78 protein-coding genes and 1 other RNA gene (2 of these 79 only partly in view) are annotated in these 115,343 nt (G+C 48.3%); 29 read left to right on the forward strand and 50 right to left on the reverse strand.

The window, feature by feature from the left end:
* Window positions 1-41, forward strand: partial view of a GntR family transcriptional regulator gene (locus tag ASG33_RS07365; RefSeq protein WP_056281947.1) — the final stretch only. It extends 730 nt beyond the left edge of the window; the window shows 41 of its 771 coding nt (coding positions 731-771); the start codon falls outside the window, past its left edge; the stop codon is at window positions 39-41.
* Here the strand turns inward: ASG33_RS07365 and ASG33_RS07370 are convergent.
* The 18 genes from ASG33_RS07370 to ASG33_RS07455 form a co-directional block, all read right to left on the reverse strand.
* Complete coding sequence (locus ASG33_RS07370) at window positions 32-733, reverse strand: GDSL-type esterase/lipase family protein (RefSeq protein ID WP_056281950.1); 702 nt, start codon at window positions 731-733, stop codon at window positions 32-34. The two genes, ASG33_RS07365 and ASG33_RS07370, sit on opposite strands and share 10 nt — an antisense overlap.
* On the reverse strand, window positions 730-3,555 hold the full coding sequence (locus ASG33_RS07375; RefSeq protein ID WP_056281953.1) for a glycosyl hydrolase: 2,826 nt from the start codon (window positions 3,553-3,555) through the stop codon (window positions 730-732). Before ASG33_RS07375 ends, ASG33_RS07370 begins: the two co-directional genes overlap by 4 nt.
* 7 nt (window positions 3,556-3,562) lie before the next feature.
* On the reverse strand, window positions 3,563-6,409 hold the full coding sequence (locus ASG33_RS07380; protein ID WP_056281955.1) for a glycosyl hydrolase: 2,847 nt from the start codon (window positions 6,407-6,409) through the stop codon (window positions 3,563-3,565).
* 24 nt (window positions 6,410-6,433) lie between these two features.
* Entirely contained in the window at window positions 6,434-8,956 is a 2,523-nt protein-coding gene (locus tag ASG33_RS07385) for a hypothetical protein (RefSeq protein WP_229238587.1), read from the reverse strand.
* Complete coding sequence (locus tag ASG33_RS07390) at window positions 8,943-10,379, reverse strand: RagB/SusD family nutrient uptake outer membrane protein (RefSeq protein ID WP_056281957.1); 1,437 nt, start codon at window positions 10,377-10,379, stop codon at window positions 8,943-8,945. The genes ASG33_RS07385 and ASG33_RS07390 overlap by 14 nt, the downstream gene beginning before the upstream one ends.
* 23 nt (window positions 10,380-10,402) lie before the next feature.
* Window positions 10,403-13,609, reverse strand: a complete 3,207-nt coding sequence (locus tag ASG33_RS07395; protein WP_056281960.1) for a TonB-dependent receptor — start codon at window positions 13,607-13,609, stop codon at window positions 10,403-10,405.
* 75 nt (window positions 13,610-13,684) lie between these two features.
* A complete protein-coding gene (locus tag ASG33_RS07400; protein ID WP_056281963.1) occupies window positions 13,685-15,181 on the reverse strand; it encodes an L-fucose/L-arabinose isomerase family protein in 1,497 nt (498 codons plus the stop codon).
* Window positions 15,182-15,256: 75 nt separating this feature from the next.
* Entirely contained in the window at window positions 15,257-16,522 is a 1,266-nt protein-coding gene (locus ASG33_RS07405) for an MFS transporter (RefSeq protein WP_056281964.1), read from the reverse strand.
* Between the two features lie 202 nt (window positions 16,523-16,724).
* On the reverse strand, window positions 16,725-17,885 hold the full coding sequence (locus ASG33_RS07410; protein ID WP_056281967.1) for a VCBS repeat-containing protein: 1,161 nt from the start codon (window positions 17,883-17,885) through the stop codon (window positions 16,725-16,727).
* 87 nt (window positions 17,886-17,972) lie between these two features.
* On the reverse strand, window positions 17,973-19,466 hold the full coding sequence (locus ASG33_RS07415; protein WP_056281970.1) for a RagB/SusD family nutrient uptake outer membrane protein: 1,494 nt from the start codon (window positions 19,464-19,466) through the stop codon (window positions 17,973-17,975).
* A 34-nt stretch (window positions 19,467-19,500) separates the two neighbouring features.
* A complete protein-coding gene (locus ASG33_RS07420; RefSeq protein WP_056281973.1) occupies window positions 19,501-22,869 on the reverse strand; it encodes a TonB-dependent receptor in 3,369 nt (1,122 codons plus the stop codon).
* A gap of 157 nt (window positions 22,870-23,026) precedes the next feature.
* Entirely contained in the window at window positions 23,027-24,067 is a 1,041-nt protein-coding gene (locus tag ASG33_RS07425; protein ID WP_056281977.1) for a FecR family protein, read from the reverse strand.
* Between the two features lie 111 nt (window positions 24,068-24,178).
* A complete protein-coding gene (locus tag ASG33_RS07430; protein WP_229238588.1) occupies window positions 24,179-24,739 on the reverse strand; it encodes an RNA polymerase sigma-70 factor in 561 nt (186 codons plus the stop codon).
* 140 nt (window positions 24,740-24,879) lie between these two features.
* Window positions 24,880-26,172 carry a hypothetical protein gene (locus ASG33_RS07435; RefSeq protein ID WP_056281983.1) on the reverse strand — a complete coding sequence of 431 codons (1,293 nt, stop codon included), beginning with the start codon at window positions 26,170-26,172 and terminating at the stop codon, window positions 24,880-24,882.
* Window positions 26,159-27,247, reverse strand: coding sequence for a hypothetical protein (locus ASG33_RS07440; protein ID WP_056281986.1), 1,089 nt, complete (start codon window positions 27,245-27,247; stop codon window positions 26,159-26,161). The genes ASG33_RS07435 and ASG33_RS07440 overlap by 14 nt, the downstream gene beginning before the upstream one ends.
* A 22-nt stretch (window positions 27,248-27,269) precedes the next feature.
* Window positions 27,270-27,482 (reverse strand): hypothetical protein, encoded by a 213-nt coding sequence (locus ASG33_RS07445; RefSeq protein ID WP_056281989.1) that lies wholly within the window; start codon window positions 27,480-27,482, stop codon window positions 27,270-27,272.
* Between the two features lie 12 nt (window positions 27,483-27,494).
* Window positions 27,495-28,916 (reverse strand): hypothetical protein, encoded by a 1,422-nt coding sequence (locus ASG33_RS07450; RefSeq protein WP_056281992.1) that lies wholly within the window; start codon window positions 28,914-28,916, stop codon window positions 27,495-27,497.
* Between the two features lie 218 nt (window positions 28,917-29,134).
* The gene (locus ASG33_RS07455) at window positions 29,135-29,776 is read right to left on the reverse strand and encodes a response regulator transcription factor (protein ID WP_056281994.1); all 642 of its coding nucleotides are present in this window, start codon (window positions 29,774-29,776) and stop codon (window positions 29,135-29,137) included.
* A 249-nt stretch (window positions 29,777-30,025) separates the two neighbouring features.
* Between ASG33_RS07455 and ASG33_RS07460 the strand changes: the two genes are divergently transcribed.
* A complete protein-coding gene (locus tag ASG33_RS07460) occupies window positions 30,026-30,409 on the forward strand; it encodes a hypothetical protein (protein WP_056281997.1) in 384 nt (127 codons plus the stop codon).
* Between the two features lie 9 nt (window positions 30,410-30,418).
* Here the strand turns inward: ASG33_RS07460 and ASG33_RS07465 are convergent, their stop codons facing one another.
* Entirely contained in the window at window positions 30,419-32,371 is a 1,953-nt protein-coding gene (locus ASG33_RS07465; RefSeq protein ID WP_056281999.1) for a tetratricopeptide repeat protein, read from the reverse strand.
* Window positions 32,372-32,541: 170 nt separating this feature from the next.
* Here ASG33_RS07465 and ASG33_RS07470 point away from each other — a divergent pair, with 170 nt between their 5' ends.
* The gene (locus ASG33_RS07470; protein WP_056282003.1) at window positions 32,542-34,056 is read left to right on the forward strand and encodes a heme peroxidase family protein; all 1,515 of its coding nucleotides are present in this window, start codon (window positions 32,542-32,544) and stop codon (window positions 34,054-34,056) included.
* A 53-nt stretch (window positions 34,057-34,109) separates the two neighbouring features.
* Window positions 34,110-38,075: a hypothetical protein gene (locus tag ASG33_RS07475; RefSeq protein ID WP_056282004.1), complete on the forward strand. Its 3,966-nt coding sequence runs from the start codon at window positions 34,110-34,112 to the stop codon at window positions 38,073-38,075.
* A 168-nt stretch (window positions 38,076-38,243) separates the two neighbouring features.
* Here the strand turns inward: ASG33_RS07475 and ASG33_RS07480 are convergent, their stop codons facing one another.
* Genes ASG33_RS07480 through ASG33_RS07490 form a run of 3 tightly spaced genes read right to left on the reverse strand, consistent with a single transcriptional unit; the run spans window position 38,244 to window position 45,231 of the window.
* Entirely contained in the window at window positions 38,244-40,571 is a 2,328-nt protein-coding gene (locus tag ASG33_RS07480) for a serine aminopeptidase domain-containing protein (RefSeq protein WP_056282008.1), read from the reverse strand.
* 25 nt (window positions 40,572-40,596) lie between these two features.
* Window positions 40,597-42,117, reverse strand: a complete 1,521-nt coding sequence (locus ASG33_RS07485) for a RagB/SusD family nutrient uptake outer membrane protein (RefSeq protein WP_056282012.1) — start codon at window positions 42,115-42,117, stop codon at window positions 40,597-40,599.
* An 18-nt stretch (window positions 42,118-42,135) separates the two neighbouring features.
* Entirely contained in the window at window positions 42,136-45,231 is a 3,096-nt protein-coding gene (locus tag ASG33_RS07490) for a TonB-dependent receptor (protein WP_056282015.1), read from the reverse strand.
* Window positions 45,232-45,647: 416 nt separating this feature from the next.
* Between ASG33_RS07490 and ASG33_RS07495 the strand changes: the two genes are divergently transcribed.
* Complete coding sequence (locus ASG33_RS07495; RefSeq protein ID WP_056282019.1) at window positions 45,648-48,068, forward strand: TonB-dependent receptor; 2,421 nt, start codon at window positions 45,648-45,650, stop codon at window positions 48,066-48,068.
* 82 nt (window positions 48,069-48,150) lie between these two features.
* On the opposite strand, the gene ASG33_RS07500 is transcribed toward ASG33_RS07495, so the two are convergent.
* Window positions 48,151-50,244 carry a hypothetical protein gene (locus ASG33_RS07500; protein WP_056283438.1) on the reverse strand — a complete coding sequence of 698 codons (2,094 nt, stop codon included), beginning with the start codon at window positions 50,242-50,244 and terminating at the stop codon, window positions 48,151-48,153.
* Between the two features lie 203 nt (window positions 50,245-50,447).
* On the opposite strand from ASG33_RS07500, the gene ASG33_RS07505 reads away from it, so the two are divergent.
* From ASG33_RS07505 to ASG33_RS07520, 4 genes are all read left to right on the forward strand, one after another.
* Window positions 50,448-50,786, forward strand: coding sequence for a PadR family transcriptional regulator (locus ASG33_RS07505; protein WP_056282022.1), 339 nt, complete (start codon window positions 50,448-50,450; stop codon window positions 50,784-50,786).
* Entirely contained in the window at window positions 50,787-53,420 is a 2,634-nt protein-coding gene (locus tag ASG33_RS07510) for an ABC transporter permease (protein WP_200942726.1), read from the forward strand.
* A 94-nt stretch (window positions 53,421-53,514) separates the two neighbouring features.
* Complete coding sequence (locus ASG33_RS07515) at window positions 53,515-54,978, forward strand: PQQ-dependent sugar dehydrogenase (protein WP_162242730.1); 1,464 nt, start codon at window positions 53,515-53,517, stop codon at window positions 54,976-54,978.
* 100 nt (window positions 54,979-55,078) lie between these two features.
* Entirely contained in the window at window positions 55,079-55,471 is a 393-nt protein-coding gene (locus tag ASG33_RS07520; RefSeq protein WP_056282029.1) for an energy transducer TonB, read from the forward strand.
* A 17-nt stretch (window positions 55,472-55,488) separates the two neighbouring features.
* On the opposite strand, the gene ASG33_RS07525 is transcribed toward ASG33_RS07520, so the two are convergent.
* The 10 genes from ASG33_RS07525 to ASG33_RS07570 form a co-directional block, all read right to left on the reverse strand.
* Window positions 55,489-56,778 (reverse strand): YihY/virulence factor BrkB family protein, encoded by a 1,290-nt coding sequence (locus ASG33_RS07525; RefSeq protein WP_056282033.1) that lies wholly within the window; start codon window positions 56,776-56,778, stop codon window positions 55,489-55,491.
* Window positions 56,779-56,981: 203 nt separating this feature from the next.
* A complete protein-coding gene (locus tag ASG33_RS07530) occupies window positions 56,982-58,223 on the reverse strand; it encodes a hypothetical protein (RefSeq protein WP_056282036.1) in 1,242 nt (413 codons plus the stop codon).
* Window positions 58,224-58,433: 210 nt separating this feature from the next.
* Entirely contained in the window at window positions 58,434-58,748 is a 315-nt protein-coding gene (locus tag ASG33_RS07535) for a hypothetical protein (protein WP_056282039.1), read from the reverse strand.
* Between the two features lie 111 nt (window positions 58,749-58,859).
* Window positions 58,860-59,537, reverse strand: coding sequence for a DUF4369 domain-containing protein (locus tag ASG33_RS07540; RefSeq protein ID WP_056282042.1), 678 nt, complete (start codon window positions 59,535-59,537; stop codon window positions 58,860-58,862).
* Window positions 59,538-59,627: 90 nt separating this feature from the next.
* On the reverse strand, window positions 59,628-60,467 hold the full coding sequence (locus ASG33_RS07545; protein WP_056282045.1) for an endonuclease/exonuclease/phosphatase family protein: 840 nt from the start codon (window positions 60,465-60,467) through the stop codon (window positions 59,628-59,630).
* 315 nt (window positions 60,468-60,782) lie between these two features.
* Window positions 60,783-62,012, reverse strand: coding sequence for a metallophosphoesterase family protein (locus ASG33_RS07550; protein ID WP_082489103.1), 1,230 nt, complete (start codon window positions 62,010-62,012; stop codon window positions 60,783-60,785).
* 36 nt (window positions 62,013-62,048) lie between these two features.
* Entirely contained in the window at window positions 62,049-63,785 is a 1,737-nt protein-coding gene (locus ASG33_RS07555; RefSeq protein WP_056282051.1) for a RagB/SusD family nutrient uptake outer membrane protein, read from the reverse strand.
* 28 nt (window positions 63,786-63,813) lie between these two features.
* On the reverse strand, window positions 63,814-67,413 hold the full coding sequence (locus tag ASG33_RS07560) for a TonB-dependent receptor (RefSeq protein ID WP_056282053.1): 3,600 nt from the start codon (window positions 67,411-67,413) through the stop codon (window positions 63,814-63,816).
* Window positions 67,414-67,562: 149 nt separating this feature from the next.
* Complete coding sequence (locus ASG33_RS07565) at window positions 67,563-68,582, reverse strand: FecR family protein (protein WP_056282056.1); 1,020 nt, start codon at window positions 68,580-68,582, stop codon at window positions 67,563-67,565.
* Window positions 68,583-68,654: 72 nt separating this feature from the next.
* Window positions 68,655-69,239: an RNA polymerase sigma factor gene (locus ASG33_RS07570; protein WP_229238589.1), complete on the reverse strand. Its 585-nt coding sequence runs from the start codon at window positions 69,237-69,239 to the stop codon at window positions 68,655-68,657.
* 216 nt (window positions 69,240-69,455) lie between these two features.
* Here ASG33_RS07570 and ASG33_RS07575 point away from each other — a divergent pair, with 216 nt between their 5' ends.
* The 4 genes from ASG33_RS07575 (at window position 69,456) to ASG33_RS07590 (ending at window position 74,242) form a co-directional block, all read left to right on the forward strand.
* Window positions 69,456-70,166, forward strand: a complete 711-nt coding sequence (locus tag ASG33_RS07575) for an NrtR DNA-binding winged helix domain-containing protein (RefSeq protein WP_056282063.1) — start codon at window positions 69,456-69,458, stop codon at window positions 70,164-70,166.
* 174 nt (window positions 70,167-70,340) lie between these two features.
* Complete coding sequence (locus ASG33_RS07580; RefSeq protein WP_056282067.1) at window positions 70,341-72,008, forward strand: ribulokinase; 1,668 nt, start codon at window positions 70,341-70,343, stop codon at window positions 72,006-72,008.
* Window positions 72,009-72,043: 35 nt separating this feature from the next.
* A complete protein-coding gene (gene araA / locus ASG33_RS07585; protein WP_056282070.1) occupies window positions 72,044-73,534 on the forward strand; it encodes an L-arabinose isomerase in 1,491 nt (496 codons plus the stop codon).
* A gap of 6 nt (window positions 73,535-73,540) precedes the next feature.
* The gene (locus ASG33_RS07590; RefSeq protein WP_056282075.1) at window positions 73,541-74,242 is read left to right on the forward strand and encodes an L-ribulose-5-phosphate 4-epimerase; all 702 of its coding nucleotides are present in this window, start codon (window positions 73,541-73,543) and stop codon (window positions 74,240-74,242) included.
* On the opposite strand, the gene ASG33_RS25930 is transcribed toward ASG33_RS07590, so the two are convergent.
* The 7 genes from ASG33_RS25930 to ASG33_RS25515 all read right to left on the reverse strand — a co-directional run bounded on the left by ASG33_RS25930 (window position 74,243) and on the right by ASG33_RS25515 (window position 81,686).
* On the reverse strand, window positions 74,243-74,392 hold the full coding sequence (locus ASG33_RS25930; protein WP_200942727.1) for a hypothetical protein: 150 nt from the start codon (window positions 74,390-74,392) through the stop codon (window positions 74,243-74,245).
* Window positions 74,393-74,538: 146 nt separating this feature from the next.
* On the reverse strand, window positions 74,539-74,727 hold the full coding sequence (locus ASG33_RS07595; RefSeq protein ID WP_031529254.1) for a hypothetical protein: 189 nt from the start codon (window positions 74,725-74,727) through the stop codon (window positions 74,539-74,541).
* Window positions 74,728-75,061: 334 nt separating this feature from the next.
* Window positions 75,062-75,451, reverse strand: coding sequence for a response regulator (locus ASG33_RS07600; RefSeq protein ID WP_056282078.1), 390 nt, complete (start codon window positions 75,449-75,451; stop codon window positions 75,062-75,064).
* 9 nt (window positions 75,452-75,460) lie between these two features.
* On the reverse strand, window positions 75,461-76,552 hold the full coding sequence (locus tag ASG33_RS07605; protein ID WP_056282081.1) for an ATP-binding protein: 1,092 nt from the start codon (window positions 76,550-76,552) through the stop codon (window positions 75,461-75,463).
* Window positions 76,549-78,717 carry a 7TM diverse intracellular signaling domain-containing protein gene (locus ASG33_RS07610; protein ID WP_056282084.1) on the reverse strand — a complete coding sequence of 723 codons (2,169 nt, stop codon included), beginning with the start codon at window positions 78,715-78,717 and terminating at the stop codon, window positions 76,549-76,551. Before ASG33_RS07610 ends, ASG33_RS07605 begins: the two co-directional genes overlap by 4 nt.
* Before the next feature lie 3 nt (window positions 78,718-78,720).
* Window positions 78,721-79,413: a hypothetical protein gene (locus ASG33_RS07615; RefSeq protein WP_056282086.1), complete on the reverse strand. Its 693-nt coding sequence runs from the start codon at window positions 79,411-79,413 to the stop codon at window positions 78,721-78,723.
* Entirely contained in the window at window positions 79,413-81,686 is a 2,274-nt protein-coding gene (locus tag ASG33_RS25515; RefSeq protein WP_082489104.1) for an Rv1355c family protein, read from the reverse strand. The genes ASG33_RS07615 and ASG33_RS25515 overlap by 1 nt, the downstream gene beginning before the upstream one ends.
* A gap of 278 nt (window positions 81,687-81,964) precedes the next feature.
* On the opposite strand from ASG33_RS25515, the gene ASG33_RS07625 reads away from it, so the two are divergent.
* Together ASG33_RS07625 and ASG33_RS07635 are read left to right on the forward strand one after the other, a co-directional pair.
* The gene (locus ASG33_RS07625; RefSeq protein WP_056282089.1) at window positions 81,965-82,432 is read left to right on the forward strand and encodes a response regulator; all 468 of its coding nucleotides are present in this window, start codon (window positions 81,965-81,967) and stop codon (window positions 82,430-82,432) included.
* A gap of 498 nt (window positions 82,433-82,930) precedes the next feature.
* The gene (locus ASG33_RS07635) at window positions 82,931-84,061 is read left to right on the forward strand and encodes an alpha/beta hydrolase (RefSeq protein WP_056282095.1); all 1,131 of its coding nucleotides are present in this window, start codon (window positions 82,931-82,933) and stop codon (window positions 84,059-84,061) included.
* Here ASG33_RS07635 and ASG33_RS07640 read toward each other — a convergent pair whose 3' ends face one another.
* On the reverse strand, window positions 84,062-85,219 hold the full coding sequence (locus ASG33_RS07640; protein WP_082489106.1) for an acyltransferase: 1,158 nt from the start codon (window positions 85,217-85,219) through the stop codon (window positions 84,062-84,064).
* Window positions 85,220-85,391: 172 nt separating this feature from the next.
* Here ASG33_RS07640 and ASG33_RS07645 point away from each other — a divergent pair, with 172 nt between their 5' ends.
* Genes ASG33_RS07645 through ASG33_RS07655 form a run of 3 tightly spaced genes read left to right on the forward strand, consistent with a single transcriptional unit; the run spans window position 85,392 to window position 87,422 of the window.
* A complete protein-coding gene (locus ASG33_RS07645) occupies window positions 85,392-85,820 on the forward strand; it encodes an SRPBCC domain-containing protein (protein ID WP_056283443.1) in 429 nt (142 codons plus the stop codon).
* Between the two features lie 42 nt (window positions 85,821-85,862).
* A complete protein-coding gene (locus ASG33_RS07650) occupies window positions 85,863-86,174 on the forward strand; it encodes a MerR family transcriptional regulator (protein ID WP_056282098.1) in 312 nt (103 codons plus the stop codon).
* A 27-nt stretch (window positions 86,175-86,201) separates the two neighbouring features.
* A complete protein-coding gene (locus tag ASG33_RS07655; protein WP_056282102.1) occupies window positions 86,202-87,422 on the forward strand; it encodes a M20/M25/M40 family metallo-hydrolase in 1,221 nt (406 codons plus the stop codon).
* A 3-nt stretch (window positions 87,423-87,425) separates the two neighbouring features.
* Here ASG33_RS07655 and ASG33_RS07660 read toward each other — a convergent pair whose 3' ends face one another.
* A complete protein-coding gene (locus ASG33_RS07660; protein WP_056282105.1) occupies window positions 87,426-87,935 on the reverse strand; it encodes a metallophosphoesterase in 510 nt (169 codons plus the stop codon).
* Between the two features lie 273 nt (window positions 87,936-88,208).
* Between ASG33_RS07660 and ASG33_RS07665 the strand changes: the two genes are divergently transcribed.
* The 5 genes from ASG33_RS07665 to ASG33_RS07685 all read left to right on the forward strand — a co-directional run bounded on the left by ASG33_RS07665 (window position 88,209) and on the right by ASG33_RS07685 (window position 94,542).
* Window positions 88,209-91,049, forward strand: a complete 2,841-nt coding sequence (locus ASG33_RS07665; protein ID WP_056282108.1) for an outer membrane beta-barrel family protein — start codon at window positions 88,209-88,211, stop codon at window positions 91,047-91,049.
* Window positions 91,050-91,070: 21 nt separating this feature from the next.
* A complete protein-coding gene (locus ASG33_RS07670; RefSeq protein WP_056282111.1) occupies window positions 91,071-91,811 on the forward strand; it encodes a GLPGLI family protein in 741 nt (246 codons plus the stop codon).
* 197 nt (window positions 91,812-92,008) lie between these two features.
* Window positions 92,009-92,896 (forward strand): OmpA family protein, encoded by an 888-nt coding sequence (locus tag ASG33_RS07675; RefSeq protein WP_056283446.1) that lies wholly within the window; start codon window positions 92,009-92,011, stop codon window positions 92,894-92,896.
* Window positions 92,897-92,976: 80 nt separating this feature from the next.
* Window positions 92,977-93,930 carry a threonine/serine dehydratase gene (locus tag ASG33_RS07680; RefSeq protein ID WP_056282116.1) on the forward strand — a complete coding sequence of 318 codons (954 nt, stop codon included), beginning with the start codon at window positions 92,977-92,979 and terminating at the stop codon, window positions 93,928-93,930.
* Window positions 93,931-94,065: 135 nt separating this feature from the next.
* Window positions 94,066-94,542 (forward strand): hypothetical protein, encoded by a 477-nt coding sequence (locus ASG33_RS07685; RefSeq protein ID WP_056282120.1) that lies wholly within the window; start codon window positions 94,066-94,068, stop codon window positions 94,540-94,542.
* A 288-nt stretch (window positions 94,543-94,830) separates the two neighbouring features.
* Here the strand turns inward: ASG33_RS07685 and ASG33_RS07690 are convergent, their stop codons facing one another.
* The 3 genes from ASG33_RS07690 to lpxK are packed head-to-tail and all read right to left on the reverse strand — an operon-like array spanning window position 94,831 to window position 100,848.
* Window positions 94,831-97,737, reverse strand: coding sequence for a PD-(D/E)XK nuclease family protein (locus tag ASG33_RS07690; protein WP_056282123.1), 2,907 nt, complete (start codon window positions 97,735-97,737; stop codon window positions 94,831-94,833).
* Between the two features lie 58 nt (window positions 97,738-97,795).
* Window positions 97,796-99,781 carry a putative porin gene (locus ASG33_RS07695; protein ID WP_082489107.1) on the reverse strand — a complete coding sequence of 662 codons (1,986 nt, stop codon included), beginning with the start codon at window positions 99,779-99,781 and terminating at the stop codon, window positions 97,796-97,798.
* 8 nt (window positions 99,782-99,789) lie between these two features.
* Window positions 99,790-100,848 carry a tetraacyldisaccharide 4'-kinase gene (gene lpxK / locus ASG33_RS07700; RefSeq protein WP_056282124.1) on the reverse strand — a complete coding sequence of 353 codons (1,059 nt, stop codon included), beginning with the start codon at window positions 100,846-100,848 and terminating at the stop codon, window positions 99,790-99,792.
* Window positions 100,849-100,916: 68 nt separating this feature from the next.
* On the opposite strand from lpxK, the gene ASG33_RS07705 reads away from it, so the two are divergent.
* Window positions 100,917-102,011: an o-succinylbenzoate synthase gene (locus tag ASG33_RS07705; RefSeq protein WP_056282127.1), complete on the forward strand. Its 1,095-nt coding sequence runs from the start codon at window positions 100,917-100,919 to the stop codon at window positions 102,009-102,011.
* Here the strand turns inward: ASG33_RS07705 and hemF are convergent.
* Window positions 102,008-102,925 carry an oxygen-dependent coproporphyrinogen oxidase gene (hemF, locus tag ASG33_RS07710; protein WP_056282130.1) on the reverse strand — a complete coding sequence of 306 codons (918 nt, stop codon included), beginning with the start codon at window positions 102,923-102,925 and terminating at the stop codon, window positions 102,008-102,010. The two genes, ASG33_RS07705 and hemF, sit on opposite strands and share 4 nt — an antisense overlap.
* Before the next feature lie 107 nt (window positions 102,926-103,032).
* Between hemF and ASG33_RS07715 the strand changes: the two genes are divergently transcribed.
* Together ASG33_RS07715 and ASG33_RS07720 are read left to right on the forward strand one after the other, a co-directional pair.
* Window positions 103,033-103,311 carry a type II toxin-antitoxin system RelE/ParE family toxin gene (locus tag ASG33_RS07715; protein ID WP_056282133.1) on the forward strand — a complete coding sequence of 93 codons (279 nt, stop codon included), beginning with the start codon at window positions 103,033-103,035 and terminating at the stop codon, window positions 103,309-103,311.
* 11 nt (window positions 103,312-103,322) lie between these two features.
* Window positions 103,323-103,658 (forward strand): HigA family addiction module antitoxin, encoded by a 336-nt coding sequence (locus ASG33_RS07720; RefSeq protein ID WP_082489108.1) that lies wholly within the window; start codon window positions 103,323-103,325, stop codon window positions 103,656-103,658.
* An 85-nt stretch (window positions 103,659-103,743) separates the two neighbouring features.
* Here ASG33_RS07720 and ASG33_RS07725 read toward each other — a convergent pair whose 3' ends face one another.
* The 3 genes from ASG33_RS07725 to ASG33_RS07735 all read right to left on the reverse strand — a co-directional run bounded on the left by ASG33_RS07725 (window position 103,744) and on the right by ASG33_RS07735 (window position 106,161).
* A complete protein-coding gene (locus ASG33_RS07725; protein ID WP_229238590.1) occupies window positions 103,744-104,181 on the reverse strand; it encodes a PepSY-like domain-containing protein in 438 nt (145 codons plus the stop codon).
* Between the two features lie 77 nt (window positions 104,182-104,258).
* On the reverse strand, window positions 104,259-105,794 hold the full coding sequence (locus ASG33_RS07730) for a M56 family metallopeptidase (RefSeq protein WP_056282137.1): 1,536 nt from the start codon (window positions 105,792-105,794) through the stop codon (window positions 104,259-104,261).
* Window positions 105,787-106,161: a BlaI/MecI/CopY family transcriptional regulator gene (locus tag ASG33_RS07735; RefSeq protein ID WP_056282138.1), complete on the reverse strand. Its 375-nt coding sequence runs from the start codon at window positions 106,159-106,161 to the stop codon at window positions 105,787-105,789. The genes ASG33_RS07730 and ASG33_RS07735 overlap by 8 nt, the downstream gene beginning before the upstream one ends.
* Before the next feature lie 161 nt (window positions 106,162-106,322).
* On the opposite strand from ASG33_RS07735, the gene ASG33_RS07740 reads away from it, so the two are divergent.
* On the forward strand, window positions 106,323-108,623 hold the full coding sequence (locus ASG33_RS07740) for a TonB-dependent receptor (protein ID WP_056282141.1): 2,301 nt from the start codon (window positions 106,323-106,325) through the stop codon (window positions 108,621-108,623).
* Between the two features lie 384 nt (window positions 108,624-109,007).
* Window positions 109,008-109,379, forward strand: a transfer-messenger RNA (tmRNA) gene (ssrA, locus tag ASG33_RS25525).
* Window positions 109,380-109,642: 263 nt separating this feature from the next.
* Here ssrA and ASG33_RS07745 read toward each other — a convergent pair.
* Entirely contained in the window at window positions 109,643-113,761 is a 4,119-nt protein-coding gene (locus ASG33_RS07745) for a hybrid sensor histidine kinase/response regulator transcription factor (RefSeq protein ID WP_082489109.1), read from the reverse strand.
* Window positions 113,762-114,100: 339 nt separating this feature from the next.
* Here ASG33_RS07745 and ASG33_RS07750 point away from each other — a divergent pair, with 339 nt between their 5' ends.
* A protein-coding gene (locus ASG33_RS07750; RefSeq protein WP_056282146.1) for a TonB-dependent receptor crosses the window boundary here: on the forward strand, window positions 114,101-115,343 show its 5' portion. Its footprint extends 1,910 nt past the window's final position; the window shows 1,243 of its 3,153 coding nt (coding positions 1-1,243); it begins with the start codon at window positions 114,101-114,103; the stop codon falls past the right edge of the window.

The raw sequence follows: 115,343 nt of genomic DNA on the forward strand, positions 1-115,343 counted from the left end.
TCAGCGCCAACCCGGACTACGAAAATCCTGATCAGAAATAGGGGAGCAGCTCTTTTACAATGAGCATGTGCCCGGCCTCATTCGGGTGATTTACCGAAGCCATTACTTCCTTCAACTTTCCTTGCCGGGCCACTTCTTTAAACTTCGCATTGGGATCCGCCAAACCTACCTGATGTTCGTTTGCGAGCGATTTGATCATTGCAATGTAAGGTTCCAGTGGGTTGGCTGCATCATTGATCTCAATGCGCTGGTCGGGTGAAGGAGTAAGTAAAATCACCTTGATATGCTTGTCCAACGCAGCCCTAATCATCTTTTCCCAGGCTTCCTTCACTTTTGTAAGATCCGAGAAACGGTCGTTTAATGCATAATCGATAAAAAGCACATCGGGCTTGTGAACCAGCACGTCGCTCTCGAAACGGGTTTGCCCTTTAATCGAATTTTCACCGCCGATCGCTGTTACAATCACATTGATCACCGCATACGGATACTTTTCTTTCAGGCTTTTCAGCACCAGGTTAGGGTACGATTGTAGCGTATTCACCTCGTGCCGGTCGCCATATCCCGCGGGCACCGAATGCCCGTGAAACACCAGATTGATCATCCTGTTTTTAGGCCATTGAATAGTCAATTCATGCTTGATGCTGTCCAGGTACTTACCAGCCTCGGCAACCTGGGAATATGCTGAAACGGGTATCGCTAAGCTCAAAAGGAACAGTGCAAATAACTTTTTCATGGTTGAACGGTCTGAATGGATACAATGGTAACTGGGCCGAGCAGACCCGATTTTTTCAATGGAACTTCTGCCCAGGGTGTGAGGTTTTTATTCGCTTTTACAATGTTGGTTTTGGTAAATTTCTCGCCGGTAATCGCATCGCCGGTCAATCTGTTCGACCAGGTATTTGCGACTTCTACCCGCAATTTATTTTCACCATTGATGACAAAGTTCGTTATATCAAATCGATGCGGTAATGTCCAGCTGATTCCCAAGGGTTTGTCGTTCAGCCACACTTCCGCCACTTCACTCACTTGGCCCAGATCCAGATAAATGCGCTTTCCTTTCTCCGGCATCTTGAATGTGAATTCCTTAGCATAAGTCGCAATTCCTGAAAAATACTTGATGCCTTTCTGCTCCGCGTCCGGCCAGGAGATCAGTTCAGGAAACACTGCCTGAGCCGGAGCTCCCCACCTTTCCGGAAACGATAAATTCCATTCCCCTTTTATTTCCAGTTTTTCAGGTGTATGGGTGATGTTAATCTGATTTTTACCCGTTTTTAACTGATGGTTTCCGGCTTCCAGGAAAGTCAGCTGATTACCCGCATAAGCTATCAGAGGAGGATTTGCGTTGCCGGATGTAATTTCGGTAAAATGTGGCCTGGCGGTTCCTTCCGTGAAAACGACAAAATAAGTCCCGAATGGAGGCAAAGTAAGTGGCATATGCATTTGTTTTCCGCGCTGTTCAAACACGCTCACCGCATGCACTTTCCCGGTAACCGGGTCCCAGATCTCAGGTACTTTGTTTTCCTGACGAAACGCGCATTGCCGCGAAACCCACGCATCGGTCGCATTTCTGATCAGATAAAAATCCTGTTTATCGCGACGGTAATGAATGTAGTCCAGCGTCCCTTTGTCCTGGTCGTTGTAAGCAAAATCGGGTGGAATATTCAATGCAGCCGACACATTCTCATTCACGATCACGCCGCCTTGTTTTTTCAGCTTATCCAGTTTAGCCTGCGCTTCCGCACCAACCGTCTTACTCTTACCTATGGACAGAACCTTGTATCTACCCACGCCAGGCAGCACCCATTCCCCATTTTCGACAGTCAGGTCCCGGAGCAAAATTTCTGTATTCATGACCTCATAATCAAACCCATTTCCGGCTTTGAAGACGATGTTTTTAGGCGGAACGAGATTGGGAATGTCGTCACCATAATAGTAAAGAACATCCGCCGCAAATTTCGCATTCTGAAAAATGTAGGAGATTCGGCTCAGGTAATCGTTGAATGGTTTGATTTTCGGCCACCAGGTATTTCTGTCATTGAAATGCGTCCCGGCAAAATAAGCGATGCCCGGGTGACCCGTTTCCTTCGGATTGTGCGGAAATCCGTGAATAACCAGCCGGTTCATCCCTTCGGAAAATGCGCGATCCGCATGGGTTTTCAGGTCAGCCGGACCTTCCTGCCAGTCCAGATAACTCGTAAATGCCTCTTCTTCGGCAATGCCCAGCTTGTAAATGTTGGCCGCCGCAGCAATTTCTTTTACCAGCCAAACCATGTCAACAATGCCTTCCTTGTCAAAATAAGGACGCTTGTACCAAAATTCCCCCCGAGGCACATCCAGCGAGCCCAATGCTTTCAGGGTTTCCACCGGAATATGGTGCATATGCCCCGGCCCGCCTGCTTCCGATATGATCTTCAAACCATATTTATTTGAAATCTCTTTGGCTTTTTTGTAATGATTGTGGATCATCAACTCCGAAAACGTCTCTAAAAAATCGGTATTAAATGTGTCCGCCGTTTTCTTTGCAAACAGTTTCTGGTCATAAATCGCAGGCAGGAATTTATAAATATCATAACCATTAATACGCTTGAAAGCTGCTGGCAATGAGGTCGTCCACGCAAACTCTTTGGCCTCATAACTTGCCAGGTAAAGGTTTTTCAGGGCTGTTTTTGAAAAATCTCCGAGCAATGGTTTGAGCTTATTAATGAAATACATCAAATGCATTTCCGTCGCCGTGGAGTCGAAATGATCGAGAATGGGCCCGGCCGACTTTTCCGAGGGACGGATCAGTTGTTCACCCGAATTGGAGCAGATGTAGCGGTAAATATCCCAGTTTCCAGCCGGTGCTTTCCAACTGAGTATTTCCGTTTCTGCATTGTAAAATGCCGTCACATTCACAATTCCCGACGTATCCGCCAGGTTTTGCGCACCCGCTGGAACTGCAATCACAGCCACTTCCTGCCTGAAAACCGGTTTTCCGTCTTTTCCATATTCGATCAGCCGGGGCTTGCCCGTGCGGTCGGGTGTAATGGTGGGGAAAGGCAGACGAAGCTGCGCCGCTTCCTTGCTGCTGGCCGTTGTTTTTGAATAGTATAAAGTCTTGGAAGCAAACCTGGGTTCTACCCAGCTGCCACCCGCATTCCAGCTGCTGGCCAGGTTCAATCCCACTTCGAGCCCGAGCTTACCCGCCTCATTGATTGCAAATTGTATCATTTTCAACGAAGAGTCGCTCATAAATGCGGGACCGGCAGGAATAATGTGATTGGGATCGCTGGCAGGCGGCACACCAATTTCAAAGAGGTCGACGCCGCCCAATCCCGCATTTTTCACCGCCACCAATTCCTCTTTCAACCTGGCCTGATCGGTATACCCATTCAGCCACCACCAGTAAACCTTAGGACGCGCAGTGCCGGTCGGATTCGCAAACCCTTTTTTTAATTCGTGTTGAATTCGCGTATTCGTGGCATTATTAACCTGAGCATAAGAAGGAATAGCACTAAGTATTCCCAGAAACCATAATGCGACAAAGAAATGACAGAGAAGGGTTTTGAATCTCATAACAGGATTAGTTAATGATCGTAACCGTTTTAATAACCACAGGTCCAAGTATTCCCGAAGGAACCAGCGGGGTTTCCGTCCACAGCAATTCGCGCGAGCCACGCACATTCAGGTTGGTTTTCGTGTACTTTTTGTCGCTGGTAATGTCGCCGATAATGCGGTTGGCCCAGGTGTTGATCACCTCGATCCGCAGTTCGTTTCTGCCAGTTTTCAATGAGCCGCTTACATCAAAATGATACGGTTTCGTCCAGCCAATGCCCAGCGATTTGCCGTTCAGCCACACTTCACATACTTTGGAAACATCGCCCAGATCCAGATAAATGCGGGTGTTTTTGCCAGCCGTCAGGTTGTTTTCGAATGTTTTGGAATAAATGGCCGAGCCGGAATAATGGCGGATACCTTCATTGTCCGACTTGGTCCAGGAGATCAGCTCCGGGAAGGTAGTTTTGTCTGGAGCGCCCCAGTTTTTAGTAAAAGCAATATCCCAGGAGCCGGTAATGGTTTGTGATTTGGCCAGATTATCAATGGTAATATCCCTGCCATTTTTAGTCAATGTTACATTCCCCTTTTCCGGGAGCAAAATGCCGTTTTGAACATATTCAAATGCGGGCAATTCTGCACCTGAGCCAATGGAGGTATAATTCGCAGGTCTCTGATCATTTGTAAAAACAACAAACACAGCGCCAAAAGCCGGCAGCGAAACAGGCACTTCAATGTGCTTTTCAGCTTGATTGAAAATCGTTATGGGAACAATCTTGCCCGTCATCGGGTCCCAGAGTTGCGGCGACTTACCCGTTTGCCGGAATAAACAAATGCGTGTCACCGTTTCCTTGCCCGTATTCCGGATAAAATAAAAATCCTGATCTCCCTTTTTATGATGGATAAAATCCAGGACCGGCTGGTCGCGGTGCATATAGTCAAGCCGCGCGGACTGTTTATCGGGATAGTCAAAATCGGGGCCGATACCCTTGGATTTCAGCATTTCACCAATGCGCCCGGCGGGCATGGCGTCGGTGATCACTGCGCCATCTTTTCGCAGCTGTTCGATTTTCTTTAAGATCTCAGGTTTTTTTTCAGAAATTTCATCCAGCGCCAAAACCCTGAACTGCGCACCGTATGGTAATGTGAGCAGCCCATTCTTCACCGTGAGATCACGCAGCAGAATTTCGGTATTAATAATCTCATAATCATACCCCGACCCCACTGCAAACCGGGTGTTCTTAGGCGTTACAAAATTGGGAACCTTGTCGCCATAGTAGTAAAGCACATCTGCCACAAAATCAGTCTCTTGCAGTATATAGGAAACGCGGGAGAGGTAATCATTAAATGGCTTCACTTTTGGCCACCAGGTGGTTCTGTCGTTGAAATGTGTTCCCGCGGCGTAGTAAATACCCGGACTGCCCATTCCGCGTGGATTATGTGTAAATCCGTGGATCACAGGCCGGTTCATTCCTTCGGCAAAAGCGCGGTCGCCATTCGGTTTCATGTCGCCGGGGCCTTCCTGCCAGTTCTGAAAGCTCGTAAATGCTTCCAGTTCCGTGATTTTCCGTTGGTAAATGTGTGATGCAGCGGCAATTTCCTTCACGAGCATGAGCAGATCAATGCTGTCGGGTGTGGCGTCATATTGGGAATGGTTGATCCAGAATTCGCCGCGGGGAACATCGAGCGCACCCAAAGCCTTGATGGATTCCACCGGTACATTGTGCAACGGAGGTCCCGGCCCGCCGGATTCAGAGATCAGGTTCAGACCATAACTATTTGCAATTTCCCTGCCTTTCCGGTAATGATTGTTGATCATCAATTCGGAAATCGTCAGGTCAAAATCCTTTTTGAACCGGGCCGACTGGGCAGGGTTGAAAGCATTTTTATCAAATAAGGCTGGTAAAAATTTGCTGACGTCGTACCCATTCAACTTCCGGAACTCGCCTGCCAGCGAAGGTGTCCAGATTGTTCCCGTTGCTTCGAAACTAGCCAGATAGAAATTTTTCAGCCCTGTTTTCCTGAAATCTCCGAGTAAGGGTTTGAGTTTATTTATAAAATACTCGAAATGCACGCGGGTTGCCGTCGAGTCAAAGTGGTCGATGATCAAACCTTTGGAATTCGGGCTGGGCAGTTTCAGCTGTTCCCCGGAACTCGCGCACACATAGCGAAATACGTCCCAATCGCCCGCGGGTGCCTGCCATTTCAAAGTTTCGGTTTTCGGATCAAAAAAGCGTGTCACATTTACAATCGCGGCCGTGTCCAGAAAGCTGCCGCTTTTTTGAGCAGGAATGGCTAATACGGCAATTTCCTGCCGGTATACGGGCTTTCCATCCGCCGCAAAAGCGATGACGCGTTCTTTTCCCTTTTCATCCTTTTTGGAAATAGTTGGAAAGGGAAGTTTCAATGCATTACCGGCCGTTTTATCCAGTTTGGTTTTGGAAAAATAAAGCGATTTCGCCCCATGCTCGGGCTTGATCCACGCTCCTCCTGCATTCCAGCTGCTTGATAAATTCAGTCCTACTTCCAAACCCAGCCTGGTCGCTTCTTTAATCGCAAAAGCAATGGTTTTCAACGAAGAGTCGCTCATGAAAGCAGGTCCCGCAGGTACAACCCCATCCGGCCGGAACCCAATCTCAAAAATATCAACCCCACCCAGCCCCGCATTCTTAATCGCCACCAGTTCTTCTTTGAGCCTGACCTGATCCGTGTACCCATTCAACCACCACCAGTAAACCTTAGGCCGCGCCGTGCCCGTCGGATTCGCAAACCCTTTACTTAATTCGTGTTCTTTTCGTGTCTTCGTGGCATTATCTAGTTGAGCAAACGATTCAAAAGGCAACAACAAAAGAATTGCCGCTAATAACTTCTTCATAAGTAAGGATTTAGGAATAGCAACTTACCAGGATACCACCAAACTCCCGGTTATATTTTCAACCACAAAATGTTTCCCCAACTTCGGATCACCTTCCTTAAAAGTGATCTTACCTTCTTTCCACGGATAGTTCGCATTGAGATAAGCGTGAAAATCCTTTGCAGTCACCTTATCATCCGCATAAATCCGTACGGTGGCATTCTTCAACCCGCTGACCCTGTATCGTTTAGCAATACCAAGCTCCCCTGAATGCAGCTCTTTGTAAGAAACAATCCCGTCATTTTGCTCGATAAAAATGCGTGACTCGCGGTTCCATGAAGTCGGCAGCGTGTATGCGGAATGTCCCTTGTCCAGCTTGGTTTCAAGCCCGAGCAGCAACGGCGCACCCTGCGGCAATTTGAATGTATTTCTAATCGTGCTATTTGGATTATAACCCGAGAAAATGAATGCATTGTTGCTTCTGGAAACCGTCAAAACCGGGTTTTTAATACTTGGATCTTCTTTTTCAATGGCGAAGTTCATTCCGAATTCCTGCAAAATGTAGCGCATTAACAGCGGCCCGGTGAACAGTTTCGAGGGATCGTCCGGAGTCAGCAATTTGCCGCCGGTAAACTTGCTCGAATTTGTGCCCCGCACGTAAGCCACTTTCCCGCCCTTCCAATCCGGTTTTTGACGCACCCAGGCCGCATCACGCGACTGACCAGCCTGCGTCATCTGCGCGAGTATCCTGGTTCCGGCATCTTTCTGGTCTTTTACATTCGTAGCAATGCCGCCCCCGGAAAACAATGCGCTATGGACGATTTTGGCAGGATATGCGACACTCATTTTGTCACCAGGGTAAGTTGATTTCATGTTAAACTCACCTTCCAATGCAGCCGTATTCTGCAAATTGAGCATATCTAAAAACGCTTTCCCGGCATGACCAGCCGGCCCGTAAACCAGCAGCTTCCCGCCGTTTTGAACAAATGAGATCAGCGCCTTTTCGAGCTCAGAATCCGCATCAGGAACAATGGTAACTAGCACCGATTCCTTGAAAGACGCGGGGTTATTTTTGATCACATTCTGAAATGAACCCGTAGAAACAACCGTATTGAGCGGCATTCCGTTGTTGATCGCCTGGCGGATCAGCCAGTCGCCGTAATAGATTTCCGGCAGCCGGTCTTTGTATTTATAAGCCCATTCGTGGTATTCGTCAAACGGGTACACCCACACGAGCGGGCCGGGCGCAGTGGGGGAATCATATCGGCCTTTGAGAATGTGCGGGGTAACTTCGTCGGGAACCTGCGTGGGCATGTTGCCGTACGAATCGTCGATACTCAGGAAGTTCAGGTGCGTCGGCAGCCTCACTTCTCCTTTTTTATTGATCCGGGAAACGGCCATCGGCAGGTAAATATCGTGCGGCTCGCGGCCGTAACGGTCGAGCCACGGACTATTAAGCCACCACGGATCGTGGGTGTAATACCGGAAAAGATAGCGCTCGTCGGGCAGCTCGGCCATTCTCGACATATATCCCACCATTTCCAAACCAAAATCACCATCCAATGCAGCCCACGGAGAATTCGGCGGCGGCAAAAGGTTTTTGTCTTTATAAATCGATTTCAAATCCACGCCATCCCGCGCCAGATCCGCGCCTGTTGAAAGGTTAGTACCACGTGTCTGGATCTGAATATCAGGACATTCCGCGCGGAAATATTTCCAGAAACCAGCGATCTTATCTTTGGTCGCATTCAGTTTCGCCTGATCAAACCCTTTACCATTAAAGATTGCTCCCGTGGACGACCAGCCTTCAACCCCATAACCAAAACCATTGCTCAGCCAGAGAAAATTAAAGCCCATATCTGCCAGGAAATGCTTGCTTTGCCTGCCCAGGAATGTGCCGAATGGCGTGTTGGCCGGGATACCTTTTGGAAATCCGGCATACGCTTCACTATCCGCATTCAGCACCGAATAGCAGCTTACCATCGTATTATGGCCCATCGCGCTGCCGCCCAGGATCTCGGGGTGTTTCTTGTATTTAAAGTCTGATTTGGCAAATTCCGGCCCCGGATCGAAAGTTTCGCCGATCAGGATCGGCTTGCCGGTTACCTTTTTCCCTTCTTCTTTTAATGTCTGCACAATGAATTTTAAATCATCGTAAGTGAACTTGGGAGGCTCGGGAAGGTACAGATATGCCCGTTCGTGGATCGATAATTCCTTCGGGCCGGAGTTCACCGCATGCTTCGTGTTGGGGTTTCCCATATACTGCGCCCATTCCAGCGGCTGGTTTGGAACGCCTTTGTAGTCAAGTATTTCGGAGCCGTCGCCCGTCCATAACATCACCGAAACCGTGTCCGTGTGACGCAGCAGCGAATGCCATTGAACAAACATTTCTTTGGCCACTTCGCGGATGTAGGCCTTATCGTTTTTCTTGAAAGGTTTCAGGGAAACTTCCAGGGTGATGTTATTGAAATTCCTGCCTTTCAATGTTGCGAGTTCATATTGCGCATGAACCCGGTTAAGGCTCATGCACAATACGAAAAGGATCATTACCTGCTTAATACCCCTCATTTTGTTTCAGTTTACTGTTCAATTCGATTTCTGCCAACGGGATCGGGAAGAGCAGCTCGTGCCCGGCCACCGAGAAATTCTGGTTTTTGCTCGTATAGTAAGCATTTAAAACGTCCCTCGCGCGGCCTGTTCGCACGAGGTCAAACCAGCGCAGGCCTTCAAACATGAATTCAACCCGGCGCTCTTTTTCCAGTGCGGTACGGAACTGCGCCTGGTCGAGCGCGGTCAGGTTTGGTAACGCCACCCGCGTGCGGATCATATTGAGAAAGGGCAGCGCCTGAACGGTTTTACTTTGCTCGTTCAATGCCTCCGCGTACATCAGCAGCACATCTGCATAGCGCATGACCGTAAATGTGACCGCGCCATCGGAGGTTTCCACCACCTTGAAGTCCACGAATTTCAATGCATAACGGGCCGGGGATTTGCTGCCATTGATCAGCCGGACCGAGTCATTAACAGAAGTAGCCTTTCTTTTGTCACCAACCTCATAAGCGTTGAACAAGCTTGCCGTGGGCGTAATGCGACCGGAACCTTGCAGGTTATTCGGGAAAATCGCCATACTGGTGATCGCCGGCGTGAAAATGGCCGAGTAATTGTTGCCCAGGCTGCGTCCACGGATAAACTGGATTTCAAAAAGCGATTCTTTCAGATTGTTATTTCCCTCCGAAAACAAGGCAGCGTAGTTCTCGTGCAGACCATATTGATTAAGATCCATCACTTCTTTCAGCTTGGCTTCGGCCGCCGCATAATTTTTTCGGGTCAAATGTACCTTCCCGAGCAGGGCCTTCACAGTACCGATCGATGCGTGCGTTTTGTCGTTGTTTAAAGTTGCCGGCATCAGGCCTTCCGCAGTGGTGAGGTCGCTCAATATCAGCTCGTAAACCTGATCGACCGGTTTCCGGCTGAGGTCTGCCGCCTGGATTTCACCCGGATTTCCATATTCCTGTTCAGTAATGGGGACGTCGCCGAAAAGCTGCACCAGATAGAAATAGCTGAATGCCCGCAGGAAGCGCGTTTCACCGATGATCTTGTTCTTCGCAGCGGCGTCAAAATCAACAGCTTCAATGCGGTTAAGGATCGTGTTGCATCTTGAAATCGTGACAAAGCAGGTGTTCCAGATACCTCTCACCATGTTGTTTGTGGAAGTCAGCGCGTTTTGCTCAAACTGCATTTCATCCACGGTAGGCGAGGACCAGTTGATCTCCGCATTATCGGTACGGAGCTCCGCCGCATACAGAATGGCACTGCCGCTGTAAAGCCCGCGAAAGCTGCTGTATGCGCCAATTAAGGCTCTTTCAAAGTCGTTTTGGGTTTTGTAAAAAACATTATTGCTGATCTGATGCTCGGGAACAAGTTCCAGAAAATCGTTACAGGATGAAAGGCTGGTCAGCATCAATACCAGCGCCAGAATATTCCTTTTCATAGTATTCTATGTTAATGGTTGTTTCAAAAACTTACTCTCAGACCCACTGTAAAAGCTCTCGGATTGGGGTAGGAGAAGAAATCCACGCCCGTTTGGCCGATGTTGTCGCCGCCTGTGCTGCCTTCGGGATCATAGCCCGGGTAGTCGGTGAAAGTGAAAAGGTTGGTAACATCCGCGTAAAGCGATAATCCCTGTAACCTGAGTTTCTCTGTGACAGTACCGGGAAATGTGTAAGCCAGGTTTACATTCCGGATGCGTATAAATGAACCATCGAACATATACTTGGTCGTTCCCGCGCTGAAACCGAATGCATAATCGTTGCGGATCGCACGTGCATATTTTCCGGCACCTGGGTTCTCCGGTGATTTCCAGCGATCGGCCATCACGGCAAGCTGGTTTTGCACACCTGCGCCATTCAGTGAAACCTCACCGCCCTGGAAGTACATTTCGTTACCCTGCGATCCGTAAATATTCACACTTAACGCCAGGTTTTTGTATGAAAAACGGTGACCCATTCCCCAGGTGAATTTTGGCCAGGGATTTCCTACGATCATCCGGTCTGCCTGGGTAATAGTACCGCTGCCGTCTGCATCCTGAAAACGGTAGTCCCCCGGCTGCACCCGTGGGTGCTGAATGGGATTTGCTTTTACCTCTTCCTGCGTCTGGAAAATGCCCTGTATGTTCAGTAACCTGAAACTCGCAATCGGCTGGCCGACTTCCGCGACCTGATAAGCCGAGGTATTAATGCGGGCAGATTCTGTATTCAGTTTTAAAACCTTGTTTCGGTTGATACTCAAATTCACATCTGATGTCCACCGGAAGTTGCCTTTGGCGATGTTCTCCGTGTTTAATGAAAATTCAATCCCTTTGTTTTCCAGCTCACCCACGTTTTGCACCGACGAAGAAAAGCCCGAAGCTGCGGGTAAGGCAACTGATAACAGCAGGTCTTTTTTATGCGTACGGTACGCGTCCACGGTCAGGGCAATCCTGTTTTTGAACAAAGCAAGGTCAACGCCCACATTGGTCTGGAAAGACTTTTCCCAGCTCAGTACATCATTGGCGAGGGTAGATGGCGAGATACCCGAAATGTTGGAGCCATTGGAAACCATAGGAGATATGCCCAGCAAGCCCAGACTGGCGTAATTGCCGATCAGGTTATTACCCGACACCCCATAGCTGGCCCGGAGTTTCAGGTCGCTGACTGTGCTGCTGTTTTGCAGAAATGCTTCCTGCGACAGGCGGTAGGCAGCCGAAACGGAAGGAAATGCGCCCCATTTGTTTTTTGAACCAAACCGTGAGCTTCCATCCTGGCGCATGGTGGCAGTGAGCAGGTACTTGTCGTCAAAGGAGTAATTGAGGCGGGCAAACCACGACAACATCGACCATTGTGACATGTAATCCGTTCCGGTTGTGACGATACCCGCTGCAAGGTAAGGCACATCGTCAGTAGGGAAATCGGTTGCGCCGGCTTGCAGCACATCGTCCGTATTTTTTTGGGCTGAAAAACCTACAAGTGCATCGAAATCATGCTTTTCGCCTACTTTCTTGCGGTAGTTCAATGTGTTTTCATTCAGCCAGTTGATGCTGTTGAATTTGGTAACACCGGCTACCGCCGCACCTGTCCGGCTGGTAGCGACGCCAATTTTGGAGGATTTCCAAAGACGTGTCTGGTTGCTGGAATAGTTGATACCGATGGTTGTTTTGAAAACCAAACCGTTCGCGATCTCATATTCCAGGTAATTATTGGTAAAAATATTGGCATTCTTCCGTTTGTCGGAAAACTCGTCGTTGATCAGCAATACGTGCTCCACCGGAATACCCGTCGTTGATGAGAATTCGGAATAGTAGCCGCCATTATCGTCGTAAACAGGAATGGTAGGGTCGGAGGCAACTGCCGCTGAGATGAGACCGCGGTGCTGCAAATGACCTTCTGCCCGGGCAAAATCACCAAATGAATATGTTCCCGAAAAGCTGGTTCCCAGTTTCAGTCGCGGCGTCAGGTTTACATCCAGGTTGGTCCGCATATTGAATTTCTTGAACTTAGAACCGATGATAATCCCATCCTGATCCAGGTATCCACCCGAAACAAAATAGCGCATATCCCCTTTGTTACCGGTGGCCGAAAGCTGGTAGTTCTGTACCAGCGAGTTTCTGAAAATCAGGTCCTGCCAGTCGGTTCCATATCCATTGTCTGCAAACTGGTCCAGATTCCGGAAAGCGGGTTTTACATATTGACCAGTCCCGCGTTTTTCATTGGGATCACTCGCATTACCTCCCGTAAACACCCACGCATTATCACGGCCTTCCGCCACAAACTCGGCATATTGCCGTGGCGACATCAGATCCATTTTTTTGGCGAGCTGCTGCAAGCCCGTTGAGTGCTCAAAACTGATGTTGGAACGTCCCCGCGTTCCTCTTTTTGTATTAATGATCACCACACCATTGGCACCGCGCGAACCGTAGATCGCCGTCGCAGAAGCATCTTTCAAAACCTGAATGGACTCGATATCAGACGGATTAATCGTACTTAACGGGTTGACCCTGTTTACCGCACTCGCCCCGACAATGCCGTTTGCTGAATAAGAATCCGAAGCATAGTTGGCAACGCTGGAACCACCTCCGCCCGAGCCGATCGCAAAGCCGTCCACGACATAAAGCGGCTGGTTTCCACCGGTAATGGAGTTCACACCACGGATCAAAACGTTGACATTTCCGCCCGGTGCACCCGAAGTTTGCGTGATCTGCACGCCGGCTATTTTCCCTTGCAGCATCTGGTCAAAACTGTTGGCAGCAGGTACAGGAACAAGGTCTTTTGCTGATATATTCACAATGGAGCCAGTCACATCTTTCTTGCGCTGCGTACCGTAACCGACTACCACCACATCCTGTAATTGCTGCTCATCAGCTTTCAGGGCCACATTGATCACCGATTGACTGCCAACCACCACTTCCTGTGGAAGGTAACCGATGAAACTGACCACGACCGTTGCACCTGAGCCGACGGTAAGCTGATAGCTTCCATTTGCATCGGAAGTAGTCCCGTTTGATCCGCCTTTTTCTGCAATCGTTGCACCGACCAGAGGTTGCTTGTCTTCGGCAGTGGTGATCACACCGCGTATTTCCTGTTTGCCCGCAACCTGCGCGAAAACCGTGCAGGCGGACGTCAGGATGAGCAGCAGCAAAAGACTGGAAAGCTGCCGGAAGCGTTGATTAATACACTTTTTCTTCATAGTGAAAAGGGATTTAGATATTAGCAAGAGGTTAATGCGCAATCCTGTAAACAATGAATCAGTGGGTCATTCTGGTTAATCTGCGCCGATAACGACGGCTTCCAGGTTGAGATAATTGGCCACTTTCACGATCGCACCCGCGTGATGCCCGACACCCAGTGCGAAATGGTGTGTTGGTCCTTCTTTCATCCATCTTTGCAGGAATGTCCGTACGTTGGGTTTGAAATAGCCCCGCGTGTTGGTGTTGCCGGTAGGAGGGATCGGTCCTTCAACAGACTGCCCCTCGGCAATTACAAACTTGAACTTTCCATCGTAAGTGGAGTTGATACTCAGCATGGTAATGGGCCCTTCCTTGATCTTGAACTCGACTCCCGCGCCGAATCCTGGTTTGCCATGGTATTTGGTTAAGCTGCGTAAAATCGGCTTACCGTCGGCAATGGCCACGTTATGCGGACCATCGTGACCTACAAGTACAAACCCTTCCTTGAAATCGACGGGGTGGAACTCGGCGAAGCTACCGCCTATGCCTAAACGTTCCATGATCAGCATCGCAAAACACGTTTTAAGGTCCGACTCCCCGCACATCGGAAAACCGGCGCCCGTCAGCAGTGAGTTACCCACGATCAGGTTTGACATCACTGTGCGCGTCTCGCTGTTTTCTGCACCTTCATAATAGTAGGCCAGCCCGTCGAGCTTTCTCTCCTGAATAAATTTTTCCAAAGCCACTGTTACCCGCGCAGCTGTTTCAAGATCCGAATCCCTCAGTTTCTCTGAAATGGGGTCAGAAACTGGATCGGGTGTTTCAAAGAAGTCGAGAATGCGTTCTTTAACCGGATCAATTTCCTCAGGAGTGGATTTCTGATACTGGGAGACAATCTCATGCGCTTCGCATTGTACAATGTGCGCGCCGAAATGGGCGGTGAGCATTGTTGCATCGGAATGCATATCCAGCATCGCCTCGATGGGGTGTCCGATGTGACCAATGCGTGAAGTTTTCAGATCATGTAAAACGGCGGCGATCCGGCAATACTCTTCAATCTGTGCGTCAGCCTCAGGATCATCGTACAGCGTGCCTATGATCATATCCGGCACCTTTTTGCCCATTCTCGCGGCCACTCCGGCAAATTCCGGAAGGGAGCAGATATCGTCATTGTAGAGCTGCATGTAGGTGGAAGCGCGGGTGTAATCCATTGCCTGGTCGGGCTGCAATGCCACGAGTACAATGGGCACATTGATGCTCTTGATCACCACCCCGAAAGTGTTGGAAGTGGCGTAGGTGACCATATCGCAAAAGATCAGGTCGAGATTTGCCGCATTCAGCTTTGGTACCAGTTCATAGGCTTTCTCGACATTATCCACCAGACCAAAATCAATGACTTCCGCGTAAGATCCGGTCTGGATCTTTTCGATAAAAACTGCCTGCTTCTGCATCATCGCGTCGAGCAGACCATCGAACTGGCTCCAATATTTGTAGTAGCCAACGCCGAAAACGCCGATACGCGGGCGGGTAGGTTTGCGTTTTTCAACAATAGCGGCAGTTGCTTCCTGCCCGTTGGAGATGGGATTCACCATTTAATTTGATGTTATGTGTTTTTCTTTAATTCTTAACGCACTAAGTTTTTTCGGGTAAAATTTTTTCTGCTGCCGTCATGGATCAGCTTTCAGTACAGCGGCATCGGCCGGACTGTCCATTGCTTCCCGGAACAGTGGCTGGATCCTGGGGATGAGGAACATAAATCCGATGAATGCGAGCGGGTAAAGTACCCCGCAGGCGATCCACATAGGTTTGTACGAATACTCCTGCACGATTTTTCCGATCAGCGGATTTACCAGCAAGCCTGAAATTGCCCCTGCTGTTCCCGAAAGTCCTACCACCGTGGAAGTTGCTCTTTGGCCAAAAACATCCGAAATGGAAGTGATGTAGTTGGTAATCCAGAAGCCGTGGGCGAACATATAGAGCGCCATCAAACCCACTGCTACATACACAGAGGAAACATATTCGGTAAATGGAACAGCCAGGGTTAAGGCGGCTGCTATGCCCATGACCATTTTCCTCGCCTTATTGATGGTGAAGCCATTTTTAACCAATCTATCAGAAATGAATCCACCCAGAACATTGGAAACGCCCAGCGCCAGAAATGGTACCCAGAACAGATTTCCGATTTCCTGATAAGCCACTCCCCGCACTTCGCTGAGGTATTTTGGTATCCAGAACATCATAAAATACATCACCGGATCGAGCAGGAAACGCATCAGTATAAACACCCAGGTTTCCTTTATTTTCAGTACGGAAAGCAGGGAGATAGCGGCTGTTTTCTGTTGGGTAAACTGCGTATTTACCTGCGAAACAACATTTTTCCACGGTATCAGCAGCCAGCCGGCCACCCAAACTATACCAACCAGACCGGGTATCACAAAGCCTGCCCGCCAGCCATAGTGCTCAGAAATCAGGATCGTGAGCGGCGGGGCAATCACAGCGCCGATCGCCGAGCCGCCGATGGCGATACCATTGGCAAAGGCCCTTTCTTTTTTGTCAAACCAATCATAAACCGTTTTTGCTGCACCTGGAAAACAGGCTCCTTCACCTAACCCAAGCAAAAAGCGGAATGCAATAAGCTGCGGTAAAGAGTTCATCAGTCCGTGCATTGCATTGGCTAGCGACCATACGCCCACGGCTACTGCAAGACCCTTTTTGGCACCAACCCTGTCAATGATCCAGCCGCCCATGGTGAACATCAATGCGTAGCTGAGCAGGAAACTGGTGTTTACCCAGCCATATTCCACGTCTGTAAAATGGAATTCCTTCTGGATTTTGAGGATAGCAATGGAAAGCACCTGCCGGTCCAAAAAGCTCAGTCCTGTTGCTATGAACAGCATCAGGACAACAAACCAACGCATAGAGTGTAGTTTCATATAACTTAACGCACTAACTAGAATCGAGTCAAAAATAAATTCAAAAAATGCAATAAGCAAACGTTTGGAAAATTATTTTGATTTTAGTTTCTGCCGGTCGACAGCACGTCGCAGCCGAGATATGTCACGATCGCACCCGGACTTTACCGGATGCGATCGTGCAAGAGTATATCAGAAGAAAATTCGCTTCGCCGCGGTAAGCTTATTCGTTGCCTTTATTGAAAAATACAGCCAGTCCGTCCTTCCCGGCGACGATAATGTCTTTCCGGCCGCTGCCGGTCAGGTCGGCTACGTCAAAGTACACACCGATTCCCTTGCCCTCACCGTAAGGGCCGTAGGAAATGACCTGCTTCACAAAAGCTTCGCCGTTCCATTTATAATAATATAACCCGATCAGATCCTTTTCGCCCGGGTCGCCGCCGTTGTGGGCGCGGTAGCGTTTGCCGGTGAGCAGCTCCATTTTACCGTCGCCGTCAAGGTCAATCCACGCCAGGGAATGGAATTGTGAGTTATCGGGATCAATGCTGTGTTTGGTCCAGCTGATTTTTCCGCCGCTGTTTTTCTGCTCGTACCAATGGAGGCCGTAGCTGTGCGCCTGGCCCACGATCACGTCATTTTTACCGTCGCCATTCACATCCGCCACGATAATGGGAACGCTGGCATCGCCAAAATTGAAATCGTTGTGCGCGGTCCATTTGTCTTTCAGTACATTTGTAGGCGCTTCCAGCCAGCCTGTACTGATGATGATATCACCTCTTCCGTCGCCGTTAATATCTCCATAACCCAATCCGTGATCCTGGCGGTCTGCTATCTGGACTTTGGTGAATTTGCCGGTACCTTTTCCATTCTGGTCTTTTTCCAGTTTGTAAAATTTGAGAGGCTGATTGGGGTTGTTAGGTACGATTTCCAATGTTCCGTCTCCGTCAATATCCCACGCTCGGCCCGTTTCCACATTGCCCGTTTCATCTATGATATGGTCGGTCCAGGGTTTGTTATTGCCCGGGTTCTCGCGCCATAACAGTGATTTGTTGAACCAACCGCCGGTGATAATATCCATTTTCCCATCCCCATTCACGTCCATCGGCACAGTCAGGAATTCGTCCCAGTATTCGCCTACGCGCTTCACTTCGCCAAGGTAAGTCCGCTCCCAGAACTCGGGCCCCTTGTACCAGTACGAGCCGGAAACAATATCCGGTTTTCCATCATTATTGACGTCAAGAACGGCCACCGATTCAAAACTTTCGGAGGCGATCATTTTCTTCTCGAAACGGACAGGCGGCTGTGGCTTTGCCTGCTGCGCATTAGCCCCGGCTGCAACGAGCGTCGCGGTTAGCGCCAGGAAAGTGTTTTTACAGAAATACATGGAATATCAGGTAAGAAGTTTAAAAAATGTGCGGCGGCAACCTGCGTTGCCGGCCGCACGGGTCCAGGGTTTAGGGAATAGTAAAGGTCAGTAGCCCGGGTTTTGTTCCAGGTCAGGATTTACCTGAATTTCCAGGAACGGGATCGGGTATAGCAATTTGTTTTGGTCAAGATTGTAAGTGGCTGCGGTGAGGTAATAGTAGCCCGGACTGGCTTTCAGTTTTGCGCCGTGTGCATTCATTACCGTAATCGCATTGCCGGTACGTACCAGGTCCAGCCAGCGTTTATTTTCGAAAGCAAGCTCCACGCGGCGCTCTTTCAGGATAGCCGCGCGCAATGCCGCCTGGTCTTTCGCAGGCGAATCTGCGAGCCCCGCACGTTTGCGTACCTGGTTCAGGAAACCGGCTGCATCAGCTGTTTTGCCTTGTTCGTTGGCAGCTTCGGCGTGCATAAGAAGTACTTCCGCGTACCGGTACACCGGGAAATTCTGGTTCGTTTGCCCGTAAATGGAGTGCGGGTACTGGTACTTTTTGATATAAGGCAAATTGACATAACTCGTATCCGAAACCAGCGAAGGACCGTTGATAAAGCCGATCGACGCATTAAAACGCTGGTCTTTGGTACGGTCTTCATAAGCGGCCAGCAGATCCTCCGTCGGCGTGTTCCAGCCTGAGCCAGGCGCGGTTTGCGAGCCGGTGGGTCCTTTGGTATACTGCGCGTGGTTGACGGTCAGCGGCACAAAGTAGTAGGGGAAATAGCTGTGCAAATTCAGCGTGGTACCTTCCAGAAACTGCGCTTCAAATACCGACTCTGCATTGTTTTTATTATTCGGGTCAAAAACGGAAGCATAGCTGCTCAGCAGTGAATAGCCAGTTACTTTGGCCAGTGAAGTTTCCGCGGCCGACCAGTTTTTCCTATTGAGATACACATCAGCGAGCAACGTGTTGGCTGCACCCGAAGTAGCCCTGCCAGGTTCCGCAGTGGCTTTGTCTGGTAATAATCCCGCCGCTTCGCTGGCGTCTTTGATGATCTGCTCGTAAATCTGTTCCGCTGAGGCGCGTGGCAGTGAGGCGGTGGCAAGATCCGAAGCGGGAACCAGGTGCAGCGGCACGCCGCCAAAGTTCCGCACAAGATCGAAATAGGCAAATGCACGGAGGAACAAGACCTGGCCTTTGAAATTAGCCACTACTTTGGGGTCAAATGTAGCATCGTCGATCACTGCCAGAACCTGGTTGGCGCGGTTGATCATGTCGAAATTGGAATAGTACTTGGCGGCCGTGATCGTATTTTCTGATCCGTTCGTAAACAAATCGATCTCTTCCGGGATCGGCGAGCGATAGTCGATATTGTAAAAGAAGTGGGTGTTGTCAGAGCGCATTTCGCCCATTGCCCAGCCCGATTCAGTGTTATAAAGTGCCTGCAAAGGCGCATAAGTGCCGTCCACAGCCTGCTTGAAATCCGATTCTGACTGGAAGAAATTGGAAGGGACTACCGCGTTTTGCGGCTCTATGCTCAGAAAGTCGCTGCAAGAGCCCAGTGCCGCAGCGGCGAATAATATTGCTGATAGGGTCTTTGATTTCATGACCTTATTGAATTTTAGAATGATGTCGGGAAAATTAAAAACCTACATTTAAGCCCAGTGAATAGGTGCGCGGAACAGGGTAGGAGCCCCCGTCAATACCCAAACCGGTAGTTGCCGTGCTCAAACTTACCTGCGGATTGGCTCCCGGGTATTTGGTGAAAATATGCACCTGCTGAATGCTGGCGTAAGCGCGCAGCCTTTTCAATGCGCTGGTACTTTTCAGCGGAACCGTGTAGCCGAGCGTGATATTGTTGAGCGAAATGTGGCTCGCATCGTACATCATCTGGCTTCCCCACCAGTCGCGTTCCAGGTAAGTGGTACCTGCCGCCAGACTTCCATACCGGCCTTTTCCGGGATTCTCCGGTGATCTCCATCTGTCTTTCACATCGGCGAGTACATTAAATACCCCGTCCAGGTTGGTCAATGTTTGCTCGGCGCCGCGCACTACGTCATTTCCATAAGTACCCGACAGGGTTACCGAGAAGTCGAAGTTTTTGTAAGACAAATTGTTGGTCATCCCGAAAATGAAATCCGGGTGCGGGTTACCGATAATCGTCGCGTCGTCAACTGTAATGACGCCGTCGCCATTTACATCTCGGAATTTGGCGGTACCTACCTGCGAGGTGCTATGCTTGGGCGAATTGTCGAACTCCTCCTGGTTTTTGTAAACACCTTCATGCTGCATTCCGTACAGCATTCCGATCGGGTAGCCTACGCGGGTAATGTGGTCGCCGCCAATGAGCCCACTGCCGCCGCCGGTAATGAGCTCGTTGGTTTTCGTGCCCATGGAAGTTACCCGGTTTCTGTCAAAGGAAATATTGAAATCCGTCGTCCAGCGCAGCGATTTACCCTGCACATTCACGGTATTAATCGCAAACTCATGTCCCCAGAATTTTAGCTCCCCGATATTGGTCTGGATATTCCCGAAGCCCGAAGCGCGCGGTACGCGTACATTGAAGAGCAGGTCACTGGTGATTTTGTGGTAATAATTGTAGACGAAGCTGATACGGTCGTTCAGGAAATTCACGTCCAGACCAATGTTCAGCTGTTTATTATTTTCCCAGCCGATACCCTGGTCAGCCAGGTTGTCTACCCGCCTGCCGCCTGCTACTGTTTTTCCAAAAACATAATTGGCAGTTGAAATGGTGGGAATATGGGTGTAGTTACCAATGTTAAAGTTTCCTGCGATACCGTAGCTCGCGCGCAGTTTCAGGAATGAGATGGTTTTGATGTCAGCAAGAAATGCTTCCTCGCTCAATATCCAGCCCAGCGAAACCGATGGAAAGTTACCCCAGCGGTTGCGTGCGCCGAATCGCGACGAACCGTCGCGGCGAATGGAGGCGGAAACGAGGTATTTGCCTTTGTAGTTATAATTGACACGCGCCAGGTAGGAAAGCAGGCTCCATTCCTGAATGCTGCTGGAAGCCGTGACCGTACCCGCAGCAGAAATTGTTTTTACTTTATCATCGGGATAGTTATTTCCATTAATATCACTCACATCCTGCCGGAAACGCTGCGCCGTGAACCCCGCGATCGCATCGAAATTGTGTTCGCCGAAATTCTTCTGGAAAGTCAGGATATTTTCATTGACCCACGACAGGTATTTTCCCTGGTTCAGGTTGGAGAATGGTACCCTGTAAAGTCCGGTGCCGCGCGCGCCGGTAGTAGTTCCGTTGAATGCAAAATTGCGCGAGTCGCCTTTGTCGATGTTCGCTGAGGTTTTGAATGAAAGCCAGTTTGTAAGCTGATATTCCCCAAAAATATTGGCCAGAATGCGCGTATCTGCATTATCTACTACGCGGTCCTGCAAAGTGCGGGCATAGTTAGGTGTGGGAAACATGCCCGGGGAGGTCGCGGTAAGTGTATATGTCCCGTCTGCATTGTACAGGGGAGCGAGCGGAGTTGTTTGCAAAGCTTCGTTCACAATGCTGCCCACGCCGTCCACGCCGGTATTGGAATTGGTTGAATAGGTAGGGGCCACATTGATACCGATGTTCAGCTTTTCAACGGGACGAAAACTGGTATTTACCCGCAAAGAATACCTCTTATAACCAGAACCCAGTATCACACCATCCTGCTGCAAAAAGCCCGCTGTGGCCGTGGTACTGAACGTTTCCGTACCCGTGCTGAGACTGAGGCTATGGTCTTGCATCAAAGCCGTTTTGGTAATGGCATCGTACCAGTCGGTACCTTTTCCGTATTGTTCGGGGTTTTGAAAAACGGGATCAACGGGCAGGCCGCGCTCTTCGGCCATTTCCTTGCGCCAGGTTGCAAACTCGCTTGCATCCATCATATCCGGGCGGCCGCGCTGCGGTACCTGCTGGGCGCCGATGTAAGTATTGTAATCAATGCGCGTTTTGCCGGGTACTGCCTTTTTCGTTTCGATCAAAACCACACCGTTTGCCGCTCTCGAACCGTACAATGCAGTCGCGGAAGCATCTTTCAATACACTTACCGATTCAATTTCATTCGGATTGATGTTGGCAATGCCGCCCACGATCGGGTTACCGTCCACAACATAGAGCGGGTCGGTGCCGGCTGTGATGGAAGCTGCGCCGCGCACGCGAATCGCCATTCCCGCGCCGGGTGTTCCGGTCGTTTGGGAGATTTGCACACCGGCGAGTTTGCCTTGCAGCTTTTGTGAGAACTGCGTGACAGGCAGATCCGCAAAATCCTTCCCGCTAACCGTAGAAACCGAGCTGGAAAGCTGGCGGGTAGACTGTTTTCCGTAACCTACCACCACCAGCTCATCCAGCGATTTCTCATCGTCTTTCAAAACAATATTGAACGTACTCTGCGCACCTACCGCGATTTCCTGACTGACATACCCCACAAATGAGAAGATCAGACTTGCATTATCATCGGGAACAACGATCGAGAAAAGCCCCTCACCGTCGCTGATGGTACCTTGCTGCGTGCCTTTGACCACAATGCTCACGCCCGGCAGCGGCCCGCCTTTGACGTCGGAGACTTTGCCTGACACTTTCTTGTCAGCCGGAGCGGGTTGCTCAGGTATTTCGGCCGGTGGAGCCGCTTCAATGGACTGGTTTTGAAGCATAATCTGTCCGCCGACGATCGCGTAGCTGATATTCAGTGGTTTTAATGTCAGGTTCAGTACTTCGGACAGTTTCAGGTTAACTGCATTCACAGTCACTTTCCGGTTGGCGCCGATGGTATTGGAGCTGTACACGAAACGCACGCGGGTTTGCTGCTCAATGGTGGTTAACACCTTGCTAACCTGCGCGTTTTCCATTTTGATTGTTACAGAACGGTCAAGCAAATCCTGCGAGCGACCATCGTGTGAATGGGCAAGGGAAATGGTCAGCAATGCCAGGACAGATTGTAAAAAGCTGATCCTCATAAGGTCAAGGAATAGAGGATGGAGACGTATCCGGTTTTTCATTACTTTTACATGTTTTGTTTAGGACTGTGAAAAGGTTGAACAAAGCCCCGCCCGCTCCATTGCCGTGATCAAAAGCCGGGAGCGAAAGGGAATTAACGGGAGTCGAAAGTGCTGGTAACACCTTCGGCTCTTTTTTATTGAAGGTATTGGTATTCAGTTATTGAGGCGACGAACAGCCTTTGCCGCTGATCAAAATGCGCGTTCCACGCACTTCGTAGCTGGCGTTCACGGAAGCGCAAAGCAGGTCCAGTTTGGTAAATAAAGGTTCCTGCGTCATATCAGCCGTAAACAGGCAGCTTTTCATCGCATCGTTTTCCAGGATAATCTCCACGCCAAATGATTTTTCCAGCTTGGCAATCACGTCCGTAAACGGGGTATCCCTGAAAATGAAGGCTTCCACAGCAGGGACGTTTGCTGTAACAGCTGCATTCACAGGCTGAGGATTGGCGATCAAACCGGTTTCGAATGCGTGCGTTTGTACCGAATATTTCACGCGCTGGTTGGCTGTCAGTATCACACCATCTTTGATCTTGCTGTTTTCAGCACCGACCGTGAGCTCGTTTTTTGACACCGACACTTTTCCGGACACGACGGAGACTTCAATGGCTGTGTTGTTCTCGCGGCCTTCCACCCAAAAGCTGGTACCCAATACCTTCGTGACTACTTCGCCGCTATGCACCAGAAAAGGGCGCTCGGTATCGCGCGAAATGCGGAAAAAGGCTTTCCCCGTCAAATGGAGCACGCGATTTTTGCCTGCTAACCCAGCAGGGTAGGAGATCTTACTTCCGGGCGACAAGATCAAAGTGGAGCCGTCGGGCAGGGTGATATTCTCTTCGTTCTGAGATTGGTTTGAATGCGAGATCCGCGATTCACCTTGCCGGGCCGAGGTAACCTGGCGCGAGTTGCTGTTCTTATAAAAAGCTTTATAGGAGCCGAATGCGATACCAATCAGCATAACTGCCGCAGCCGCCCATCTCCACATCGGGAATGAAACCGCCGGCTGCACGGGTTCGGCCGTGTCGTTTTGCATGATTGCATTCCAGATCCTTTCTTCAATTTCACTGTTTTCCTGCTCGCTCCGGACTGGTACCGGCTCGTCGAGCATGGCAAACCATTGTTCGACAAGTCGTTTTTCCTTGTCGGTGCAATCGCCTGATCGGTAGCGGTCAAGTAAGTGGTAGAAGTTTTGTTTGCTCATAAAGTGCTTTCGTGTCTTTTTAGTAAGACTGAAAAGCAGGAGCGCACCGCAAATTGTTTAAACTTTTCTTTGAAAGTTTATGTACAATCGCAGTGGAAGGCACTTATTTCTTTAAAATATAATATTGCAGATAACCAGGAAGAGCGTGATCGTGTTGCGCACGGCGGATTTCAGCTTGCGCAGAGCCTGGGTAATGTGGTATTCCACGGTGCGGGCGGGGAGTTTGAGCAGGTTGGCGATCTCGGGTGCAGATTTCCCCTCGAAACGGTTCAGCAAAAATATATCCCGCGTTTTCTCCGGAAGCTGGCCCATTGCTTCCTGAAAAAGCATTTCAAGTTCTTCGAGGAACAATGGGAAATCCGGTGCAGCTTCTTCGCAGGCGGAATCGAGGTCGTAAAAAACCTTCTCCTTGAAATGATCGATAATGCGGTTGCGGACTGCGGTAAAAAGGTATGCGCGCGGGTTGGCGATCGTGAGCTGCTGCCGTTTTTCCCAAAGGTTAACAAAAAGCGCCTGGACGATTTCCTCGGCAACATCCTTGTCCCGCGTTTTGGAAATGGCAAAATCATACAAATCCCGCCAATTATCCCGGTAGATAATTTCAAACTCCCTTCTGCTCATTGCAGATCCGGAAGCAGCAGGTTCAAAATGATTCAGTGGGTCAGGATTCAATGGTATTCGCCAAAGAAGTTACTGAGCGTAAATATCCAATATTTTTCTGATTTAGTATTATTTTAAAAAACTTGAAAGCTGCAGTTCGGCTGGAAAAAAGGCGTCGCATTCATCTTCCTGATTTCAGCTGCCGGCCTGGTTCAGGTGTTTGCTACCGGATAGTACTTGCTCTGCAAAAACGTTTCTGCATTTGTCGAAGCCATTATTTCCCATGCATTTGTCTTGTCGAAGGTCTCTTTCAGAGCAGCTTTTTTGAAGGTTGCGTAATCGTCCTTTTCGGGTAACAAACGTTCCGTCATGAAGAAATCGGTACCAAACAGCATGCGGTTCCTTAGTTGCGGATTTTGGAGATATTTGAAGAATTCTTTGTGCGTTTTTGAATTTCCTACGGTAAAGGAGATATCTGTAAAAACACTCTCAGGATATTTCATAATGAGCGATTTAATCTGTGAACACCAGTTTTCCTGCTTCATACCGTAAAGCTCTTTGGTTATTGCTCCTGAGGCTTCGTCCAGAACGTGGTCATCTCCCCCGAAGTGCGCGAGACAAATCTTCAACGGCGTACCTTTTTCAGTAAAATACTTTAAAATAGATTCGAAGCTGGCTGGTTCCAGGAAGTAGGAGCAGGAATGCAGGTTGCGAAGGTTATTGTTCTGCCCCAATGCCCATTTGAATACATTAAAAGAATCGTCCGGAGTGGGAGGTGGGGTATTTTCGTCAAAGTTTTCGGAGTAGCGCCGTCCTGAGTAAACGTCGAATGGGTTCAGGCTTGCGTTGACAAATTCGGTATCGTTATTGTAAATTCCGCCCAGGTAACTGCAGTGGCTTAAAACCGGAACGCTATTTTGCGCAGCCCATTCGAAAGTTTCTTTCAGTTTTTCATCAAAAGCATAGAATCCAAGACTTGGATAGATCTTCAAACCCGCGAACGGGTACACGGACCGGTCAGCGCTGACCTGGATCTTTGTTTCAAAATACCTTTCCACCGTTTCCTTTAACTCCTTACCACCGCCTTTCCAGCGAGGATCAATTCCCATAAAAACCAGCAGGTTATCAGGATTTTCTTTTTTAACTTCAATGATCCCTTCTAGCTGCCCTTCGTAACCTGTTTGCGACGGCCCGGCGCCGCAATGCTCCATGTACATGGTGAGCGCAACGATCTTGATAGACGGGTCATCGGCGTACTGCTTTCTGAGCCCTTCGAAAATTTCGCGTTGATTCCGGCTTTTTCCTACCTGCAAAAAGCTAGCGTACCTTTTGCCCAGGTTTCCGCCCAGCTTTGAGAGTAGAAACTGAAACACGGCTGCGCCCGGAGCCGTGTTGGTAAACCAGTCCACCAGCCGGGCCGCACTATCCGGCAAAAACATGTTGAGGAAGTTTCTGGGTGCATTCCGGATATTGAAAATGTGGCTATGTATATTATAGAACTGCATTGTCGGGCTTTGGTTTAGTTACTTTTTTCAAAAGGTCGAACCAGAATGGGGCGCCGAAGCTGGCGGCAAACCCGGAGATAAGCACACCCAGTATTTTGAGCAAGGTTGTGCCCCAGTTTACAATGTGCTGTTGATAAGGTGGTTTGAAAACAATGCTGTGTTTCAGTCCGACAGGCAGCATGGTTTTGCTGATCAAGGTATCAAGCTCTTTGGTAAGCTGCTGCTGCGCTTCGCTTGATTTAAGTTGAAGAAGCGCCATTGCCTGCTCTTTAAGCGTGTCAATTTGTTGCGTTTCCGCGGGAACGGCGGCCAGAGTTGCCTGTACCTGAGCGAGTGCAGCCGCATCTGTATGCAGGGAAGGATGTTCTTCATAGAAACGCACAACTTTCGCCGCTGCCTGAGGGTTACTTTCGAAGAATTCAAAGAGCTCAATACTATCTACATTAATGGCGAACGCGATGATCACACCCAGGTAGAACAGCCTTTGCCTTGTGAGTTTCTTGTACCATAACGTGAGCCTTTGCGTGAATTCGCCAAACCACTTTTCGAGGTATTCCGTCAGATAGTTGTGTAAAGCCACTTCGTTGATCGCCCCTCCGGGACCGGTTGCAGCATGGAGCTCAGCATACTGCATGGCTTGTCTGAAAAGCGCCGAGAGGTCACTTTGATTGAGGACCAGGGTAGCATATTTGAAATTCCGCAACAGCGCAGATTGATATGCGACAACAATGCCTTGTGCATTCAGCGTGCGGATGTTGCTTTGAACAATCAATGAATTTCCCACTACTTCTAAAAGCGTTTCGACAAACAGTTTAGGGGAAATTTCATTGGAAGGTTTTTTCGGGTCACGGCTTAACAGATCAATGGACCCGTGAGAATAAATCCGGTCGGCCCAGTTGATGCCATTGATATTATCCATGAGCTGTTTATAAAGATAATCCTTCATAAACTTTCCACGTTCGCCGATGATCTGGATGAAGGCTTCGAGAATGTAGCTGCAAAACAATGCGAACAAAGCCCAGCTAACAACAATCGCCAGCGCTGTATTGAGAATGGGGATGTCGGGGAGGATCATGATTGTTAGTTTCTAATTGCTGTCACTGATCAAACTGATCTAAGCTGAACATCATGGTTTGCGTTTGTTTCATTTCCAGGCTAACCGCATGCGACTTTTCGCCGCTCTGGTGATTACGAGCATCGGCCAATGCTTCTAATTCATTCTTCCACCCGCCAACAAAGTCGCCTTCATCACACACGGCCCGGTACTTCAATGTGAATGTCGCAGAACCATTACTAAGAGTCTTTCCCATGTTTGTATGTTGTTATAGTTTGAATTCAATCGGAAATGCTAGCCTTACGCCCAGGCTACTGGAATGCTTGATCGCATTGGCGTCAAATACATTCAGGAGATTATAGTACAATTCTGCATTGACTGTCGGCTTGTCTTTTTCTTTATTCCGGAAAGGGAATATCAATCCGCTTTCAAGATTAGATACAGGATCATCGCTTCCCCTGACCTGAATATTAGGGTTAAGATGAACACCCAATAACCATTTTTTAAAAGGATAGAAGTATAGTTCCGGATTTAGGACCACTTCTATGATATTCTTCTTCAGGGTACCCGTGTATGCTGTCAGCGTGCTCTCCGAGTATCTTCTCACACCGTTCTGACCATACTCTTTTACATCAGTGACCTCAATCTTATCAAGATCTGCCAGGTTGCTCGTATTGCGGACAATAGCACGAACGGAGAAATAGATGTTTTTGGGACCTGTTTTTGACCAGTCGTAGTAAGAGAATTGAATAAATGCTTGCTGAGAAATGAAATTGCCTTTTACGATCTGACTGGCAGGATCTTGTTTGTCGTCAAACGTTCTGAATGCGTCATTTCTAATCCCAAGCCCAAAGGAGATCCAACTGAATGAAAAACCTCTGACTTCAAGATTGGAGAAATTATTGGCTTTCAGTATTCCGGCCCGATTATTTCCAATATCCTGAATTTTTCGGCTTCTCCAGAGTGGGTCTTTATTGTTAGCCAAATCTTTCTGAACGGAAAGCAATTCTTTGTTTGCTTTGATGTTTTCAAGCGAAAGGCTGTCGAGACTAAGTTGAAGTTTTACTTTGTCCTCTTCCCGTGCCTTGCTCAACATACTTGTAATAACTGCTCCTTGTTTTCCGATGCTTGCAACCTTCTCTTCCAGCCGGATCTTTTTTAATTCAAGTTCACAAGCCTCATATTCTGTGAGGTAAATAATATCCTCATTGTATTTTTCATCTGCATCAACTTGATTCTTCTGGAGAGCTCTTTTTCTAGCTGGGTCAATGATTACACTCTTATTTCTTTGACCAAATATATGAAACTGGAAGTCAAGGGATAAGTTGGTATTAAGCTTGGATTTATTGAACAGTTCCAATGCTCCCTCGGACACTCCGCCAGCAGCTCTAGCCGTGAGGATATTGCCATTTTCGTAAAAGTGATTAGGAGCAAAGGATACGGTGCCTTCTTTTACGTCAAACGAAGCATAGGAGCCAATTACACTTGTTGAAGTCCCGGTAATCAGGGCAGCAAATTGCTTGTTAAGAATGTTGTCGAATTGTTGTTGTGTCAGAGCCGTGGTATCAAGAGGCTCGCTGGCTTTCTTTGAAGAATTGGCCTTACTCGATTGTTCTACAGCCTCCTGTCCGAAAACAAACACATTGGAGAACATAATAAGCAAGAATACCTGGCAGATCCTGATTGACATAGGAGTAAGGATTAATATAATTGACTAAAATCTTCCATTCGCCTCTTCCTTCCGACACATCAAAATTCAGGGTTATCCCGGTCGTAGTAAATACTTGATTATGGTGATTTTATATCCTAAAATCAGGGGATATTAGGGGTGCGGGGGAGTAGCGCCAACAGGAAGGCTGTGGCGGAGAAATGCAGGAAAGGGCGCAACACGGGCGCGGGTAGGGGATACTAGATAAGCTGGAACTTCAATGCGTATTTGACGAGCCCGATGGTAGACTGCACGCCGAGCTTTTGCATCAGGTGTTTGCGGTGCGTTTCCACAGTGCTTGCACCGATGAAAAGCTTTTCAGCGATTTCTGTTCCTGAATATTCCTGCGCGATCAATCGCAGTACTTCCAGCTCACGCTTGGTGATTGCTATGCTTTGCGGTTTTTCTCCCGGAACAATGAGATCGGGCGCGGTATCTCTGGCAAGTGCTGTGAGAACTTCTGCACAATAATATTTGCTTCCGTCGCAGATCAGGTTTAGGGCCGTCTCCAGCTCCCGTCGGTCAGCACTTTTTAGTATATAACCGTCGGCGCCTGCGCGGATTGCTTCTTTAATGGTCTCAGGTTTGTCTGCCACGGTCAGTAAACAGATCTTAATGCCGGGAAAGCGTTCACGTAATTTCAAAGTTAATTCAATCCCGCCCATCACAGGCATCTGAACATCAGAAACTACCAGATGGATGTCGGGATCCTTTTCCAGTGCTGCCAGAACCTGGTGTCCGTTTGTATGCTTCGAAACTACCTCCACATTTTTCATACTCGATAAAAGCATGGCAAGACTTTCCAGTAATATCCTGTGGTCCTCAGCAATCAGAATTCGCATACAGTTCGGGTTTAGCAATCCTTGTTTAAAGTAAGAAGCGGGCGGGATCTCTCTATCGAAATACCAAAACCCGCCGCCAAAAATCCCATAATTATAGGATGCAAAATCATGATAACCAAGGATTTTAGCTGGTGTAAAAACCGGCCAACTTTGCGCTATTCAATCGCAGATTTTCTTCGATAGAACGCATTGAACTAACTATACAAGCTTGCTATATAAACCTTCAATTTTTAACTACAATTCAGAAATATGTCTTACCCATTGAAGTATGTTCGTTTGCAAGGCTATGCGCACATTGGCGTAGCCGTTGATGGCCGGCTTGCGCTCCGGATGTGTGATAACCTTGGCACACCCTACCCGGGGATTGAGTCCATCGTTTTCTCATTTATTCCAGGCACGAAAAAGGATGAAGCACCGCCATTTCCGGACAACCCGCCACGGGTTTCGTTGCCTGTAAACCCACCTATCAAGTTTTTGAATATTGATATGTACGCGCAATTCAGCGAGGCAGACTTCAAGCGATACCAGCCCCTATGGGATATTATCACGCCTCAGCTCACCTGGGCGCAAGCAGAGCTGCCCGCGCCTGATACCATGGACCATATGAACCCAACCGGTCCGCCAACGCCCTGAGAACAGGCGTCAGGCGACTGTAAGATTCCCTTCGAAACAATCCGATTCGATGGGAATCTTTATAGATACCCGCGTCCCGGACCCCGCCGGGAGTGTCATGTGCAGTGTCCCGCCGAGGGATTCCAGCCGGGTATGTATATTCTGCAGGCCGATTCCCCGCTTCGCCTGATTTTCTCCAAAACCTACCCCATCGTCTGTCACTGCTATTTCGACGCCATATTTAGTTCGTTGCAGGCTGATCCCGGCAAATGATGCTTTTGAATGTTTGATCACGTTGTTGATCAGCTCCAGCACAATGCTGTACGTATTAAACTCGATCTCAACTGGCAGCCGCTGGTCCATACCGGCAATGTTCATTGAAAACCGCAATGGAGAGTTCTGGTTGAGTTTGTCCAACAAAACGGCCAGTGTTCTTACCAACCCTTCTTTTTCAAGTGCAGCCGGAAGGATGTTGTGAGAAATGTTACGTACCTCCACATACGCATTCTGGACAAGATACTTTACATTCTGGTAAACGGACTGTTCAGATTCAGATAAATGCAGCGGGTTGAGGTGCTGAATGCTCATGTTAACAGCACTTAACAGACTACTCAGGTTGTCGTGTAATTCAATGGCCACGCGTTTACGTTCAATCGCCTGCCCTTTAAAGAGCGCCTGCCGGATTTCCTCATTTTTAGCGACAAGCTCCCGGTTTACATTGACCAGTTCTTCTGTACGGGCTTTCACCCGCATTTCGAGGGTACTGTTGCTGAATGCAAGCTCAGCCTTTGTCACTTCCAATACAGCCTTCTGCTTGTCAATCAGTCTGTTTTTGGCTTGCAGGCGCTTGTTACTCCAGAATAACAGACCGGCAATCAGCAAAATAGATGCGATACCAATGAACAACCCGTTGCGTGTCCGCCGCTGCGTTATCAGCTCAACCTGCTTTTTTTGAAGCTCATTTGTTTTGTTGATATTGTCATACTGCGCCTGTAAAGTCTCGATCCGGTGTTCGGTCTTTTCCTTTGATAGGCTGTCCCGCAGCAGAACAAAGTTTTCGTACGCGGCAAGTGCTTTTTCCGGTTTGTTGATTTTTTTGTAAATCTTTGAAAGCGCTTCAAAAGCTTCTGCCTCAATACTGCTGTTCCTCACGCGCTGGGCATTTGTCCTGGCTTTGTTGCAGTAAAAAAGCGCCTCGTCCCAGTGGGCCTGTTTGAAATACAGATTGCTGATATTTAGCAGAATACTTCCTTCCAAATCGACACTGCCCGTTTTTTGCGCCAGATCCAGTGCGCGTGAAAAATAGTCAAGCGCTTGCGGAAATGCATTCATTTCCTTGTAAACCCAGCCAATCGCGTGCAAGCCCTGCGCCTCGTACCAGGTATGCTGATTGCTTTTTGCCAGTTTGTACAATTCCTGGTTGACTTTCAATGCGGCTTGCAAATTGCCCTGCTGCCTGTAAATCGCGCCCTGCACATTCAGGATTGATGCCTGTACGTATGAATCCGGATGGGCGCGCAACACTGCCAGACCCTGCAGGCAAAGCTTTGAAGCTTTACTGAATTCCCTGAGACTTGCATACGAATGCGCCAGCCAACCCAGCGATGCAGCCATTCTGGAGTACTGCTTCATCTTTTCAGCCAGTGGCAGGGCTTTGTAATGGAACCGGATACTTTGATGATAATCCCCTCTGACCTGATATAAATAACCTGCGTACTGGTAACCGTAAATAAGGTATGCTTCCAGACCGGGCTTTTCACTCAGCCTGATGAGCAGCTCGTTGTACCGTGATGACGAATCGATGTTGATGTCAACATAAGCGCGCATCAGCGCCTTGAGTGTTCTGCAGGTAAGGGTATCGCGAACCAACCCGGCCGATGCATTCCGAACTGATAACAAATCTTTTTTAAGGCTGTCAACCGCTTGAGTGGAGGCATTGCCCGCAGGTGACCATAGAAGCAGCACAAGCAGCATTTTTTTCATAGAGGAGGCGTTTAGGTAAACTTAGCTAGTATAGCGCTATTTACAAAAAGAATATCCCCAAATTTTAGGATACAATATAGTAGTAATCAGGTATTTATATTGATGTGGCAGCGGCTGAACTTTGGGGTATCGGTTATTCATCATTCTCACCTTCAAAATCCCAGGTTGCTATGTCCAGCGTAACAGTAGTTCCTCCTCAGAAAGTCGAAAGACTTGCCCACGGTTTCAGAAGAACCATGTTCGGCTTTTCGCCTTCATTTATTGAAAACAGCAGGGTGGACCGCTTTGGCTATTTGTTTGAAGGGGCATCGGAAATACCCTATACCGACGCAAATCACCAGTTACTTGAAAGGCTCGGCCTCAATATGCTGGAAGATGTAAGTACGTTTCAGGCGGATAACAGTACTATGGAGTCCGGCTACACTTACTTCGGGCAGTTTGTCGATCACGACATTACCCTCGATGTGGATTCAGATATCAAGGTTTCTCAGGATGCCAAAGATCTGATCAACTACAGAACACCCAATCTCGAACTGGACAGCGTATACGGCGACGGGCCCGGGGTGGATTCATTCCTGTACGACAATGACGGTTTGAAGCTGCTGCTGGGGAATACTGTTGTAGGCCAGATTAACAGCACCATTCCCGTCATGCCATTCGATCTGCAGCGAAACGCGCTGGGCAGGGCAATCATCGCCGATCCGCGGAATGATGAAAACCTGTTTGTAGCCCAGTTTCACATGAGTATTATCAAATTTCATAATGCGGTAGTGGATGCAATTAAGGCAGAGGAGCCTGAGTTGCCAACGGACAAACTTTTTGTAAAAGCGCAACTGGAAGTAAGGAGGCATTATCAATGGGTGTTAATGCACGATTATCTGTCCAAAATCATTGGCGCCACAAAGGCCGCCCAGATTTTGCAGGATGGTCCTTCGCTTATGCCGGTGAATCAAAAATTCTTTATGCCCGTAGAGTTTTCTGTTGGAGCCTACCGGTTTGGTCACAGCCAGATCCGGGATACCTATCGTTTTAATCAGGTATTTACCAATTCGGAGTTCTCCTGGGCATTCAGATTCACAGGCAGGCCGGTACCGAGTGACTGGATTATCAGCTGGAAGAGCTTTTTCAATGCTGACGGTGTGCAGGCGGTTAACATGGCCAGAAAAATTGACACCCGCGTCGCATTCAGTATGGGAGAGCTACCCGGCCCGGCGGCACGCGGTAATTTGTTTGCGACACTTTCTTCCCGGAACCTGATCCGGAGTATGGCGCTGAGGGTTGGTACCGGACAAGCTATTGCCGCGAACCTCGGAATTGATCCGCTTACGGAAGAAGAGTTGCTGAGGTCTCCCTTCCCGAATCCATCTCCTCAGCAGATCGCATTGCACCAGGGAACCATCGACATTCTCAATGCGGACAATCAGCTGTTGCTCAAACAAACCCCGCTCTGGTACTACATACTGAAAGAAGCCGAGGTACGTCAAAACGGAAATCAGCTCGGTGAAGTGGGAGGTACGATTGTCGGTGAGGTATTTATCAGACTGCTGGAACAGAGCCGCGATTCCTTTCTCAGGGATCCTCAATGGAAGCCACGGTTCGGATTGATGACAGAGGATCCGGCTGCATACAAAATTGTTGACCTGCTCCGGTTTGCAGGGACATTGAACATTCCGGACATCAATTGACCACCAATTACAATGCAGTTTTCCTGGTAATAACTACAATATAAACGCAAACAATGATGGACGGGGAAGCTTCGGCCGTTTCGCTTTCAAGCTTTTTCCGGCTGGATCGCAAGCAGGTTATTGTCCTGGCGACACTCCTGTTTATCCTGGTAGCCGGCGCTCTTTACTTCTTTATCTACATTCCATCCAACAGGCGGCATGTGGAGGATCTCCGGTTCCGGGCTATTCAGAATATTGATCGGAATATTGATAACAAGATCAAAAATTCGGTCGAACTGATGAACCGGTTGCTCATAGCTTATGAAAGAGATTCCACCAATGCGCAAACGTATATCAATACCTTTAAAAGCATTAATTTCAAATTATCTCTCATCAGTAAAGCAGACCGGCAGGATAGTTCTACATTTATTTCGATGAACCGTAATCATGTCAAGATTGGATTGATAAACAAGAGGTTACGGATCAATATGGAGTATCTGCTCCCTAAGTTTGTTGATCCTTTGCTGTCGGGCGAGGCTTTTGACAATTATCTGCTGGTCGGCAGCAATAATGAGATCATTTACCAGACATTCCCCAGCGGTATAACAACTCTGGGGCTTGACTCTCTTGACCGGAAACTATACGCCAATAACAGTGTCAGAAACATCCGCCTGGGAGGCACCGCTTATAAGTTGTTCCGGCAGAGGATCCGATTGGATTCGACTAATTACGTAACGCTCGCAGGTTTATTGAAGGCGCAAAAGTACCAGCAGCTCAACACCAGCTTACCCGAGAATCTGGTCGTATTGATGCTCTTTATCATGCTGGCGCTTGTTCTCTGCCTGCCCTGGATCAAGCTCTATCACATGGGCAGCCAGGACAGACTTACAGTTTTTGATGGACTTTTTGCATTCGCCTCGTCGCTGCTGCTGCTCGCATTCCTGGTATTTGCGTTTTTAAAATACAACAAAACCATGCGGCCAGGAGAGGATCCATTTCTGGTGAGCTCCCGGAGTCTCGCGCACGATATTAAAAATGCATACAAGCAGGACATTATCAGTGCTTATCGGGTGATTACCTCCGTTGACTCTGCGCGCAGAAAAGATAAGTTAGCGCGCAGTCTCAGTGATATCTCGCCGGCAATTCTTGATAAACAAACCTCGCTTACTCAATCATTCCAGGATCTGCAATCAGCTAAACTATTGGCTGGTCTGTTAAGAGGCGTGGATATGGTAGAAATGTTTGGATTGGACACCACTGGTGAAGAAAAATACAATTACAACCGCAGGCAGAGTGCGCCGTTGTCTAACTATGGGGACAGGATCTATTTTAAACAGATCATTGAAGGACGCCCAAATCATATCAAAGTCGGTAAAGAGGAAATTGCATTCGGTCTGGAACAGGTTGTTTCCTGGACTACCGGCAGCTTTATAACCGTAGTCTCGAGAGCGGCCGAAAAAAATGATTCCGTGACTTGTGTTGCAATTGCATTTACTCCCAAGAGCGTTACGCGACCCCTGCTCCCCAAGGGGTTTACGTTTGCAATTGCCGACCAGACGGGTAAAGTGTTGTACCATTCCTATCCATTCAAAAACTTAAACGAAAACCTGGTAGAAGAGTTTTCTGAGACAGATCTGCTGCCGATACTTAGCGGCAAAGAAGCCACGGTAATGGAGACCAAGTACGGCGAAAAGACATTTAACGTATATGTTTTACCGTTTAGTGAGCTGCCCTACAACATTGTTATTTTCGAAGATGCCGGGTTCACTTCCGAGCGGGATACCAAAGTATTCGTATTTACATTTTCATTGCTGCTGGTATTCTTTCTGTTTCTTGCTATTCTCTTTGTGGTTATCTACCTGCTCTATCAGCGGCCCAGCTTCCTGAAAAAGCATTATTTCGACATTACCTGGCTTGGTCCGAATGCAAAATTCAAACCCCGCTATTTACTTGTTATCGGCTTTAATCTGGTAATCATCTGTTTGTTGTTGATCTTCTCCTTGTACACTTCTCTTTTGCAATTCCTGTTTATCCTCCTGTTTGCTGCGACCTCAGTATCCATATTCCTCAATAGTCAGTATAAAAGGAGCTATTTCAGACTTGGCGACGATAAGTTCAAGCAAAAGAAAAGAGCTGTATCAACGCTCTGGTGCATTGTGGGGATTATTGCTACTGCCGCTTTTGTAAATACCGACTTCAAACATTTCGGGCTTTTTGCTGCTGTCGCCGGCGTTTTCTGGCTGGTATATGCTAGGTTCACTTCACGAATGCGGCAAAGACGTTCATTGCTCATTTTCACAGGTAAGTTCCGTCTGAGCGCCTGTTTTACGACCATGGTATTTACAAGGCTGATTATCATGAGCGCTTTACCGGTAGCCTACTTTTTCACTTTTGCATACAACCACGAATCTTCATTACTCGCGAGCTACCGGCACAGGCAGTTTGTCAGCGAATACGGGGAACGACAAGGAGCGGCTGGTCTTCCTAAAGATGCAGGCGTGTTTTACGACGGAGTGTGGATATTGCCAGGTAAGCAGTTAGAGGCAACAGAGCAGCAGGCCGACCAGCTCACGAAATGGCTGCAGCGAAAGTTGATGGAATATGTACCGCACGGTGAAGAAATGTTCTATGCCGGTGCAGACAAAATGGGCGGGTATACCAGGGTAGGAAGTTCAACTATAACGCACTTTCCAGACGGAACGAAGCCTTACGAGATACTGGCTGCTAACACCGCCTATGCACTTCCCACACCTGTTGAGGTTGGCGGCATTGGCTGGAAGGGCATTTCTTACTGGCTCATTTTTGCAGGTGCGCTTATCCTGTTTGTGTTCCTTCTGCACCGCGTGATCAGGAAGCTGTTTGCACTTAATTTGCCAAAACAAACAGGCTGGGACGAGATTGATGAGCAGCTCCTGGTGTACAATGATCAAAATGCGCATTTGTTCATGATCGGTCCTCCTGGCGCCTCCGTGATTGAACTTATTAGAAAAGAGATTAAAAGTAAGCGGTATTTAGGGCTAAAAGGGCTCTTCCTGAACTTTGGAATAGGGTTGCCGGGCAATGTTTACATCGCCGATATGTTGATGATACCCGACAATGAAAAAGAGGCTTCGACGAACAGGCCGTGGCTTAAAATCCAGAGAAATGCAGCCAATAAAAAGTACAAGCTTATCATTGTCAACCATTTTGAATATGACCTTCAAAATGCAAATACAAACCGTATCAAACTGAATTTTCTGGAAGAACTGACACAGCGGAGTAATTGCAAGATTATCATTGTTTCAACTGTTCACCCCATTAATTTTCTCGATTCTCTCAACCAACTGGAAAACAGAAAACCCGTTGGACAGAGGCAGCCTGCGCACGATCTCGAAAGATGGCATGTAGTCCTCTGTCATTTCAAGATTATTATCAGGGGGATTAAGGATATGAAACCGGGGAGCAGTTTCAGGAAGCCGGTCTGGGAAAGGGAGTTGAAAGCAGAGCTACAATCCGGACAATTTCTGAGCAGCATGCAAAATCCAACCCTTTTAGCTTTGAATCCACTTCCGCAAAGTACAAAGGCCAGCATACACAGCGATTCCCTCGCTTTCAAGATGGAAATCACATCGCACTATTACTATATGGGATTATGGCAGTCCCTGACCAAGGAAGAGAAGTTCATTCTGTACGACTTGGCCGAAGACGGGCTTGTGAACCCATTTGACGATTACAACCTGACTCTGCTGATCCGTAAAGGCCTTATTTTGCAGACAGATGCGGGGTTAAGTATTTTCAATGTCGGTTTCCGGCACTTTATTCTCACTTCCATCGGTACAACCGAAGTGATGAAAATACGCAGCCAGATCAGTGATAACGGTACCTGGAACAGTTTCCGCATTCCGCTCACTATCCTGATCGTAGCCGTTTTTGCATTCCTGTTTGCCTCACAGCAGGAAGCTTATGAAACGCTTTTGAAGTACCTTTCCGTACTCACCATCTCCGTTCCCACTGCATTAAAATTCTTCGCGATGTTTGAAAAAACACCGAAAAGCAGTTGAAGGAGCCACCAGTGGCTTTCGCTTCTCCCGTTATCCGGCGAGGGTGTACATTGAGGAATGTTTTGTGCGTTTGGAATGCACATTTTTTAATTCACAAACGTGAAAAACACATAGTCCTGTCATGAATAAAATCGGTTTTGAAGGGAGCTGCCATTAAAGGCAGCTCCTTCAAGGTTTCACTTTCGCAAAGAATTCAGCGATTTGTGCGGACATTTCAGGTGTGATCCTGTTAATCTCCTCGGGATAACTCACTATTAAATTAGCGCTTGAATTACCTGTCGCATACACGGATTCCGCTTTTTTCATCGTTGCGCGAACTGCCGGAATGTTGCTGTACCTGTCAAGCGTAGGCGCAATAATCAGCAGTGGCTTGGGCGCAATGCACGAAATAATTTCGGCCATATCGACCGGCGTGTCCTGCGGTTTTTTGGCGAAGTATCCCAGCTTTGGCATCAGTCCGTGCCAGTCAGCAATACTCCGGATCGATTCGTAAGTACTGTCCGATTCGCGCCAGGGCGAGAATGCGGCGACTGTTGCCAGGCCAGCCACGCGAGTATCCTGCGCGGCAGTGATGATCGCGGCGATTCCGCCTACGGTATTACCCAGCAGGAAAATTCTGGTGGAATCAATTTCAGGAAAGGTGCTCAATGCATCCATGCAGGCTTTCGTATCGCTCACAATCTTGCCCATTTTAGACCATTCCGGGAAGCGCTCATAGAAGTAGCGGGCTTCCTCCATTCTTGTCCCAAAACCAAAAAGATCGAGCGCCAACACTGCAAATCCCTGGTCGGTGAATGTCTGGAATAACCTGCTGTTTCCCTGCCTGTCCGTACTGTACCCATGTGCATAGCCGTGGGCATAAGCGTATTCGTGCAAATAAATCACGACCGGTATTTTGCCATTTGCAGGTATCTTTTTCTTGCCGGTCGCGTCAGCCGGATAGTAAACCGTAGCTGCCACATGGTCGCCCAAAGCGGTATATGGTCCTAAATGTTCAGCAACAGCACCTTTCACAACCGGCCTGCCGGTGATCCTGTCAATCCAGTCTATACGGGACGATTCTGTTACCGCAACCTTGTCCGGGCGTACTCCGGACGGTTCCTCGCCCAACAACCATTGAAGGTTTTTCAGGATAGCGGCTTTCTGGTTCCGGGCTTTGGCAGGATCTAAATGCACCGGCTTCAACTGTGCAGCTTCGGAAGCTTGCCCGGCGTGTGCTGCGGCCCATTTGTCGTATACAAAATCAAACTGCAGTTCGGTCTGCCAGGGGATGTTTTTTCTTCCAAATTGCTTGTCAAGGAAATCAATGCACCTGGCTACGTCACGCGCCGCCACGGCGTGTTCGCCCATGCGCGGGGCCAGCGCAATGTGATCGGGTACCCCCAGGAAATTGAACACTTTTCGTGCCGAATGGTAGCTCTGCTCGCTTGCCCAGGGATTCAGCTGCTGCTCTGCCACGGAATATTGAAACACCACACTGCGGGGCGCAATGAGTGAAATCAGCAGGTTTTGGTCAATGGGAAGCTTGTCCTCCCGCCCGAAGAAAAACCGCAGCCGGGGATGAAACCAATGCGCTGCATTGGAAGCAATGTCGTCAAGCGTCTGGTTTACATACTGCGGATCACTCATGCGAAATGGCGTTATACCGCCGGTACCGCAACTGCTGGAAACCACTGCGGCAATGCGCTCGTCAAATGCGCCGGCCCAGAGCGCCTGCTTTCCATTACGGGAGTGACCGGCAATGGCGATTTTCTTCACGTCCACTTCCTTTCGCGTCACCAGGTAATCGATCACGCGGGATGCTCCCCAGGCACGTCGCATTAATGCCGTGAAATCGTATTCGGGGTAAAGTGCCTGGTAAGCCTGCGTATCGTCTTTTGTATCAGCGCCAGCATAAACGCAGCCAATGTAACCTCGCTTCACAGCCAGCTGCGCCCAGTTACGGTGCGTCCATGGCGTCATATACACGGGAAACGGTCCCTTACCCGCCGGTATCATCAGCTCGAAGGTCATTTTGGCTGCATTGTTTTTACCAAAGCTGACCTCAACCATTTCAATGCGGGTACCGCCGTCGGTTTTCTCTGAAAGTACTTTTACTTCAAATGTTTTCGGTGCGGGCGGGATCTTGCCGGAAACCCAGTGCTGATATTCTTTTTTAATCCATTCCCGCCGGGTTTCCCACTCTGCCCTGGTGCGGACAGGATAGGATTTTCCATTACTGACGGTAACCAGCGGCTCAGGCAAATACGGCGCAGAGGGCATTGCTGAAAAGTCGGGCGGCAGCTCGCCGGTGCGGTGCAGCCAACCAAGCCAGGTGCTGTCCTGTGCCGTTATCCGGCGACTGATCGCGTGCCGATGATCCTTTGGCTCGTTGATTTTGAGGCTTTCCTGCAGATACTGCCTGCGTCTTTGCAGGTCGGGCTGGGCAGCTGCTTCGCTACCCAGCCACCCCGCAGCCAGCAGGCAGGCAATTATAGAAATCGCGCTAACCTTCATGGGACAGATTTAAGAGTTGACAGTCCTAAAACGAGTAATGCGGATTTTGTTCAAGGGATTTGTTCTTGTCCCAGGCTTCTCTCGGAATTGGAAACAGGATCGGAACCGTGGACAGCCAGGGTTTTTTGTCGATTTCCAGCGTTGCAAAATTAGGTCTGTTGGCTTTAATGAACGAGATAAACCGGCCGCGGCGGTTCAGGTCGGAGAATGCGCCCACCGGCTCCCAGATGAACTCCATCCGGCGCTCATAGAAAATAGCATCCAGTACCGCATCCTTTCCAAGCGTAGTAGCCTTGGGTTCGAGTCCTGCACGTGTGCGGATTTTGTTGACAAGCTGCATTGCTTCGGCCGATTTCCCTGTTTCATTCAAGGCTTCGGCATAGTTGAGCAGCACTTCGGCAAAGCGCAAAATGGGCGTATTTACGCCGGAGTTGGTGGGTGCGGGAGCTTCCCAGTATTTGGTCACGATAAAGCCCGTGCGCGACCAGCCCGCCGGTACCTGCGCAGGCATCACGAAGTCTTTAATATCCTGGTGCGCCTCGCCCGGGCCGATAATTACATCCCAGTAACGCTTGTCCTTGATCTTGCCGGCAGCATCTTTTTCAAATGCATTTACCCAGTGTTGTTGCGGTACAAAATTACTCCACGCGGCGCTGCCGGTATATATAGAAGGCGCACCTCTCGGGGCAGTTCTTTTAACGAGGTTGTTACCTTCTGCATCCACCGACGTACGGAACTGCGTTGAAAACAGGATCTCCTTGTTGTTCTCATTGCTCTCACGGAATACATCCCTGAATTTTGGAAGCAGGTCGTGGGTATTACTTGCGATGATTTCTTCACTGTATTTCACCGCATCCGCCCATTTTTGCTGCCATAGCGAAGCTTTTACGAGGTAACCCAATGCAGCTGTGCTGGTAGCGCGGCCCACGTTTGCACCTGTCCAGGTGGCAGGTAATGTTGCAGCCGCTTCTTTCAGGTCAGATTCGATCAGTGCCCATACTTCTGCTGCTGACGCGCGCGGAATGTCCAGTTTGGAAGTCGCATTCAGTTCTTCCGTAACCAAGGGAACACCGCCCCAGTAACTTACCAGACGGTAGTAAAACAAACTTCTCAGGAATTTGGCCTGTGCTACAATGCTGGCCTGTTTTGCCGGGTCGAGGTTAGTCATCGCAGACACCCGGCCGATTACGATATTAGCCCGGCCAATGCCCTGATAAGCGCCCTGGTACACGTCGCGCAAAATGGTATTGTTGGAAGGAAGGCTCAGTGAATGCAGCTCGATCCGGTTGGCGCTGCCGTCCATTTCGTACATATCACCCGCCATTGCCCATTCAATGTCAGCTGCGTCGCGCACATTGCTGAACGTTTCCTCCCGCTGCAAAATGGCATAGATACCGGTCAGGGAAGCCTGCGCATCTGATTCTGTGATAAAAAAGTTGGCGTCGGTGAGTACATCCTTTGGGGTAAGTGTTAAAAACTGATCACCGCAGGAAGCCAGCGTAGTGGCAACCAGAAATGTGCCGATGTATTTGATATACTTATTCATGTTGTTCAGGATTAAAGATTAGAAACCAAAGCTCACGCCGACCATAAATGTTCTCGGCTGCGGATAAACGCCGTTGTCCACTCCCGACTGCAATGGGTCAATGCTGCCTATCTCGGGATCAAACCCGGAATATTTGGTGAATGTGAACAGGTTCTGCGCGCTCACATATATCCGCGCGCTCTGGAATGCGCGGGTTTTGGCAAGAAGGTCCTGCGGGATCCTGTATCCGAGTGTAACGTTCCTGATCCGCATGTAATCACCATCTTCGACATAGAATGAAGAACTGTTGGCGTAGTTTCCATTGGCATCCACGTAGGCAAGACGGGGGATTTCATTTTTTCCGCTGCCGGGTGTCCACCGGTCAAGTACTTCCCGCGATCCGTTAACCACACCCGAGCCGCCGAAATATTTAAGGGGATAAATCGCGAATTTGTTGGAATGGAAAACCTCGCTTCCCGCAATTCCCTGCAGCATGATATTCAGGTCAAAACCTTTGTAACCCAGGTCTACATTCATTCCGTAGGTCAGGGTAGGCCAGGGGCTTCCCAGGTTCACGCGGTCCGCATCGGTAAGCTGGCTGTCACCATTCACGTCCCGGTATTTAAAATCTCCCGCTACTGCATTAGGCTGGAGTCTTTTATTTACTTCATCATTGGTCTGGTAAATACCTTCCACCACATAACCGCGGAAGTAACCGATCGACTGACCTACCTGTGTGAACGACGGGCTGATGCTCGTAAATGGAAGGGTAGGGCCGGTAATCGGTTGTCCCACGCCAAGACTGAGCACTTCGTTTTTAAGCGTAGCCATATTGGCGCTCACATCGTAAGTAAATGCACCTGCTTCTCCCCGGTAACCCAGCAAAAGCTCAACACCACTGTTGCGCAGCTTTCCGCCATTGACCGAAGGAGCCGCCTGAAAACCTGCTTCGATAGATACAGGCAAGCTCACGAGCATGTCTTTGGTTGTTTTGATGTAATAATCCGCTGTGAGGTAAAGCCGCTCGTTCAGGAATGTAGCGTCGATACCAAAGTTGGTTTGTTCGCTGGTTTCCCATTTCAGGTCGGGGTTGCCGGGGCGGGACATGGATGCGCCGATTTCAAGCGCCTGGCCTGCACCGAGTACGTAGTTGTCATTCACGGTGCCAAGCCGAATGCTGCTCAGGTAACCGAATGAACCGATCGCGTCATTTCCAAGTCTTCCCCAGCTGGCGCGCAGTTTCAGCGAGCTTACCGGCGATACATTTTTCATGAATGCTTCTTCGGAGATATTCCAGCCCGCTGACACGGAAGGGAAATTACCCCATTTGTGACTTGGCCCGAAGTTGGATGAACCGTCACGGCGAACGCTGGCGGATAGCAGGTACTTGTCTTTAAATGCATAGTTGACCCGTGCCAGGTACGAAGCCAATGTATATTCGGATCCGGTACCGCTTGCACGCCGCTCGGTATCCTTGCTGCCATTTACAACCTGTAATTGTTCATTTTGAAAATCGCGCGCAGTCACGCCGATCCAGTTGACGGTGTTTTTCTGTGCTGTCTGACCGGCCACGGCAGAAATCTTGTGGCTGCCCAGGGAGACTGAGTAGGATAATGTATTTTCAAGGAGCCAGTTGAGGCCCTGAGAATAATTTTCGCCCAGAATGGCCTGCAAATTACGGTAATGCCCTCTTTCAGCTTTTGGCTCCCAGGTGCTTGTGCGGTTGTTATCCGTATCCAGACCTACATTGGTTTTCCAGCGGAGACCTGGCAGGATTTCGTATTCACCAAAAATATTACCGAACATCCGCATGTTTCTCAGTTGGTTATCAATCGATTTCGCTCTGAGCAGCGGGTTGTCGCCTTGCGTGGTGTAATAGGCAGAAGAGCCATTTACCACATCATTGGGGCCGAGTGTGGGATAGAATTGCTGCGCAAGGTTGAAGATCCCGATCCGCAGTTCCTGGTTCTGCTGACCTTTTGCGCGTGACAGTGCAAAGGCGAGTGAGCTTCCGAAACGCAGCTTGTCGTTCACTTTCAAATCGCCCGTAATGCGGCCTGTAAAGCGTTTGTACCAGGTTTCGATCAAAGTACCTTGCTGGTCGCGGTAGCCAAGCGACAATGCGCCCGAAATTTTCTTACTGCCGCCTGAGATCCTGAGATCGTAATTCTGGACCGGCGCGGTGCGGAACACCTGGTTGATCCAGTTGGTACCATTGCCGAAAGAGCCGGGATTGGCCCATTCAGGGTTAGGTGTCATGCCTGAATTGGTGTACAGTTCGTTGGCCAGTGTTGCAAATTCGGTTGCATTCAAAAAGTCGGGTTTGCGCCAGAGCTCCTGCATGCCGGTATATGCATCGAGGTTGATTCTGGTAGAACCGTCTTTACCTCGTTTGGTGGTAATCAATATAACTCCATTGGCAGCCCGCGCTCCATATATAGAAGCAGCAGCGGCATCTTTCAACACTTCAATGGACTCAATGTCATTGGGATTGACGATCGAAAGTCCGTCAATACGATCGGAGCTTCCGGAAACACCCATACCTCCGCCACCGAGCGGAAATCCGTCCACCACATACAAAGGCTGGTTACCTCCGGTAGTCCCGACCCCCCGTATACGTACCGAAGCTGCTCCGCCCGGCGCCCCGCTGGTCTGGTTGATATAAACACCCGGGATTTTACCTTGAAGCGAGCTCGTAAAGCTGCTGGTAGGTACCTTCTGGATCTCATCGGCTTTCACGGAAGTCACCGAGCCGGTGAGTTCACTGCGTTTTTGTGTTCCGTAACCAACCACCACCAGCTCGTCGAGCATGGTCTGACTGGCGGCGAGCACTACCTCAATCTCTGATCTTGCGCCGGTTACAATTTCTTTCTTTTCATAACCAATGAATGAAACGACAACGATCTCATCGCCTGCCAGCTGGATTTTCAGTCTGCCGTCGGCGTCAGTTGCGCCGCCGCGGGTAGTGCCTTTGATCGCAACGTTGACACCTGGCAGTGTAGTCTTGGAGGCACTGTCATACACCGTGATTTGAACATTTCGCATCTCCTGGGCGAAGGTCTGCCGCCCGGCGAACATGCAGAGTGCTACTGTCAGCAGCACAACCGTGATCTTTGAATAAAGTTTTGGAAACATACATTAAGGGTTAAGGAACATTAAATAATTGGCACTGGATACAGAATTCCGGTAGCGTACCCGGAACTTAACACGACTACCTCCGAATTTTGGACTTAGCAAAAGGTAAACAAAATTTTCAAGTATCGGGTACGTACCCGAAAAGTAGTAAAATTCTTTATCAGCGCAATGTCAAGTAGAATATTTTATTTAATGGAGGCTTGGCCGTTTAAAAGAATGGTAGAAGAAGTCATTCGCCTATGATCCTTTTTCTTGTTCCCTAATAGGGTAGATGTATCCTGCATGCGACGGCAGCCTGGGTGAAGGATGGCGATGCTGTATTCAGCTGCAGTGCGTTTTATAATTATTACAAATAGCTTGGAAGTGCGCATTTGGCAAAATACATTTGTGATTTATATTTTGTCTAAATAAGATTAATGAAACTTCTTCTATCACTATCTATTTGCTTTTTCCTGTCATCTCCCTGTTTTGCCCAGTCCGGCAAGGTGAAAGGTACGGTGGCGGACATCTCGAAAAACGGGCTTCCCGGCGTTAACGTGGTTATCAAAAATACCAGTACCGGAACGCAGACGAATGAATCAGGTTATTTTGAAATAGCCAATATCAACGACGGCAGCTACGTGCTTTCCGTATCTTCCGTAGGCTTTAAAACCAAGGAAATCAGCTTTACCATTGCTCAGAACGAGGTGGACCTTGAAACCGTGACATTGTATGCCGGCGACGAGATCCTCCGTGAAGTAGTCGTGGAAGGGGAGCGTGAAAACAAATTTTCAAGAAGCAAAACGGCTTACGTTTCCAAGTTACCGTTACGCGATTTTGAGAATACCCAGGTTTACAGCACCATTACCAACTACCTGCTGAAATCCCAGATCGTCACCAATTTTGATGACGCTTTGAAGAATGCAACTGGCGTCGAAAATCTGTGGACCTCTACCGGTCGCGGCGGTGACGGGGCGGGGTACTTTTCGTTGCGCGGGTTTTCTGTTCAGCCCAAGCTGGTGAACGGTCTGCCCGGACTTACGAACGGAACGATCAATCCGGCCAACATCGAGCGCATTGAAGTGCTGAAAGGACCTTCTGCCACTTTGTTTGGAAATGCAGTGAGCTCCTATGGCGGGCTGATCAATGTGGTTACCAAAAAACCATTCGTGGGAACAGGCGGTGAGCTGTCGTTTACAACTGGCTCTTACGGTCTCAACCAGATCACAGGCGATTTCAACACTGCATTGAGCAAAGAAAAAAACCTGTATTTCAGGCTGAATACCTCTTATGCGACCGAGCGCAGCTTTCAGGATGCAGGTTTCAGAAAATCATTTTTTGTAGCTCCCTCCCTTTCTTATAAAGTCAACAACAAGTTGTCATTCTCTTTCTACGGAGAGATTACGCAGGCTGAGCAAACAAACCCGATGTTCCTTTTCCTGAACAGAAGTGCGCCCACGGCAGCCAGAAACATCAAAGAGCTTGGCTATAACAACAAGCTTTCATTCACAAGCAATGATCTGACACTACAAAACCCGACGCAGAATTACCGCGTTGAAATGGATTACAAACTGTCGGATCAATGGGAGTCGCAAACGCTGATCTCGAAAAGTGCTACCTCTACAAAAGGCTATTATTCCTACCTTTTTGATTTCGGTGTGTTGGGAGATAATGTATATACCCGCTATTTGAATAAACAAAATGAGTACACTGGAACCTCGGACATCCAGCAGAACTTCATCGGGGATTTTCGTCTGGGCTCCATGCGGAACCGGGTTGTTGTTGGCCTGGACTACTTTTCGGCGATTTCCACAAGCAATGGAACAGGTTATGCATTCTACGGAAATGTAACTCCTGACGGCGGCACCAGCGGTGATAATCCTCTGACAGAAAAGGTGGAAACCACTGCTTTCCCGCTTTCAACCGCTGCCGTAGATGCTGTATTGGCGACACAACCAGTAGCGAATGCAAAATCCCGTTACAACATTTACAGCGCCTATGCTTCGGATGTTTTGAACCTGACGAATACGCTTTCATTGATGTTAGGACTTCGTCTGGACCATTTTGATAATGTAGGAAGTGTATCAACCTCCGAGGACGATTACAATCAGACCACGCTTTCACCAAAGTTCGGTATCCTGTTCCAGCCGGTTGCGGATAAGGTTTCAGTTTTTGCCAATTATCAAAACGGCTTCACGAATGTGGCGCCATCCCTGGTTGGAAATCCCGAAGACGGACCGCAGACGATCAAAACTTTCAGACCGGAGCAGGCTAATCAGATTGAGTTTGGTATCAAAACCAACATCATCAAGAACAGGCTGAATGCGACGATCAGCTACTACGATATCCGCGTAACAGATATGGTTATCACAGATCCTGCATCGCCATTCAACAAAATCCAGGGTGGCGAGATTTACAGCAAAGGATTTGAAATTGAATTGAATGCAAATCCTGCGAACGGATTGAACATCAGGGCAGGTTACAGCAACAATGACAGCAAAACCACAAAATCGGATAATTCTGAAATCCTGAATAAAAGACCACTTGACGCGGGCTCGAAGCATACCTACAATGCGTGGGCGAACTACGAGGTACCGGGCGGAAAACTGGCGGGATTTGGTATCGGAGCGGGAATCAATGGCGCGAGTGAGCGATTTGCGATCAACTATGTTTCAACCGGCGACTTTATGCTCCCGGCATATACCGTAGCAAATGCGTCGCTCTTTTACCAGGCCGAGAACTACCGGATCGGATTGAAGCTGAACAATGCATTTAATAAGGAGTACTATAAAGGATGGTCTACCATCGCGCCGCAAACACCGCGCGCTTTGCTTGCAAACATCACTTACAACTTCTGATAGTTTGTTTTAGAAGAAAGTACCTGTGCAAAAGGCCGGAGGATTTGCTCTTCCGGCCTTTTTCTGTTTGTGTAAATCCAGGCTATTTGTTTGCCGGCGTCAGGTAAAAAGTTTGGCTGAAAGCGCCATTTACTGCGCTGTCCCAGGCTTCGACCCGCATCCACTTTCTTCCTTTAAGACTGGGCCGCAACTGGAATTGCTGTTCGCCGAAAGCTTTGGTCTTTGAAAGGTCTGTTTTCTCGCGGTATACATTTTCACCGTCACCCGAAATGATCTCCACGAAGTTCATCGGGAAAGTCCAGCTCAGCTTCAAGCTTACACTGGCAGTCCCGTCTGCATTCAGCGCGAGCGTTTCTCCGGACAGCTTTCCATTTACCTTTAATTCATGCATCAATACCTCGCCGGTCGAACTGAAAAATTTGCCGCCCCGCATTGCCTCTGTGACGGATTTCCAGCCTCCTTCGTATTTCGGCAGCTGGTCGAGCATGAGGTAGTTGACATTCATGTGCGCGTACATTTCGTTTTCCTGTGTGATGGTAAATAGGTCGGCCTCGGCGATGACCGTTTTTTTCTCACCCCAGTTGTTCATGTCATCCAGCAAGTCGAGCACGCGGTTTCCGAGGCGGGGCTGGGAGAGATCGGCGGGCATTGCTTTCCAGGCTGCGCCCATGAAGCGGTCGGATTTAAAGAATGCTTCGTGGTTGTAAATGTCGGGCGTGTTCACCGAGCCTTTGGTCCTGGCATGCGCGGTCCAGGCCAGTCCCTGTTCTTCCTGCAACAATCTCAGCATATCCTCTTTATCACCCACGTGGTACACCTTGCCAAAACCAGGTTTGTCTTCTACAAAAGCCTGGTCCTTCTTACGTGACATGATCCAGTAAACAGGTTTTGGGAAGAGCTGCATCCAGTGCCCGCCAAAGAATTCGTTGGGCTCTTCGCCCGGCATGAGTAGGAATTCATTGTCTGAGAGTCTTTTACATTGCGTAAAAAGCGCCTGCAATTCCTTCAACCTGACCGAATCGGGACCTTTCGGGTGAGCGGTATAATGGAACTCGCCGAGATGTACCATATCCACACCGAGGTTTTTGAATACTTCCACGAACTCTGGCTTTTCGGGCACAGGCTTGCCAGCCAGCACCACATTCATGATAAACTCATTGTGAAAATGACTTGACATGGTTTTGAAGCCGGGCAGTTTTACATATTGATCTGCATTGGTGAATTTCTTTACCGCCCCGATCGCTTCACTACCGCCCGCGTCACTGAGCAGGCAGAAGAAATTCAGTCGCTGCGCTGTTCCCGGCGGCGCATTGAACCAGGGAACAAAGCGGCGGTCGCCTTCCAGTTCCTGCCGGATCCCGATCCCATATCCGTCCGGCATGTTCCGGTAACCTTTCCCGTGCCAGATGAATTTGAGATTAAAAGCTTCATCCAGCGGATAAAAATACTGGTGCGGCGCGGGGAAGATAGCCAAAGCCCCGCCTTCGCCCTGCGCGGCGATCGTGCGGTATTTTACGGCAAGATTCCGGGCCGAATCACTGAACTGAACCGCTGCGGTTTCAATCTGATTGCCGGTATTAGTCCAAAAGAGCTTTTTCCATTTGTCCGTTCTGCTGATCAGTCCGGCATCGTAGACAATAGCCGAAGCTTTTGCGCTGGTGGACATGACAGCTGCGACATTGAAGAGCGGACTTCCATTGTAAAAAGTCACTTCCAAAACACCCGCAAACCGGTCGGCAGAAAGATTTCCGATGGTTACTACGGTGCGGCTACCTATACTTTTAACCGAGATACCTGACTTTTTAAGTACGACCGGAAAAGTTTGAAATGGCCGCGAGGGTACTTTGTCGAAGAAGATATTCCATCCGTTCTGCGACATCAGATCGCGCTTTCCGACAGTCAGCAGAAATGCGGCATCAAGATCTTCCGACACTGTTACCGGCGCAGCTTTGGTGCCCAGTGCAATGCGTTTGAGAAGCGGACGGCCAGCCGAAAGGTCGAACTGCACCATTCCGTATTTCCCTTCGCCAGTCGGCCAGGCGATCTCAACCAGCTCTTTGTTGGAAGTAATTGTGGCTTCTCCTTTTTGGTCAAAATGCCGGGTATCGGGTTTAATCTGTGCCTGTACAATCCCCATGGATAAGTGCACAAGCAGAAGAATGGCTTTTAATTTCATAGTTGGTTTTGGCTGTTGCATTCATATCAGTATAGCCACACTTGAATATAATCTACCGACCATTTTGTTATTTTCGTTCGAAATCGAACACACTGCTACCTGGGATTTCGTTTTCATTAAGTTGTAAAACAGGTATTTATGGAAAATAGCTGCTCCGGTACAGTTATTTAACCGACATTATCGGAATAAATCAAATTGCGTTTATGAAGCGTGTGTTTCTGGGAGAATTTGAAGAGGTAGTGTTGCTGACCGTCGCCATACTGGGCGAGAATGCCTATGCAGTAACCGTGACTCAGGAGCTCGAACGTAAAACGGGCAGACTGGTCGGATTCAGTTCCGTCCACACAACCTTGCAGCGCATGGAGCAAAAGGGTTACCTGACTTCTGTCATGGGCGGGGCTACTGCTGAGCGGGGCGGACGCCGCAAGCGCTTTTTTGTAGTTACGGCACTTGGGCAAAAAGTACTGCTGGAAGTAAAGCAAGTTCGTGACGATCTGTGGAATGCATTGCCGCAATCCGGATTCCAATTATCAAAAGGGTAGATGAAAAAGATGAACCCGCCACATTGGGCCGCCAGGCTTCTGGCCCGCTTCGCTGACCCGAACACTTCCGAGGAAGTACAGGGCGATTTGCTCGAAATGTATGATCACTGGGTGCAAACCGTGGGTGTAGCACGTGCCAGGCGACACTACATTTTGAATGTATTTAAACTGCTGCGCCCTTTTGCAAGGGACAAGAAGTCGCGCGAATATTCCAAAACCTATTTAGCCAGTCCAGCCATGATCCGTAACTACTTCAAAGTCGCATTAAGAAACCTCACCAAAAACAAAGGATATTCTTTCATCAACATCGGCGGGCTCGCTGCCGGAATGGCTGTTGCCATGCTGATCGGGCTCTGGATCCATGATGAATTTTCATTCAATAAATACCATCAAAACTATGACAGGGTAGCCAAAGTCATGCAGACAGTAACGGCAGATGGTACCAAACATTACGGTGAATACATGCCTGCTCCACTCGGGAACGAACTTCGTACGCACTATGGCGCCGACTTCAGATACATTGTTATGTCGTCATTTTCCGGGGAGCATATCGTCGCGAATGGGGAAAAGAAATTCACCAGAAAAGGCACTTATATGAGCGAGGAAGCGCCTGAATTATTCTCACTGAAAATGCTCAGCGGAACGAGGTCGGGCCTGGATGAACCTTACTCGATCATGTTGTCGGAGAGTGTGGCAAAGGTTCTTTTCGGGAATGCAAATCCAGTGGGTAAAATCGTGAGACTTGATAATGCGATGAACCTGAAAGTGACGGGTGTTTATGAAGATCTTCCTTATAATACAGAATTTCGCGACCTGACTTTCATTGCACCCTGGGACTTGTATGTGGCAACGCAAAGCTGGGTTAAATCTGCGCTGGACAATGCGGAATGGGATAATAATTCGTGGCAGATACTGGCGCAGCTCAGCCCCAAGGCCGATATGGCTCAGGTATCTGAAAAGATCAGGCACATCAAGCTCAAACACTCGCCGCAGACGGCTTACCTCAAACCGGAGGTGTTCCTGCATCCGATGGAAAAGTGGCACCTGTATTCCGGCTGGGATTCATCGGGCAATATCAATGCACGCATTCAGTACGTATGGTTATTTGGTATAATCGGAACATTTGTACTGCTGCTGGCTTCCATTAATTTTATGAATCTGAGTACAGCCCGATCCGAAAAGCGGGCGAAGGAAGTGGGTATCCGCAAAGCAATCGGTTCTCTGCGCGGCCAGCTTATCGGTCAGTTCCTAAGTGAGTCTTTGCTTGTGGTCGCCTGCGCATTCGTGCTTTCCATTGCGCTGGTTGTGCTGCTGCTTCCCGCATTCAATGTACTGGCCGACAAGCAGATTGATTTCCTGTGGACAAACCCATTGTTCTGGTTTGCCGGCATTGCGTTTTGTCTCATCACCGGTGTGATATCCGGGAGTTATCCCGCCCTTTACCTCTCTTCTTTTCAGCCCGTGAAAGTATTGAAGGGCACCTTCTCCCTGGGACGTTTTGCCGCTGTTCCGCGTAAGGTGCTGGTTGTCCTGCAATTCACTGTATCTATTACCCTGATTATCGGTACGATCATCGTATACAGACAAATCCAGCATGCTAAAAACCGTCCGATCGGCTATGATCGTAACGGTCTGATCACGGTCAATATCAACACACCAGAACTTTACAATCAGTACAATGTATTAAGAGGGAGTTTGCTGGAAACAGGGGCCGCTGTGGAAATGTCCACGTCATCGACGGCACCCACTCAAAACAGCTCCAATAATGGCGGATTTGAATGGGAGGGTAAAGACCCGAATTTTAAGGACAACTTTTGCACGGTAGGCGTAACGCACGATTTTGGTAAAACAGTCGGCTGGCAGTTTGTCGGGGGAAGGGATTTTTCCAGATCATTTTCAACGGACTCAACAGGCATGGTTATGAATGAAGCCGCATTGAAATATATGGGCTACAAGCAACCTGCGGAGATGATCGGGAAGTACATGAAATGGAATGGAGTAACCTACACTGTCGTCGGTGTGATTAAAGATATGTTGATGGATTCTCCCTTTGAACCGGTGAGGCCCGCGCTTTTTATGGTTAACTATGGCTGGGCGAATGTGATCAACATCAAGCTTAATCCGGCTATGTCAGCGCGGGAGTCGCTGGACAAGATCGAAAGTGTTTTTCAGAAGCTTAGTCCGGGAAGTCCGTTCGATTTCAAGTTTGCAGACCAGCAATTTGCTACCAAGTTTTCCACAGAAGAACGCATTGCCAGACTTGCTTCCGTATTTGCTGCACTGGCGGTAATGATCAGTTGCCTGGGCTTATTTGGACTTGCCTCCTTTACTGCCGAGCAGCGTACCAAGGAGATCGGTATCCGGAAAGTATTAGGCGCTACGGTACCGAACCTGTGGGCTCTTTTATCAAAAGATTTTGTGTTGCTGGTGATTGTTTCCTGTGCGATCTCGATTCCGCTTGCCTGGTATTTTCTGAATAACTGGCTGCTTTCTTACCAGTACCGTACCGAAATCTCCTGGTGGATTTTTGCAGTGTCCACGTTGGGCGCACTGGTGATTACGCTGCTCACCGTCAGCTACCAGGCAATCCGCGCCGCATTGCTGGATCCGGTGAAGTCTTTAAAAACAGAGTAGGGGTTTACGACCCAACTTTGGCATGATTTTACTTAGCTGACGCATCGTTCAAATCACTTTGTATCTGCTATCGATTATGTTGTTTTTAAGGAGTTTGCGACTAAACGTACTGGTATCCTGCTTTTTCATTCCGGCTGCGGCCTGCATTGCCCAGGAAGCAGGGCAGGAGCAGTTCGACAAAAAGATTATCGCCAAAGGCACTTCCGATCCGTGGGAAATCGTGTTCGGTCTCGACCAGCATCTTTGGGTTACCGAATCAAAAGATTACCGTGTGCTCCGGATTGATCCTGCAAGCGGGAACAAGGAGGTACTTATTGACCTCAGCACCGCGAAGACTTTCCCCAACTACGATAAGCTGAGCGATTCCATTGACGGCGGAAAACCCCTGCCGCAGGGTGGCTTAATGGGAATGGCGCTGCATCCGATGCTTTTGAAAGGCAAGCCATTCGTTTACCTCGCGTTTGTCTATGATTTTGAGGGTAAAGACAGGCCCGGCGACGGCCAGGACCCGAAAGACCACGGCTATCATTATAAAACAAAAATCGTCCGCTGCACTTACGATCAGCAAACCCAGAAGCTTCAAAATCCGGAGACGATTTGCGATGTGATCCCGGGTAGCAATGACCATAACGGAGGCAGGTTGCTGATTTCGGCTGTAAACGGAAAGAGCTACCTCTTTTATTCTGTCGGGGATATGGGCGCCGGACAGTTTAAGAATGCAGAACGGACCAATCACGCCCAGGATCCGGCTATTTATGAGGGTAAAATGCTGCGTTTTAACACAGAACCCGATCAGGATAGCAAAAAGGATGAAGCCTGGATCCCAAACGACAATCCGTTTAACCGCAGGAGCAGACAGAATGCAGTTTGGTCGATAGGGCACCGGAACCCGCAAGGCCTGGATATGATGGAAATCAATGGGCAGCCGGTGATTTATTCCTCCGAGCACGGACCGTTTTCCGACGATGAGATCAATATCATCAAAGCTGGCAGAAATTACGGGCACCCGCTGGTGATTGGTTATGCCGATGGGAACTACAACGGACTTTCTGCGGGTGTTACCGATAAGGACAACCTGCCTGGCAAATGGAACACTACTTACCCGTACATCGAAAACGAGCAGGCGAATGCCGGAAAGCTCAAAAACTTCGAACCGCCGGTTAAAAGCTTTTTTGCAACTGAAAACAAGCTGCTGCTTGCATTTGCGGATACGATCCGGGCAGGCAAAAAGAGCCCCGACTGGCCGTCGCTGGCACCCTCGGGAATTGCCGCGTACACTTCCAACGCTATTCCGGGCTGGAAGAACTCGCTCCTGATTACCTCACTTAAAAAAGGCAAAATCGTGCGTTTGAAACTGAATGCGGCAGGTACCGGAGTTGAAGAAGAAAGAGAGTATTTTATGAATAAAGTAAGATACCGCGACGTGGCAGTTTCAGCAGACGGAACGAAAATCTATGTGGTAACGGACAAGTCCGCAGTAACCTCGGGCCCGTCAGGAGAGAATCCGGAAGAATCGGCGGAGCAGGGAGCGATTATTGAATTTACCTATAAGCCGTAAACGCCGGAATTCGGTTTTGCACTATTTCGGATTGTTATTAAGTGGCTTGCTATTTGCCTGACGATGAGATAGCATTGCGCAGTCAACAATTAATATCGTTATGAAGCACTTCATTTTTTTATTCCTGATCATTCTTTCGGGTTCGGTATACGCGCAGCAGGAATCTTTCCAGCCCCCGAGGCGCGTTTTTACAGTTGCGGAACATCCAGCCCAGTTCCCGGGCGGAGAGGAGGCGCTTCAAAAGTATTTCTCGGAAAATTTGATACAGCCCCAAACGCGCAAAGAACAAACCGTGGTGACTACTTTTATTGTCAACGAAACCGGTGTTATCCAGGATGTGCAGGTATTGAAACCCCGCAAGAAGGCATTTAATGACGAAGCTGTCCGGGTAATTAAAAATATGCCCGCCTGGACACCTGCATTGCAGAGTGGCCACGTGGTTGCATATAAAGTCGAGCTTCCTGTGGTATTCCATGCGCAGAAGCAGCAATAACCACAGGGAAGCTGCTCTCAGTTTTCCTTGCTGACCTTGAAAAGCAGTTTGCCGATCAGGTCGCGTATCTTGTTTTTTAATGCCAGATGCAGCACCAGCAGCAGGATCACAAATCCGAGCAATATCAGGTAGCCGAGATAATCGCTTTCCAGCCACCGGTTGAGTAACTGACCTGCTACGAGCAAAATGGTGATCATAATGCAAAGTCCGATTATGGCTGCCAGCAGGTAGTATACAGCCGGGGAAGCCATTTTTGATACGCGTCCATACACTTCGGCGCGTATCGCATTGAGCTTATCATCAATAAAGTTTGTCACTGTGTCAAAAAGCTTGTTTTTGGCAGCAACAGGGTCAATATGAATGCCTGATTTCTCCTTTTGTGCGCCGGCGACTGGCTGGCCAGGTGCTTCCTGCTGGAATTCCTGCCTTACCAGGAGCACAGCATGTTCGTTCGGCCGGATTTCATGACCGTCAGATTTGGCAAAAACCTTGGTAAACTCAGCCCCGAAGTAGAGGATAATGGAAGAGTAGTAGATCCAGGAAAGTAAAATAACAATGGAAGCAGACGCTCCGTAGGTTGCGCCCAGGTCAGAGCTGCCGAGGTAAAAGCTGATCGCAAACTTACCAATTGCGAAAAGTATGGAGGTAAATCCCGCTCCGATGAGACATTCTTTCCAGCGTACGTGCCCGTCGGGCAACACTTTGAAGACTACGGCAAACAGCGCCGCTATGATCACGAGCACCAGTCCAACATTCAGGACTGAGAAAATAACGACGGAAACATCAGAAAAGTAGCGTTCAAGCCGGGCACTCAGCAGATCAACCGCAGTATTCACGCCGAGCGTAACAACCAGCAGGAAGCCCAGTGTTACAATGAGCGAAAATGACAACAGCCTGTTTTTTAGGTATTGCAGCCAGCCTTTCTTCGGCTTGGACTTGATCGCCCAGATGTAATTGATGGAATCCTGTATCTCCGCAAAAACCCCGGTGGCACCTATCAGCAGCGTCACGCCCCCGATTATTGCCGCGGTGGTCGACTTGTCGGTGATCGCCGCATTTTTGATCAGCTCCTGGATCTGAACGGCGGCTTCTTTCCCCAACAAACCCTGCAGTTGTCCATAAAGCTCACCCTCAAAAGCCTCCCGGCCAAAGAAGAAGCTCACAATGGAAATGATCAGCAGGAGCATTGGCGCCAGCGAAAAGACTGTATAGTATGATAATGCGGCGCTCAGTTTGAGTACATTATCGTTAGAAAACTCTGAAAAGGTTTCCTTCAACAGCGAGATGGTATACTTGATTTTTTTCATACGTAGCAATTTATATTCAACATACCTGACCGACGGGCAAGTGTATTCCGGGTTTCTACCGGTTACATAATCCCGAAACGCGTATGTTGTATACAAAGACCTTACCAGCGCTGAATTGGCGGCCGTACTTCCCGGAATTTTACCTGTGAGAGGCGAAATACGGGCAGAGCAGGAGAGAAGAATGTCAGGTATCCCGGGTTTTATCAGAAAGTAAACCCGACCGCCATTTTAGACCAGAGATATGGCCGGTTGCCGCCGTTAATGCGGTTACCGCTCTGATAGGGTTTTACGTAGAATATGGAAGCATCGAAATACATCCGTTTGAATAGCCGCTGCTGGTAACCCAGCGCTAGTCCGGCGGTCGTCGCGCGTTGCGTAAATTTGTTCTGGGGCACAAATGGATAGTTGGTTGCAGCTTTGAAAATTTCGTATCCACCCTTCAAGGCAGTATAAGGACCGGAAAGGTTATTGCCCGCCCTTCCTTTTCTCATCATCATTTTTTGCAGAAAATAATACCGGAGTTCAACGCTGGTGCTGACGGAGGAATAACGTTGCTCGTAGCTGTCGGAACCTCGCATATTAAACAGAGATCCATTCAGGCTGCCTTGTACTGAAAGGGGGGCATTACCAATTCTTCTTTCATAGGCAATGCCGCCACGGAGCGATTGCTGCAGCCAGCCTATGGATATATTCGGCATTTCGATCTTCCACTGGCTTTTCACCGACTCGTCGCACAGGATCACGTCACAGGCAGGGTCCGTTGAAGTTCTTTTCCAATCACCAAATGCAACCCCGATGTTAGCCTGCGTACCCAATACGAAGTTCTTGACATCGAACCGATTCTGATACTCATAAAACCTGATGTGGGAATAGGGATTTTGGAAGAGTCCCAATGCGAAATCAATGTACCCATTATTGAAAAAGCGGCTCTGGAATCCGTATAACAAACCCATTCTGCTGACACTTTGCCGGTATGGGGCGGCTTTGTAAATGGATTGTTCGTAGCTGAAACCAATGTAAGTCCCGCTGAAATTGTTGGCATGAAGTCCGCTCGCAATCCGCTTGTTCATATTGTAAAACCACCGCGCTTTTACATTGCCGTAAATGTTCACAAAGTCGGTGTTAAAATGCACCAGCCTCTCGGCAAAACTCGCATTGTCCTGGCTAAGCTGGGCATAAACAGAAGCTTCAAGCGACAAAGAGGGGAGGAGCTTGTATTCGTAGCCAATGTTGATTCCCGTTCCCTGAATATCCGAACTGGTAATCGCAGCTTTGAACATGTGCCGGGTTGGTACTTTGGTCATGAAAACGTTTTCATACCGGTCTATAAAAAGCTGTTTTCGCAAAGTATCCGTTTCCTGGTAGATTTCTGTGCGGACATTATCCTGCCCGTTCACAGAGACGTTGACAAACAAAAATGCCAGGAAGGCAAGTGACTTTCTCATTGTTGCGGATTGAAAGGTTGGTTGGTGTGGGCACACCAGGCGGATTGTTCATATACATTCCAAGTCAAAGAGGTGCGGAAGTATATGAAAGGTTGTACCTCCCTTTTCTTTGCTGGAAATTATTTTAAGCAAACAGCCACCAACAAAAACGGGCCGCTGGAATAACAGCAGCCCGCCCTTTTTGCAGATAACCCGGTAGCGTAAAGCATGTTAATTCGATTGGTTGTGGTCGAACTGCATTACCCACATGCAGTTACCGGGCCAGTAAGTGCCGATTGCTTCGTGGCTGACGAGCTCGTCGTCAACAACCTCGTAGCCGGTAATGCAGCCGCCTGAACTTTCGAGATCAGCTTTCGCGCGGTTATATAACTTGATCCAGGTATCGGGGGAAATGAGCTCCTGAGAGACGTGGAAAAGCTTACGCCAGGGCTCATCAGAGTTAGCACCATACCTTTGGATGAGATAATGTTTGAAGCTTTCATTACTCAATGTAATTACCGGCCGCCTTTCGCTTTCAAGTTTCATAGTATGATAGAATTAGTTGTACAAACAGAATGTATGTGACCGAGGTATTACTAAAAACATACCAGGGTAAAATCCTGTTAAAAGCGAGGGGATTTTAGCTGAATAGCCAATCTATCTGGCTCCTGAATATTCCTGCTTTTTGGCTCTCAGGAGCGCGTAGTTGCGGTGTGTGGAAAGGGAGTTGTCCAGTAGCTCGAAAAGGCCCAGGTTTTTGAGTGCATACCAATTGATTTTCAATAGATAAAGGCTCACATAGGAGTGTGGATTTCTGCGGATAAATGCAGCAGTTTCCGCAAGTAGTTCCTCTCTTTCTGTACGCTGTTTTTCGAGCCAGTACCTGGTACTGTCCTGTTGATTTTTCTTCCTGGCGCGGGCTTCTTCTACAACCCATTTACTGGCCCGTAAATCGGAGGGTTTTTGAATGCTGTCGTTGAAATGCTGCCATTCCGAATTACTGCGCGAGTTGGTAACAATTGATTTCGAAACATTTCCGGTATCCAGCCTGATCACCGTGCCCGATTCAAAGAAAAAAGTCAGCGAACCTTTCAATTGGGACACCTGCAACTGGTACAGGTCAGGCAAGAGATTTTTGTCCATTTTAAGGTGCGTTGTGTCAAAGCCAAGCTGAATGGAATGTACCACGGCCGCAAATCCCTTTTCACGCGTCAGCAAAATAGCGCGGCGGTCGTTCAGAACGCGCGGCGACACAATACTGATTTTTACATTCTGGGAAAAAGAAGCAAGCTGGGCAGCCACAATGAAAAGAAAAGGCAGTAAGCTTTTGAGCATGGATCCGGGCTGACATTTGGCTTCAATGTAACGAAAAAAAGTTGGGCGCAGTTTGTTACCACACCCAACTTTCACAAAGACTTCCATTCCCTATTTAATATGCGCTTTGATCACGACAGGCTGGTGATCAGAGGGATAGCGTTGTTCCCTGGCGTCTGTAAGAACACCGTATTTCAGAACATCCACATTCTTACTTACAAAAATATAGTCAATGCGCTTATCCATTTTCGCGTCGAATTTGAAGCTGTTGAAAGTACCCTCAGGTCCGTAAGGAGCCTGTTTGGTCACTTCATGCGCATCGCTCAAAATCCCCTGTATAGCCCTGATCTGTTCTGTTTCGGGTGTTGAATTGAAATCCCCTGTCAGGAATACGGTCGATTTGCCTGCGATTTCATTGATCTTTTTTACCATCAATTGTCCCGACTGTTTCCGCGCTTCCACGCCCTGGTGGTCAAAATGCACATTGAAAAAGAAGAACTCCTTTTTCGTGTCGCGGTCCTGGAACTTGGCCCAGGAGCAGATCCGGTTGCAGCAGGTTGCATCCCAGCCTTTGCCGGGTTTATCAGGCGTTTCGCTCAGCCAGAAGTCGCCCGATTTCAACAGTTTGAAACGGTCTTTTTTGTAAAAGATAGCCGAGTGCTCGCCACCCTCTTTGCCATCGTCGCGCCCCTTTCCGTAGAATGCAAATTCAGGCAGTTCAGCCACATCTTTCAGCTGACCGATCAATGCTTCCTGTACACCAAAAATGTCGAATTCATGGAAGCGGATCAGCGCTTTTACATTCTCTTTCCGGTTGGGCCAGGCATTAATGCCATCGTTGGAAGTATTGTACCGGAGATTGTAGCTCGCCACGTTAATGGTACCCTTTTGGGCAAAAGCGGCCGTCGATAAAGCCAGGAGCAGAAGGAAAGGAAAGATTAATCGTTTCATGATGTGGATTTTATGATGACTATATACTAATTGTTTTGAGCGAATACCTTTGTTACCCTGAGCTCACTTTTGTCACCGTGAGCGGAGCTTTTTTGTCACCGTGAGCGGAGCTTTTTTGTCACCCTGAGCGGAGCTTTTTTGTCACCCTGAGCGGAGTCGAAGGGAGTAGCGTGGTCGCCCGCCCTTCGACTCCGCTCAGGGTGACAAAGGTACTTTCAGGGTGACAAAGGTACTTTCAGGGTGACAAAGGTACTTTCAGGGTGACAAAGCACTGTACTTTCACGGTGACAAAGCTTTGGCAAGGCGACAAAGGTGTTAACTTTTCCCTTTTCTCGCAATCAAAAACTTCCCTACAACCTCGCCGTCGTCACGGATCATTTTCAGGTCTAACTGCTTTTTCGTCGCGTGCAACTTGATTAATGTGCGCTTGCCTTCCAATGGGCCGCCCCCTATGACGATCGGGAAATTATGGTCGGCGTCTGGCTCGTGCGTCATGTAGCGGTGTGTGTGACCGGATATCTGTAAATCGATTTTGGCTTTGTTCAAAACCGGCCCAAAAACCTGGCGACAATGTAACGTACCATGCCACTCCCCGGAATGGTAAGGTGAAATGTGGATCAGTACAACCCGAAAATCTGCCTTTTTAAACTCCGCAGATTCTACTTCTTTTTCCAGCCACTTCTTCTGCGTTTCGCGGTAGCGGTCAAATGCGATCAATCCGCCATAATCCACTGCATCGTCAGCCTTATCTTCCCCTGAATCGAGTACGACAAACCGCACCGGTCCACGCGTGAATGCGTAATAGTATTTGTTTTCGGGATAAGCATAATAGTCAGGAATGTGACGCGAAAAACTGCCGCGGCATTCGTGGTTACCCTGTGTCAAAATAAAAGGCAGTTCGGTAGCAAAAATATCCACGCAGGGTTTGATCAGGTGATCGATCATTTGCTGCTCTTCGGAAACCCAGTCGAAGCAGTCGCCATTGAAAACCACAAAATCATAGTCACGTGTGTTGCCCGTGTAGCCGTGACGGTAAAGCAGCTGAGGGATGATTTGGGGACGGTCGTGAATGTCGTTGAAAATAACCATCTTGAATTCTTCCTCATTCTCGGCCGGCGTTTTAAAGCTCAGCAGCGCACTCGAAATTGTCTCGCCAAATTCCACCTTTGAACCTTTGTAGCCCGTTATTTCCGTGGATACAATCTTGTACTTATGTTCTGTCCCGGGTTTGAGATTCCTGAGTGTAATCTTGTTGATGCGGTTGTTGGCTTCTATCAACCCATTGGTGTAGCCAAATTCGCGCATGCTGGTGTAGGAGCCCGCACCGTACTCCACCCAGCTGAAACAATTTTTGTGCGTGATCCACATGATCGTCAATTCGTCGGTGCCCATATTTTGCAGGTACGGGCCCGCAACAAAATGGTTCTTTTCTTCTGCCGCATTGTCGCCTGCCGCCATTGCTGCCTGTGAAGCACTGAGCGGAAGTAAGCTCAATGCGCCGATCCGGGACATTTTCTCAAGGAAGGATCTTCTGTCTGAAAGCATAAATGTTAAAAGTTTAGGAATAGTCGTTTTGGTATCTTACTCCCAGTTCGGGTTTTGCGTCAGGTTGGTATTCAGTAGCCGCTCCTGTTTTGGGATCGGGTAAAGATAGTCCCTGCTTTCATTAAACTTCTTGTTAATATGTCCGTTTACAACGATGTTACCACCCTTGTTCCCGTTTTCAAGCAGGATCTCGCTGCCGAGTTTCAGCAGCTGCGCCCCTGGAACTGTGGGTTTTGTACCTTCATAAATCACGAGATCTACCTTTCCGTTTTTGTCAAGATCGTAGTTGCCGGGACCAGGGAAGTACATTCCCTTGAATTGTTTGGTCAAAAGCTGACCTTCTTTCCAGCGGACAATATCGTCCCAGCGAAGGAAGTTCTCCATCACCAGTTCTACTCTTCTCTCCCGACGGATTTCCAGGAGCACACCCGCATTTTTGCCGCTCAGATTGGTGTACATCTGTGCCTGGTAAGGGTCCGGTTTTGCATTTGCATTCACCATATTAATGTTCGGCATGCCCACGCGTTCCCGGGTAAGCCTGGTAGACATTTCAAGATCTTCCTGCGTCAGCGTACCTTTTTCCGCCTTTGCTTCGGCATAGTTCAGCAGCACTTCGGCATACCTGAAAATCGGCATATCCGTAATATCCTTGTTGAATGTATCCCATTTAGGTTCCGATACGAACTTGATCAGCTGGTAACCCGTGACAGTAGCGCCAAACTCGGGAACAAGCCTGGCAGTTTCACCAATGCGCGTGTAGCCCGGCGTGCGGATCGTCTGCGACAGGCGCGGATCACGGTTTTGGGTTTCTTCAAAAAACTGCATGGTCTCGTAACCTTTGATGTCGGTAAATCGCGATCCGTCTTTCATCAGGTAGCTGTTGACCAGCTTTTTCTCCAAACCCGGCTTGCCGTAAGAAGCCGTCATTGTGTAGTAGTTCAGGTTGTGGTACACCTGCAATTCATCACTAAAATCGCGGGCGAGGATTATTTCATCGGCAATCGCATTGTCGGCTGAGAACAGTTTAAGGTAGGCAGTTTCAGGCGTGGCCTTGTAAATAGAATATCCGCTGTTGGTCATTAAGTCCTGTGAAGCAGCAATGCTGGCGTCAAGGAATTTCTCCGAATCAGGCAGGTTGAACTCGGTGTGGTACTTTCTGAATGTGCCTTCGTAAAGACCAATGCGCGATTTCAATGCAAGTACCGTCCACTTGGTAATCGTATTCACCTGCCTGGTCGTAGTGCCGCCAAGGGCAAGGGTAGCATATTCGAGGTCGGCCATCACCGAGTCCATGACCAAGGTGCGCGGGTCACGTGCTTTGGTCAGCATTTCTTCGTCTTCCACCTCGATCGTGGCTGAATACCAGGGTACATCGCCAAACCTTTTTACCATATTGAAGTAAAAATAAGCACGGAAAAAACGGGCGATCCCATTGTATTTGGCTACCGCATTCTTGTCCTGACATTTACCGGAGTTGGCCAGGAAGTAGTTGATATTTCTCAAACTTCCCCACGACCACCCGCCGCCGCTCGTAGGCACAATGCGCGTACCTTGTAACTCGTCGCGCAGGTTATTTTTCACCACGTTGTCTACATCCTCATTGTACACATCCTCTGCGCCGGGCAGCATATTGTAAAAGGAGTTGGTGTAAAGCAAAAGGTCATTTTCGGTGTTAAAGAAAGTCTCGGGAGAAATGGCATCCATGGGAAGCCGGTTCAGGTCACAAGAAGCCAGCCCGATACTGAGGACTATAATGGCGATTAACTTTTTCATATCAGTATTTTGAATTTTTTGGACCGCGTTAGAAATTGATGCTCAAACCAGCAGAATACGTTTTTGCAAGCGGGTAAGTCCGCCCGTTGGTACTGTCGCCGTCAAATTGTTCCGGGTCGATGTACTTTGTTCTGAGTGGCGTGTAGGTCAGCAGGTTCTCGCCGCTGATATAGATCCGGGCATTCGGAATGCGCACTTTCCTGGTAATGCTGGCAGGAATGGTGTAGCCGATCACCACGTTTTTCAACCTGAGGTAACCCACATTCTGCACGTACCGGTCGTTTCTTGCATTCAGGTCGCCGCCGCCATTCAATGCAGTATAGCCGCGCAGGATAGGGAAGTAAGCATCCTGGTTTTCAGGTGTCCAGACATCCTTTTCGAATTCTCTTGGAATAAAAGAATAGTACGGGCGGGAGTAAGGTCCCCAGAATTTATCCGCATTTGCACCCGGGTACCAGTTTTTGCGGATGATACCTTGTGCCAGTGCAGAGAAGTCGAATCCGCCCCAGGATGCGCCTAAGTTGATACCGTAACGGAATCTCGGACTTGTATTTCCAATGATTTTCAAATCACCGTGATCAGCCAATGTATTCGCTCCTTCCGAGATCTTGCCGTCGCCATTTACGTCGATGAATTTCAGATCGCCTGCTTGCAGCTTGCTCCATTCGCCCGGCGCGCTCAAACGCTGCTTGTTTACGAGAGTCTGATCGACGGTATAGGCTTGCGCTTCTTCATTCGTTTTGAAAAAACCATCAATCGAGTATCCCCACATTTCACCGATTGTCTGACCGACATAGCGGTTTGACAGGATTTTATTCGGGTTATCGAATTTGGTGATCTTGGCTTTGTAGTCAGACAAGATGAAGGACGCATTGTAAGAAAACGATTTGCCGGCCAGCTTAAACTGGTCGCGCCAGTTAATAGCCAGCTCAAATCCCCGCGTTTCCAGGTCGCCTGCATTCTGGGTAGGGACCGTGGCTCCGTAAACCGCCGGAAGTACTTTTCCCGGGATCAGCATATCCGTCGTTTTCCTGATGTAAGCGTCAAATGACAGGTTCAGCTTGTTTTGCCAGAGATCGGCATCGATACCAATGTTAGACGTAGTTGCCTTTTCCCAGGTCAGGTTGGACGAGATCGGATTTGGATTGTTTACGTAGTTCAGTTTCTGTCCGTTTGTCATCCACGACGACAAAGAAGTAGGCATTGTAGAAATGTAGGGATAGTAGCTCGAAGAGTTATTGTTTGAAGGAAGCTGATTACCCAATGTTCCGTATGAAGCCCTGATTTTTAAGTTAGTAACTACGTCCCGCACAGGCTCAAAGAACTTTTCTTCACTGATCCTCCAACCTGCTGAAAAAGAAGGAAAGAAACCGTAACGCCGCCCTTCTCCAAAACGGGAAGTACCGTCATAGCGTCCATTCACTTCCAACAGATACTTGCCCATATAATCATAATTCACCCGGAAGAATGCACCGAACAGGGAGTATTGGTAAGATCCGCCTTCTGTCAGCTGCTCGCCGGTTCCGAGATCCAGGTCGTTGAGACTTTCTGAAAGCAGGTTTTTGCGCGCGCCAAACAACCGCTGGTGTTTCTTGTTTTCGTAGTTCATCCCCATTGTTCCCGCGAGGTAATGCTTGCCCAAAGTCTTGTTGTAGGAAGTATACAGGTTCGTTACATTCATCGGGTCAAACCAGAAAGTCTTCTTCATCTGGTCTGTGTTGTAATTCGGAACCGGGGTCAGAATGCCAGGCTGAATGGAATATTGCGCCACTGCAGAACGGTACCAATCGTCGGCGATATAGAAAGAGTAGGAGTGATTGGCAACGAGGTTCCAGTTTTTGGTAAAATCCATGGTTACCGTATTGATGGTCGTCAGCTCATGCACTTTCTTTTCGCCGCCCGCTGCGCCTTTCAGCAAATTGGCAAACAGCCCGTCACCAATAGAGTAATTGTTTTTCAATGTATTATAAGTAGCAGTTCCGTCAGGATTTCGCGGTGCATAAGCAGGCATTGCATGCACAGTTATAGCCACAAAATTGGAATTTGCACCGCCTTCCAACCCCGGATATTTATATTTTGAGTCAAAATACTGGGTGTTGTTGCTCACTTTCAGCCAGGGAGTAAGCTGCGCATTCACCTTGGTCCGCAAAGTATAGGAATTGAAGCGGTCGGTATTGATCCGCATAATTCCATCCTTTTGAAAAGCCGAACCCGACAGGAAATAATTGACCTTCTCCGTTCCTCCCGATAGGTTAAGGTTGTGCTGCATTGAAGGCTCTCTCATGTCGAAAACCGTGTTCCACCAGTCGTAGTTACCATAGTAGTTGTAAATGTCTTTGCCATTTACATTCTTCACCACAGTCCACGGGCGCTCCGGGTTTTCGGTTTTATCATACCTTCTCTTTTCCAACTCGGCATAATCTTCTTCCGAGTAGCGCGTGTAAGTATTGCCGGTGGCACGTTTGAAAGCTTCGTCGTTGAGCATGGTATGCTCGTATCCGTTTGTCAGGAAGTCAGTACTTACCGTGGGTTTTCCCCATCCGAAGTTGTTGCTGTAAGACACGCTCGTTTTACCGCTTTTGGCTGTTTTGGTCGTAACCAGGATTACCCCGAATGCACCGCGCGCACCATAGATCGCCGAAGCTGCCGCATCTTTCAAAACAGAAACAGACTCCACGTCACCCGGATTGATCCGGTTGATATCGCCCGGTATCCCGTCGATCAGTACAAGCGGTCCGCCGCCGTTAATGGAAGTTTCGCCACGCACATTGAGGTTACCGCCCGATCCGGGCTGGCCCGTGCTGAATGTAATGTTCAGGTTGGGCACCATTCCCTGCAGGATCTGCGACATATTATTAAGCGGCCTGTTTTCCAGATCTTTCGAAGTCACCTGGCTCACAGCGCCGGTCAGGTTCACGCGTTTTTGGGTACCATAACCCACCACCACCACTTCCGACAATGCTTTGTCATCCGATTTCATGGTTACATTTACCTCCGAGCGGTTTCCTACTACGACCTCCTGTGAGATGTAACCCACAAAGCTGAACACCAGCACAGATTCAGGATTGGGTACTGTGAGTGTAAATCTTCCGTCATTGTCGGTCGTTGTGCCTTGTGTACTACCTTTCAAAACCACGCTGACACCGGGCAATGTCCCCTGCGCGTCTGACGCAGTCACAGAACCCTTCACCGTAATGTCCAGTGGCCGTACGTATTGATCGAGTCTTTCTTCGAGTTCGATGATATGCGATTCCTCGCGGGTTGCTTTCGTTTTTGCCAAAACAATCTGCTCGTTGATCACCTTATACTCAATCCCGCGCGGGGTCAGCAGCTGGTCGAGTACCCGTGAAAGCTTTTGGTTCTTCACGTCGATCGTCACCTGTTCTCGCACGGAGACGCGGCTGCTGTAAACAAACTGGGTATTGGCCTTTTCCTGAATCCGGTTCAGGGCTTCTTTCAATGACACATTTTTGAGGCTGAGTGTCACGTCTTTACTTAGCAGCGATTGAGCCGTAGTCTCTTTCGCGTAACTGCCACCGGCAAGAACGGTGACGATAATCCATTGAAGCAGTCCAATGCGCATGATCTTTCGCCAATTGAGCGGCTTGTTACGTACTGTTTTTTGCATAATTTTGATTGTCTGATGGTTAGGCACTGTTGGATAAAAAACATCCTTTTGATCGGTGGTACGAGAAGAAAGGATGGGATCTTGAACCGGAGGTGGTGGTACACCTTCGGTTTTTTTAATGTGGGCTAAGAGCGGGTCTTTTTTACAGGCTAGTCACATGGCATCGCATTAATGGTGATGTTTTCTCCGGAAAGTACATAGCTGGCATCCAGGGTGGTACAAAGCATTTCAAGGATACTGCTCAGCGGCTGCGACTCGAAGTTCGCAGTGACGCTGCATCGGGCAACTCCCGGGTTTGCGAGGCTGATATTCACCTTGAAGCGCTTTTCAAGCTGGTCTATCACCTGGTTTACCGGGGTTTCTTCAAAAACAATTGTAACTGGTTCGTAAATGGGTTTTCGTGTCGGAATAGCAATCGGGCGCGCTGTCAGCCTGCCCGAAGCGAGTTCAAAAAGTGCCTGTTCCTGTGGTTTTAGAATAACCTGCTGAGAAGTACCGCCCGTATTTTTAGCCAATACCGACACACTTCCCGTAACGACATCCACCTGAAACACTTCGGTGGACACAGGCGCCTTGACATTGAAACTGGTACCCAGCACGCGGATCACCAGCTTGCCGCTTTCTATGTAGAATGGTTTGGAAGGATTTTTCTGAATGTCAAAAAAGCCTTCTCCCGAAAAGGTAACAGCGCGCCGTTTTGCTTCAAACTGCTGCGGGTAAGTAATAACTGCGCCAGGATGCATGGACACCGAACTGTTGTCGGGCAGCCGGTGCATAACAATGCGTTTTTCGTTGTTTTTAAAAGTGGTCAGTTGAAGCGACTGCCGGTGAAACTCTGCTGCAATCTCCGGTTTACTTTCCTGTTGTTTGCCAGGGTACTGAAAGTAAATGCCGATCGCCAGCAATATGGAAGCGGCAATTCCGATCAGCCAGCCCAGGTTCAGCCTGCGAGGCACTTCTTGTCCTTCTTCGGGTTGGAGTCGATTTTTGATTTCGTGAAATGTGGTATCCTGCAAAGCCTGCTGACCTTCCTCCGGAAGCGTGTCAAGGTATTCGCTGCTACCACGCAGGGATTCGTACCAGGCTTCCACCTGCGCCTTTTCGGCTTCTGTACATTCGTCTGTCAGGTACTTCTGGAGTAGGGAAGGAGGGATACCGGCTGGCTTCATTTCTGGACTGATGGTTTATACCAAGAAGTCGCGCGCCGGAAACGCAACCCTTAGTCAGTCCTGAAAAATATTTTAAAAAATAACAGCGGCAATCAATGCGGAGATCATATGCTCCTTCAAATGTGACCTTAAAACCCGGAGTGCCCGGGTGATATGTGCCTCGACGGTCTTTTCAGAAATGGCGAGCTGCTCACCGATCTGCTTATTGGCAAAACCCTGGCGACTGAGCACGAACACTTCCTGGCATTTGGCCGGAAGCAGGTGCAATCCCTCTTCATACCTGTTCTGGAGATCTGCTAACAATACCGGCTGGTCCGTCGTATCATCTACTTCATTACGTTCTGCTTTCCATTGATCGTAGTGGCGAAGCCGGGTGTGTTCTTTCCGGTAAAAAGAAATAATCTGCCTTTTGGTAATGGTAAAGAGGAGAGACCGGCAGCAGGTTGCATTCAGGTTCCTGCGTTGCTGCCACAAATTTACAAACAGCTCCTGAATGATCTCCTGGGCGGCAAACTGATCGTTTACCTTGCTGTAAGCATAGTTGAACAGCGTCTTGAAATAACGGCTGTAAAGCGCTTCAAATGCAAGCTCGTCATCCTGCTCGCGGATCAGCGCAAGGATATTTTCATCGGAACAGCTCGTGTAAATGTGGTTCATAATGAAGATCGCCTGGGAAGTCTGACTATAACTCAGTTGGGAAGGTTTGCAAAATTCGGAAATAAATTTATTACGACCTGTTTGAGCAGATTAAGTAATCTCTTCCTTTTTTTTACTTTGTTAATTAAAAATTAACACAAGCAAGGCGAATACCACCCTTTTACGGTTAATATTTATAACTGTTAAGGAAAAAGCATTACCTCCATAATCTAGCCCATGAAAAATTACCCTCAGGCCGCGCGCATTCTCGTGGCCATTGACTGCATCATTTTCGGTTTCGACGGAAAAGACATCAAGCTGCTGCTTATTAAAAGAAATTTTGAACCGGAAAAAGGAAAATGGTCCCTGATGGGCGGGTTTGTCAATCACGACGAGGACTTATCAGAAGGTGCAGCGCGCATTCTCTATAACCTGACCGGACTTAAAAACATCTATGTGGAGCAGCTGGAAACTTTCGGGAAAGCAAGTCGCGACCCGGGTGAACGAACGGTTTCAGTTGTTTTTTTCGCATTGATCAAGATCGATGATCATGATTCGGAAGCAGTAAAAAGCCACAATGCATCCTGGATTGTGCTGGAAAATCGCCCTAAGCTGATCTTTGACCACGAACAAATGGTAGTCCGCGCGATTGAACACCTCAAATACAAAGCGGCATTGCACCCGATCGGCTTCGAGCTGTTGCCCGAGCGTTTTACTATTCCGCAGCTGCAAAAGCTTTACGAAGCGATCTACAACATCCCCATTGACCGCCGGAATTTCAGTCGCAAGCTGCTGTCAACCGGACTGCTGATCGACACGGGCGACAAAAACAACAACAGCGCTACAAAAAAAGCAACCCTATACAAGCTCGACACGGACAAGTACAGAGCCAAATTCCATTCGTTCTGGAACTTCATGCCTGATTCGATGAAAGAGGTTGAGGTTTGAAGAATAAGTGAATGAGTGAATGAGTGAAATACGATCCGATTATTCATTCTATCATTCACTCATTCAAAATTGAAATTGTGTCAATCATACACCAGAAACAAATTTATTTATATTTGTTAGCTGATAAATTAAATAATACTGCCTTATTGCTCTGAATTATCCTAAACCGTTTATATGAAACAAGATTATGTAATTGGAATTGACTTTGGGACCGACTCGGTGCGCGCGCTGGTAGTGGATGCGCATTCAGGGAAGCAGGCGGGCACTGCAGTGCATGAATATGTCCGCTGGAAACAAGGTAAGTATTGCGATCCTGCGCGTTCGCAGTTCAGGCAGCACCCGCTGGACTACCTGGAAAGTATGGAAAGTGCGGTACTAGCCGCACTGGACCAGGCGCCGGCTGAGGCCAGGGCTTCGGTCCGTGGTATTTCGATCGACACTACCGGCTCCACGCCGGTTGCGGTGGATCAAACAGGAACGCCGCTCGCTATGCTCCCGGGCATGGAAGATAATCCCAATGGGATGTTTATTCTCTGGAAAGACCATACCGCGAATGCAGAAGCAGATGAAATTAACCGGCTGGCGCGCCGCTGGACTGAGGATTATACCAGGTATGTTGGCGGCATTTATTCTTCCGAATGGTTTTGGGCCAAAATCCTGCATACGCTCAGGGCCGATCAGCAGGTGCGGGATGAAGCGTTTTCGTGGGTGGAACATTGTGACTGGATTTCTGCGGAACTCACCGGAGTCACTGATCCGCTCCGCCTGAAAAGGTCCCGGTGCGCGGCCGGACATAAAGCATTGTGGCACCAGGATTTTGACGGCCTGCCGCCTAATGCATTTCTCAAAGAACTTGATCCGCTGCTCGACGGACTTCGTGACCGGCTGTTTGACTCTACTGAAACTTCGGAAAAACCGATGGGTACCATTTCGGAAAAATGGGCACAGCGTTTCGGTATCCCTGCGGATACGATCATCGGCGTGGGTGCATTTGACGCGCACATGGGTGCAGTGGGTGCATTGATCGGGCCCTATTCGCTGTGCAAAGTAATAGGTACCTCTACCTGCGATATGCTCATTGCGCCCAGTGAAGAAGCGGGGCATTTGCTTATCAAAGGTATTTGCGGGCAGGTCGATGGGTCCATTATCCCGGGTATGCTGGGAATGGAAGCCGGGCAGTCTGCATTCGGTGACATTTATGCCTGGTTTGCAAAGCTGATCGTGGAACCCGTACGTGCATTGATCGGAGAAGATGCCGCGCGGGAATTGTCCAGAAACCTGATTCCGCACCTTTCAAAGCTTGCTGCGGAGTTACCTGTCACAGAAACGGACATTGTGGCGATCGACTGGCTCAATGGTCGCCGTACTCCTGATGCGAAACATACCCTCAAAGGCGGGATACTCGGCCTTAATCTTGCGAGCGACAGCGCGCGGGTTTTCAAGGCGCTGGTAGAAGCTACTGCATTTGGTTCCAAGAGCATCGTGGAGCGGTTCAGAAATGAAGGTGTTCCGATAAACCAGGTTATTGCAATCGGTGGAGTGGCTAAAAAGTCTGCATTTGTCATGCAAACACTCGCCGATGTGCTGAATATGCCGATCAAAGTAGCCGCTTCCGAGCAGGCTTGTGCGTTGGGGGCAGCTATGTTCGCGGCGGTTGCATCGGGCATTTATCCAACATTACAGGAGGCGCAACAGGCCATGAACTCGGGCTTTGACGCAGTTTACCATCCGAGAGAAAATGAATCGCAGGTGTATCAGGTACTTTATGACAAATACCTCGCAGCCGGCGCATTCATCGAGAACGAATTCCTGATACAAAAAGAACCTGCGATCGCGGGATAATCAAATAAACTTACAGCCATTTTACCACCCACTTAATGCTTGATTTAAAACAATTCGAAATCTGGTTTGTCACGGGAAGCCAGCATTTGTATGGAGAAGATACGCTCCGGCAGGTCGACGACCATTCCTGTATCCTGGCCAAATCTTTTGATGAAGCCGCTGCGATCCCCGTGAGAGTAGTTTTCAAACCGGTAGTGAAGTCTCCAGAGGAGATTTACCAGATTATGCAGGAAGCAAACAGCACAGCAGCCTGCATTGGGCTGGTGGCCTGGATGCACACTTTTTCACCTGCCAAAATGTGGATAAGGGGATTACAGATCCTTCAAAAACCGCTGCTGCATTTACATACACAGTACAACCAGGACATACCCTGGGCGAGTATCGACATGGATTTCATGAACCTCAACCAATCGGCCCATGGTGACCGCGAGTTCGGTTTTATGATGACGCGTATGCGGCTGAACAGGAAAGTGGTCGTTGGTCACTGGCAGCAGCCGGAGGTTTTGGACAACATCGGCGACTGGGCGCGCGTAGCTGCTGCGTGGCACGATATGCAAGGGGCCAGGTTTGTCCGCTTCGGAGATAATATGCGCCAGGTTGCCGTAACAGACGGTGACAAGGTAGCTGCGGAAATGAAATTCGGATTTTCTGTCAATACGTATGCAGTAGGCGACCTGGTAAAGGTGATCAACGGGGTCGAAGACCAGGAAGTGAGCCGGCTCGTTGCTGAATACGAAGATACTTACGAGCTGGCCGATGCATTAAAATTGAATGCCGGCCGCCACGGTTCGCTGCGCGATGCAGCCCGCATTGAGCTTGGGTTACATTACTTTTTGAAAGATGGAAATTTCAAGGGATACACCAATACTTTCGAAGATCTGCATGGCATGAAGCAGCTGCCGGGGATCGGCTCGCAGCGGATGATGGCGGCGGGTTTTGGTTACGCAGGCGAGGGTGACTGGAAAACGGCAGCAATGGTGCGCGCGCTGAAAGTAATGGCAAGTGGGCTCAGCGGTGGTAACTCCTTTATGGAAGATTATACTTACCACTTTGATCCGGCCAATCAGCTGGTATTAGGCTCTCACATGCTCGAAATATGCCCCAGCATTGCAGCAGGTAAGGTATCCTGTGAAATTCATGCATTGGGGATAGGAGGGAAGGAGGATCCTGTCCGGCTCGTTTTCAATGCGCCTGCCGGGCCGGCGCTCAACGTGTCACTAATCGATCTGGGTAACCGGTTCCGGATCCTGGTCAATGAAGTAGAGGCGGTGGAAGTCAGCGAAGCGCTGCCCAGGTTGCCTGTAGCGCGGGCATTGTGGAAGCCGCAGCCTGATATGCAAACGGGCTGTGCCGCGTGGATTTATGCTGGCGGCGCACACCACACGGTTTACAGCCAGAACCTGACTGTCAGCCACATTGAAACCTTCGCGGAAATGGCTGGCGTTGAGCTGGTGGTCATTGATCAAAACACAAACCTGCGGCAGCTCAAAAACGAGTTGCGGTGGAGTGAAGCCAGCTATAAATAATTAATTATGTCAAAATACACCTATCTCAAAGAGCAGGTTTACGAGGCCAATATGGAGATCCCCAAAGAGGAACTGGCGATTGTGACCTTCGGAAATGTAAGTGGTATCGACAGGGCGGAAGGCGTCGTGGCGATCAAGCCCAGCGGGGTACCTTATCATCGGCTGAAAGTGGAGGATATCGTAATTGTAGACCTGGATAACGTAGTGATCGAAGGTAGTATGCGTCCCTCTTCGGATACCAGGACTCATACTTTGCTGTACAAAAGTTTTCCGGAAATAGGCGGGGTTTGTCACACGCATTCCACTTACGCGGTTGCGTGGGCGCAGGCTATGAAGCCCATTCCCAACCTGGGTACCACCCACGCCGACCACCTGACCGCCGCAGTTCCGGTTACAGAAGTAATGTCCGACGAGATGATCCAGGGGAATTACGAACTGGAAACGGGCAACCAGATACTTGATCTTTTTGCCCGGAACGGGCTCAGTTATGAAGAGGTGGAAATGGTTCTAGTTGCTTGCCACGGGCCATTTACGTGGGGTAAGGACCCTGCCAAGGCAGTATACAATTCAGTAGTACTGGAAGAAATTGCGCGAATGGCATACCTTACTTTGCAGATCAACCCGCTGGCGGGTACAATCAAGCAGAGCCTCATTGACAAGCATTATTTCAGAAAGCACGGAAAAAATGCCTATTACGGGCAGGAGTAGTTAGTTTTTCTTCTCTATTTTCTTGCTGGCGATCTTGCGCATTTGTTGTAACGCTTCCTGCCGGGACATTCCCTTCTGGTTGGATTTTGCTTCTTCAATGGCTTCTTTTGAAAACCGGCCTTTGAGAATATTATAGAGTGCTAAAAACATTTGGAGTCTTGCTAACGAGCTTAATAAGTGATAACCAAACTTACCAAAGAATAAGCTATAAAAAAACTGCCGGATCGTTTTTGGATCCGGCAGCCTAATATCTTGCGGTTCAAGACTTTATTCTAAACGTTGAGTGTAATTTCTTCTTAGCCAGCAACTTCCTTACGCAACTTGCTTCCTGGATTGAATTCATCCTTGATCCAGCGAACAAAATTGTGGGAGTTGGTTTTGTAAATTTCCATTGACAATGGTTTGATGCCGCTGAACTCAACCTCTTTTACGTATTCAGCGTGCAACTTCAAAATCTCAGACAGGGTCTTGCTATCGGTTTTCATTGAAAATGTTTGGATGTTAAGGTTTACAATAAACACTGAGATCCATTGCTACAAACGTGTTCCCGAACATTGTTTATTTCTTAATATATTTAAATAATTATATTGTAGATCATATAAATACCATACAAATAGCGTTACCGGTCGATAGCAGAATTTAAAGGTAAATGCGCAAATGAGGGGATTGTTACATTTTAGGACAATTTGAGTAAATGCGGGAATCAGAAAATTCCGCGGGAGACGCAACCTGATGTATGGTATTGAGTGCGTCTGCTTGTCCTGAAAATGATGGAAGAATAGCAAAGAGCTTGCCAGGATACCCGGCCACCTTACTAAATCAGATTGCCAGCTTTTTTCTGAGGAAGGTTACTTCAAGCGGCTTGGGAAGAAGATCAATGATGTACGGGCTGGCTTTTACTTTTTCAATGTCGCGGGTATCTATCGTAGACGAAAGCATGAAGATCCGGATCTTGGAACGGAGGTGGTCAGGCAGGTTTTCAAATTCGTCGATGAATTCAAACCCATTCATATCAGGCATTTGCAGATCGAGCAGGATAATCGTGTCGGGAATTGTGCTGCCCTCGTGCAGGAGAAATTTGAGCGCTTCGCGAGCTGAATTGAAAGTTTTGACCGAATCGGTGATACCGCTTTTGATCAGCAGCTTTTCGTAAATGAAAAGATCAAAGGCGCTGTCGTCTATTAAGAAGAAGTTGAGAAGTGACTTCATACCGCCTGGTTATTTTTTGATGGAGGGAATGTTGATTTCAAAAACGCTGCCCTGACCAATCTGCGAGCTCACGCTGATGCTGCCCCCCAGTTTCGATATTGCTTCGTGAACGATGTACAAACCGATGCCTGAACCACTGTTGGTAGCCCCGGCCCGATAGAACATTTTAAAGATTTTATCCTGATCCGACTCCCTGATCCCCGAACCATTATCGGCCACGATGATCGTTGCGTGGGTAGGAGTGGAGCGTACAGTCAGATGTACATAAGGATCCGGCTTCGACTTATCCTGAAACTTGATTGCATTATTGATCAGGTTATTGAAAATGATCCGCAGCTTCATTACATCGGACTGGAAAATGCCCGTCTGCTCAATGTCTGTTGTCATTTTCAGGTTACCATATTCAGGCAGGTACTGAATAGTCGCCTGCACTTCGGTCACCAGTTCTTCAAAACTGATATCGGTTACAACAGGTACCCCTCTCGCATTCTTGTAGTAGTCAATGATATTGATAATGAATGTATCGAGCTTCTTCACCGACTGGCGGATCAGTTCCAGGTATTCGTTCTGCGACTTCACATCTTCTTCCAGCAGGGCCAGGTTCACAATGCCGAGCACGGACATCAATGGGGCGCGGAGATCGTGGGAGGCGCTGTATACAAACTTGTCAAGCTCCTCATTGGCTTTCTGCAACTCGCTGTTACGCTGTTTCAGGTCTTCCCGCGTCTTGTAAATATCGTAAGCGCTCGCAATAGCAGTATCTACATACTGGTAATCCCAGGGTTTGTCGATAAAGCGGAACACTTCTCCCTTGTTGATTGCATCAATCGCCGCGCCGATATCCGTGTGACCGGTGATGAGGATGCGTATCGGTTTCGGGAATTTGGTCCTGATCTTTTCGAAGAACTGCACACCCGTCATAATAGGCATGCGCTGATCGGCCAGGATAATGCAAAAATCCCTGTTCTCTAATATTTCCTCCGCCTCTATGACAGACGAGGTTATTGTAATATCATATTGTTTGCGGAAAGACGCCTTGAACGAATGCAGGTTATGCTCCTCATCGTCGATGTATAGAATGGTAATTGGTTTCTCATTCATTGAAAATCTGGGATAGGGCGTATTTTTCTTTTTACAGGAAGTGTGATCAAAAACTCTGTTCCTTCACCTACTTCCGTATTAACATGAATTGTACCGCTGTGAACTTCTATAATTTTAAATACAATCGAAAGTCCGAGTCCTGTTCCGTCCCCTACCTGTTTGGTTGTGAAAAATGGCTCAAAAATCTTGGCACGTACTTCCGGCGGCATTCCCGGTCCATTGTCGCGCATTGAAATGGAAATATGGTCAGGGTCGCTCAGCCAGGTCTTAACCCAGATCGTCGGTACCTTTCCTTCTTGTTTGTCTTTGAGCAATGCATAGATCGAATTGGTCAGGATATTCATGAAAACCTGGTTCAGCTTGCCTGCGTAGCATTCGATACTCGGAATGTTACCCAGCTCTTTCACCAGCTTGATGGCGTTCCCCATCTGGTAATTGAGAATGATCAGTGTGGATTCAATACCTTCATTCACATTGACCAGGTTCAGGTCGAGCTCATCCACGCGGGAGAAGATCTTTAAACCCTTTACAATTTCCACAGTTCTGTGTGCGCCATCTTCCATACCTTTTAAAAGCGTATCCAGCTCCGTTTTAATGTAGTCAAGATCCAGTTCTGCTTTCAACTCCTCAATTTCGTTTATTTTAGTATGTAAATGCTCAATGGAGTCAATGTTCTGAATATTTTTATAAGAATCCAATATTTCAAGTACATCATCGATATCTCTCCGCAGCGGCTTGATATTGGAACTCACAAAATTGATCGGATTATTGATCTCGTGGGCGATACCCGCAGTAAGCTGACCGAGCGACGCCATTTTTTCGGCATCAATAAGTTGTGTCTGCGCATCTTTAAGGCGGGTTAATGCGAGGTTAAGCTCCTGGTTGGCAGTTTGCAATTCCGCAGTCCGCTCATCAACGCTCCTTTCCAGCAATGCATTTTGCTCTGTAATGATCTTTTCATTTTCGAGCGAAACGCGCAGTGCTTCTGCCTGGGATTCTTCCCGTTCTCTTTTGAATATATTGATTTTATCCGCCAATGCAATAGAAAGCAACACTACTTCCGCAATGGAACCGAACTGCATGGTATAGGTTGTAAAAATGTTATACGGCAGTATGTTCAGGTTGCGGAGGATCAGAAGGAAAAGCCCGAGTAAAAAGATTGACCAGCCGATAAGGAAAAGCTTGGCCGGTCGGTAATTTTCTCTCGAAAGCTTGATACCGATCACCAGGCAGCTAAGTGTACCGACCGCACCTGAAATATCCACCAGCCTGAAACTGAGAAGTTCAAAGCCGGCTACATTGAGCAGAATGGAGGACGAATACAGCGCAACAATAATGTAAACAATAAAGATTGCGCGCGGCCATTTCTCTTTGAGCTGCAGGAAGTTTTTAACAAAGAAAATAGCAGATATACCCGCTATTCCCGAAAAGTAAATAGTTGCTACCGAATTAAAAACGGGTGCATTCGGCCAGAGGTACTTGAATGCATAACCTGAAAGTGAGGTTTGTGCCAGCCCGATCGAAAGCACGTAAAGTACGTAGAAAAGGTAGCTTCGGTCTCTCGTTGAAAAGTAGATGAATATGTTGTAAAGCACCATGACAACGATGATCCCGCAAAAAATCCCGTTGATTGTTTCACCCAGCTGTGCCGTTTCAAAGAAGTTGCCCTGATCGCGCAGGATCAGCGGCAGGATCACCTGGTTGGACCCTTTGACTTTCAGATAGTAGGAGTGTTCCTGATTGGGCCCGAGCGCCAGGTCGAAAACAAGGTTTTGGTGCTTGACACGCCGTTTGTTGAAATGGTCTGCGTCGTTGTAAATTTCTGTGCGGATCTTATCCCCGATGATCTCATACATTTCGCAGGAATGGATCCCCGGATGCGCGAGTTCAAGGTAAAGCATATTCCTCGCCGAAGTATTGCGGATAGAAAACCTGATCCAGAAGCTGGATTTGCTCAGCCCGATGTTGGGAACTTCATCTTTGCTTTTTACAAAGCCATTGCTATTGCGTACTTCGTGTAAGCTGAGTGTGCCTGCGGTATCTTCATAAATTTCAAGGTACTTTCCCAGAATCAGGGAGCCGTTTTTGTAGTCTACCGTCTCAGCGGAGAGCTTTCCGGCAGTAAATGTCAGTAAAAATAAAACCAGGATTCTGAGCACCTTCATACCTCAAAACTTCATGTCCAATTCGTAATGTAAAGCTATTTCACCTTTCGGGCCCTGCTCAATTGCAAATTGAACGGGATCATTTCTCAGGCGCCTGATGTGTTTAAGTTCTTCTTCATGGGCTAGAGGCAGCTGTTCGAGGTCAGTCACGACGATCGCCGTCGCGATCAATCCTTCTTTGGGATAGTAAAAAGTACCATTGTTCCCCAACGTTCTGATCACCTCAAAACCCAGCCGCAGGCACTGGCGCAAGGTTGGCGGGGAGCATAATGCAAGCAGCTTTTTGATCCCGAGCTCCGTGGTAACAGCGATGCCCACCCGGCCCATAAAAATACTTCCAATACCGAAACCTGCAACTTCCTTACTATTGAAAGCGCCGCAGAACTCCGCTATTTTTTCGTGTTTCAGACCGTCAACGTACCCGTAAATGCGGTCATCTTTTTTCGCGATCGCATCTTCCATTGGCAACTTGCGCGTTTCCTGCCGAACCTGGATCCTGGCGCCTCCATAAATCTTCCCTCCATCTTCGGATTCAACGATAATGACATACGTATTCTCATCATTCAGCCAGTCGTGGTTTGCCGAGGTTACCTGTTTTACACCATAAGCTTCGAGCACTTTCCGGTGTTCGTCAATGTACCTGAGACAAGTCTCCACGTCGGTTGTGGATCTGAATGCTCTGATTTTAGCGACCATCAAATTTCGTCATTAACTATAAACAATACTTCATCTAATGGCAGGCGTTTTGTTTTAGTAGCTATCGTTGAAGACTTATGAATTCTTAAAAGAGCCACGGGACTATACCCGGCAGGTAAGCGTACAATGCGCTCAAACCTGGCTTTCAAAACGTTGAGTTTAACAATCTCATTTTCATTTAATCCTTCACCGGAGCGAAGGCGGCTGAACAGCGAAACCGGCGTAAGGAGCGGCTGCGCAGACAAACCCAGCTGCACGGCGCGGAGCCACATCTCCTGCGCGATCATACCCGAATAGAAATGCGGGTGCCCCTCTTCCGGCATTGAAATGATCGCAATTCCCGAGGAAGCACTTACCGCAGCAGCAATGCGTTCGGCTACAATGTTCCCTCCGTCAATGGTTTTCAAAATGTCAGCAATCTTTCTGTCGCCTAGCATTGCAAGGGCGGCACCGTGATGCGGATCCACAGCCAGCTGCAACGGATGAATGCTGGTACTTTCGCCGGAACCCGATTGGGTGTTTCGTTCAAAAACATCCTTGTAACCCTCTTCATGCAGGATATTGATCAGCTCGCATGCACCGGCAATTTGTGCGAGCTCGCTAATATGTGATGAATTTTGAATAAAGTCAATGTGGGCATTTACTGTTTCTGCTCCTGATTCGGTCAGGTACCGAACATCTTCTGCGCTCAGCTCGTGAGGTAAGCCCGCGTTCCGGCTGGTAGACCTTTGTGGGATCATCTCTGCAAGAATAGCGGCAACTGAGGTACTTTCGGGCTGGTCGCTCTGTGAAGTAAAATCAATAGCGGCGACGAGCTCAGGGATTTCTGCCACCGGAAAAAACAGCGGAGCGATACTGTAGCCCAGCGCATTGCTTTTAAGCCTGATATTGGTAAAAGCTGCGCCTAATGCAAGGTAGGCAGCTGTATTTTTATAGTTTACAAATGCATGCGACCGGTGTGGATCGTGGAACAAATGCAGTCTTCCATTGCGGTAAAGCCACTTCCAGGGCTGGTCATTTCCCCAGGAAGGCGCCTGAGTGCCGGCTTCAACAATTTGCTTGATTTCTTCCCGGTCGGGCTGCGTCAATGCTTCCAGTCGGGGCAATGCAACTGCGGCTCCCAATGCATGTGCCAGGTTGAATTTTGCGTTCGGATTAGTATAAACGGATTCAGCCGGCAATGCAGCCTGGTTGGAGATGATCTGTTCCAGGTCGACGTAAAATCTGCCTGACTCTGTAAACTGGCCGAGCAAAATCCGCCTTGTCACATCTGTTACCACGCCGCCTCCAAGTGTGACAGCGCTGGCAAGCTGCGGCCAGGTACTGATAGACTGTCCCATTTCCAACAGGGAAGCGCGCCCGCGCCGTGAGGTGTTTTTTACATCGATAATGCGCATAACAAAACCCAGACGGTCGGCCGGTGGGATATTTTCCAATCTTTCCGGTGGGATATCGCTGAGCATTCCGTGTAGAATAAGCCGCCCGGGTTCGAGGTCAAACCGTTCCACATCGAGCATTCCGCGGTCGCTGGTTTCCATTATCACCGGAATTTGAAGTGCTCTGGCAGCCTGGCGACACTTGATTTTTACTTCCAGATCGTCGCATTCATCGATCAGCAGATCAAGGTTTCCGTCCTTTGTTAAAAAATGATGAAGATTTTCCGAGGTAATTCCTTCGGTATAGCATTCCACGTCCAGAAAAGGATCTATTTCCGCTATTTCCCGAGCCGTGATAATGCTTTTATTTAATCCTATATTATGGATGCCTGTTCTGATCCTATTCAGGTTACTGAGTTCAAGTGTGTCAAAATCAGCCAGTTTGAGTTTCCCGAAGAGGCGCTCGGTCGCAAGTGTCAGCGCCACTGCGTGGCCAACCGATAGCCCGATTATGCCTATTTTTCGTTGGGATAGGGAAGCTTGTTCCTGCGCGGTGATCTTGTGCTGGTTGCGGGTGGTGCGGAGCGCTATGAAATCGGCTTCATTAACAATGTGCAGGAGCCGGTTAGACCAGGGATAGTAGAGCCAGCAACCTTCCAGGTCCGGATTGCTACCTGCTGTGCGTTCACTGTATCTTTCGTCGAGTTGTTCACCCGTGAGTCTCGATCTTGGATTTTGAACTTTGATAAGTTCCTTCGCCTGAGATGCATAGAGATCGAGTACAACCGCATTTTTGTACTCGTTTCTGAACGAACGGTAACTTAGTTCATCAGTGTATTGCTCTTTCGGGATAAACAGCGGTTTATGGTTTGTGTTTGTTGTAGACTCAGAGTGCATGTCGGGTAAGTTGGAAGGGCTGCGTTTATTGCCTAAACACCTACAAATTGCTGAATTTATTTTTGTAAAACTATCATCGGATCATTGGCTCTCAAAATATTTGGGTCAAAACAGTGGAAAGGTTACCCATAAATAAGATGTCGTAACAATGCAGGCATCAACTCTTGGGACCTCGTCATCACTTTTCGCAATATAGAATTATCTTTACATTGTGAGAAAAGTAGGTTCGATATTTGACTACTGAATTATACCACCTCTAAGTCTGTTTTTTTAAAGTAATGGAAACCAAAGGGAAAATTAGTGTGCTGTATGTGGATGATGAGATCAATAACCTCAATTCATTTAAAGCTGCCTTCAGAAGAGATTTCAATATCTTGATTGCAACCTCGGGAAGGGAAGGACTGGAGTTATTGAAACACAATGTAGTACACGTGATCATCACCGATCAGCGGATGCCGGAAATGACAGGGGTGGATTTTCTGATTGAAGTATTGAAGGATTACTCAGATCCCGTGCGGATTTTATTAACCGGCTATACGGACATTACGGCCGTGATCGACGCTGTTAACAAAGGGCATATTTACTACTATCTCAACAAGCCCTGGGATGAGCAACAGTTGCGGATCATTATAAAAAACGCCTACGAAATTTATCACCTCCGGGAAGAAAACAAGGAATTGATAGAGAAGTTACTGGACGTAAATGGCCAGTTAGAATTTCTTTTGAGACAAAATCTTCTTTCCTAGCTGTAAAAAACCGGAACGATTGTCTGCTCTGGTGAGCATCAGTGATCTTAAATTACTCAATGCAGGCACAAAGCCGCGCAGAAGGTATGACAGCATCGAAAATGCGAAAGTTACCAGTACTGCCAGGAATAGTATCGCAGTAAAGAGCAGATTTCCTATTGCTTTTAAAAATATGATTGCGTCCATGGTTTCAGTTTGTTAGCGTGTTTAAGAGGCTAAGAACTAAAATCGTACCAGAGGTTGTCTTGTCAACTAAAATGTGCGGCGAAATAGTGCTTCCTGTTCCAGGTGCTGGTATTGTTTTTATGGATAGAAGAAGGGGCTCAGATGAGTCCTTTTTATCTTAAATCGTTTACTTTTATGAAAAAGATCCTGGCAATTGGCATTATATCCGGAGTTGTCCTGTTCGTGTTTGCCGGTTCACTCGCAAGCAAAATAGACAATCGCCTTCTGGCTCAGAAAAACGTGTAAAATTGCCGTAAAAGATACGCAGAGCGCATGCTGAAAAAATTGTACGTTTTATGTGCTTTACTGGTTTTGATCAGGCTCTGTACCAATTGCGGCCATCCGTCCATTGTTCGCCCGCTCCCCGAGCCGGGCGGCAGTGACACAACCGGGATAGATACCATCAGCACCCGCCCGGATCCCGGCGCGCTTGACACGCTCCGCATTATCAACTCTGACAGCTTACTGGCATTTTCAAAGCGTTTCGGGTCCGTTTATTCTTTTGATGAGGCGGATCTTGAACAGAAAACAGGTACTTTCTACAAGGCAAATGATTTCATCGGCCGGCCTGTTACATTGGATTACAAGTTTGTAGCGCCTGCAAGTGACACCATGAAGCACCGCCCATTTGTATTGATGGTCCATGAAGGTGCATTCCTTTTCGGGTCACTGGATAATGAAATGGGAAAGGCGCGGCTGTTGGCGCGCAAAGGCTACGCCGCTGCCTCTATCAATTACCGGCTTGGCTTCAATGGCGGAAGCCAGCAGAATGCATGTGGCGGAAACAACCGGGAAATAATTCAGGCTGTTTACCGTGCGGTGCAGGATACCTATGTTGCACTCCATTATTTTGCGGGAAAAGCGGACGAACTGGGTATTGATCCGGGGCAAATGATGCTCGCGGGCAGCAGCGCCGGCGCGATTACGATCACTGCATTACTTTACATGACAGAGGCCGATTTTGAGGCGTTACTGCCAGGTATCACCGCCACGCTAGGCAGGCTGGACCCGCAGCCTTTCGGAACTCCGTTCAGGGTGCGCGCGCTGCTTTCAACGATGGGATACAGTATTTTCAAATCCAGCTACATTACCGCAGCGAATGCAAAGCCCACCGTATTCTTCCAGCGTACCGGCGACGATATTTTACCTTACCAGCAGGGTACCTTTCTCTCCTGTCCATTTTACCTGACAGTAGAAGGTGCCAAGCCGGCATCAGAACGTTTACGTAAATGGAAGGTGCCTTTTGAGCTCAATTACCAGCCTGAAAAGGGCCACCATCTCAGCTACACGGAAGAGTATATTACCAATCGTTACGCTCAGTTTATGAAGCGGCTCTGGGCAAATAACCCGCATCAGATCGTTAATGAGAATTTCAAAACGATTGAAGACGTATTGATAAAATGATCAGACTTTGGCGGCTGTGTGCTTCTTTGGTTGACCGGGCTTCATCATCGGGAAGCAGGATTTAAGATAGCTGGAAAGTTTCAGTTCCAGGAAGTGGTAGGAGAGCTGTGACAAAATGAGCGTAAGAGAAACCGCAAGAAAGAGCATTGCAGTACCAGAACTAAATACCGGGAAGCCCAGTCTGTTGAAAGCAATTGGAATAAACACAAGTACCGGCAGGTGGATCAGGTAAATGGAAAACGACATATCTCCGGTCCTGATCAGCCAGGCAGGGAAGCGGGTTTTTGCACCGGCTTCGTGGAATATCACTGCAAAAAACAGCATCGCCGCACCAAAGCCCCATTGAAAAGGTCCGAACCCGCCGTAAAAGCCGGACAGATATTGCCAGATCACCAGCAATACGACCGCAGAAATAACCCCGGGTTTTGAGAAAATACCCGATAAGAATGCATTAGCCTTCGGATTAATGTAAATAAGCCCGATCAATACGCCCAGTACAAAATTCCAGATAATGGGGTTTGTGATCATATTGAGGTATCCGATGCCGTAATCGGCGGACTGGTCGGGTTTCCATGTGAAATAACCTGCGTACAATGGAATTCCCACCAAAGTAATCCCGATCAGCGCGAAGAATACAAACCAGCGGTAGCGTGCAAAAAGCAGGGAAATGGCAATCAAGAGATAAAAGTAAATCTCATAATTGAGGCTCCATCCCACAGACAGCATTGCGCCGCCGTAGAATGGCGCGTCCGTGTGGCTGAGCGGAATAAAGAGCAGACTCTTGATCAATGCTTTGATGAAGACAGGATTGATCTGGAAGCCGAGATGAATGAGGTAAAACCAAATACTCATAATCGCGTAGGTAGGCCAGATCCGGATAAACCGCTTAACCATAAACCGGTAGATCTCCCGGAGCGTACCCGGCATTTTTCGGGTAATATATACCATAATGAAGCCACTGATGACGAAGAACAGCGGCACGCCGGCCGGGCCGGAGTTGAAGAAAAAACCGACTTCTTCCTTCAAAGGATCATCTTTTCCAACTACGTCCTTGGAATGGTAAACTGTCACGATCAAAGCCGCTATTCCCCTCAGAATCTGTATGCTGTCGATCTTTGACTCTGGCTTGCTGCGGATCAGTCCAGGCGCTTCAAACATATTATCATTTGTAATTTGCGTATTGCTACGACAATACGTAGCTCATATTCTCTCTCAAAAAATGAAGTTTTTATCATTATACAACGCGATTAGCTATTAAAGATTTTTGTAGATTATTAATCGGCATAGTTTTTAGATGACCATATTTTATCTGGCGTTAAATCCGATTTACATGACCGAGTCACTGATTACGAAGAAGCAGATTCAAATAGATGCGCCTGTCGCAAAAGTCTGGGAAGTATTGATAGCACCGAAGTACATCCGTCAATGGGACGATCTCCCTCAGGATTTCGGTGATTATTACCTGGAACTTGGCCGAACCATTGAATGGTCGGGATTTTCAAGATTGACAGTTACCACCTGCGACCCGCTGGAAAAGCTCGTGTTGAAGCTATACACATTTAAATGGGAGCTTCCGGCAGCCGATTATGATATTGCCTATACCTATCTGCTCACAGAGTCGGAAGGCAGTGCCCGGCTTATATTGGAGATTGGCGACTTTGGTGTGCTGGAAGATGGCGAAAGCTACTACCAGGCTTCGGAGGAATTTGCCGAACAAGCTTTGGAGAAAATCAAAAGTTTGGCTGAGAACAGGGTTTAACAAGTGCGGCAATTATATTTGTAGTATACGTGTCAGCACATCATGGAGCCCAAAGCAAAACTATATTACGACATCAACGAGGTGGCCGAAAACCTCGGAATTGAAGCTTCCACATTGCGTTTTTGGGAGAAGAAATTTCCGCAGCTCGACCCGAAAAGGGATGCCCGCAACCGGCGGCGCTATACCGAGCGGGATATTGAGATCATCAAGAAGATCATGCACCAGCGAGACAAGCAGGGACGTACCATTAAAGGAACCCGCGAGCAGCTGCGTCGAAAGGAGGAATCTGAACTGATGATCCAGCGGTTGACGCGCGTCCGCAAGTTTCTCGTCGAGCTGAAAGATAACCTGTAGTACCTGCCCATTTAATCTTTGCCCTGCATGAAGAACATACTGCTGTTTTTACTCTCATTCATTGCGTCAGATACTGCATTCGCGCAGCATTTCCAAACTGCTTCCATTCGAAAGCACATTGCGTTTCTGGCCTCCGATGATCTTGAAGGCCGCGGTACTGCCAGTCTGGGCGAGGTAAGAGCAGCTAATTACATTGCCGATTACTTTAAAACGCTCGGGTTGAAACCAGTCGGAACGAGCGGCTACTTTCAACCTTTTGAAGTAACCTTCGCGATCGATGGAAAAGCACATGCAATGACCGGCAGAAATGTAGTGGCATTCCTTGATAATGCGGCGGCAAAGACGATCGTGATCGGCGCGCATTATGATCATTTGGGAAAAGGGTTCCAAGGCAGCTCGCTTTCGCCGGACAGCAAAAACCAGATCCACAATGGGGCTGACGATAATGCGTCGGGAACAACGGGCGTAATGGAGCTGGCGAGGTATCTGACCGAAAACAATGTTACAGAAAAGCACAATTATCTTTTTATTGCTTTCTCCGGCGAAGAACTCGGTTTGATCGGTTCGAAGCATTTCACGGAAAAACCGACCCTTCCGCTTACTTCCGTTTCAAGCATGATCAATATGGATATGATCGGGCGGCTGACTGATGAAAAGGGCATTATCGTGTCCGGCTGGGGTACCAGTCCGGTCTGGGGCAAGCTGATCCCGCCACTGGCCAGGAAGCAGAACCTGAAATACACAGTTGACTCGTCGGGCGTGGGTGCCTCTGACCATACTTCCTTTTACCTCAAAAACATACCCGTTGTACAGTTCTTCACCGGCGGCCACGGCGATTATCATAAAATATCCGACGATGCCGACAAGATCAATTATGAGGGAGAAGTAAGGATACTGAACCTCATCGCCGATCTGCTGATGAACCTGGACAAAGAGCCTGAGCCCGAGTTTGCCACGGCCGCAAACCCGCATTCGGGTGCTACCACAAGCAACTTCAAGGTTACCCTCGGCGTAATGCCAGATTACAGCTACACAGGAAAAGGATTGAAAATCGATGGTGTGTCAAAGGCCAGGCCGGCTGAAAAGGCGGGTATCGTCGCAGGTGACATTATTACCAGATTAGGAGGGGAGGAAATCGGTACGATTTACGACTATATGGAAATTCTGGGCAAACACGAAAAAGGGCAGGTAGTAGAAGCCGAATTCTTGCGCGGGAGTGAAGTGAAGAAAGTAAAAGTGACTTTTTGATCATCAAACCATCGCGCCCCGCTTGCCGAGCTCAATCGCTTCCATCTGACTGATGAGACCTTCGTGCATATTGAAGCGCAAAATTGTGCGGAACTTGTGAAAACCTTCCCGGCCAGCCGCTCCCGGATTGAAATAAAGCATATTATTCAGCTTCTCGTCGCGGATCACACGCAGGATATGTGAATGCCCGCACACGAAAATGTCGGGCGCGCTGTTCTTTAACTCAGGCATTACCATCGGATTGTACCTTGGAGGCGCGCCGCCAATGTGGGTGATCCAGACACGAAATCCTTCCAGCTCGAAATGCAGGTTTTCCGCGGTCCGTACCCTTACTTCACTGCTATCGATATTCCCGAATACGATCCTGGTAGGCTTAAATGCTTCAAGCTTGCTGATGATTTCCACTGAACCAATGTCACCTGCGTGCCACACTTCGTCACAAGTGGAGAAATGGTCAAAAATCCTCTCGTCCAGATAACCATGTGTGTCAGACAGCAAGCCTATTCGCTTCATTTTTCGATTTCAGGTATTATAAAAAAGCAAAGATGCGAGAATGAGCACAACCGTAATATAAAAAGCTTGAAAATTTATGTAGTTAAAGTAACTTATATATCTACTTCTTTCTGATATTGCGCAGGAAAACTTAATAAAAGTTAAAAGTTTCCAGGATCAATATAAAATTCCTGTAAAACTAAATTTTTAGTTGTAAAGTTATTGCGCTTTGTATATTATTGCATTATTGTCGTTCATCAGTTACAAACTCTCACTTAACCTTGCCACCTAGCCTTGAAAAAAACCTTACTTCTGTCCTTTTTGTGCCTGATGATTTCGGTCGCACACGCGCAGACCTCGGGACGTTTTACATTGAAGGGAGTTACGGTTGATACCTCCGGTGTCCCGCTTCCCGAATCCACTGTTATGCTGCTTGCGCCTAAGGATTCGACGCTCGTCAACTTCGCAAGAACCGCCAAAGACGGTACATTCGAATTTAAGAATGTGAAGAGAATGCCTTACCTGATCAAGATCACGTACGTGGGCTACTTGCCTTACCAGCAGGAGATTAAGCCGAAGGATGATGATGTAACGGATCTCGGCAAGATCAAGATGACCTTTATGGATCAGGTACTTTACGATGTGGTCATCAAAGCATTCCGCGCGCCGCTCAGTATCCGGGGCGATACGATCGAATATGATCCCAAGGCATTTAAAGTACAGCCGGGCGCTTCCGTGGAAGATCTGATCAGGCGGCTTCCGGGGTTACAGGTAGACCAGGATGGTACGATCAAGGCGCAGGGTGAAACCGTCAAACGTGTAACGGTAGACGGTAAGCGGTTTTTTGGCGATGATACCAAGGCGGCAACCAAGAATTTACCCGCAGAAGCTATTTCCAAAGTCCAGGTTTTTAATGAAAAAACGGAGCAATCGCGCATTACGGGCGTTGATGACGGTAAACACGAGAAAACGCTCAACCTGCAACTGAAAGACAGCCACAAAAAAGGCGGATTCGGTAAAGCCACGCTCGCTGCGGGTACCGACAAGCGGCTCGAAGGGAAGGTTAACTACAACAGATTCAATGAGAAGAACCAGTTTTCAATCATTGGTCTCGGCAATAACACCAACCAGGGCGGTATGTCGTGGGACGATTACCAGGATTTCAAAGGAAGTCAGTCTTTCAACTGGGGCGACGATGGCGACTTTGGCTTCGGTGGTGGAGTGCGTTATATTTCGTTCGGCGGCGACGATGAGGAAAGTCTGACGATACAAGCGGGCCGGGGCGCTCAAAACCGTGGTTTTAACAAGAACTGGGCCGGCGGGGCGAACTACAATTTCGATACAAAAAAGACCAAGTTCAATACCAGCTACTATTATAACCAGACAACACAGGACCTGGACGCAACTTCAAGGCAGACCAACTTCCTGACCAACTCTGCATTCACGAAGCTAGATACCAACAACAGGTTGAATTTCAATGAAAACCACCGCGGTAGTCTTCGTTACGAAAAAACCATTGACTCCCTGAACACGCTGATTGTACTTTCCAACATGCGGATCGGAAGCGGAACTGCGGATTATTTAAGTCACCAGGAGTTTTACCGGGGAGTGCAGGATACCACGCAGCTTTCCAACACCAGCGACCAGCGCAACTATTCGGATTTTAACTCATTTGCATTGGGTAATACGGCCATTTTCCGGCATAAGTTCAAGAAAAAGGGCAGGAACTTTGCGGTCAGTCTGGCTTACAATGTGAATAATTCAAATGGAACTATCAATCAGCGCTCAACCAACCGTTTTGTCAGAACATCCCAGGCCGAGCCGGACAGTATCCTCAATATCAACCAGGAAAATTTTACCAAGAGCTTGCGTAACCAGTTCAAAGGCAGCTTGCTGTTCATTGAGCCGATTTCAAAGAAGTTTGTACTTGAATCTTTCTACAATTACAGTTTGAAGAGCGATGATGTGGATCGCGATGTTTACGACGTCAGAGAAGGTGGGCGGACGATGAACAATAACCTGAGCCGCTATTATAACAACCGTTCTACATTCAACAGGGTAGGGACTTCACTGCGGTACTCGCATAATGGACTTAACATCTCGGCAGGCGCAGGTGCACAGCAAATCCACCTTGACGGGAAATTCGCAGTTGACCAGAATGATCCTACCAGAACGAGGATCGACCGGAAGTTCTTCAACTTTGTACCCAGCGTTTCCCTCAATTTCGATCTTAAAAGGAACAGGTACTTGTATGGAGGGTATAGCGTGGGAGTGAGCGAGCCTAATATCCGCGATTTGCAGCCGATCGTTGATAACAGCAATCCGCTGTATATCAGGGTAGGTAACCCGAACCTGGTTCCTACTGTGAACCATTCGGTGAACCTGGGCTATAACTACTTCAATCCCGGCAGTTTTGTCCAGATGTTCTTCGGCGCTTATTACAATTACTATGATAACCAGGTAATTTACAGCCAGTTTGTTGATGAAAATCTGGTAACTACCACAATGGCGACGAACATCAGCGGGGGAAATAACCTGAGCGCGTACGCCAACTATGGTTTCCCGATTGTTAAAACGAAGAGCAACTTCAATATCAATGCATCTTACAACCTTGGCCGTAACCTGACCAACATCAACGGCGAACTGAATGAGACAAAGAGCAATGGATACAACTGGGGTGCAAGGCTGGATTACACTCCCGGCGATAACTTCACGATTTACACCAATGCGAACTGGAACATTACAGACACGAAGTATTCGATCAGTTCAGGACAAAATCAGAAGATTATCAACTCCAATTATGGCGCTGAGATGAATTTCAAAATGCCGAAGGATATTTACTTCAACAGCCGCTTTTCATACAGCAGTTATGTAAATGATCGTTTTGGGTTTAACCAGAAGATGCCGATCCTGAATGTGTCCGTTTATAAAACAATGCTGAAAAGCAAAAAAGGAGAAATCAGACTTTCGGCCTTTGACTTATTCAACAAAAATCGCGGTATTTCGCAGTCGGCTTACCAGAACTTCGTGTCGCAGGAGCAAGTGCGTACATTGGCGCGGTACTTCATGCTGAGCTTTACCTATAACATGCGCGGGGTAGGTCACACGGTTAAAAGAAAAGGTTACGGATACTAATCACAATTCAATTCAGAAGCTATGAAAAAATTACTTGCCTGCTTCCTTCTCCTGGGCTGCTTACCTGTTTTCGCCCAGACTGACGGATTGGCGGTGACCTATGAACGGACATTCTACTGGTCGAGACTGTACGATAAGCTGACCTTCCTGTCGGAAGAGGAGCGGAGCAGAATGAAAACTTCGTGGGGTGCAAATGACGATGGTGATAAGAGTAAAGGACAGCTTTTTATCACCAACAGCCAGAGCAAATATGTTGATCTCGAACCGGAGGTGGACGGAGGATACAGGTGGCGGCAGAGTGAATACATGATTTTCCGGGACTTTGACAAGGGTACCAAAATGGAACTTGAAGAATTTTCCGGCAAAAACTACATTATCGAGGATTCGCTGCCTGCACCCAAATGGAAGGTGATGAACAAGATCAAGGAGATAAGTGGCTATATGTGCATGATGGCGGTTTCAGAGGACACGATCAAGGGACAGAAGATCACTGCCTGGTTTGCAAATGATCTTGCCTACAACGGAGGTCCGGAACGTTACTATGGCTTACCCGGCCTTATCCTGGAAGTGGATGTGAACGACGGCGAGCTGATCCTGGCTGCGGTGAAGGTGGAGAAAAAGCCGGTAGCGGAAAATCTGGTGCTCTCGAAAAAGATGAAAGGCAAGAAGCTGACAAATGCGGAATACGAGAAATTGATCACGACCCATATACGTGACAGTATCAAATCGCGACGAAATCCATATTGGTCATTCCGATATTAGAAGATTATTAGAATTGCCGTTATTTGCTTAGTACATATTAAAAAGGGGAAATTGTCAAGGACAATTTCCCCTTTTTTTATAATTTTGCACTTTGAAAACCGCGTCCCCGGTCTACTGGCTCGATATTTTTACTATCAGTGCAGTTGTATCATGTTTAACTTAACAGTGTTTAATTAATTTAATAACCCTTGATGATTATGAAAAATACGCTTTTAGCCGTTGCAATGCTTTTTGTACTCGGTTCCTGCGCTAGCAAAAAGAAGTTGCTTACTGCCCAGAAGCAAGCAAATGAAATCCAGATTCAACTGGATAAAGCAAGAGCTGACTTGAATGATTGTGACAGCAGAACTGCTGGTTTGAATAATGATTTAAAGGCTAAGAATGACGAGCTTACCAGCAAAAATGCTAAAATGAAAGAGCTGGAAGAGCAGGTAGAATTCTTGAAAAAGAACAACAACAACTTGCTTGATCGTATGTCTGATCTTTCTGTGATCAGCAAGGAAGGTTCTGAGAGCATTAAGAAGTCACTTGCTATGATGGACGCACAAGGCGCACAGATCCGTGACCTGAATTCAAGCATTCAGAAAAAGGATTCTTTGAATATGGCGCTGGTGCTTAACCTGAAACGTTCATTGGCTGACGTGAGCGATGAAGATGTTCAGATTGAAGTGAAGAAAGGCGTAGTATACGTTTCTTTGTCTGACAAAATGCTTTTCCGCTCAGGAAGTTCGGTTATCAACTCACAGGCTGAGAGCGTGTTGAGCAAGGTCGCTAAGATCCTGAACGACTACAAAGAAATCGAAATCCTGATTGAAGGTCACACGGATAATGTACCTATCGCGACTGACAAAGTTGCAGATAACTGGGATCTGAGCGTTTTGCGTGCTACTGCTGTTGCGCGTACGTTACAGAAGAAATACGGAGTTGAGCCTGTTCGTATGATCGCTGGTGGTCGTGGCGAATATTTACCCAAAGTGGCAAATGATTCTGCTCCAAACCGCAGCCTGAACCGCCGGACTGAAATTATCATCACTCCGAAACTGGATCAGTTCTTCAACCTTTACACACCTAATGCAGGTAAATAAGGTCTGATTAATTTTTTAGAGGCCCGCAGGATTGATCCTGCGGGCTTTTTTTATTTATATTGGTCCAAACAAAATGAACGATGTCCCAGGCTGTACCCGGTAAAGAAACGATAGAAGCAGCGCACCAGCTGATAGCGCCTTATATTCATCACACGCCCGTGCTAACCTCGCAGTTTCTCGATGAACAGAGCGGCGCGCAGCTGTTTTTTAAATGCGAAAACCTGCAAAAGGTCGGTGCATTCAAGGCGAGAGGAGGATTGAATGCAATGCTCTCGCTGCCTTCTGAACAACTGACCAATGGTGTTACAACGCACTCGTCGGGAAACCACGCGCAGGCGATTGCATTCGCCGCCGCGAAAGTTGGTGCGAAGGCTTACATTGTTATGCCTGAAAATTCACCCCGGGTAAAGATCAGTGCGGTTGAAAGTTATGGTGCCGAGATCACATTTTGTGTGAACACACCGGAAGCCAGGCAGACAGCAGTGGATGAAATTATCACCCGGACCGGCTCCGCATTCATTCACCCTTTCAACAACTACGAGGTAATCGCCGGACAGGCTACCGCGGCAAAGGAACTGATGGAGCAGGCTGGTGAGCCGCTCGACTTGCTTATCGCACCGGTAGGTGGGGGAGGGTTACTGAGCGGAACTGCATTGGCCGCCCATTATTTCTCACCGGAAACGAAAGTATACGCAGGAGAGCCGGAAGGCGCAGCCGACGCCGTACTTTCTTTCCGAAGCGACAAAATAGAAAAAGCGCCGTATGTGAAGACAATCGCCGACGGATTGCTTACATACCTTGGAGACAAGACATTCCCGATTATCAAACAGCATGTAAGCGACATCTGGCTGGTCTCTGATGAGGAAATTATCGCGGCAATGCGGTATTTGTGGGAGCGGATGAAGCTGGTCGTGGAGCCTTCCGGCGCGGTAGCCCTGGCGGCCGTGTTGAAAAACAGGGAACTGGTGAAAGGCAGGCGCGTTGGCATTATTTTGACTGGTGGAAATGTGGACCTGGGCAGACTGCCTTTTTAACCGGCAGTAGAATTGCAGAAAAAGGGAATTTTCATAAAGAACAATATGCGCTTCCGAGAAAAAGACCGTTATAGAGGAAATATTTATATTTTAGAATTTTCAAAACCGGTAATTATTTACACCTAACATTAAGTTATGAAAAAGCTGATTTTTTGCTGTCTCGTTGTGTTAATGGGCGCTTGCAAGGATGATAAGGAAGTGGTAGAACCAGAAACTGACTTTGCTCCTGATTTTAACGGTACCTATGTGACAACAACGGTAACATCATCGCAGGTAAGCAACATGGAATGGGTGGTAACCAATAATGCCAAGAACCAGCTGGCCATTGTATTCAAGAGGGATACCGAGATTTCAGCCGCCGGAACAACAGTATCGCTTTTACAAACCTACAAGCTGATCAATGTAAAAACTACCGGTAAAGACGCGATCGAGTTGAGTGAAAGTGTTGATGTGGAACAAAGCAATGGAAAGCCTCTGAAACAAAAAGTGGAAGGGACCGGCACCAGGATCATAAATGGAAACGGCAAGCAGCAGATTAACATTACGCTGAAATTGACAGACTCCGCCACTGGAGCTGCAACTGAGGAATATCTGGAATTCAAGAAGAAGTAATACAGCATTAAACAAAAACAGCGGCTGTCACATCTTGTGACAGCCGCTGTTGCGTAAAGGCATCTTGTTAGCAATAATAAGGTGCTTTTATATGACTGAGCGTATCTTTTCATTTAAAATGATAAAGGGAAAAGTTACACTGAGCACAGCGCATGTAAGCACAAAAGCAATCAGCCAAAGCAGCGCGAGGGTTAATTTTACAACTACGATCATTTCCGTCTTATTTTATTGAATAGATCGTTTTCAGGCTGTTTTGGTTGCAATTGCCGGCTGCTTTTCAGCTACTTTTTATCTTCCGCAAATCCCGTTGAAATCGCAATAAACACAAGTATTCAGATCGTCCGTTTTGCGGAATGGAATATCGGGATCGAGCATTACATTCAGGATATCTGTAAGGATCACTTCTGATTTTTCGATGAATGCACCGGGCGCCAGTTCGTCGGTTAGTTCGAGCGGGTTCGAGATCTGGTTTTTAGGATCGCGGAAAGAATAAAAGCCGGATTTGACTGCATATTCGCCGAAGTTGAAGGTATTGTCTTTGAGCTTCAAACCCTTTTCGTCCAGCATTTTCCGGTACATCAGGTACTCGTACATCCACAGCTGGCGCACGTATCCCATTTTCCTGTCCGGGTCAGTCCGGATCACTTCTTCCCTGCGCACCGGGTCTACAAGCTTTTGCTTGCCTGCGAGTTCCACGCTGCCCGTCTTATAGTCCATTACATACAGCGTTCTTTCCGCTTCGTCCAGCTCAATGCGGTCGATCTTGCCGCCAAGTCGCACAGGTGTGTACGATCCTTGCAGGATCAGGTCAATTCTGGTGTTCAATGGTTGCTCAGCCGCGAGTATCCTTCGGCGGGGCTTTTGCTGCATCTGGTTTTGCAGGAAAACGAGGATTTGCTGCTCTCCAATCTGATAGTATATCCTGTTTAAACCTAAATCAGTCACATAACCCTTGAAAAGCCGATCGAATTCTTCGCGCAGCACAGTCCTGATCTCTGCTTCGGAAGGATCTCTGGATTCCAGAAAAAATTCCAGGTCCATTCGTTCCAGCGACGCGTGCAGCCAGGTACCGATCTTGTCCATTCCCAACTCTTCTTCCACCTCCTCTTTCTCCTTCACGCCGACAATGTGTTTGAGATAAAACTGCATCGGGCAACGTATGAATTCGTTGAGGTGCGTGGGATAAATGCCTTTATTGGCCAGATAGCTGCGGATTGTGGCGAGCATTACTTCGTCCTTCTGAACCGCTTCTTCCAAATCGTGCTGCTGTTTTCCTTCAAAAACAACCGATTTGTGCGTAATGTGAATGCGGGGGTTAAATTGAGCCAGTTCAAATTCCAGCTGCTGGATAAACCGGCTTTTTTCCCCGCCACCCGGCGCATCGTTGGTGCTGGTATAAAGCAGGTGTACCTCCGAAGCACGTTGCAGCAGCCGGTAGAAGTGGTATGACATCACCGCTTCCTGGTGCAAATGCGTTGGTAATCCCACTGCCTGCGCAGCGTCGAAAGGAATAAGTGAATTCTGTCGTTTGGCTTGCGGTAAAATACCTTCATTCAGCGAAAGAATGATGATCCTTTCGAAGTCGAGCGCCCGCGTTTCAAGCATTCCCATGATCTGCAAGTTACTTACAGGCTCGCCGCTAAATGGAATGCGCGTTTGTCTGATCAGCTCGAACATGAACGAGCGCATTGTTCTCAGCGTGATCAGCTCTGCTTTCTCTTCGATCGTTTGTTCAAATTGTTTGAGCAGCGTATAAAAAAGATACAGGTACTCGGTTTCAAGCGCGTTTTTATAGTCTTTATAAACCTCCCGGAGCAACTCGATCAGCTGGTAAAAAGTATCCAGAACCTGCTTGGGATTGTTCTTCTGCCAATGCGTGAACAATGCACGGAATAACGGGTGGTTTTCTCCCAAAGCAAGCAGTTCTTCCGAGCTGAGAAAAACCTGGTTGTTGGAAGTAATTTCAAATAAAGTACGCTGAATGATCGTCTGCCCGTCGCTGAGTGGCTGCAAAGCAACGTATTCATAATGTCGGATAAACGGGTGGTTCAGTACCTTATCGATTGATTTGTGTCCGAACTTGGGATAGCGGACAGTCCGGCCTGCTTTATTTCTGAATTCGACCACATTCTGCTGCAAGTCAAAAATGCTGTCGACCAATGTATATAAAAGAGAGTTCCGCATGGAAAGTCCCATTGTGACATTGAGATCGTGGACTTCCTCATCCAGCGAATAGAGCATCGGAAGCAGCAGGTTTTCATCTGCCAGCACAATGGCCGTCGGAATGCGGGCTGCATCCGTTTCTGCCTTCATGGTTTCGTAAAGCTGTCCCGCGACTTTGGTCTGCAGTGCCCCATTGGGTACGCCGTAAACGGTGATCTGCTTGGCGGTCGACAACAGATCGTTGCTTGTCCAGTTCCATTCACCAAATGCGCCGCTTTGCTGGTAATCCCGCAGGCTCTTTCCTGCTTCCACCGCCTTGTTCTCCGACATATAGTAGCGGTCGCTATCCCAGAAAACCTCGGCTTTCTGCGCCTTGATCAGGGTAGTAACGATCACCCGCTCCGACTCGGTGAATGCATTAAATCCGGCGAAATAGATCTTATCGTAATCCGTGCGCTGCTCTGCCAGATCCGAAACAGACTCGGCCAGTTGCCTGTACGCCATTCCCCGGTAAGCTTTCCCCTTTTGTTCCAGCTTGCTCCGGAAGAGCTCATACAACGTTTTTATGTTTTCAAACAATGAAAAATATTGCTTCTGCCCGCCTTCTGTGTGAAGTGTTTTACCTGCGGGAAGATTTTCCTGCCACCGGCTGATGGCGTGCGCTTCCGAGAGGTAATCGAACAGGAAATCTGTTTTGACAAGGTACTGGTCAATTTTATCAAGATCATTCAGCAATACAGCAGCCCAGCCCATAAATCGCTCGAACTGCACATTGGGATCTATCTCCCGGAAAGTTTCATATAGATCAAAAAGCAGGTGTACTGGATCTTCGATTTCCAGCGTGCACATACTTTCCACGAAATCGTCAACCGCAATCACCGACGGGCTCATGATCGGTAATGTCGTCTCAATGGCAAGCTCCTGCATCAGGAAAAAAGCAGCCCTCCGCGTAGGTACCACGATCTGAATCCTTTCAAGGGAAGGGTGATTATCGAGAATTCGCTTTGCAACGAGGTTCAGAAAGGATTGCATAGTATTTGGTGATGAAGAGAATCAAACAATGCGATCTCCGTTTCGATTCAGGGTGATTTTAATCAAACAACGGCCAGTTGACCCCGAATGAGAATGCGCGGGCCAGCCCCAGGTAAGTAGGGGTAACGAAATAGCCTTCCGGGAACAAGCCCAGCGACCCGCCCTGGTTCAGGTAGGCCATTTTGAAAAACAGCCTGACCCGCTTGATACGTACATTGGCAAATGCATCAACTACGGAATTCTGGTTCAGCCGGTCTCCGTTTTGCAAATGGAATTGCTGTGTTACGGGCATATAAGCATCAGCCAGGTAAGCCGACCGGTAGCGTGCCGCAAGTCCAAGCTGAATGAACAATACTTTTGCATAAGTGAAGTCAAATGTGACCTCGCCGCTTGCAAAAACCGACGGAACGCGGAGTACGTCCGTATTATCATTTAAAGTCAGGAAACTCATCGCCGCGAAGTTCCAGCGACCCAGGTGAATGCCCGAGTTGAAGCCAAGCCGCAGCAGGCGGAAGCCCGAGTTGAGCTGCCGGGGCATTGCAAGGGTATCGTAGTAAATGTAATCGTTGATCTGGTGGATCTGGATTTCAGGGACAAACTCAATCTTTTTGGTTTTGAGGGGCAGCGAGGCGTAAATAGTCTGCACTTTGGTCGGATCAAAGTTATTTCTCCATTCAAAATGGTTGCTGATGTACCTCTCAGTCAGCAGGTCAGGAGCTGTTTGAATACTTTGAAATCCGGCTTTGCCCCATTTGGTATTCAGCTCGCCTTTTAACCTGTACTCCACGTTTTTGGCCAGGTTAAGGTCAGCTTCTGCGGTCAGGTAATTGCTTGAATCTTTGAGGTAATAGCCCAGCCACGCGCCAATGATGTTGTCAAACCGTAATCCGGTACGGTAACTGGTTGAAGCGTCGCCCACGTCATTGGCGAGCTGACTAACCGCCCGCATTCCGTAAAAACGCTGCCTGATATAAGCACGGTAATTGAAACCAGAATAGAAGCCTTTGATGCCGACTTTGTTGTCGAACAATTTGTAATAAATATCCTGTCTCGTTTTTAGAGAGTCAAATCTGAAATCCGGGTAAATGTTCCGTTCAAGTCCGCGCTGAATCGACAGGTCGGTGTACCGGTTGATCGTACTTTGAAAATCCGCCTGCTGAAACAGCTGGAATCCATTGGCGAGCCTGTATTGCTGGTAAATGTGAAATACGTGCCGGCGCTCCCAGGAGTTGGCGTCGTCGCTGATCTTGGCGGCCCCGTCGTAGGAATACTTTTGTTCCACGTTGTCGATCAGATTGGGGATAATGCCGCCCTGCTCGCGCACTTTCTGGTTCATGTGGCGGTAATGCGCCAGGATGAGGTATTTTTTGTTTTTGGAAAAATAGCTGGTGTGCAGAAGCAGCGTCCAGTTTTGTCCGAGTAAAGCCTGCGAGTTGACAGTTTGCGCAAATCCGTATTGTTTGTTGGATGTAAAACGCTGCCCCCGGATACCAAAGTTGAAGCGCGGGTTCACATTCTGTGTGTAAGCGAATGTTCCCATGGAGGTTTTCCGCCCGCCGGAAAGAAAGTCCAGCTCCGTGTGTTGCGACCTCGTATCGACATATTGAACTTCATCCTGCTTGATCGCATAGGCATCGTAGGCGCGAAGCCCGAGCTGAGCGCCGATATCCTCCCGCGGCTGGAAAAACAGGTTTCGGGTAGCAGTAACTGCATTGCCCAGGTCTACCAGCTTGCCCCAGGCTTTGTCCATTGGGAGCCAGCGGTGGAAATTGGTAAGGTTGGTATCAACGCGATAGCGCACCGAATCGCGGTTATTCAGGATATCATTTTCGTAAAAATGCAGGGTTGTATGCGGACCGTAGACGTTTTTGGTACTGTCATCGAGAATCTGCGTACCTCCCTGGCCTCCGCCGCCGCCTCTGCTGCCCCCGCCTGTACCGCCGGGCATTTGCATGCCGCCGGGCAGTCTTACCTGCGCGCTGGCTTTTGGAATGACAATAAAACCTATCAAAAACCACAGTGTGGAATAAAAAACAATTCTCATAGAGGAAACTATCGTGCTGTGCTGGTTTGCAGGGCTTCGACGCGGGTGGTAAACCATTGAACAAAGCGGGTGTTGTCAGTCCCGAAATTGACAGTAACAGGAATATAGGCAAATCGGTCAGCACATCCCAACTGCCTGACCAGCGGCTTCAATTTGACCATATCTTTTTCGGTTGTCAATACAAAAGTATCGTTTTTTAGGTACTTAATCAGACCTTCCACCTCAGCCAGCGTGTAATTATGATGATCCGGAAAGCTAACTGTGTCTAGAACGGTAAAATGGATGTCTATATATCGGATGAATGGGGTTGGATCAGCTATTCCGGCTACGATTTTAACATTCTTTAACTGCACAGCGGCTCCATTGAAGTCTGTGGGCGCAGCGTAATCCGTGAAGGAGAAGAATACCGGCTTCTCTTTTCCCGCATAATGCGCAATTTCCCTGCTGATCTGCTCTTTGGCGAAGTTGTCCAGCTCGACGGGGCATTTTGTTACGATGACCACGTCAGCGCGTTTGGCACCGTCCCGGTTTTCACGCAGCCTTCCCGCGGGGAATGGGTGATCTTTGTAAAATGGCCGGTTGAAATCGTTCAGGAGTATATTGATATCCCGCCGGATTGCGCGGTGCTGAAAAGCGTCGTCAAGAAGTATAAGTCGCGTTTCAGGGTAGAGCTCGGCTAGTCTGGCGGCGCCTGCTGTGCGGTTTTCGCTTACGGCGACCACAACTCCCTTATTACTAAACTTTTGAAAAAACTGCAGCGGTTCATCGCCGATGTCAGCAGCTGTGGACTGGTGGCTGGCCAGAACAAAGCCGCGCGTTTGTCTTCCGTAGCCGCGGCTCAGAATGGCGGGTGGGGGAGAGAGGGCGAGTACATTAGTCAGGTATTCAGTGACAGGTGTTTTTCCCGTGCCGCCCACAGTCAGGTTACCGATTGATATGATGATCTGAGATGCTTTGTTTGACCGGAACCACCCGAGATCGTACAGCAGGTTACGTACGCGGGTGACCAATCCGTACACCCACGAAAAGGGAATTAGCGCCACTTTTAACCACTGGTGATCTTTCATATAAGCTGCATAATTACATATTTTTTGCCTAATATTGTTGCCCTTTTGATACCTGACACCACGTTCCCATGCCCTTAAAAATTGTGTACAGACCCTGTACGCTTCATTTTCGTAAAGAAGCTGGCACCTCGCGTGGGGTTCTTACACAAAAGACTTCCTGGATTCTGCAGGTAACAGATTCTGAACAGCCGGGGCTTGCCGGCTACGGAGAATGCGGCCCGCTTCCGGGATTATCCGTCGACGATCTTCCTGACTTTGAACCACAGCTCCGCGCCGTTTGCGACCTGTTCAATGAACTTGATCTTGACGTCTTTCCATTCAACCTCGGCATTATCCTCGACCAGGTTGTTCCGCAGCACCTGCCTTCCATTCGTTTCGGAGTTGAAAGTGCGTTGCTGGACATTATGAAAGGCGGCAACCGCAAACCATTCAGGAATACTTTTTCGGAAGGAAAAACAGGCGTGCTGATGAACGGGCTGATCTGGATGGGCTCTTATGAAAATATGCTCGAACAGGTGGAAGAAAAGCTCGCGCAAGGCTTTACTACCCTAAAAATGAAAGTCGGCGCCATTGATTTTGATAAAGAATGCCGCATTCTTGAAACAGTGCGGAGCAAGTACAACAAGGAGCAGATCACGTTGCGTGTAGATGCAAACGGTGCTTTTTCACCTGCCGATGTGCATCAAAAACTGAATGCGCTCGCCGCATTTGACCTGCACTCGATAGAACAACCCGTCAAAGCCGGGCAGCATGAATTGATGGCTGCATTGTGCCAGTCTTCGCCTGTGCCAGTAGCGCTCGACGAGGAGCTGATAGGAGTGTTTGATTACCGTGACAAATTCGCACTGCTCAAAAAGCTCGCTCCTCCATTTATCATATTAAAACCGACGCTGCTGGGTGGTTTCCGGCATACAAGCGAATGGATAGAAATTGCGAACCGGCTTCAAATCGGCTGGTGGATCACTTCGGCACTGGAATCGAATATCGGATTAAATGCGATCGCGCAGTATACAGCCGCATTTGATAACCCGCTTCCGCAGGGATTGGGTACCGGGCAGCTTTTTGTTAACAATTTCGATTCGCCGCTGGAAGTCAGGAATGGGTACCTGCATTATAATGCGGAAAAAAGCTGGTCGCTGCCCGATTTCGCAAACGCCGGTTAATTAACCCAGTTCACGCCTTTTCTTAGCAATTTCAAAGTCTCAGCTTCCCGTGAGCCGGCTTCGGGGGTAAAGTTGTACTCCCAATTTGCCTGTGGGGGTAAGCTCATTAGTATTGATTCGGTGCGTCCATTTGTTTCCAGACCGAACTTGGTACCTCTGTCCCACACCAGGTTAAACTCCACATAGCGGCCACGCCGCAGATACTGCCACTGTTTTTCATGTTCCGTAAATGGATCATTCCTGTGCTTTTCCATTAAAGCGGTATAAACAGGCGCAAAGTTTTCGCCAACTTCTTTGACGAATGCAAAAAGCGCTTCTTTCGATAATCCTTGCCCTTTACCTTCTTCATCCGGTTTCAGGTAGTCGAAGAAAATGCCGCCGACGCCCCGGGTCTCTGATCTGTGCGGGATATAAAAGTAATCGTCAGCCCAGGTGCTGAACTCGGGATAAAAAGCCTCGTGGTGTTTGTCACAGGCTGCTTTTAAAGTTTGATGGAAAAAACGCGCATCTTCTTGCACCACATAGTGCGGGGTAAGGTCGATGCCGCCGCCAAACCAGCAGGTACCATTGCTGAGCTCGAAATAGCGGACGTTCATGTGTATAATAGGAACGTGCGGGTTGTGGGGATGCATGACAATGGAAACGCCCGTGGCAGTAAAATGGAAATCGTCGCCGGGGTTCAGGTTCATTTGCTGGCGCAACCTCGGATGTACCTCGCCTTTGACACTCGAAAAATTAACCCCGCCTTTTTCAATCACATTCCCATTCTGGATCAGCCGCGTTCTTCCGCCACCGCCTGAGTGATGCTCCCACAGATCTTCCTGAAACCGGGCAACACCATCGGTACCTTCCAGCGCGCTGCAAATGCGATCCTGTAAATCCTTAAAAAACGCTTCTATTTCTTCAACTCTCATAATTTTCACTTGATATCCAGCCGGCAAAAGTACGATAAAAGTGAAAGGGAAGATAGTTAATAAAGCAGAGAGGTTGACACGCGTTACGTAACGTGTTACATTTGTAAATGATCAGAAGCATCGTCAGCAAACCCCTCAGATTGTTTTATCAAAAAGGTGACAGCTCTAAATTACCGGCTTCACAATTAGGTAAGATCAGCCTTGTATTAACATTGCTTGATGCTGCAAGTATTCCGGAAGAAATGGATTTTCCAGGTTCAGGATTACACAAGCTATCAGGTGAACTAAAAGATTTCTGGGCTGTTAAGATCAATGCGAATTATCGAATTATTTTCAGGTTTGAGGGAAAAGATGTGACAGATGTGGATTATCTGGACTATCATTAAATAAAGCTTATATGGAAGAGCATAGTGTAAAAGGCCCGATGAAGAATCCGGTACATCCAGGTACGGTACTTAGAGACCTGTATCTTGGACCATTGGAGTTGACGATTACCGATGCTGCAAAAGGGTTGGGCGTAACGCGTAAGACACTTTCACAACTTATAAACGGACATCAGGCAGTCACGCCTGACATGGCGCTCAGACTTGCGGAAGCATTTAACACAACTCCGCAGCTCTGGCTTAACATGCAGCAAAATTATGACCTAAGGGAAGCGGAGAAAAAGGTAAAAACGCATACAGTCACCCACTTCTGGGCTCCTTCGCAATCCCGCAATGCGAAGGTTGTCTGACCATTGTGTAAGTACAGTTCCTTTACAAACAGAAAAGCGGAGCACCAGCTCCGCTTTTCTGTTTACTAATAACTTCTTTTAAACCTCAATCATCAATTCGCAGGAAGGTGCCGCTCAGGTTAAATACCAGCTCTTTTCGGTTGGATAGTTTGACTTCCTGCGTTGTTTTGCTCTTTTCCCACTCCGTAATGAAGTGATCAGCATAGTTGGTTTGTACGTATTCGAGCACTTTCAAAGGAATAACGCTGTCGGGGATCTTCGTGTCGTTGGTACCATCCACACTATAACATTCCCCTTTATTGTCAAACTCCAGCGCGACCTGATTATCCAAAATCACATCATAGCTCGTCAGCAGATCGTCGCGGTCACGTACGACGCGGGAAATGCGGGCATCGGGAAAATGGGCCTCAATAAATTCATTGGCCTGTGGCGGCAAGCTGGTTTCGTCCACTACTTTTTCGTTATCGCAGCCAGTAATTGCCGCCAGGATCAGCATCAGGTAAATTGAAAGCGTCTTCATCATTCTTTTCCGTTAGTTAAACATTGCTTTTGATGATGACAGGTGACCCCCTCGATCCCCCTATGCGGTTGCTACATTTTTTAAAATTTCTTTGGCCTTTCTCCCAGCCAGCCGATCCTGCTGATAAATACGCGGTCATTGATTCTTCGCTGGTAGTTTTTGTCGAAATAGTCGTTGGTGGTGAGGTCCAGCTGGTATTTGTATGACCTTCCTTTTAATGCAGCTCCGTACAATTTACTAAGATCGTACTCCGCGATGTCGGAAGGTTTGTATTTGTTGAGTTCGGAGTTCGGTACATGCTTTTCATTGATCCATACTCCGAAAACAGAAGCCTTTTTCCAGTTTTCAAACATCTCTGCATCCGGCGCTTTCTTCACAGGTATACCCATCTGGAACACTGTAATGCCGGAATCTGCGGCCATTTCAAGTTGTTCCCTGTTCATTTTTGTAAACAGCACATGCATTCTGTCTTCTAGCTTTGGCGCCATTCTGACCATCGGGTCAATACGGCCGTTTCTCTTGTTGGTGACGTAAGTGGTATGTTTTTCAATGGTATTATAAAATTCTGCCTGCTCTGCTTCGCTGATCCCCGGCCCTGGTTTCGAAATAAGTCTGCTATGCCGGAAATCGGCCCCGGGTTTTTGTTGTTTGTCCGAATTCTGATCGAATTTAATCGTAACCACATCTACCGACGGCAAAGCTTTTGCTACCAGCTTCCCGCCTTTTTCGACCTGTGCGTAGATCTTGTCCGCAAACGTAAAAGTGAGCGCGAATGCAAGCAGGGCAATCGAAAATTGTTTGGCCAGTTGCCTGTTCAGATTTTTGATTTTCGTCATCATAGCTAATCGTTTTTTGGTGATAGAATAGTTGAAGCTGCTTGTCAGGCTTGCATGCTGCTTTTGAAGAACGGTATCCAGAAGCAGCAGCTGGTAGCTTTTTACATCGGAAAACGCTTTTAAAACAGCCTCATCGGCCAGAAACTCGTGGTTAAGTCTGATTGCTTTTTTGTAAAAGAAAAGGAATGGATTGAACCACATCAGTGCGTGGACCAGCTCGATAAGAAGAATGTCAACTGAATGCATTTCCCGCGCATGGGCCAGTTCGTGGGTGAGGATTTCACGCCTTATCTGCTCGTTTTCGTAGGATTTTTCAGGAATAAAGATGTTGTCCAGGAAAGTGTAAGTAACAATGTCCTGCGGTACCAAAACCAGCGTTGCCTCGCGCAGCTTGATAATATTACATCTGGCCCGCAATCTTAAAATCGCCAGTACATTCCTGCCGAACCTGAGCAGTAGGAGCAAGGCAGGCAAACAGAATGTAATTTGCAAATACATCGTAAAATCGAATGGCGCAGACTGCACAGTGGCGGCTGGCAGCGGGGTACTTTCGGCTGGACTGATTGCTGTCATCATGCCGGGCAATGCGGTTGCTATCGGCCTGATCACGTTGTCAGGAGCTAAGTCAATGGATATCAGCGGTACCGACAAGGAGAATGCCAGTGAAAGCAGCAAATAGGCGCGGTTGAAATGCAGCATCTTTTCCCTTTCGAGAAAAAGATGGTAGACCGCGATCAGGATACCCGAGCACAGGATCGATTTTACGAGATAGTCAGTCATTTTTCTTGCGGTTTATTTCTTCATTGATGACCTCCCTGAGTTGTTCCAGTTCTTCTGTCGATAGATTAGTATCCCTCGCAAAGAAGGAGCCGAATTGTGCTGCAGAATTATTGAAGAAGTTGCGGATCAATCCATTCACGTGGTTAGAAAAGTAATCGCTTTTGGAAACGAGCGGATAATACTGCCGCGAATTGCCGAACATATTATAAGCCACAAAGCCTTTGTCCTGCATTCGTTTCAACAAGGTGATCACAGTAGTCTGCGCGGGTTTAGGCTCCGGCAGCGCCTCTATCAATTCCTTCAGGAATAGTTTCTCATGTTTCCACAACGGTTCCATTATCTGTTCTTCTGCTTTCGTCAGGCTCATTGCTCTACAATAAAATTGTTTACTCTACAAATGTAGATTAATGTTTTTAAATCGCAAATATTTATGGAAAAAAGACAAAAATAGTTTTGCAAACCGGGACAGCAGGATAGTTAGTAACCACTTAGCAACTACTTTTACAGTCCAAATTGACAACCTTACAAATGCTCAGACTGCTACCGTTCTTCCTTCTGTTTTTTACAGCCAGCTTTGCCCAAACCCACACTTCAACCATCCGCGGAACGGTACGCGACGCGGATAGCGGTCAGCCGCTGGTCGGTGCGACCGTGCAGCTCGCGCAGGGCCAGAGTGGCACGATTACTGCCCCGGATGGTACTTTTCGATTTGATCAGCTGCAAGTCGGACGCTACCAGCTTACGGTTACTTATGTGGGTTACGAAGCGATTGTGGTTCCTGAAATTTTACTTGAATCAGGGAAGGAGAATCTCGTACAGGTGAGGCTGAGCCCGGCAGGCAGGGACTTGCAGGAGGCGACGGTTTCAGCTTCGCGCCCGGTTGCATTCAATAGCTTGCAGCCGATTACCATTGAGCAGACTTTCCGCTACGCAGCCACCTACATGGATCCTGCGCGTGTGGCCACTTCCTTTCCGGGTGTTGCAGCGGCGAATGACCAGGCGAATGGACTGGTGGTCCGCGGTAACTCGCCGAATAGTATGCAGTGGCGCCTGGAAGGTGTAGAGATTGTCAATCCAAACCACCTTTCCAATGCAGGTACATTCAGCGACCGTCCTACTTCCACCGGCGGCGGCGTGAATATCCTGAGCACGCAGTTGCTGGGGACTTCCAATTTCCTGGCTGGTCCGTTTCCTGCGCAATACGGCAATGTAACCGGCGCGATCCTGGACATGAACCTGCGGAAAGGAAATGATGAACAAACCGAGTTTACTGGTCAGGCAAGTTTGCTGGGACTTGATTTTGCAGTCGAAGGTCCGTTTTCAAAAAAGTCGAAGGCTTCTTATCTGGTCAACTACCGCTATTCTTTCACCGGTTTGCTCGGCGCAATGGGCGTGAGTTTCGGTGGGGAAGATATCCGCTTTCAGGATTTGTCATTTAACATCAATATCCCTGCGAAAAACGGCGGCACATTTACACTTTTCGGAATGGGAGGAGTGAGCAGCAACGACTTCAAGGCTGAGCCGGACAGCACTTTGTGGGAGAAACAAAAGGACGGATATAATATTTTATACAAAAACAAAATGGGCGCAACCGGGGCCACTTACCTTTTGCCTTTCGGTAAAAAAGCCTCGATCAGAACGGTAGCGGCATTTTCCGGACTTTATACTTCCCGGAATTCAAATGCTTTATACAAGTCGCCTCTTACTCCTACACCACTGGAAGGTAACGATGTGCAGGCGAGGAATATGATCTCACTAAGTTCTGTCCTCACTGTTCGTCCCAATGCAAAAAACCGGTTTAAAGTAGGAGCGTACCTCAATTACCGCTACGATAAGCTGGGCGGTTTGTATGAATTCGGGGGTTTTGACACCAAAATTGTACAGACTTTCGGGAGCTGGAATTACCAGCTGGCACCTTCTGTGACAACAGAACTGGGTCTGCACCTCGTTTCAAGTCAGATTACAGCACGGGAAACATTCTCCAACAGCTCCATAGAGCCCCGTGCTTCGGTTAAATGGCAGGTGTCGAACAAGTCACAACTGAGTTTTTCGTACGGTTTGCATAGTCAGCTGCAAATCCCGCAACTGTATGCAGCCACATATTCGACCACGAATGTTGCGGGTAACCTGGATCTCGGGCCCACGAGGTCGAACCATTTCGTGCTGGGTTATCAGCAGGATTTTGGGAAAAACAGCAGTCTGAAAGTGGAAGGTTACCTGCAAGATCAGTTTCAGGTACCAGTTAACATTTACTCGCAATTTTCGGCTGTTAACCAGCTGGAAAACGGCGTTTATTCGTCACTGGAAAACGATGGGACTGCACGTAATTACGGCATCGAAGCTACTTTCCAGAAGCTGCTCACCGACGATTATTATATGCTGATATCCGGCTCACTCTACAATGCCACTTATGTTGTTGACGGTATCAGGCGTGAAAGCAGGTTCAATGGGCGTCATACTTTCAGTTTTACGGGTGGGAAAGAAATCCGGTCGGGCAATAATACCTGGGGGCTTAATGCAAAAATCCTCTGGTTGGGCGGATTTCGCGACGTGGCGATCAAAGAGTCCCAATCGCGGGAGTACAATGCAACGGTTTACGAAAACCCCAATGTATTTGCAGTAAGAATGAACGACTACTTTCGTCCGGACCTTCGCATTTACTGGAAAAAAAGCCACGCCCGCTACAACCGCACCCTGGCACTAGACCTCCAAAATGTATCCGGCACCAAAAACGACGCTTATAGCTATTACGACAGCGTAGAAAAAAGAGTTGTACGCCAGAAGCAACTGGGATTGATCCCCGTAGTGAGTTACCGGTGGGAGTTTTGAGGTGGAGTTCATGAGTTTAAAGTTTATGAGTTTATACAACCTTGTCACGGTGAGCAAAGTCGAACCGGAGGAATTTGTCACACTGAGCGCAGTCGAAGTGGGGGGGAGCAGGGCCCATTTGTCACACTGAGCGGAGTCGAAGTGGGGGAGAGCAGGGCTCATTTGTCACACTGAGCGCAGTCGAAGTGGGGGAGGGGCACCATTTTACATTCAGAAATTTTTAATATTTAATGAACTAATAACCAGCAGATTTCAAGTTATTCGGCTAATTCAATTACAAACAAAGAACTTTCTTAGCCATAAATGTGTAAATAGCAATGCAATCGAACTTTGTGCTAATAGCTAAAAGCCAAAAGCCAAAAGCCGACGGCCGATTGCCAAAATGGGGGTGACTGGAATTGACAGCGGGTTGGAAGTCTGTGTGTAAGCATGTCGGGAGTTGAGATTACCTCCCGTAAATAATGGTCTCAAACAATAACTGGCGAATCTACTTACGCCATGGCTGCTTAATCCGGAGGATTAACCAAATGCCATCATCTCTCCACCCCACGTGCTGCCGGGTGGATCCAGAGGTGTCGAACCGCAGCGCTGGTTGGTATATTGATGCGTAAAACCAACGAGACCCTAGTATCTAAGGCTTAGACGCGGGTCCGCCGCGAACCTTGTCTGGCCCGACAATCTAATCGAGGATAAGCATGTAGAAGGCGCAGGGTTTCCCTGTTCTGGACGAGGGTTCGACTCCCTCCATCTCCACTGAAAGCCGTTTCCATTTAGGAGGCGGCTTTTTGCATGTAGAAGGCGCAGGGTTTCCCTGTTCTGGACGGGCGGGGCGGCCCGTGCCGTTCGACTCCCTCCATCTCCACTGAAAGCCGTTTCCATTTAGGAGGCGGCTTTTTTGCATGTAGAGGGCGCAGGGTTCGGCTTGCTTTTTGGTGAAGTTGGCTGGTATAGGGCCACTGTTAGAAGGGCTCTGGCAATGTTTGTAATATATGCTTGTACAGTACAAACCCTCAAATGCATCAAATTGTGGCAGCTTGAATTACCCGGCTCAATTTATTTCTCCCAGCACGATACTCAGTCGGAAGCATGTTAAACTTGGTTTTAAATGACTTTGCAAAATAATTTGGTGCCGTGAACCCCGTCATATAGGAGATCTGGGAAATGCTGAGATCACTGTTTTCCAGCAGAACCGCTGCTTTTTCGAGCTTGATTGACCGGATAAATTCGATGGGCGTTTGTCCGCTCATTTCTAATACTTTGCTGTATAAACTTCCCCGGCTCATGCCCACGTGTTTGCTGAGGTTTTCCACGCTGAGCTGGGAATTATGCAGATTATTTTCAATGTAGACAAGCATGTCTTTCAGAAGCTTTTCCTGCGCTGATTGGATCTGCGGATCCTGGCCAGAGATTTTGATATGCCGTGAATACACACCTTTCAGCAGCCGGTTGAGCAGCACCAGGTTGTTGATCTTGGCATTGAGTATCTCGAAGTTAAAGGGTTTGGTCAGGTAATCATTCGCGCCCGAGTTGAGGCCTTCCAGTTGCTGCTGCTCGCCAGTCGATGCGGTCAGTAGAATGATCGGAATGTGTTTGGTCCGTTTGTCGGTTTTGATTTTCTGGCTCAATGCGATCCCGTCCATTTCCGGCATCGCAATGTCGCTCACGATCAGTTCAGGGTGGTGGCTGAGCGTTTTTTGCCAGCCTTCCTTTCCGTTGCTGGCCTCTATCACCTGGTAATAAGGAGCCAGGTTTTCTCGCAGATATTGCCTGAATTCGTCATTGTCCTCAATGATCAGCACGGTTGACGGTTCTTCCACACTAGCCTTTTCTAACTTGCTCGCTAAGGCCGGTGCGGAAATTGCCGGCGCAGGCGCTTTGGTCGGATCGTCATTCGCCGCCACCGACTCAAAATCCGCATTCACCGGCAGCCTCACTGTAAAAGTACTGCCCAGTCCCGGTTGGCTCTGGACGGAAACCGAACCCTGGTGCAGCTGAACAAATTCACGCACGATCGACAACCCGATACCGCTACCCTGGTTCAGCACCGACTGACCCGCATCATTCTGGAAAAAGCGCTCGAAAATCTTTTCATGTTTGTCTTCGGGTATACCAATGCCGGTGTCAGAAATAGCAATATCCAGCCACTGCTTGCCTTCGACGTCTTCGTGCTGCCCGATGCGCAATTTCACCTGCCCGCCTTTTTGAGTAAACTTTGATGCATTCGAAAGCAGGTTAAAAAGTATCCTTTCCAGCTTGTTGGCATCGAAATCCATGAAAAAATGCGCCGCCGAACTTTCTATCCTGAACTCAATGCCCCTACGGCCGAACAAATCGGTAAACTGGCCGCAGGTGTCTTCGATAAAGTTCACGACGTCTTTTCTGCTCAATTCAAGGCTCAGTTCCTGTTGCTGCATATTTTTCAGGTCCAGCAAATGGTCCACCAGATTCAGCAGCCTTTTTGCATTCCTTTTAATCGCCAGAACCGGCGCGTGCAGCTCAGTATCCCTGGTTTTGCCCAGCACATTATCCACCGGCGCCAGAATAAGCGCGATCGGAGTCCGGAACTCGTGACTCAGATTGGTAAGAAATTTGATTTTCATTTGGTCCAGTTCGCGCGCTCGCTCCGCTTCGGCCTGTTCCTGCTGTTGCTGGAATTCACGTTTCAGCTTTCGGATCCCGCGTCTCCGCATGATAAACACAATCACAAACGGAGTAAGAATGTAAAATATGTAGGCGTAAATGGTCAGATAAAACGGCGGCTCTACTACCACATTCAGCGACCTGGTCTGGCCAGTCCACTCTATGCCGTCAGGGCTGGCCTGGACTTCGAAAACATAATTACCAGGACTCAGATTGGTATAGCTCGCCACATTGTTCGTCCCCGTCTGGTTCCACTCTGACTGCATTCCCGAGAGCCTGTGCCGGTAATGGATCTGCTTGGGATTTGTATAGTTGAGCGCGGTAAAGCCGACGGAGAAATTCTGTTTATAGCCGAGCCGGATGGTTTTGGCAACTGAAATATCCGCGTCCACCAGATTGGAATCTGCGGAAGTAATGCTCCTGTTCCCTATTCGAAGGTCTTTCAGGATAATAGGCGCAACGTTTTTTCCTGACGGAAGGCTGCGCGTATCAATGTAATTAAAACCTGCAATGCCACCGAAAAATAGCGTATTGTCCGCCGTCCTGATCCCCGAGCCAAGCACGAATGTTTTGTTTTGGATGCCGTTGTAAGTGGTGTAGTTTGTAAACTTTTTACTATGCCGATCAAAGAAGCTGATCCCCTGATTGGTACTTACCCAAATGCGCCCCTGCACATCTTCCAACACTTTGTTCACAATGCTGCTGGGCAGTCCTTCCCTTTCGGAGTAGGTCGTGAATTTCTTTGATTTTTGATCATAAAGCCCCAATCCCTCACCCGATGTGCCGACCCAGATGTTCCCGTCCCGGTCTTCGAGAATGGATGAAACAATGTTGCTGGGTAGCCCGCTGGTTTGTTTGTTCAGCAGTTGGGAAGTGCGTAGGACCGGATCATAAACCGCGATACCTGTGCCGTGTGAGCCGATCCAGAGCTTACCGTGCCGGTCCTGCATAATGTCCCTGATGTACCCATTCAGCGGAATGGGTCGGCTGGCCATTGCAATGCCGGGATTGTAAAATCTTGTGAATTTTTCCGTAAGCGGGTCAAACTGGTGCAGGCCGCCACCATTCGTACCGATCCATATCTTGCCCAAGCGGTCCCTTTTGATGGCAAAAATGTCATTATTACTGAGCGAAGTCGAATCCTTGCCGCGTGTAAACTGGGTATAAGCGCCCGTCTGGGGATTGATCCTGATCAGCCCGTCCTGAAATGTTCCTATAAACAGCTCACTTTCCGAAGCTAATTCCATGGACAGGATCGCCAATCCCGACGAGGCATTCTTGTTTTTTGGATTAATGGTAAATTTTTTAAAAAGATTGGTTTTCCGGTCATACAAATTCAATCCTCCGCCGTCGGTACCGACAAACAGCTGCCCGGTTTTACTTTCTGCGAAGGAGGTGACAAAAGGTGCGCTCAGCCCGTAAGGATCGTTGCTCTCGGATCTTTTCAAACCGAAGATTGCCAGGTTTTTATCGTACTTGTTAATGCCGCCCTTGTAAGTCCCCAACCAGCAAATACCTTCATTATCAATCAGTATGCTGCGTACGGACTTGTTACTCAGACTGAACTGGGTCCGCGCATCTGGCTCGTAGCGGGTAAATGTGCCTGTCGGAATGTCGAGAATATTTAAACCAGCATCTGTACAGATCCACAGGTTACGATCATTTTCCCGCGCCAGCGCAAAAACCATATTACTGCTCAGCGAGTTTTTGTTTCCGGCGTCGTAGCGGAAACTGCTCAAAATCCGCCCGTTCAAATCCAGTTTGTACAAGCCGCTGAATGTCCCGACCCATATATTACCGTTCCGATCTTCCACAATGGACTTTACCGACCGTGCACCCGCGTCGTCGGACAATTGCTGCAGGTAATTGACAGGCTCCCGCGGGTTATCAGCAGGATCCATACTGAACAATCCTTTATCCGTCCCGATCCAGACAACTTGCCTGCTATCAATCGCCACGCTCAATATCAGCCCTTTCGATATCTGGTCAGGAATGTCGGCTTTGGATAAAAAGGTGGTGGTTTGGCGTGTTTCCGGGTTCACGGTTACTAATCCTCCCGTCGTTCCTACCCAAAGCTTGCCAGTCGCATCACTGGCGATGCTCGTAACACTGTGCGGCGAGGATATGCGGATAAATGCGTCCTTATTCCTGTTGTATAAATGTAAGCCTCCCTCATTCGTCCCTACCCACATGCGCCCTTTGCGGTCTTGATGCAAACTGGTAATGTCACTCGATTTGAGAGAAGCAGAATCGCTTTTCCGGTGGCGGTACACGAGCACGTCGGTGCCGTCGAACCGGTTCAGACCGTCATCGGTCGCAAACCACATTAATCCGTAACGATCTTTCAAAATAGCCGTTACTGTATTTGACGACAGTCCGTCCATCGACGTAAGCGAAGTGAACTTCGGCTCTGGTGCCTGTGCTAGGACACTAAAACTCCCTCCCGCCAGAATTGACAGATATAAGTATAAGAAGACGATGGAAAACCGGAATCGCATTGTGTTCAGTCAAATAAGGTAGATGCTCCTGTGATAAGACGAGCGTATCAGGAATTGCACGGGTAAAAATGCAAATTTCTCTCAGAATCGGGCATTTTATCGATCGATTTGAACAATCGTAGCCTACAAATGCACAAATCTGCTCACAGCAGACAGTGTCACCACGTTAATTTTGTCAAAAATAAATCAAATAATATCTGGAAAAAATCATGAAGTGTTTGGTGCTGTTAGTCAACAGCGCTCCAATAAATATGCCTGTGTTTATTATTGTCAAATTGACACTCAAACAAACAACCACCAACTCCTTATCTCTTTCAAACATCAAATCATACCTCAATTATGCATGACTGTTTATTAAAACGTACCGCGCTGGCGCGGATGGCAGGCATCTTCGGGCTGCCTGTTTTACTGCTGGCGGGAGTGTCTGATGACGCCGTCGCTGAGCGCGCCTCCATGGCCAATTACAGCAGCAGACACCGTGCTGCTCAGGTTGCAGATGTGGAAATTACCGGCCGCGTCACTGGTGAGGACGGCGAGGGGCTGCCTGGCGCGAGTGTGCTTGTCAAATCTACTACTGCCGGAACCATTACCGACGCTGACGGCAGTTTCAAGCTCCGTGTCGCAGATGGCGGTAATGCCGTGCTGGTCATTTCCCTGGTTGGTTATATTTCTCAGGAAATCCCGGTAGGAAATCAGACAGCAATTAATGTCGTCCTCAAAAACGACAGTAAGGTGCTGGAAGAAGTCGTCGTGGTCGGCTACGGCGTGCAGCGGCAGGAAGCGGTGACGGGTTCTGTAGTTTCGGTTTCAGGGGATATCGTGCGCGAAGTGCCTTCTTCAAACCTTTCACAGGCCTTGCAGGGCAGGGTAGTGGGCGTTGAAATTTCACAAACTTCTTCCAAGCCAGGTTCTGCGATGCAGATCCTGATCAGGGGACAGCGATCTTTAAGAGCTGACAACAATCCATTGATCGTACTCGACGGAATTCCTTTTGCGGGCTCGCTGACGGACATTAACCCCAACAATATCAAGAGTCTGGACATTCTTAAAGATGCGTCGGCGACGGCGATCTACGGTTCCAGGGGTGCTAACGGGGTAGTCCTCATCACGACCAACACCGGCAAGCGCGGCCAGAAGGCGATGTTCAGCTACAATGGTTTTCACGGAGTTACCTCGGTTTTTGCCAAATATCCGATGATGAACGGACCTGAATTTGCAGCCCTCCGCGCGGCAAGTATTCAGAAGTTTCAGAACACGCTCGACGAGTCGAATGATGTCAACACAGACTGGCAGGATATGATTTACCGTAAGGGAATGATGACGAGCCACGACGTAAGTGTATCGGCCGGTACAGATAAGGGTAGCTACTCTTTCGGGCTGGGTTATTACAAAGAGAATGCAGTGGTTCCATTGCAGGATTTTACCCGCTATTCGCTGCAAGGTTCTATTGATCAGGATATAAATAAGTATTTCAAAGTAGGATTATCAACCAACTCCAACTTTACGATCAACAATGGAAACAACATGCCGGCAGTAGGAATGGCGCTGGGGAGAACGCCGATCACGAATCCTTACAATGCCG

Source organism: Dyadobacter sp. Leaf189 (assembly GCF_001424405.1).
In the GTDB taxonomy this organism is placed as follows: Bacteria; Bacteroidota; Bacteroidia; order Cytophagales; family Spirosomataceae; genus Dyadobacter.

Bases quoted from the DNA above. Each gene is read 5' to 3' on its own strand.
- ASG33_RS07370 (WP_056281950.1), bottom strand. From the start codon at position 733: ATGAAAAAGTTATTTGCACTGTTCCTTTTGAGCTTAGCGATACCCGTT.
- ASG33_RS07375 (WP_056281953.1), bottom strand. From the start codon at position 3,555: ATGAGATTCAAAACCCTTCTCTGTCATTTCTTTGTCGCATTATGGTTT.
- ASG33_RS07380 (WP_056281955.1), bottom strand. From the start codon at position 6,409: ATGAAGAAGTTATTAGCGGCAATTCTTTTGTTGTTGCCTTTTGAATCG.
- ASG33_RS07385 (WP_229238587.1), bottom strand. From the start codon at position 8,956: ATGAGGGGTATTAAGCAGGTAATGATCCTTTTCGTATTGTGCATGAGC.
- ASG33_RS07390 (WP_056281957.1), bottom strand. From the start codon at position 10,379: ATGAAAAGGAATATTCTGGCGCTGGTATTGATGCTGACCAGCCTTTCA.
- ASG33_RS07395 (WP_056281960.1), bottom strand. From the start codon at position 13,609: ATGAAGAAAAAGTGTATTAATCAACGCTTCCGGCAGCTTTCCAGTCTT.
- ASG33_RS07400 (WP_056281963.1), bottom strand. From the start codon at position 15,181: ATGGTGAATCCCATCTCCAACGGGCAGGAAGCAACTGCCGCTATTGTT.
- ASG33_RS07405 (WP_056281964.1), bottom strand. From the start codon at position 16,522: ATGAAACTACACTCTATGCGTTGGTTTGTTGTCCTGATGCTGTTCATA.
- ASG33_RS07410 (WP_056281967.1), bottom strand. From the start codon at position 17,885: ATGTATTTCTGTAAAAACACTTTCCTGGCGCTAACCGCGACGCTCGTT.
- ASG33_RS07415 (WP_056281970.1), bottom strand. From the start codon at position 19,466: ATGAAATCAAAGACCCTATCAGCAATATTATTCGCCGCTGCGGCACTG.
- ASG33_RS07420 (WP_056281973.1), bottom strand. From the start codon at position 22,869: ATGAAAAACCGGATACGTCTCCATCCTCTATTCCTTGACCTTATGAGG.
- ASG33_RS07425 (WP_056281977.1), bottom strand. From the start codon at position 24,067: ATGAGCAAACAAAACTTCTACCACTTACTTGACCGCTACCGATCAGGC.
- ASG33_RS07435 (WP_056281983.1), bottom strand. From the start codon at position 26,172: ATGCAGTTCTATAATATACATAGCCACATTTTCAATATCCGGAATGCA.
- ASG33_RS07440 (WP_056281986.1), bottom strand. From the start codon at position 27,247: ATGATCCTCCCCGACATCCCCATTCTCAATACAGCGCTGGCGATTGTT.
- ASG33_RS07445 (WP_056281989.1), bottom strand. From the start codon at position 27,482: ATGGGAAAGACTCTTAGTAATGGTTCTGCGACATTCACATTGAAGTAC.
- ASG33_RS07450 (WP_056281992.1), bottom strand. From the start codon at position 28,916: ATGTCAATCAGGATCTGCCAGGTATTCTTGCTTATTATGTTCTCCAAT.
- ASG33_RS07455 (WP_056281994.1), bottom strand. From the start codon at position 29,776: ATGCGAATTCTGATTGCTGAGGACCACAGGATATTACTGGAAAGTCTT.
- ASG33_RS07460 (WP_056281997.1), top strand. From the start codon at position 30,026: ATGTCTTACCCATTGAAGTATGTTCGTTTGCAAGGCTATGCGCACATT.
- ASG33_RS07465 (WP_056281999.1), bottom strand. From the start codon at position 32,371: ATGAAAAAAATGCTGCTTGTGCTGCTTCTATGGTCACCTGCGGGCAAT.
- ASG33_RS07470 (WP_056282003.1), top strand. From the start codon at position 32,542: ATGTCCAGCGTAACAGTAGTTCCTCCTCAGAAAGTCGAAAGACTTGCC.
- ASG33_RS07475 (WP_056282004.1), top strand. From the start codon at position 34,110: ATGATGGACGGGGAAGCTTCGGCCGTTTCGCTTTCAAGCTTTTTCCGG.
- ASG33_RS07480 (WP_056282008.1), bottom strand. From the start codon at position 40,571: ATGAAGGTTAGCGCGATTTCTATAATTGCCTGCCTGCTGGCTGCGGGG.
- ASG33_RS07485 (WP_056282012.1), bottom strand. From the start codon at position 42,117: ATGAATAAGTATATCAAATACATCGGCACATTTCTGGTTGCCACTACG.
- ASG33_RS07490 (WP_056282015.1), bottom strand. From the start codon at position 45,231: ATGTTTCCAAAACTTTATTCAAAGATCACGGTTGTGCTGCTGACAGTA.
- ASG33_RS07495 (WP_056282019.1), top strand. From the start codon at position 45,648: ATGAAACTTCTTCTATCACTATCTATTTGCTTTTTCCTGTCATCTCCC.
- ASG33_RS07500 (WP_056283438.1), bottom strand. From the start codon at position 50,244: ATGAAATTAAAAGCCATTCTTCTGCTTGTGCACTTATCCATGGGGATT.
- ASG33_RS07505 (WP_056282022.1), top strand. From the start codon at position 50,448: ATGAAGCGTGTGTTTCTGGGAGAATTTGAAGAGGTAGTGTTGCTGACC.
- ASG33_RS07510 (WP_200942726.1), top strand. From the start codon at position 50,787: ATGAAAAAGATGAACCCGCCACATTGGGCCGCCAGGCTTCTGGCCCGC.
- ASG33_RS07520 (WP_056282029.1), top strand. From the start codon at position 55,079: ATGAAGCACTTCATTTTTTTATTCCTGATCATTCTTTCGGGTTCGGTA.
- ASG33_RS07525 (WP_056282033.1), bottom strand. From the start codon at position 56,778: ATGAAAAAAATCAAGTATACCATCTCGCTGTTGAAGGAAACCTTTTCA.
- ASG33_RS07530 (WP_056282036.1), bottom strand. From the start codon at position 58,223: ATGAGAAAGTCACTTGCCTTCCTGGCATTTTTGTTTGTCAACGTCTCT.
- ASG33_RS07535 (WP_056282039.1), bottom strand. From the start codon at position 58,748: ATGAAACTTGAAAGCGAAAGGCGGCCGGTAATTACATTGAGTAATGAA.
- ASG33_RS07540 (WP_056282042.1), bottom strand. From the start codon at position 59,537: ATGCTCAAAAGCTTACTGCCTTTTCTTTTCATTGTGGCTGCCCAGCTT.
- ASG33_RS07545 (WP_056282045.1), bottom strand. From the start codon at position 60,467: ATGAAACGATTAATCTTTCCTTTCCTTCTGCTCCTGGCTTTATCGACG.
- ASG33_RS07550 (WP_082489103.1), bottom strand. From the start codon at position 62,012: ATGCTTTCAGACAGAAGATCCTTCCTTGAGAAAATGTCCCGGATCGGC.
- ASG33_RS07555 (WP_056282051.1), bottom strand. From the start codon at position 63,785: ATGAAAAAGTTAATCGCCATTATAGTCCTCAGTATCGGGCTGGCTTCT.
- ASG33_RS07560 (WP_056282053.1), bottom strand. From the start codon at position 67,413: ATGCAAAAAACAGTACGTAACAAGCCGCTCAATTGGCGAAAGATCATG.
- ASG33_RS07565 (WP_056282056.1), bottom strand. From the start codon at position 68,582: ATGAAGCCAGCCGGTATCCCTCCTTCCCTACTCCAGAAGTACCTGACA.
- ASG33_RS07570 (WP_229238589.1), bottom strand. From the start codon at position 69,239: ATGAACCACATTTACACGAGCTGTTCCGATGAAAATATCCTTGCGCTG.
- ASG33_RS07575 (WP_056282063.1), top strand. From the start codon at position 69,456: ATGAAAAATTACCCTCAGGCCGCGCGCATTCTCGTGGCCATTGACTGC.
- ASG33_RS07580 (WP_056282067.1), top strand. From the start codon at position 70,341: ATGAAACAAGATTATGTAATTGGAATTGACTTTGGGACCGACTCGGTG.
- araA (WP_056282070.1), top strand. From the start codon at position 72,044: ATGCTTGATTTAAAACAATTCGAAATCTGGTTTGTCACGGGAAGCCAG.
- ASG33_RS07590 (WP_056282075.1), top strand. From the start codon at position 73,541: ATGTCAAAATACACCTATCTCAAAGAGCAGGTTTACGAGGCCAATATG.
- ASG33_RS25930 (WP_200942727.1), bottom strand. From the start codon at position 74,392: ATGTTTTTAGCACTCTATAATATTCTCAAAGGCCGGTTTTCAAAAGAA.
- ASG33_RS07595 (WP_031529254.1), bottom strand. From the start codon at position 74,727: ATGAAAACCGATAGCAAGACCCTGTCTGAGATTTTGAAGTTGCACGCT.
- ASG33_RS07600 (WP_056282078.1), bottom strand. From the start codon at position 75,451: ATGAAGTCACTTCTCAACTTCTTCTTAATAGACGACAGCGCCTTTGAT.
- ASG33_RS07605 (WP_056282081.1), bottom strand. From the start codon at position 76,552: ATGAATGAGAAACCAATTACCATTCTATACATCGACGATGAGGAGCAT.
- ASG33_RS07610 (WP_056282084.1), bottom strand. From the start codon at position 78,717: ATGAAGGTGCTCAGAATCCTGGTTTTATTTTTACTGACATTTACTGCC.
- ASG33_RS07615 (WP_056282086.1), bottom strand. From the start codon at position 79,413: ATGGTCGCTAAAATCAGAGCATTCAGATCCACAACCGACGTGGAGACT.
- ASG33_RS25515 (WP_082489104.1), bottom strand. From the start codon at position 81,686: ATGCACTCTGAGTCTACAACAAACACAAACCATAAACCGCTGTTTATC.
- ASG33_RS07625 (WP_056282089.1), top strand. From the start codon at position 81,965: ATGGAAACCAAAGGGAAAATTAGTGTGCTGTATGTGGATGATGAGATC.
- ASG33_RS07635 (WP_056282095.1), top strand. From the start codon at position 82,931: ATGCTGAAAAAATTGTACGTTTTATGTGCTTTACTGGTTTTGATCAGG.
- ASG33_RS07640 (WP_082489106.1), bottom strand. From the start codon at position 85,219: ATGTTTGAAGCGCCTGGACTGATCCGCAGCAAGCCAGAGTCAAAGATC.
- ASG33_RS07645 (WP_056283443.1), top strand. From the start codon at position 85,392: ATGACCGAGTCACTGATTACGAAGAAGCAGATTCAAATAGATGCGCCT.
- ASG33_RS07650 (WP_056282098.1), top strand. From the start codon at position 85,863: ATGGAGCCCAAAGCAAAACTATATTACGACATCAACGAGGTGGCCGAA.
- ASG33_RS07655 (WP_056282102.1), top strand. From the start codon at position 86,202: ATGAAGAACATACTGCTGTTTTTACTCTCATTCATTGCGTCAGATACT.
- ASG33_RS07660 (WP_056282105.1), bottom strand. From the start codon at position 87,935: ATGAAGCGAATAGGCTTGCTGTCTGACACACATGGTTATCTGGACGAG.
- ASG33_RS07670 (WP_056282111.1), top strand. From the start codon at position 91,071: ATGAAAAAATTACTTGCCTGCTTCCTTCTCCTGGGCTGCTTACCTGTT.
- ASG33_RS07675 (WP_056283446.1), top strand. From the start codon at position 92,009: ATGAAAAATACGCTTTTAGCCGTTGCAATGCTTTTTGTACTCGGTTCC.
- ASG33_RS07680 (WP_056282116.1), top strand. From the start codon at position 92,977: ATGTCCCAGGCTGTACCCGGTAAAGAAACGATAGAAGCAGCGCACCAG.
- ASG33_RS07685 (WP_056282120.1), top strand. From the start codon at position 94,066: ATGAAAAAGCTGATTTTTTGCTGTCTCGTTGTGTTAATGGGCGCTTGC.
- ASG33_RS07690 (WP_056282123.1), bottom strand. From the start codon at position 97,737: ATGCAATCCTTTCTGAACCTCGTTGCAAAGCGAATTCTCGATAATCAC.
- ASG33_RS07695 (WP_082489107.1), bottom strand. From the start codon at position 99,781: ATGAGAATTGTTTTTTATTCCACACTGTGGTTTTTGATAGGTTTTATT.
- lpxK (WP_056282124.1), bottom strand. From the start codon at position 100,848: ATGAAAGATCACCAGTGGTTAAAAGTGGCGCTAATTCCCTTTTCGTGG.
- ASG33_RS07705 (WP_056282127.1), top strand. From the start codon at position 100,917: ATGCCCTTAAAAATTGTGTACAGACCCTGTACGCTTCATTTTCGTAAA.
- hemF (WP_056282130.1), bottom strand. From the start codon at position 102,925: ATGAGAGTTGAAGAAATAGAAGCGTTTTTTAAGGATTTACAGGATCGC.
- ASG33_RS07715 (WP_056282133.1), top strand. From the start codon at position 103,033: ATGATCAGAAGCATCGTCAGCAAACCCCTCAGATTGTTTTATCAAAAA.
- ASG33_RS07720 (WP_082489108.1), top strand. From the start codon at position 103,323: ATGGAAGAGCATAGTGTAAAAGGCCCGATGAAGAATCCGGTACATCCA.
- ASG33_RS07725 (WP_229238590.1), bottom strand. From the start codon at position 104,181: ATGATGAAGACGCTTTCAATTTACCTGATGCTGATCCTGGCGGCAATT.
- ASG33_RS07730 (WP_056282137.1), bottom strand. From the start codon at position 105,794: ATGACTGACTATCTCGTAAAATCGATCCTGTGCTCGGGTATCCTGATC.
- ASG33_RS07735 (WP_056282138.1), bottom strand. From the start codon at position 106,161: ATGAGCCTGACGAAAGCAGAAGAACAGATAATGGAACCGTTGTGGAAA.
- ASG33_RS07740 (WP_056282141.1), top strand. From the start codon at position 106,323: ATGCTCAGACTGCTACCGTTCTTCCTTCTGTTTTTTACAGCCAGCTTT.
- ASG33_RS07745 (WP_082489109.1), bottom strand. From the start codon at position 113,761: ATGCGATTCCGGTTTTCCATCGTCTTCTTATACTTATATCTGTCAATT.